This is a genomic window from Paenibacillus sp. fava2 (assembly GCF_058313675.1).
This window is the reverse complement of record NZ_CM177755.1, coordinates 3,973,681-4,089,023: the sequence shown is the minus strand read 5'-3', so window position 1 is coordinate 4,089,023 and position 115,343 is coordinate 3,973,681. Positions and strand designations below refer to the sequence as shown.

Sequence of the window (115,343 nt, the reverse complement as noted above, 5' to 3'; positions counted from 1 at the left end):
TGCTGATCGGCGCTGCCGCCTATGAGCTGCTGGATGATTCCGCAAATGACGGCGGACTGGTTCCGACGATCATCGGTTTTATTGCCGGTGCGCTCGTGTTTACAGGGTTTGACTCTTACATTTCACGCAAGGGAGGATCAGGGCGGAAGCGTTCGGTCCGGTCAGAGAAGAGCACAAAGCCGCAAAGAGGAAGCGGACTGGCGATATTTGCCGGAACTGTGCTGGATGCCGTTCCTGAGTCCATTATGATCGGGGCAAGCCTGATCTCGGGAAAAGGGGTAAGCCTTCTGCTGGTGATTGCCATTTTTATCAGCAATATTCCTGAAGGGCTGTCCAGTACAGCCGGACTCAAGCAGGACGGATACAGCAAAAGCAAAGTAATCCTGCTGTGGCTCAGTGTGCTGGTTATTTCTACTGTAGCTTCTGGAGCAGGCTATGCGTTTATGGATCATGCGGGCGGGTATACAACAGCGCTGATTGCCTCTTTTGCCGGAGGAGGAATTATTGCCATGGTGTCTTCCAGTATGATGCCCGAAGCCTATGAAGACAGCGGGCCGCTGACCGGTTTGGCTACCGCGCTTGGAATGCTCTGTTCACTTATTTTGGATCATCTGTAAAGCTTGCCAGAAGGCCGTGAAACATGGTATAGTTCAAGTCGCTAATACAAGCATAAGAAGAATTCTGTGCGTCTGCACAGGAGAGGTTCGCAAACTCCCTCTATAAAAAACTATTTAGTAGAGCCAAGTTTTCGAAATCTCGTTCTTCTTTCCTGTTGCCGGCAGAAAGCCGGGGGAAAAGAGAGGGGTTTTTTGTCATGTCAGAAGGCAGACTGAAAGAGGAAATGCCGGAGGTTACCCTATTAGGCAACCAGGGAACCAAGTATAATTTCGGATATGATCCGGAAGTGCTGGAAGCGTTCGATAACAAGCATCCCGGCCGCGATTATTTTGTCAAATTCAATTGTCCGGAGTTCACCAGCCTGTGTCCTGTAACCGGGCAGCCGGATTTCGGCGTGATGTACATTTCGTACATTCCCGATATCAAGATGGTGGAATCCAAGTCGCTTAAGCTCTACCTGTTCAGCTTCCGCAATCATGGTGATTTTCATGAGGACTGTGTCAACATTATTATGAATGACCTGATCTCCCTGATGAATCCGCGCTATATTGAAGTGTGGGGCAAGTTCACACCGCGCGGCGGCATCTCCATTGATCCTTACTGCAACTGGGGGCGTCCGGGAACCAAGTATGAGGCCATGGCCGAGCACCGGCTGATGAATCATGACCTGTATCCTGAAAAGGTGGACAACCGCTAGATGGAAGGCATGGGAGGAGAGATGAATCGTATGAATAAAAAAGCACTCGTTGTGTTCAGCGGCGGCCAGGACAGCACTACCTGCCTCGTGTGGGCGCTCAAACATTTTGATGAAGTGCAGGTTGTTACGTTTAACTATAACCAGCGCCATGCGGCCGAGATTGAAGTTGCGAAGGAAATTGCCGCTAATTTCGGCGTGAAGCAGCATATCCTCGATTTGGGACTGCTGAATCAGTTGGCACCCAACGCGCTCACCCGCGATGATATAGCTATTGAAGCCGGGGAGGACGGGGAGCTGCCGAGCACATTCGTGGACGGACGCAACCTGCTGTTCCTGTCGTTTGCCGCCATTCTGGCCAAGCAGCTGGGCTATGCGAATATTATTACTGGCGTATGCCAGACCGACTTCAGCGGATATCCGGACTGCCGTGACGTGTTCGTAAAATCACTGAATGTGACGCTTAACCTGTCAATGGATTATGAGTTTGTCATTCATACCCCGCTGATGTGGCTGGATAAAAAAGAAACCTGGAAGCTCGCCGATGAGCTCGGCCACTTCGATTATGTCCGTGAGCATACGCTGACCTGCTATAACGGCATCATCGGCAGCGGCTGCGGTACCTGTCCGGCGTGCCTGCTGCGCCAGCGCGGGCTGGAGCAATATGTGGCGGAAAGAAAGCAGGGTGATTTGTAATGCTGGGCGAAGTAACAGTCTGCAAAATTTTCACCTTTGACTCTGCACATCAGCTGATTGGCCACAAGGGCAAATGCAGCAACCTGCACGGGCATACGTACAAGCTGGAGGTTATGCTCAAAGGGAAGCCGCTTGCAGAAGCCGGCCACTCGGACGAAGGCTTTGTCATTGATTTCAGCGATATTAAGGCGACCGTACAGCAGCAGCTGGTGGACCGGCTGGATCATGCTTTTCTGGCGATGGGCAATGAGCCTGTGCTGGAAACCCTGAAACAGACCGGCTCCAAGGTAGCGCTGCTCGGCTTCCGTACAACAGTAGAGAACATGTCTGCATACATTGCCCACCGGCTGAAGCTGGCAGACCTGCCGCTGTATGCGGTGAAGCTGTGGGAGACACCGACCTCCTGGGCGGAAGTGCTGGCTTCGGATATTCCGGAAGACGGACCGGCCTACCGGATGCACGGGGGCTGTGACTGTGAGTAAAATTCCGGTAATTGAAATTTTCGGCCCGACGATTCAGGGTGAAGGCGCCGTTATCGGCGTAAAGACGATGTTTGTGCGCACTTACGGTTGTGATTACCGCTGCAGCTGGTGCGATTCGGCCTTCACCTGGGACGGCTCTGCCAAGGATATCGTACGGATGCTGGAGCCGGAGGAGATCATGAATGAGCTGCTTGCCCTGGCCGGCAGTAATTTTGACTCCGTGACCATTTCAGGAGGCAATCCGGCACTGCTCGGTGACAGCATGGGGCAATTTGTTGATCTATTGCATGAACGCGGCATCCAGGCAGCAATCGAAACCCAGGGGAGCCGCTGGCAGGACTGGTTTTATGAGATTGACACGCTGACGATCAGTCCCAAACCGCCAAGCTCAGGCATGAAGACGGACTGGGCGATGCTGGACAGTATTCTCGAGAAGCTGAAAGTGCTAGGCAAAGGAACACACAGCCTGAAGGTAGTGGTATTCAATGAGGAAGACTATGCCTATGCCAAAACGGTACATCAGCGTTACCCGGGAGTACAGCTGTTCCTTCAGCCTGGTAATGATGATGTGACGGAACCGGGAGACATATCGGCCCGCCTGCTTGGACGACTGGAATGGCTGTTCAATCTGGTTATTGCCGATCCGGCCATGAACCGGGTAAGAGTGCTGCCTCAGCTGCACGCATTAATCTGGCACAATAAACGGGGAAAATAGCAGGTACTGATTAAAGAGGCAACTGTGATTATCTGATGATAATTGGAGCTGCCTCTTTTTGCTGAACTTTTACACTGAAATAAATGCTAAGAATATAGTAGGTTTAATAGCAAAATTTGTTATAGAATAGATTTGAATATGAATCAGAGTTATTTCATACTGGGGAGGATTTTAGAGATGACTAAGGCACTGCTGATTATTGATGTACAGGAAGCGATGTTTTCTTATCCGGGAATGAGTCTGTTTGACGGGGAGCAGGTAATGGACCGGATTGTATCCCTGCTGGACAAAGCCCGTTCGGCTGGCGCTCCTGTTGTGTATATCCAGCATACAGAGGATGAGGAATATACCCGGGGGCTGCCAACCTGGGAGATCAGCAGCCGGATTACGCCGCGCGAAGGGGAAACGGTTGTGGAGAAGCCGACCTGGGATGCGTTTCACCGTACTGTACTGCATGAGGAGCTTCAGCGTCAGGGTATTACAGAGCTCGTTATCTGCGGGATGCAGACGGAATTCTGTCTCGATACCACCTGCCGGCGTGCTTACAGCATGGGCTACCGGAGTATTCTGGTACAGGATGCGCACAGTACCTTCGATAACGGTAATCTCAGCGGGGAGGAAATTGTGCGGCACCATAACGGGGTGCTCGGCGGAAGATTTGCCAGACTGCAGCGTGCGGACGAGATCGGGTTTTGATGAGCCAGATCAAGTCGGCAATGAAGCCAATCCGCCGTTCCAGGCTGCGTTTGTATGCCGGTAAGCGGTATTTCATCTGCAAAAGATACTGGCAGTGGCTGATCCGTCCCGGCAAGAGGGCAAAGACCTTCAGCAAAGATATACTTACATATAAGGCAGCAGAGCATTCGACTCCTCTGCTGCGGAAGCTGCGTAATGTAGACATGCAGCTGCAATACAATAAAATCACCAACCTGACGATCGCTGCCCGCAGGCTGGACGGGCTGCTGATCCGTCCGGGTGAGACCTTTTCCTATTGGCGGAGTATCGGGAAGCCGACCCGCCGCAAAGGGTATGTGGACGGGATGGTGTTATTCTATGGCGGTTTCCGCTCCGGAACAGGCGGCGGTTTATGCCAGCTGTCCAATCTGATCTACTGGATGGCGCTGCATACCCCTTTGACAGTAACGGAGCGTCACCGGCACAGCTACGACGTGTTTCCGGATGAGCGGCGCACCCAGCCGTTTGGCAGCGGGGCCACCTGTGCCTATAATTATCTTGATCTGCAGCTAACGAATAATACAGATCATCCATATCAGCTGAAGCTGCGTCTTGATGATACGTTTTTGCACGGGGAATGGCGATGTGATAACGAGCCGTTGTACACCTATGAGGTGTATGAGGCGGATCATGTCATCAGTCTAGAGCCATGGGGCGGATACATCCGCAGCAACCGTATCCGCCGCAGAAGGCTGACCCGCAGCGGAGAAGTAGCCGGTGATGAAGCTGTAGCCGAGAATCATGCCCTGATGATGTATTCACCGCTGCTGTATCCGCCTGCCGGAACGGAAAGCGGATCGTTATAACATGGACAAACTTTATGACGAGGGCATAATCCGGGGGAATTTGGGGTTATAACATAATAGGTTTTGTTATACTCTACTTTCGAAGGAGTGGTCCTCATCATGAGAGCTGTTACGTATCAAGGGAAGAAGAAAGTGGAAGTCAAGGATGTAGCTGATGCCAAGCTGGAGAAGAAGGATGATATTATCGTCCGGATCACCTCGACTGCAATCTGCGGTTCTGACCTGCATATTTATAACGGTGAAATTCCGGGCATGCACGATGATTATGTGATCGGACATGAACCTATGGGGATCGTTGAGGAAATAGGACCCGAGGTGACCAGGGTTAAAAAGGGCGACCGCGTCATCATTCCGTTTAATGTAGCCTGCGGACAATGTTTCTTTTGCCAGCATGAGATGGAAAGCCAGTGTGATCACGCGAATGATGCGAAGGATACCGGCGGTATGCTCGGTTATTCCGATTCGTACGGCGGTTTTGCTGGCGGGCAGGCGGAACTGCTTCGGGTACCATACGGCAACTTTGGACCGTTTGTGGTTCCTGAGGACGCGGAGATGGAGGATGACAAGCTGCTTTTCCTGTCTGACATTGTACCGACTGCCTGGTGGGGCGTTGAGCATGCAGGGGTCAAACCGGGTGATACGGTAATTGTACTGGGCTGCGGTCCGGTCGGTCTGCTGACCCAGAAGTTCGCCTGGATGAAGGGAGCTGCCCGGGTCATTGCCGTCGATCATGTGCAATACCGGCTGAATCACGCCAAGCTGACCAATAATGTGGAAATTTTCAATTTTGAAGAGATTAAAGACTTTGAAGTGCATATGAAAGAAATCACGCGCGGGGGAGCAGATGTTGTTATTGACTGTGTCGGCCTTGACGCCAAAAAGACAGTAGTGGAAAAGGTGGAGACCGCGCTGATGCTTCAGGGCGGTTCGCTCGGCGCTTTCCGGATTGCCTCGGAGGTAGTGCGCAAGTTCGGCACCATCCAGCTCGTCGGTGTATACGGCCTGAACTATAACATGTTCCCGCTTGGACATCTGTTTGAGCGCAACATCACCCTCAAAATGGGCCAGGCCCCGGTAATTCATTACATGCCGCTTCTCTACCAGATGATTAAAGATGGCAAGTTCGATCCTACTGATATTATTACCCACCGGCTTCCGATCAGCAGGGCGGAGCATGCCTACCAGGTGTTTGGCGAGAAGGAAGAGGATTGTATCAAGGTAATACTGAAGCCGTAGCAGCCAGAATGAATAAGGACAGCCCGCTTGGAATATCCGGCGGGTTTTTGGGTTGACTGAAAGGGCAACCAGGATATAAGCTCTAATATGGCTTGTAATTTTGTCTTTAGATCTGAAAGGAAGCTGCCCTGTGAATATCAAAAAACCTCCGGTTCCGGTTCCGCTGCTGATGCTGGTCGGAATTGTGGCCATTTCGTTCTCCGCCATTTTTATCAAATGGTCATCTGCCCCGGCCTCCGTACAGGGGATGTACCGGCTGCTGTTCACCTCACTGCTGATGCTGCCCTTTGCCCGGCCTTACAGCGGAGCAGCCTTCGCGCTTAAAAGGAAAGACTGGCTTCTGCTCGGATTCTCCGGTTTCATGCTGGCACTGCATTTTCTGCTGTGGATGGGCTCACTCAAGTTCACCTCTGTAGCAAGTTCAACCATGATTATGGCGCTGGAGCCGGTGTTCATCATGCTCGGTTCATATGTGCTGTATAAGGAAAAAAGCACAAAAGCAGCGATTCTCGGCCTGGGAATTGCCATATTCGGAACGGTATTCATCGGCTGGGGCGACATCGGCCTGTCAGCTGATAATATAAAGGGCGATCTGCTGTCGGTCGGCGGTACAGTTGCTGTTTCGGTACATATGATGGTAGGCCAGCGTCTGGTCTCCCGTATGCCGTCTTATTTGTACAGTCTGATCGTTTTTATTTCTGCTTCCATTGTTTTTGCCGTGTATAATCTGGCTGCCGGAATACCTTTCTTTGATTATCCGCCTAAGGAGTGGGGCATTTTTGTACTTCTGGCTATTGTGCCTACGGTATTCGGCCATATCCTGTTTAACTGGCTGCTGCAGTATGTATCGGCTACGACAGTCTCAATGAATATCCTCGGAGAGCCGGTTGGTGCCAGCATCCTGGCCTTTCTTCTGCTCGGGGAGAAGCTCAACAGCCTGCAGTGGACCGGAGGGATTCTTGTCATGGGAGGACTGGCGGTCTACCTGTATTCCGGGCGTAAAAAAACAGCACCAGCTGCGGAATCTCTGCCATCAGCTTCATAAATGAGATACAGACAACCAAATTTAATAGTTTAAAGGGGTATTTAATATAATGAATGAACAAAATTTGGATGAACAACAAGATCCGCAGGCTGTGATTGCGTCCAGTGAAGAGACATGGAACGAGGATACGTATGCTGCCTGGACAAGCAGGTTCGGAAAACCGGCTGAAGCAGCAGCCAAGCTGGCGAAAGACCCGCAGGCCAGACTATTTCCGCTTCATACTTATCTGGGTGAGGTTGCCGGTAAAAAAATAATGAACCTGATGGGTTCAAACGGAATGAAGGGTGTAGCACTGGGGCTGCTTGGAGCAGAGGTAAGTATAGCCGATTTTTCTGAGGCAAATGCCAGATATGCAGCCGAACTGGCGGAAGCAGCAGGCGTGGAGCTGAATTATATGGTGTCTGATGTGTTGAAGCTGCCCGAAGAAGTACTGAACAGCTCATACGACATTGTTTTTGCCGAAATGGGGATTGTCCATTATTTCACTGATCTTGCGCCGTTTATGGATACGGTCAACAGGCTGCTTGCTTCTGGAGGCCGGTTTGTACTGCGTGATTTTCATCCCGTCACAACCAAGCTGATTTCCTCAAAAGGCTCCACCGCCAAAGTGCGCAAGCACAAGGTGGACGGAGATTATTTCGACACCACGCTGGAGGAGAAGAAGGTATCCTACTCCAAATACCTTCCGTCAGCAGGGCAGCAGCCCGGAAGTAATGTGAAGCACAGTGTAGTATACTGGCGCCGCTGGACATTGGGTGAGCTGGTAACGGCAGCGGCACGCAGCGGGCTTGTTATCTGCGAACTGGTTGAAGAGCCCAATCTGTCCTCGGACGTCTATGACAAGGGCATTCCCAAAACCTTTACCCTGGTGGCCGAAAAAAGATAGCAAGAAAAAAGGAACAAGCAGACAGTACTTCGAAAGTGCGGCCTGCTCGTTCCTTTTTTTTGTTGCAATTAAGTTAATGGCATTAATTATAATGATTAACTCCATTAATTAATCTGGTGATCCATACCTGCGGCCATATCGATAAGAGCCTGCTGCAATGGTGTCAGTGTATGATCCTTACGCCAGGCAAAGGCAAACCGTGCTGCCGGCACAGTCCCCGGAAGCGGAGCCCAGCGCAGGCTGCCAAGCGCAAGCTCGGAACGGATTCCCGCCAAGGAAAACACACCTACCGTCCCGCCCTCCATAACCATCCTTTTATAAACTTCCGGATGATTTACAACCGCATGATTCCATAAACGTACAGTATTGGATTGTGCCCAGCTGTCTGTAGCATTGGAGAGATAGGAAGCGGGTTCATGCTGAATCCATGGTTCAAGGGCTACGCCCTCCGGGGAAAGCTGTGCTTCCCGGGCGAAGGGATGGTCAGGAGCAAAAATGAGTACAGTGTCATCCCCGCTAATATCCTGCGTCTGAAACGACTCATCTTCATTCTCCGCCATATGAAGCACCGCCAGCTGGATATCCCGGCTGCGCAGCCGCTCCCTGACTGTACTATCGTTATGCACGCTGAGCGCGGCATCAATTCCCGGATGCAGATTAATGAATTGGGACACTATTTTCGGTAAAACATATGTACCAGGTATATAAGAAGCTTCCAGCTCAAGGTTTCCCGAATTGAGGGAAGAGAACTGCTTGAGGCTGCGTTCCGCTTCAACGGCCAGCGATACAATACGTACAGCATACTGATAAAGCGCACGGCCCGCATCTGTCAGCAGTACGCGTCCGCTGCGGTATTGGAAAAGGGAAGTGCCCAGCTCAGACTCCAGACTTTTCATATGAAAGGAGACAGTCGGCTGCTTCAAGCCGAGTTCGGCGGCCACATCTGTAACCTTTTTATATTTTTCAATCAGGACTACAATTTGCAGTTTCGTTATATTCATGATTTCCTCCGGCTAAATGGTGTTCAAATGTTAGTTTATCTCTCTAATATAGATTATATCTATAACAATATACATTTTCTATTAGTATTTTTATCTTTCGTTTTACAAAACGAAGACTTTTCTCTAACGAACGAGCTCTAGAATAATAAGAGTAAAGCGGAGAGAAAACATAGAGGAAGCTTCCAAAGTGAGTTTTGTACGAAGCAGATTCAATGGACACAAACACACAAAACCTAAGCTTATGCTTCCGAAGCGAGTTTTGCGGAGTGAGTAAAAAAAGCATGGGCTAACAAAACTTTAGGAGGAACAAAATCAATGCAATTCAGAAAATCGTGGATCATGGCTTTGGCACTTACTAGCGTAGTAGCACTTTCGGCATGCGGTAACAGCAACAATGCGACAACGAATAACGGGGGCAATAACGCAGCTGCGACAAACACACCTACAGAAAACAGCAGCAGCGGAGCAGATTTGAGCGGATCCATCCTGGCTTCGGGTTCTACAGCACTTCAACCACTGGTTGAGCAGGCGGCTGAAAGCTTCATGGATGCTAACAGCGGCGTTGACATTCAAGTACAAGGCGGCGGCAGCGGTACTGGTCTTACCCAGGTTGCTGAAGGCCAGGTAGATATCGGTAACTCTGACGTATTTGCAGAAGAAAAATTGAAGGATGCCGATGCTGAAAAAGCAGCTGCACTCGTTGACCACCAGGTAGCGGTTGTTGCTATTGCAGCAGTATCCAACCCGGACGCAGGTGTCGACAGCCTGACTAAACAGCAGCTGGTTGATATTTTCACCGGTAAAATCACAAACTGGAGCGAAGTTGGCGGTGCTGACCAGGCGATCCAGATCATCAACCGTCCAAGCAGCTCCGGTACACGTGCTACCTTCGAAGCTTTTGCACTGGGAACAAAGACTGAAGACCTTCAAGGTTCCGTACAAGAGGATTCCTCCGGTACTGTTAAGAAAATGATCGGTGAAACTCCAGGAGCAATCGGATACCTGGCACTGTCCTACCTCGATGACACTGTAAAAACACTGAACTACGACGGTGTTGAACCATCCGTAGACAACGTAGTGAGCGGAGACTATCCGGTATGGGCTTACCAGCACATGTACACTAACGGCGAACCGAATGAAGTTGTAAAAGCATTCCTCGATTACATGCTGACTGATGAAGTGCAGAACGGTGATGTAGTTGAGCTGGGATACATTCCTGCCTCTGCAATGCAGGTTTCCCGCGACGTTGAAGGCAACGTAACAAAGAAATAAATAAAGCTTTAACACAGGATAAGATCCATTAGATCAAGTGATTAGAGGCGGAACTCTTCTGCCTCTCTTTTCACTTTAGAAAGAGGGAGCATCTTGCGGGGAAAAACAAATACAAAAAAGATCGAAAAACATCATATTGAGGACATGGTTGGGCGTATATATATGTCCCTTTGCGTACTGCTTCTGATCGTGATCATTGTTTCAATGGTCTATTTCGTAGCGTCCAAGGGTATTGCCAACTTTATCAGCGGTGAAGTGAAATTGACCGACTTCCTGTTCGGCACTAAATGGGCGCCTGAAGCAGACACACCGTCTTATGGAGCTTTGCCATTTATCACAGGTTCCTTCCTGGTTACTTTACTTGCTGCACTGATTGCCAGTCCGCTCAGCATCTGTGCTGCGCTGTTCATGACTGAAATTGTTCCAGGCTGGGGGAAAAAGCTGCTGCAGCCGGTAATCGAGCTGCTGTCCGGTATTCCGTCAGTTGTATACGGCTTTGTAGGTCTTAGCGTTATCGTTCCATTCCTGCGTGACACATTTCCCGGCCAGGGCATCGGGGTTGCTGCAGGCGCGCTTGTACTGTCGGTCATGATTCTGCCGACGATCACAAGCGTGGCTGCAGACGCGCTTGCTTCTTTGCCGCAAAACTTGAAAGAATCTTCATTTGCGCTCGGTGCCACCCGTTGGCAGACGATCTCGCGTGTCATCCTCCCGACTACAATGCCGGCTATCATGACCGGTGTAGTTTTGGGGATGGCCCGTGCGTTCGGTGAAGCTCTTGCTGTTCAGATGGTTATCGGTAACGCGCCTTTCGTACCGCGCTCGCTCTTTGAATCGGCCTCCACGCTGACCAGTGTCATCACGCTCAGCATGGGGAACACAACGATGGGCTCGACGATTAATAACGCGCTGTGGAGTATGGCGCTGGTTCTTATGCTGATGACGTTCGTATTCGTCCTCCTCGTAAGAATGCTCGAAAGGAGAAATAAGATTTGAAGCCGAAGACAGCAGACAAAATTGCCACGACCCTTATCGTATTTTTCGCATTGCTGATTGTAGCAATCCTGATCGGACTATTGGGATACATTCTTGTACGCGGGCTCAATCATATCAGCTGGGATTTCCTGACCTCGGCTCCGCAGAAGATCCGCGCAGGCGGCGGGGTAGGGCCGCAGTTATTTAACTCCCTCTACCTGCTGGTGCTGACCTTGCTCATTACCATTCCGCTTGGCCTTGGCGCCGGTATTTTCATGGCGGAATATGCCCGTCCCGGCAAGCTTACGAACTTCATCCGTCTGATTGTGGAAGTACTGTCGTCCTTCCCTTCGATCATTGTCGGCCTGTTCGGCCTCTTGCTGATTGTCAACTTTTTTGATCTCGGATTCTCCTTGCTGTCCGGTGCGATTGCACTCACGTTCTTCAATCTGCCGCTGATGGTGCGGATTACAGAGCAGGCTTTCCGCACGGTGCCAAAAGCGCAGAAGGAAGCCGGCTTTGCCCTTGGACTATCCAAATGGAAAATTGTAACCTCTGTGTTACTCCCGGTAGCCCTGCCAACCATCATTACCGGAACGATCCTGTCCGCAGGCCGTGTCTTCGGTGAAGCGGCAGCACTTATGTTCACGGCGGGGATGAGCAGCCCGCGTCTGAACTTCTCGGACTGGAATCCGCTGCACTCAAACTCACCGCTGAATCCTTTCCGTCCGGCTGAAACGCTGGCGGTGCACATCTGGAAAATCAACAGTGAAGGCCTGGCGCCGGATGCCATCCAAATCGCAGCCGGAGCTTCAGCCGTTCTCGTAATCATGGTGTTGCTGTTCAACCTGCTGGCCCGTTATTTCGGCAGATTTATTTACCGCAAGCTGACAGCATCCAAAAGAATAAATTAGTTGCAATATTAAGATGAGTTCACGTTCTACAATCATTTAGGGATAAACAGGAGGAGTAAGAGATGGGAACAGCGGCAGCGGTGCGCGAATCATTTCAAACAGAGAACCTTAGTATTTTTTACGGGACTTACGAAGCGGTAAAGGGAATTAGCCTTCCTTTTGCCCAAAATACCGTTACAGCGCTGATTGGTCCATCGGGCTGCGGTAAATCAACGTTTCTCCGTTCACTGAACCGGATGAATGACGATATCTCCGGCTCAACGACCAAAGGCAGCATCTGGATTGACGGAGTGGACATTAACGCACAGGGTACGGATGTGATCAAGCTGCGCCAGAAGATCGGTATGGTCTGGCAGAAGCCGAACCCGTTCTACAAGTCCATCTACGAAAACATTGCATTCGGCCCGAAGTATCACGGCGTGAAGGGCAAAGCAGCTCTGGATGAAATTGTAGAGAGCAGCCTGCGCCGTGCCGCGCTGTGGGATGAGGTCAAGGACCGGCTGAAGGATTCCGCACTCGCCCTGTCCGGCGGACAGCAGCAGCGTCTGTGCATTGCCCGTGCGTTGTCTGTTAACCCGCAAATTCTCCTGCTGGATGAGCCAGCTTCCGCGCTTGACCCTGTATCAACAGGGAAGGTAGAGGAGCTTATTAAGGAATTGAAGGAAGACCTGCGGATCGTTATTGTTACTCATAACATGCAGCAGGCAGCCCGCATTTCGGATTACACTGCGTATTTCTACCTTGGTTCACTCGTCGAATATGACAAGACCGAGAAGGTATTTAGCAATCCGGAGAACCAGATGACCCAGGAATACATTATGGGCCGTTTCGGCTGATAGATAATAAGCAGGAAAGCATCCTTCGGGGTGCTTTTTTTGTTTGCAGCGATGATAACACTTGAAAAACTAATGTCATTAGTTTATATTATAACTAATATCATTAGTTTTATTGGGGGGAGATCCGTATGAGAGTTATTCAAACAGGAAATTTACTGCAGCTTACCTGGTTTCCGAAGCTTTTTCCCGTCAATTGTTACCTTGTTGTTGAGGAGAATGAGCTGACCCTTATTGATGCGGCTATGCCGTTCAGTGTAAAAGGAATTATGAATGCCGCAGCCGGGCTGCAGAAGCCGATCACACGTATAGTGCTGACTCATGCCCATGGCGATCATGTAGGGGCACTGGATGAGCTGAAGAGGCAGCTTCCGGCGGCCAGAGTCTACATCTCTGAGCGGGACGCCGATCTGTTAAGAGGGGACCGGACATTACGGGCTGATGAGCCGCAGATGCCCTTGAAGGGTTCAGTGCCAAAGAATATTACTACAGTGCCTGATGTCCTGCTGCAGGAAGGCGATCTTATCGGTTCCCTGCAGGCCGTTAGCACACCTGGACATACACCTGGATCAATGTCCTTTTTGGACCAGCGCAGCAGGGCGCTGATTGCGGGAGATGCGTTTCAGACTTTCCGTGCTACAGCTGTAGCTGGTACGATAATTCCGTTGTTTCCTTTTCCGGCGATGGCTACCTGGCATAAAGAATTGGCACTGGGAAGCGCCATTAAGCTTGCAGAGCTATCTCCGGCTGTACTGGCGGCAGGTCACGGCAATATGCTGACAGAAGAACCTGTACAGACGATGAAGCAGGCGATCCGGCAAGCTCAGAATGCTTTGAATAAAGGAGGCCGCTAAATGTCACCCAGAGCCGGTTTGGATAAACGTACCCTGGTGCTTGCAGCGGCAGAACTTACTGATGAACACGGTATGGAGGGGGTGACGCTCGCCCTGCTGGCCGCAAAGCTGGGCGTGCGCTCCCCGTCCCTGTATAATCATGTTAACGGGCTCAAGGAGCTGCGTACTCTGCTGGCTGTATTCGGGCTGGAGCAGCTCTATGCCGTAATGTCAGCCTCATTAGAAGGAGTCAGCGGGGAGGCGGCAGTGCATGCTATCAGCAGAGCCTACGTTACGTTTGCGCAGCAGCACCCCGGTCTGTACGAAACAACGCTGCAGGCGCCGGAGCAGGGCAATGCAGAGCTTGAAGAAGCCGGTGCGAGAACCTTGCAGTTAATTATCAATGTTCTGTCCGGCTACGAGCTGGGCAGAACTGGCGGACTGCACGCAGTCAGGGGATTAAGAAGCATTCTGCATGGCTTCGCCGCACTCAGGAACAAGGGCGGCTTCGGGATGCCGCTGGATCTGGAGGATAGCCTGACCCGGCTGATCGATTCTTATATTGCCGGAATCGGATGTATGAGAACCGTGGATTAAGCCGCAAGAGAACTGCTGGATGAAATCTAACCTAAGGGAGAGATGAGCTGGATGGAAGAGCAAGGTATTGTAACAACCTATGAAGAGATGACAAAGGTAGTGGGCAGGCTGGGAATACTGCCGCTGGCCCAGCTGATTCCCGGACATCCTTCGGTAAACGGATTAACTAAGGCCGAGAACTGGCATACCGGGTCAGAGCTTGATCCCTGGTCATGGCGGGCCAGGTTCCCCGGGGAGGGGTTAGCCGGCTATGGCAAGTTCATCCGCAAAAAAGCCGTCTTGGTTTCGCGGGATTGGTTCCCGGCCTTTGTCAGAACTACAGGCAGCTCAATGGAGCTTGAAGAACGGTACAACAACGGCCTGGCCAGCAGGGAGGCGGTTGTCCTGCTGCAGATCATCCGCGGCAATGGGGGGATTGAAACACGTGAACTGCGTGCACTGGCCCAGATGAAGGCTAAGGAGCAGAAGACGGCTTTTGACAATGCGCTGAATGAGCTGCAGGGTACAGCAGATATCGTCATCTCAGGTGTCAAGGCGCGGTTGAATGCAGAAGGGGAAGTTAACGGCTGGAACAGCACCTCCTTCGAAACAACCGGTCACTGGATGCAGGAGAATAATCTGCACGTGTTTGAGGGATCACGAGAGGAAGCATCAGATTGGCTACATACGGCAATGGACAGCGCATGGGCGCCGGAAGCGAAAGCCTGGATCAGCAAAGTATTGTCGATCTAAAAAACGAAGGATGTTCCTGATGGCCGGGTCACGGCCGGGGAACATCCCGGTAAGCGCTTTCTAATTCGATTATATAAGGAGTCAGCTCTACAGCATTGGGGCCAGGTAGGCAATCAGGAAATAAAGGAAGCCGAATAGAAGCATGATGTAGGCTGTGTATTTGATGGCGTTGGAGGCTACGATGCTTGCGTCCGTGGGTGGCTGAACCTTGGTGCGCCCGTTTTCCACGCGCTCCGGTTCCTGGGACAATGACTCTTTCATAGTGTTCCCTCCCTATTATAGTTAAATCTAAGAATTGGCAATACAATCCTTATTTGTATTGTGACATATTTGTGAATAAAATTCAACAATATTGTGAATGAATATTGAACAAAAGTTAAAATTTAAGCAAAAAGCCCCCGGCCATTGGAAAATGGCAGGGGGCTTTTATAATACTTTTAAGTTTTAGGCCCAGTTTCCGGCGCGGAAAATCGGTTCGATCTTGCCGTCATCCGTAATCCCGTCGATATTCATCTCCGGTGAACCCATCATAAAGTCCACATGGGTAAGGCTGTGGTTCATTCCATGCTCGGCAAGCTGATCCTTGGTCATATGAATGCCGTCCTGGAGGGTGAAGGCATATGCCGCCCCCAGAGCCAGGTGACAAGAGGCATTCTCGTCATACAAGGTTGTGAAATAGAGTATGCCGCTCTCGGAGATCGGCGAATGATATGGAACCAGAGCTACTTCACCGAAGTATGCGGCACCCTCATCCATTGCGAGGAGCGAAGCCAGCGCTTCATAGCCGACTTCTGCGGTAAAGTCAGTCACTTTACCATTCTCCAGGGTCAGGGTGAAGCGGTCGATAATATTCCCCCCATAGCTAAGCGGCTTGGTGCTGCTGACAGTTCCGTTCGCGCCGGTCTTGAGCGGTGCGGTGAATACTTCCTCCGTCGGAATGTTAGCGAGGAAAGGAACACCGCGTCCGTTGACCGCACCGGCCTGACACCAGATATGCCCTTCAGGCAGCTCCAGGGTCAGATCCGTGCCGGGAGCTGTGTAATGCAGCTTACGGTATCTGCGCTCGTTGAGAATATCGCAGCGCTGCTTCAAGCCGCCCAGATGCTTGCTCCAGGCTTCCACCGGGTTCTCCTGATCCGCACGGACTGCCTTGAAGATGGCGTCCCAGAGCAGGTCTACCTGCTCTTCAGGCGCCGCCTCCGGGAATACCTTGGCTGCCCATGAGACCGACGGATAGGCAACGATGCTCCAGCTGATCTGATTGGACATCAGCATCTCACGGTAAGGAGCCATGGCTATACCTGCAGTACGCTGATTGTCTGCAATCCGGCTGGCTTCAATGCCGTTCAGCAGATCCGGATTGGTAGACACGACGTTAAGGAATGCCGCACCATTACGGCCAAGGTCCTCCAGTTCGTCTGCATGCCATTTTGGCGGCTCGAGAAAGCTCTCGGAAGGCGCGAGCTCATATCGGGTCCGCGTTACAAATTCATCGCTGTAATTGACTTTGACCAGCTTAGCACCTGCTTCATATGCCTTACGGACTATCAGACGCACCAGCTCCGCAGATACGATATCCGCGTTAATGACCAGGGTTTGTCCGGGTTGGACATTGACTCCGATTTTTACCGCAAGCAGTGCATAATTCTCCAGCTTTTGCTTGAAATCCAGCATAGGTTCAGCTCCCCCTAAATGTCTCTGTAAAATTAAAATGCCCAGTTACCCTTAAGGAAGACAGGCTCCTGTGATCCGTCTTCATGGATTCCGTAAATATCCATCTCACCTGAGCCGATCATGAAGTCAACATGGGTAACACTTGTATTCAGACCGTTCTCAACCAGCTCATCCTCGGTCATTTCTTTGCCGCCTTCCAGACAGAAGGCATAGGCTGTGCCAATCGCCAGGTGATTGGAGGCATTTTCGTCAAACAGGGTGTTGAAGTACAGGATATTGGACTCGGAGATCGGCGACTTATGCGGTACGAGCGCAACCTCACCGAGGTACTTGGCTCCTTCATCAAGGCCGATCAGATATTCAAGAGAATCCTGGCCCTTCTCAGCGCTCACACTGACAATCCGTCCATTCTCAAAGGTAATGGAGAAGCCGTCGATAATGTTTCCGCCGTAGCTGAGCGGCTTGGTTGCTCTAACGGTCCCGTTGACACCGGTTTTGAGTGGTGCTGTAAAGACTTCCTCAGTCGGCATATTGGCGACGAACGAATGTCCCTTGGCGTTAATGCTGTCACCCTGGGCCCACAGGTGGCCTTTAGGAAGCTCGATGGTCAGGTCGGTACCTGGTGCTATGTAATGCAGGCTCTTGTATTTTTTTGCGTTAAGAACATTCGCTTTCTGCTCCAGGGTATCCAGGTGCTCCTGCCAGGCAGCAACAGGATCTTCGCGGTCCAGGCGTACTGTGTGGAAAATAGCCTCCCACAGCTTATCAACACGTTCCTCAGCAGGTGCATCCGGGAATACCTTATCAGCCCACGCCTGTGACGGAATCGCCACGATGCTCCAGCTTACTTTGTCGGACATCTGCAGCTCACGGTATTTTTTGAGCGCTGCTCCGCGTGTCTTCTGGAAGTTGGCAATCCGCTCCGGATCAATGCCTTTCAGCGCATCCGGATTCTCGGCGATTACATTCAGGAAGGCTGCTCCGTTCTCGGCGAATTCAGTCATTTCACCGGCAAGCCAGGTCGGTGCTTTGGTGAACACCTCCGGAGCGGCATGCTCGAACTGCTGGCGGGTGATGAATTCATCACTCCAGTTCACTTTTACCAGGCTGGCTCCCAAGGCATAGGCTCTGGCAGTAATCAGACGAACGAATTCCGCTCCGGCAATCGGCGCATTTACAACCAGAGTCTGGCCGGGCTGGACATTGACTCCGACTGTGGCGGCGAGGTCCGCATATTTACTGAGCTTTGCTGCAAAATCAGTCATTGGTTTTCCTCCAGTTTATTCTTTTTTTTAGTGCTGGAAAGCATTGTACTAAATTATTAACCGCCGGATGAAAAAAGTCAATTACTCCAGTAAAGAGAGGAAATATAATGGTTATAAATGCTATACTATGGTGGTGTGATTCATCAGAAGAAAGGCAGGAAAACAGCATGAACGTAGAAATTATCAAAGCCGAGCTGAAACATGAGGAAGACAAGAGCTTCGTGGGAAGAACGGTATTCACTGTGGAGCAGCATAAGCACCCGTATGAAATTACCTTTTTCAGCAAAAAGGGCAGTGAGTGGGATTACAGCCTCAGCTTTGCCGGTGAACCGGGAAGTGAGGAGCAGTTCCTTGAAGTGGACGGGCTGCTGGAGAACGATGATGATTTCTTCAATCAGCTGCTGGACGCCGCCCTGGATACTCAAGAGGATACCGAAGAATAGTACAACACAAAAATGCGACCTCTTAGGGCAGAAGCTGCCTCCCAAGGGTCGCATTTTTTTAACCGATCGTAATATTGCCTTCCGGATAGCGGAAAAGCTCTTTATTCTTCTTCGGCTTAATGGCATAAGCCAAAGTCAGCGGTCCGGTACGGCCAACAAACATCAGAATGATGACCAGGATTTTGCCGGGGGTGGTCAGCTCCGGGGTTAGGCCCATCGTAATGCCTGAGGTGCCGAATGCCGATACAGCCTCAAACAGCACGGTCAGAAAATCAGCACTTTCGGTAACAGACAGCAGCATTGTAGCAATTAGGACAAGCATCAGCGACAGCAGGGTCATTGTAATAGCTCTGTAGACGTTATCTTTGGAGATCCGGTGCCGGAACATAACGATGTCTTCCTTGCCCCGGATTTTGCTGTAGGCGGTGTCGACCAGGATGGCAAAGGTGGTAATTTTGATCCCTCCCCCGGTCGATCCGGGTGCAGCCCCGATAAACATTAGCAAAATCATGAGAAACTGGGTTGATTCACGCAGCAGGGGAATTTCGATTGTTGTCACTCCTCCGGAGCGAGGTGTAATGGCCTGCAAAAAGGATGCCATGAGCTTGCCGCCGGCGTGCAGCGGTTTAAGGGTTGTATTCAGCTCCAGCCAGAAAAAGACAGCCGCCCCGATCAGAATCAGCACTGCTGAGGTGGAGAGGACAACCTTGGAATGCAGGGTCAGGCGCTTGCGTTTCGGAAAATCCACAATATCCGACAATACGATAAAGCCGATACCGCCGAGGAAGATCAGCAGCATAGAAGTAATGTTGACGATCGGGTCTTCCACATACCGGGTAAGCCCGCTGAACGGCCCGTGAACATCACCGAACAGGTCAAAGCCGGCATTGTTGAAGATAGATACACTATGAAAGAGTCCGTAATAAACTGCTTTACCGGCCGGCATATCCATAATAAATCTTACTGTAAACAGCATGGCCCCGATTAGTTGAATAACGAGCGAGTAGATAAGTACCCGGCGGATCAGCTTCACTATTCCCTGCATGGAATTCTGATTCATTGATTCCTGCAGCAGCAGCCGCTCCTTCAGAGAAATACGCTTGTTCAGCACCAGGGTAATCAGCGTTGCCATTGTAACAAAGCCGAGGCCGCCGAACTGGAAAAGCACCAGCAGCACGATCTGGCCGAACACCGTGAGCTGGGTGCCGGTATCAATTACGGCAAGCCCGGTTACACAGGTTGCGGATGTAGCCATGAAAAGGGCGTCAATGAAGGAAATCCGCCCGCTTGTTGAAGCGGCAGGCAGGCACAGCAGCAGGGTTCCGATTGCAATAAGCAGTACGAAGCCGAGCGATAAGATTTTGGGCGGTGTCAGTTTTAAATGCCCGAGCGATATATTAGCCAAACCATCAATCCCCCGAAGTCTTGTAGTAATCCTCCAAGATTATAGCATAAGTTACAGCCGGTTCACTAAAGGGGAAGGGAATTGGCGGATTTTATCGAATAAGTAAGGCTGTGAAACCAATTCTGCAGATAATAGAGGAGGCTATGCTTGCTGTGACAAGTCCGATTATGAATCAGATTGGTGCCGTCTTCATCCCTGTAAGTGACATAGAAAGATCGAGAACCTGGTATTGCAGCTTACTGGGAATTCCGGCAGACGGGGAGGTGTTGTTCGGACATTTGTATGTGATCCCGATGCAGGGCCCCGGAATTGTTCTGGACAGCAAAATTTTTACGTCCGAATCCGTACTGAAAGTGCCTGCCTTTCATTTAAACACAGAGGATATTGATGCCGCCTATGATTTCGTCAAAGCAAGCGGCGCCGAGCTACTGACCGATATCGAGCATGACCATTGGTTCAATTTCAAGGATCCTGACGGAAACGTCCTGATGATCTGCCGCTGCTGACAGCGGCTTTTCCGGTGACAGTTAAGCCTTAAAAAGGAGGCTCGGTGCTATTGATCAGAGAAGCATTACCGCAGGATGCCGGCGCGCTTGAGGCGTTGTACCGGCAGCTCCTGCCGGACCATCCTGACATCCGGGTATCACCGGATAGAATCAGCACCATCCGTTCAAATCTGGACAGCTATTTGTTCGTTTATGACAGGGAGGGCGAGCTGGCGGGAACGGTACACCTGCATCTGTGCATGGATGCGCTCAGCGGCGACCGCCCGTTCGCCGTTAATGAACGTGTCGTGACCGCTTCACGTGTGCGCGGGCAGGGAATCGGAGGCGCCCTTATGCGCCATGCCGAAGAAGCGGCAAAGAGCAGGGGAGCCCTTAAAGTGATGCTCTCCAGCAACGCCCGCAGGCAGGAAGCCCACCGTTTTTATGAACGGCTGGGCTATGACGGTGAAGGAAGCCGGCTGTATAAGAAATATCTGTAGAAATAGACAGAGGAATGACATAATTGGAGGACTTGTTTATGAATGTATTATTCAGAAATCTTGTCCCGGAGGATGCCGGCAGGCTGCTCAGCCTGCAGCATTCCCTGGATGAGGAGACTGCTTTTATGCTGCTGGAGCCGGATGAACGGCAGACGGGCGTGCAGCAGGTCAGGGAGATGATAGAAAGCAAGGAGAGGTCGGTTAATTCCATTCTGATCGGTGCCGAAGCAGATGGTGAGCTGGCCGGGTACATATCCGTTAGTGGCGGTGACTTGAGACGGATCAGGCACAGCGCCTATATTGTGATCGGCATCCGCAAAGCCTTTCAGGGTATGGGGATCGGCAGCGGGTTGTTCCGGGAGATGGAGGCATGGGCTCGCTTAAGCGGAATTGTCAGGCTTGAGCTGACTGTGATGGCCCATAATGAACGCGGAATTGCATTGTACAAGAAATGCGGCTTCGAAATTGAAGGGATGAAGAAGAAATCCCTGTACATAGACGGTGAATGGATTGATGAGTATTATATGGGCAAAATTCTGGACTGAAATAGAGTCCAGCAGCGGTACAAAGTACTGATCCTAATACACAAAGGCGCCCCATGGCAGGGGCGCCTTTGTGTTAGTTATATATAAACTGAATTATTCCGTTAGCAGTCCGTCTGTTTCTTTCTCGCCGATTACCACTTCGACCTTGCGTATCCGGTTCTTGTTCATTTCCCGGACGATCAGTGTAATATGCTCATGCTCCATGCTCTTGCCGATAGCAGGTTCGGCCATGTGGCTGTACAGCCAGCCGCCGATTGTGGTTACTTCATCATCATGAAGGTCAATTCCTGCCCGTTGCTTAAGCTCCGCAAGCGATACCTTACCGTCGAACAGGTAGCGGGACTCATCAAGCTGTTCCACGCTCTTGCTCTCGTCTCCGTCGAATTCGTCGCGGATCTCGCCGACAATCTCTTCGAGGATATCTTCAATCGTGATGAGACCGGAAGTGCCGCCGTATTCATCAAGCAGCAGAGCAATATGTACACGCTCCACCTGCATGCGGGTCAGCAGTGTCTTAACCGGAGTTACCTCGGATACAGTAAGCAGCGGAAGAATCAATTTTTTGAAATCAAAATCAGGGTCGTTATCATATTGCAGATAAAGCTGCTTCGTATTGATCATCCCGATAATATTGTCTTTACTGCCGTCCGCAACCGGGAAGCGGGTGTACTGCTCTTTACGGATGATATCAAAGTTCTCCTGGAGTGTATTATCGGTGAACAGACAGATCATATCGGTCCGCGGAACCATAATTTCCTTTGCCAGCATTTCATCAAAGTTAAAAATGCGGTTCACATAGCCATACTCAGCTTTGTTGATCTTGCCGTTCTCGTAGCTCTCGGAGAGAATCAGGCGGATCTCCTCTTCGGAGTGCGCATCCCCGTGCTCACTGGCCGGCTTCATACCGAACATACGGACCAGCAGATTGGCCGAGCCGTTCATCAGCCAAATTAAAGGGTAAAGAATTCTGTAGAACCAAATGATCAGCGGTGAAGTAAATTGACCGATTTTTTCCGGAATGTTGATTGCAGCTGTCTTGGGAGCAAGCTCACCGACAACAACGTGCAGGAAAGTAGCGATGATGAAGGCCAGGAAGAAGGCAATCGGTTCACTGACACTGTGGCTCACATTAGCGAGGTCAAACAGCGGCAGCAGCAGCTGCTCAAAGGCCGGTTCGGCAAGCGCCCCGATCCCGAGTGCTGTAATGGTAATCCCGAGCTGACAGGCGGAGAGATAACCGTCAAGGTTGGCAGCCACCCGCTGCACAGCCAATGCATTCTTCTTGCCGTCGAGGACCATCTGGCTTACCTGGCTGCCTCTAAGCCGTACTACTGCAAATTCCGTCGCTACAAAAAAAGCGGTTAATACAATCAAAATAGCCACCAACGTCAAACTAAGTCCTATACCCATAAAATCTTTACCATCCCTCTCGTCGTTAAAATAGGTTATACTCATATTATGAGTTCATATGAACTCATTGTACGAACTTTCGTTTGAAAAATCAAATGGCGGAGGGGTGCCATCAATGCAAGCTTTCACATTAAGCCGTAAGGAAATGTCTGCTCTCCTGCTCTCCCTGACGGATAAAAGTGAACAGAAGCCGCTACATATCCTGCAGGAAGCGTGGGCGAAATTCCATCAGGAGGAAGTGCGGAAGGGGAGATCTCTCACTGCTTTTTTGTCTACCGATATCCCGCCGGTTCTGCAAAAAATCATTAAAGGCAACAGAATTAACGGACTCTCGCTCGCAGATATTGCCGCCCTTGGCAAACTCATTGAATATTCCACTTTGTCAGCTACTGCGATGCAGAACTGGGTCAAACGCGATTTCAAGGAATATCTCGGCTCGCCCAGGCTGGGCAGGAAATACTCCGTTAATCAGGCTGCGCTTCTATTTATAATAGACGATTTGAAGGCCTCGCTGGATTTCGAAAGCATCCGCCAGCTCTTCCGTATTCTGTTCCTGCAGCCTGAGCGTGACGACGACGATCTGGTTGAACCGGCAGAGCTGTATTACGGCTACGCGGAGCTCTTTGAGGACATCAAACGCAGTCCCGCGCTGCAGGCACAGGGAGTAGCCGAGCGAAGCGCCAGCAATGAATATTCATGGAAAACAGACAGTACCCTCAGGGGGGCGATGGAGAAAATGATGGACAGGTTGACCCATCTTACCCGGTCCCAGAAGGATGCGGTGCGCAATATGCTGATGATTGCGGCGATTTCAGTGCAGACCTGTTATTTTCAGGCGCTGGCAAGACAATACTGTAATGCCGCATTATTCCTTGATTTTTGACTGCTGCAAATTTAGAATGTACTGGAGTAAACAATGGTTACAGGCTGCATAGCCGATAGACGAGAAGAGGTGCATGGGTAGATGAGTCAAATGACGCTGCTGCGTAACCCGAAGCAGCGCAAGCTGCTGCTGAGCGCAGGCTTAAGCTGGATGTTCGACGCGATGGATGTCGGAATGGTTTCCTTTGTCGTTGCGGCGCTGGCTAAAGAGTGGTCGCTGGGCCCGGAAAAGATCGGGCTTTTAACCAGTATAAATTCAGTGGGGATGGCTGTCGGGGCTGCTGCGGCAGGTATTCTGGCCGACCGGTTCGGCCGCAAATCGGTGCTGCTGTGGACGCTGCTGATCTTCTCGGCGGCGAGCGGATTATCGGCATTTGCCACAGGGTTTGCCATACTATGTGCCCTGCGTTTTGTAGCCGGCTTCGGCCTTGGCGGAGAGCTGCCTGTGGCTTCGACGCTGGTGTCCGAGAGCATGCCGGCGGCGGAAAGAGGACGGGCTGTCGTCCTGCTGGAGAGCTTCTGGGCGTTAGGCTGGATTGCTTCGGCGTTAATCGCGTTCTTCATTATTCCGGATTATGGCTGGCGTGTCGCGTTTGCCATAGGTGCGGTACCGGCGCTGTACGCCCTGTATTTGCGGAAGGCGATTGATGATTCACCGCGGTTCACCGAGATGAAGAAGCAGAAGCCTGTGCCGCTAGGCAAGCGGATTGCAGCGGTGTGGTCTTCGGAATACCGCCGCTCAACCATTATGCTGTGGATTCTCTGGTTCACTGTTGTATTCTCCTATTATGGGATGTTCCTCTGGCTGCCGACCGTAATGGTGCTGAAGGGCTTCAGCCTGGTGAAGAGCTTCGAATATGTGCTGATTATGACGCTCGCCCAGCTTCCGGGCTACTTCACTGCCGCATATTTTATTGAGAAGTTCGGCCGCAAGTTCGTGCTTGTAATCTATCTGCTGTTCACTGCTGTCAGTGCCGCCTGGTTCGGCAATGCAACAACGGAAGGCATGCTGATGGCAGCAGGGATCTGCCTGTCCTTCTTCAACCTTGGCGCCTGGGGCGGCATGTATGCCTACAGTCCTGAGCTCTACCCGACAGCGGTCCGTTCGACCGGTGTGGGGCTGGCAACCTCCTTCGGGCGGATCGGCGGTATTCTGGCGCCGCTGCTGGTCGGAGTGCTTGTAGGGAAGGATGTAAGCATCAGCACCATCTTCATGCTGTTCTTCGTAACCATTGTCATCGGGGCACTTGCCGTGCTGGTGCTTGGCAAAGAAACAAAGGGAACAGAGCTCACTTAGAACGTTCAGAACGAATAGCCTGCCGGATAATTTCGGCAGGCTATTATTTTTACGATCTTCGTTTCTTTCTTTTCACAACAATAGAAATCATAATGGCGAGCAGCGGCAGACCCGCAGCATACCCTAGCATTGACCAGTCGAATGAAACTCCGCCGGCATATTCTCCGTTATAGTCCGCTCTAATAAACGTTCCATTATCCAGTTTGACCGCAATCGCCTCATTGACGTTAACGCCTTTTATACTGTAATATTTAGTCCCCTTCGGGTAGCAGTTCGAAAAATTACCGGAGTAAGTGCCTTCCTCATCCGAATATTTTGTAACCTGGCCGATCATCGAATCCACTTCCTGGGCTTCTACCTGTTTGTCCGAAATGACATAAGACTCTCCTTCATTTACAACAAATCTGTTCGCCCAATCGGCATGCATAGCCTTTACTGCCAATAAAGTGCCGGCAAGACAGAACGCAATCAGCAGAAACAGAGATTTTTTCAAATGATCACTCCTTCCATACAATTATTAGACGGGTACATTTTAGTATTGTTGCGCTTTTACAGCTATTGCGGACTAAGCAGTACTATAGTATATTCTTTCTTGGATACACAAACGAACGTTCTCATTGTCCGGCTTTGCGCGTGACAGATGCTAATCATAAGATCTTGAGGCGCAGCGCGCTCAGGGTCTTATTTTATAGGCAGGCCGCGAGCCGTTAACTGCTGCATCAGGCAGACACGCATATGATATAATGTTGAAATGACTAATGTTTACGAGTGGGGAGATTACGGATGGCGAGAGACAGGCAGGGCCTGCATTTTTCGGAGCTGGTCTGGGAGAGTACAGAACAGGATATGGCGGTTCCACCGCGGGAATCCCGACACAACCCGTCTGAAGAGCACAGCGCTGTGAAAAAAAAGACGTCCAAAAGCGGACAGGCTGACGGAACCGCTCCGCAGCAGCTGCAGCTGTGGGATCTGGAGCAGGGCAGTCCGCCGGCTTCAACAGGGCCGTCTGTACAAAAGGCGGAACAGCCCAAAGAGTGGAATGTGCCGCCCAAGGAACCCCGGATGAAGTCTGCTCCTCCGCTGCCGCGTGTAGCGCCATCCGCTTCGCCCGCCAAGAAGGAGACCGAGAGCGAGTTCGTACAGCGTGCGGCTGAGCTGGAGGATATAACTGCAGATGAAGCAAAGCTTGTCCCGTTCAAAAGCTACTGGCCGACCTACAGCCATATGACCGCCGAGCAGAGCCGCTGGTATTTTTACTGGCGTAATGAAGTGAGACAGGGGAGGTATCCGAAGACGGATCTGTCTTACATTTTTCTGCATGTGTATGAGCTGATTAACGGTATCGGCTGGCGTGATCCGAATGACGGTTACCGGCAGCTGGGGCTGATCTGGGAAGCTTACCGGGCCCAATATAAACGGCTGGATCAATACCTGGGCAGCTGGATGGCGGACTTTTCATTTGTACACAAGCTTGACGTTCCCCTGTCGCTGATCGTTGCGCGTACACGCGGATTATCCGGTGATCTGGCGGAGATCGAACTGCTTCGCTGTCTCAGCACCGCCCCGGAGCAGCTGACCTTCGAGGTTCTGACTGTGATGTCCGATTATGATATCAGCAAATCCAAGTTCTATGCCGGTGAGGGAAAAGAAGCGGCTGAACGCTACATACCGCAGGTGGTAGCCTTAATCGACGCGTATGTCGCGAGGAAGCACGGGGCACGGCTGATCGAAAAGTTCCCTCCGGGACCTCCGGTCATGCGGGAGCGCTACCTGTTCCGCAGCGCGGTATATGATATCTCACAATACGGCTATTCTGTACTTGTACCTGTTGTGAGGATCAGCAAGCTGCTGCCGCTGCGCAGCCTGATTACCCGCCTGTTCCGGCTGACCGAGAACAAGCTGCGGGAGCTTACGGGCTTCCGCGGCCGGCTGAAGGATATCCGGATAGACCCGGATATGGACGAGCTGATCACCAAATACCTGCAGCGGGAATTCCGCAAAGCAGAGCAGGAGGCCAAAGGCCCGGCAGTTGTGATCGACAGGGCGAAGCTGGAGCAGCTGCAGAGCGATTCCGAGGTTGTCCGCAGCCTGCTGACAGTAGAGGTATATGATGAGCCGTTGACGGAGCAGGAGTATGAACCGGAAATGGTTCAGGATAAACGCCTGAATCAGGATTCTGACCAGATAGAGACAGGGAAATTGGTACCTGAACAGATTTTAATAGAAGCTGAGAACAATCTGGAACAGGATTACCGCCGGCCGCTTGCGGACAATACTGCAGCTGAAGGAGAAAGTGCTGTTGTACAGACGACAACCGGTGTCCCTCCAGAATGGGAGGAGCTGAGCGCAGAATTGCTTCCGCTGCACCGGAAGGTGCTGCTGGCGCTGGCCGCGGATAACGGGACTGCCCAGGTTGACAGAATTGCCGCAGCTGCCGGAACGATGGCAGAGCTGCTGTATGATGAGATCAATGAGCTTGCGGTGAATATACTCGGTGATCTGCTGATCGACGGCGGGGAACTGGCTGAGGAATGGAAGCCGATGCTGGATTTATTTAATGAGGTGAATGATTAAATGGGTGAATTAAAAATACCAAAGCGGATGACAACGGCTCTGGTCAATTCCCTGACTGCCGGGGTCGTGCCGCGGATCGGGCTGGAGCATATCGCTGTCGGCCGCCGGCCTGAGGTAGAGGCGATCCTCCGGGATATGGAGAACATTGCGGACGGCGGCGCGGCCTTCAAGCTGATTACCGGCAAGTTCGGCAGCGGCAAAAGCTTTTTGCTGCAGATTATCCGCAACTATGCGATGGACCGTGACTTTGTGGTGGCGGATGCCGATCTGTCGCCTGAGCGCAGGCTGGTGGGCACGAAAGGGCAGGGACTGGCAACCTACCGGGAGCTGATGAGCCATCTGTCGACCCGCACCCGTCCGGACGGCGGAGCGCTGGAGATCATGCTGCAGAAATGGATTATGGGTCTTCAGCAGGCTGTGATGCAGGAAAAAGGGCTTACTGCGGATGCCCCGCAGCTTGCTGAAGAGGTGGAGCAGCGGATTTACAGTGTCGCTTCCGGGATGCGCGGCTTAGTGCACGGCTTTGATTTTGCCAAGGTGCTGGCGTCTTACTGGAACGGCCATAAGCTGGCCGAGGATGAGCTGAAGCAGGATGCGCTGCGCTGGCTGCGGGGCGAATTCGCCACCCGGACAGAAGCGCGCAAGGCGCTTGGTGTCGGCGTCATCATTGACGACGATAACTGGTACGATTATATGAAGCTCTGGGCGGAATTCACCGGGGCGATCGGCTATAAGGGACTGCTGCTGTTCATTGACGAGGGTGTGAATCTCTACAAAATTACCAACAGCGTCTCCCGGCAGAGCAACTATGAGAAGCTGCTGACCATGTTCAACGATACCATGCAGGGCAAGGCGGAGCGCCTGGGCATCTTCATCGGAGGTACGCCGCAGTTTGTCGAGGACGGGCGGAGAGGCCTGTTCAGCTATGAGGCCCTTCGTTCACGGCTGGTTGCGGGACGTTACGGTGCGGCAGGATTAAGTAATTTTACCGGGCCGATCATTGCGCTGGAGATGCTCTCCCATGAGGAAATTCTGGTGCTGCTGCAAAAGCTGCGGGATATTCATGCCCTGCACTACGGCTATGAAGCAAGACTGACCCAGGAGCAGCTGGTGCATTTCATGGAAGAGGCAGTGGGCAGACTGGGTGCGGACGAGCTGCTGACCCCGCGCGAAATCGTGCGTGACTTCATGGATCTGCTGCACACGCTGAGCCAGCACTCTCAGCTGTCTTTTGAGAAGCTTGTCGGTGAGCGGACGATTAAACCGGATGCAACCGATGAGAATGATCTGGACGGCCTGCTTGCGGAGTTTGACCTATGAGCAGCAACCCGTTCTACAGGCTTGCTCCGTTTATTAAAGAGTTTATCTACAAAAACCGCTGGGAGACATTGCGCGAGGCCCAGGTGGATGCCTGCCGCGTGCTGTTCGACACGCCGCATCATCTGCTGATCGCCTCCGGGACGGCTTCAGGGAAGACGGAGGCGGCTTTTTTTCCGGCGCTGACCGAGCTGTATGAGCGGCCGTCCGATTCCGTGGGAATCCTCTATATCGCGCCGCTCAAAGCACTGATCAACGATCAGTTCACACGGTTAAATGATTTGCTGCGCGAAGGCAACATTCCGGTCTGGCACTGGCACGGTGACGTGCCGCAGGCCGACAAGACCAGGCTGATGCAGAAGCCTTCCGGCGTGCTCCAGATTACGCCGGAGTCGCTGGAAGGCCTGCTGATGAACCGGCCGAATGCCATTCCGGCCCTGTTTCATGATCTGCGCTTCATCATCGTCGATGAAGTGCATGCGTTTATGGGCGCCGACCGCGGCATCCAGGTGCTCAGCCAGCTGGCGCGGATCTCGCGGATGGCCGGCTGCCATCCGCGGCGGATCGGGCTCTCCGCTACGCTCAGCGACTATGCCTCCGTGACGGAGTGGCTGGCCGCCGGTACGCGCGAGAGCGTAGAGGTGTCCGCGCCGCAGGGCGGGCGCAAGCTCCGGCTAAGCGTGGAGCATTTCTCGTTCCCGGATGCGCGGGACGAGGTGCAGGCCGAGCGGCTGGAGCAGGCGCGGCAAAGCTATTACGGGTTCATCTACGACCACACGCATCTGAAGAAGGCGCTGGTCTTCACGAACAGCCGCACGGATGCGGAGGAGACCATCCTCGAGATGCGGCGGGTGGCCGCGAAGCGCGGGGAGCGCGACGTGTTCCATGTGCACCACGGCAGCATATCGGCGATGCTGCGCGAGGAGACGGAGGCCGCGCTCCGCGAGGGCTCCGGCCCTGCCGTTGCCGCAGCGACGCTGACGCTGGAGCTGGGCATTGACCTTGGCGAGCTGGAGCGCGTACTGCAGCTCGGCGCGCCTTACAGCTGCGCGAGCTTCGTGCAGCGGCTGGGGCGGTCCGGACGGCGCGGCGATGCCGCGTCCGAGATGATCTTTGTCACGCCCGAGGAGGAGGACGAGGAGGCGCAGCTTCCCGCGCGGATGCCGTGGACGCTGCTGCGGGCCATCGCCGTTATCGAGCTGTACGTACGCGAGAAATGGGTCGAGCCGCTGAATGTGCGGCAGCTGCCGGTAGGGCTGCTGTATCATCAGACGATGAGCATCCTCAAGAGCATGGGTGAAGCCGAGCCGGAGGATCTGAAGGAGGCGGTATTGACGCTGCCTTCCTTCCGCGGGATTGATCCGGCGGACTATGATGCTTTTATGGAGTATATGATCGCGATGGGTCATATCGAAATGATGGATGAGGGCACAGTGCTGATCGGGCTGGCCGGCGAGAAGATCGTGAACAACTTCCGTTTCTACGCGGTGTTCAAGGATGATGAGGAGCATGTCGTGTACAACGGCACCGAGGAGATCGGCTCTATTACCACCGTGCCGCCGCCGGGCTATTGCTTCACCCTAGCCGGTAAGCTGTGGAAGATCGAAGAGGTCGACAACCGCCACAAAGCGGTCTACGTCAAAAGCTCGCGCGGTAAGGTAGACACCCTATGGCTTGGCGCAGGCGGAGATGTGCATACCCGCATCATGACCAAGATCCGCGAGGTGCTGGGCTCGACAGCGATTTATCCATACCTAGCGCCAAGCGCAGCCGCCCGGCTGGAGCGGGCACGCCGGCTGGCGAAGGAGAGCGGGCTGCTGACCCGTGAGGTGCTGCCGGCCGGCGGCGATTCGATCTTTATCCTGCCTTGGGCGGGCAGCAGACAGTTCCGCACCCTGGAGCGTCTGCTGAAGAACAACCTAAAGGGTCCGCTTGGACTGCGCTCCGTCGTGCCGATGGAGCCTTACTACATGGTCGTCGCCGGCAAGGCGGATGCTGAGACGCTGGAAGCGGAAATCCTGGCGGAAACGGCCGCTGCGTCCGACCCGCTGTCCTTGCTCAGTAAGGATGAAGCCCCGTACCTGGGCAAATACGATGAATTCATCCCCCATGACCTGCTGCGCAAGGCCTTTTCCCTGGACGGGCTGGATGTGCCCGGCCTGCAGGCCGTGCTGGATAAATGGCAGCAGGGGCTGTAAGAGGGAGAGAGACCATCGGCGGGACCTGCCCCAGTGGGCTATGGTGAGCGAGATTTGCAGCATGATTGCCTTTTGTGCAACTGATTCCACGCCAGCGGGAGCAAATTGCGATCTGTCTCTCTAGAGACCGTTATTAGGCAGATTCTCTTGGAAGCTGCTGTATGAAATACAATCGACTTTATGGACGGCGTTACTATAGAACACTGACCCTCAGAAAAGGAGCAGCTGCGGCTGCTCTTTTTGTCGTTAATTTTAGTTACGGTGACTATTGATATATCTAAGTGGATAAATGACACCTATTTAATGGAAATAGTGCTTGTAACAGATTCTAGTTGGAAAAACGCCACTTAATCACCACGATTTCGCTCCGAAAGCGGGATTCTGCCCAATCTAAGTAACGATTCTCCACTTAATAATCCTCAAACCCGATAAACATCGTATTTAAGTAGCAAAAATCCACCTAAACCGTGCATCCATACAATCTGCGAGTCTCAACTGCGGATACTATCCCGCTCCAACCCGCCATCGAGGACACCCCATTTCAGCACTTATCTATATAGAAAAAACAAACCTTTATTCTGCAGTTCGCACCTTGTTGGAAGCGCTTAATGAGATGATAATTAGCCTATCACGAGTTAGGGGGCATACAAACAATGGTCAAAAGAAACATGCAGAAATCACTGGCAATCGGATTCAGCGCAGTAATGGCACTCAGCTTGGCCGCATGCGGCAACTCGGACAACAAAACTAACGAATCCGCAGCTACTAACGCACCCAAGAGCACAAACACTACGAACAGCGGCGGAAATGCAGCAGAGCCTGCACCGGACAGCGGCAAAAAAGTAACGCTTACCTTCCAGAACATCTATCCGGACCCGGCAACGCCTTCGCACAAGATGATCAATGAGCTGACTGAGCAGTACATGAAGGAGCATCCGAATGTCACAATTGAGCTGGATACTCTGAACACAGACCAGCAAAAGGTCAAGTTAAAAACACAGGCTGCTTCCAAGGAAGTACCTGATATTACAATAGTGAACCCGGCTGCACAGATGAAGCCGTTCGTGGATGCCGGGCTGTTCGCCCCGCTGAACGATGTGCTGGACCAGAACGGGCTGAAGGATACCTATCAGGAAGGTCTGCTGGACTATTACAGCTTCGACGGCAACGTGTACGCACTGCCGGACGGCAATAACATCGAGGTTGTGTACTACAACAAAGAGCTGTTTGAGCAGGCAGGTATTGCCAATACGCCTACCACTTTCGAGGAAATGCTGCAGGACGTCAAGATCCTGAAGGAGAAGGGCATCACACCGCTGGCGATCGGGGAAAAAGACTCCTGGACCGGTTCCTTCCTGTTCATGAATATCCTTCTGCGCACAAACGGCGGACCCGGCTTCCTGCAGGATGTAATGAACGGCAAGAAAACATTCGAGGATCCTGCCTTCATTGAAGCAGTAGATGCATTCCAGCAGCTGGTGCAGGCCGGGGCCTTCCCGGACGGGGCAACCTCGATTGATGCCAATGCGGGCGGTAATATTTTTAAATCCGGCAAAGCCGCCATGTGGGTAATCGGCTCCTGGGAGACCGGCGCAATCGACGCTTCCTCTGTAGCAGGCAAGGTAGGCGCCTTCCAATTCCCTACGGTCAACGGCAAAGGCAATCCGAATGAATTCATGCTGGCTCCGGGCAGCGCCTTCGCGGTCTCCGCGAACAGCGAGCATCTGGCCGAAACCAAGGATTTCCTGAACTTCTTTGCCTCCAATCTGCCGAAAAAGCAGTTCGAGCTGAAAAATGCCGTAGGGCTTGGCCAAAAGGTTGACGGTGACCTGAAGGCGGCGGGATACTCTGATCTTGCTGTTAACATTGCCGGATTGTTTAACCAGGTGCAGGGCGGGGATCTGGCTTTTGACAACACAATGAATCCGGCTACCGCACAGGTCCACCTGAGCAGCATCCAGAATCTGTTCGTGCAGAAGGTGGATTCCGCAGCAGTAGCCAAAGAGCATCAGCAGGCTTTTGAAGCCAACAAGGAATAACCTGAACAAGCATTAACGGTTTAGTTATCAGCGGCTCCGGCCGCATATCCTTCATATATTTCCCATCTCCGGTGCGGATAACAGCCGATCTAAAGCTGCTCCGCACCGGATTGTAATGGGCATAGATAAAAGAATCTGCTTGATCGGGAGGCGGAAAAGATGAAAGTACTTAAGGTGCCAGCGCGTACAATAGCCGTCTTCGTATTGCCGTGTCTGCTCTTATATGTGTGCCTTGTGTTTATACCCATTTTGGTATCTGTATACACCGGTCTGCTAAAATGGGACGGCTTGTCAGCCGCAACGTTTATCGGGCTTGGCAACTTCAAGGATATGTTTGTGAATGACCCGGTGTTCTGGCCTTCGGTAAGAAGGACGCTGCTGTACGCCGTTGCTTCCATGGTGGAGATTCCGCTGTGTCTGCTCATGGCGATTCTGCTGAACCGTTATTTGCGCAGAGGCAATACACTGGTGTCGATCTATTTTACACCGGTCATTCTGTCTGTCGTCATCATTGGACAACTATGGAAAACCGTCTATAATCCTACCTCCATGGGCGGCATGCTGAACGGTGTGCTGGTCTCCCTGGGGCTGGAGAGCTGGACGCATAACTGGCTGACGGAGCCGCAAATTGCGATGTACGCGCTGTATTTCGTATCCCTTTGGCAATACTTCGGCTATCATCTGCTGATTCAATATACAGGTGTGCAAAATATTCCCGATGAGCTTTATGAAGCAGCCAAAATCGACGGGGCAGACGGCTTCAAGGCCGACCGTTATATCACCCTTCCACTGATCGTCCCGATTTTCAAAATATCGATTGTGCTTGCTTTTATCGGCTCGCTGCAGGCCTTTGATCTGGTTATGGTCATGACTGCCGGCGGCCCGGCTCATGCCACTGACGTCATTTCCACACATATGTACAATAGCTCGTTCGGCTCTTTTAAATACGGCTACGGCAGTGCGATCGCGACCTTCCTCGTTGTGGTATGCCTGGTCTTCACCGATTTTATCAATATGATTTTTAACAGAATCGACCGTAAATTCAATTAGACAAGGGGTGCACGGTGATGCAAACATTCAAAAAAGGAATCGTGTATCTGCTGTTCGCCGTTCCTGTAGTAACCCAGCTGTATCCGCTGCTGTGGCTGGTGCTGTATTCACTCAAGACGAATGAGGAGATTATGGACGGGAGCTTTTTTTCCTTTCCCAAATCCTTTCAATGGCATAACTACAGCGAGGCTTATACCTCGGGCAACTATCTGAAGTACCTGGGCAACAGTGTGTTTGTTACCGGGATAACGATGGTATGTGTCATTGTGCTGTCGTCCATGGTGGCTTACGCCATCTCCCGGTTCCGCTGGAAGTACGGCGGTGTGGTGATGACTATTTTTCTGATGGGGATGATGATCCCGATGCAGGCCACGCTGCTGCCGCTGATGATTATTTTTAAAAATATCCATGTCCTCAACACGCACTGGTCGCTGATTCTGCCGTACATCGCCTTTTCCACACCGATTGCCGTCTTTATCCTGTCAGGCTTTATGCGCGACATTCCGCATGAGATTGAAGAATCGGCGTTTATCGACGGGGCGAGCGTGTACCGGATCTTTACCAGCATTATTCTCCCGGTGTCGGTTCCGCCAGTTATGACGGTGTGCATTCTGACCTTTATCAATATCTGGAATGAGTATATTCTGGCCGCCACGTTCATCTCAGCCGAGAAGCTGAAGACGCTGCCGTTCGGGGTATACACCTTTGTCAGCCAGTATTCGGTCAACTACGGGAATATCGGGGCTTTTCTCGTCATGGGGGCATTGCCGGTGATCCTGATCTACTTCTTTCTGTCGAACCGGATTACGAAAGGAATGGTCGCGGGGGCGGTCAAAGGCTAAAAGCCGTTGCTTTCCAAAAAGCGTTGGAATTATAATAGGGAACGGCAGGACAGATCAGGTGGGGCGAAGGAGGAGAGTCATATGCGAAACGGCTTTCATTCCATCCATTACCGGTTGTTTCTGCTGTTTCTTTTTTGCATGTCCGGGATTCTGGTTAGTGTCAGTCTGCTGTATTATAACCGGACTACCGAGCAGCTTCACGAAAAGATCAGCGATTTGTCGCAGAAAAATGTTGCCCAGACGGCCGGGCTGTTTACGCTTCTTTATAAAGGATATGACGCACTGTCGAAGTCTCTCAGCAACAACTTTGAAATGATCCGCCTGCTTAATGAGACAACCGATGAACCGGCGGTGGCCTATATTAATGAACAGACGATTACCAATATAATCGGCTCTATTTTTTATTCGCGTGATGATCTCGTAGGCATTCATGTCATTACCGACAGGGGCAAAATTTATAATTACGGCAACTATATGAATGTGGTCGATCCGGATTATCAAACAACAGACTGGTACAAGCAATTGCAGGCCTCCTCCGGTAAAATGGTCTGGCTCGGCGTCTACGATCACTCGCTGATCGACCAGGTGGAGGACAGTCCTGTATTCGCTTTCGGACGGCAGATTTTTGACCTCAATGAGCATAAGCCGATCGGCATTGTCCTGTATGAGACCAATCCCGAGCCGGTGCTGGATGCGCTGGACAATCTGAAGCTCGGTGAGCACAGCCAGGTGTATCTGATGTCGAAGGACGGACGTTTTGTCTCCTCGGCTACTGATCCTACACCTGTAGTAGAGAATCTGCCCGCGCTGCCGGCTTATGAAGATGTGATGGTGAAGCAGGAGACGGACAGGCTGATTGTGGCCTCGAAGCTTTCTTTTTCAGGGTGGTGGGTCATGTCGATTACGCCGGATAAGGATCTCAATGTGGAGCTGGTCGAGATGAAGCGGTATCTGCTGATCGTCATTTCGATTCTGATTCTGGTCTCCACGCTGATAGCGTTCATTGTCTCCAGGACCATTTCTTCCCCGCTGAAAAAGGTTATCCGTGAAATGCGGCAGGTCGAGGTCGGGAATTTCCGGGGAATGGTCAATGTGTCTTCCTATCAGGAAATTAACATTCTTGTTGCAGCCTTTAACCGGATGGTCCGGCGGATCGAAGAGCTGATTGAACGCGTAAAGCTGTCCTCCGTCAGTGAAAAGAACGCCGAGCTGCACGCGCTGCAGTCCCAGGTGAATCCGCATTTTCTGTATAATACGCTCGATATGATCTACTGGATGCTGGATGAGGAGGGCAATGAGCAGCTAGGTGAGCTGGTGCTCTCCCTGTCGTCGATGTTCCGTTACAGCAGCCACTGGGAGGACGGGGCCGAGGTAACACTTGCGGAAGAGCTGGAGCAGACCGGCCATTATCTGGCCATCATCTCGATCCGCCTGGAAGGCCGGCTGCAGATTGTAACCGATATCGGCGAGCGCTGGCTCGGCATCAAGGTGCCCAAGATGACGGTGCAGCCGGTGATCGAAAATGCTGTGAAGCATGGTCTGGAGCCGCTGGACCGGCAGGGGATTCTCAAGGTGTATACCTGCGAGGAAGACCATATACTTAAATTGGTGGTAGAAGATAACGGCAACGGCATGACGGAAACGGAGCTGCAGCACCTGCTTGATTCCCTGGATGGCAGAGGTCCCAGAGAATCCGGCAAAAGCGGCATCGGACTCCAGAATCTGCACCGCCGCCTGCAGCATATGTTCGGGGAGAGCTACGGGCTGCAGATTCAGAGCTATCCGGGGACCGGGACCAGAGTTTCGATCCTGCTGCCGCTCACCGGGGAAGGAGAACTGCATAAGTGAACATACTTATCGCCGACGATGAACGGGTCATCCGTGAAGGCATCATGCGCACCATCAAGCATCTATACCCTGAGTATGAGGTATATGTTGCGGAGCGGGCCGAGGACGCGGTCAGGCTGATGGAGGAGCAGCATATTCACATTGTCCTGACCGATATTCTAATGCCGGGGATGAGCGGTCTGGAATTCATGAAGATCACAAGGCGCAGATTCCCCTACGTGAAATGGGTGGTCATCTCGGCCCACAGCGAATTCGCCTATGCCCAGGAGGCCGTCCGGCTTGGTGCAAAGGATTATCTGCTCAAGCCGATCGGCAAAAGCAAGCTGCAGGAGATTATCAGCAGTCTGACAGAAGAGATTCAGCAGGATAGCGATTTATCCAGGCAGGGGGAGCGGCTGCGGGCCAGTCTGCGCATCCTGCGGGAAGGGGTATTTCAGCGGCTGGCTTCGGGACTGGATATCGGCAATCTGGATTTGAGCCCTTTTATCGCGGACTACAGCAGCTATTATCTGGTGATGGTGCAGCTTGAGCCTGGTGAAGGCGGGGTAAGGCTGGAGCATTTTATCGTGGAAAATGTGCTGTCGGAGCTGGTTGAGCGGCACGGGCGAGGTTTTGTGGTCAGCTATGACCGGCGGAGCCTGCTGGGTCTGATCACCCTGGAAGAACATGCACAGATCGGGCAGTTTCAGGCGGAGGTGCAGGAGCATCTTAGCCATTATCTGAAAATCCCCTTTCAGCTGCTGCATTCCGGATTAAGCCATAACTTCAGCAGTGTGCCGCAGGTGGTGAAGCGGATGCGGGAAGCCTCGGCTTCACAGGCCTTTGAGCTGGAGCCGGTGAAGGGCAGCGGGGAGAAGGCGGTTGAAGTGGCGCTGCACTATATCCGGGAGCATTATGCGGAAGACCTTTCCCTGGAGCGGATGGCTTCGGTTGTTTTTCTCAATCCGGCTTATTTCAGCCAGCTGTTCAAGCAGAAGACCGGACAGGGCTATAAGGAATATGTAACCTCGCTCCGGCTGGAGCAGGCCAGGCTGCTGCTCCTGAATCCGAAGCTGAAGCTGGCCGAAATTGCTGAGCGGGTCGGCTATCAGGACATGAAGCACTTTACCCAAATGTTCCGTAAAAGGACCGGGTTTACGCCGACTGAATACCGCCAGCAGGCGAATATCAACATTCAGCTGTCGAAGGGGACCCCGCCGCAGTAAAAAAGCAGCAGATTCCGGTATCGAAACCGGTGTCTGCTGCTTTTTTGCATTTGGCGTGTGAATGCTTTACATTCTGTCTCACTGTTTAGATATTGTTGGTGTTGAAATTAAGCGATCTGATTGTATCTACATCATTCATATTGACGGCCGCGAAAATGATAATCAGGAAGAAAATAATAAGCAGCGCGTATATGATCGTACCGACAATCCCGCAGACCAGTCCGGCAATGGCCAGGCCACGGCCGCCCTCATAACGGTTTCGGATCTCCTTCAGGGACAGCGCGGACAGTATAATCGCCACAATTCCGAACAGAAGGCCGATATAAGGGGTTACGATAGAGAGAATCCCCAGTACCAGAGAGGCGATGGATTTGCCGTTAGTGTGTGCCGGCGGAGGCGGCGGGGGTGGATAGTAATCCTGTTGCTGACCATACGGTTGATAATTCATGAATAAACTCCTTCTAAAAAGTAATGGTTAGTGCGTCTTTTTTTACAGCTCATACGTCCATTATATTACATTCGTTTCCGGTATAGCAGACCCCAGTTTCACTTATTTCTGCTGCGGGGTGTAATTGATCCAGTGCTCCAGCTTAACTGCCAGAGTAAGCTGGGCAGCTTCAGCAAGCCGGATGGACGCTATATTGGTATCCTGCACCTGATATCTCGGTATGTAACCGCGCGCCAAGGTATGATGAAGCGCCGTCTTGACTACACGGGCAGCCAGCCCCTGTCTCCGGCCGGTTTCCGCCGTATGCACCGCCCCGATCTCCCAAATCTGCTCCCCGTTGTGGAAAACGATACAGGTACTGAGCGGTGTCAACTCCTTGTAAATAGCTGCAGAGAAGGCGCCGTCCTCAAAATATTGTGCAATCTCCTCCGGTGTATAACCGTTCTCCATCCACAAGGGCAGCAGGCGTTCATCTATCTGATCGCTAACGATTGCTTCCTTATCCGGTTTGAATAATTGGCCGGGGCTGGTGCTGTAAGAATAGAAGCTGCGGACCTGCGTAAGCGGAAAATGAGGGGCAACAGCAATTCCCGCTTCCTGCTGGAGCTTGAACACCAGGTTGGCATCTGCGGGAATCCTGCTTATGAGCTCAGGGAGCACGTGCGGATTGCTGTAGTCCATGAGTACAACATAATCCGCTCCCGGATATACCCTCCTGTCATAGGCAAAGACATCAGCCGGCAATAGCAGCAGAATCCCCCAATGCTCTGCTTGTTCCACTAAATAACGGTCTATAACCTGATGATAGGCAGTCATCATTTTTAGCAGGGTTACATTTTTCAGCGGATTTCTGCGCAGATAACACATGACATCATCATAGTTGCTCACTACATTATCACCTCTTTTTTTCCGGTAAGCGCTGTTTGTCTATGATTCTCCACATTTTACTATAAAACAGTCCGGATGGCTTCACTTATATCTGCGGATATGCTTGAGCGATAGTACTGCAGCGGTACCGAACAGGCTTAGTAATGCTCCTGCAGCGCCCATGACCATGGAGACTCCGAATACATCCGCACCTGCTGAGAACACTGCCAAACCGAGCGGAGGTGCGACACTCATAAGCGAGCCCAGTACGCCGAACATGCGGCCCTGCAGCTCTCCAGGCACCTCCAGCCTGAGGATGATATTGATCAGTAAGGTACTGAAGGAGAAGGTGAACCCGATCAGCAGAATGACGGGAAGAGCAGCATTCATCGCTGAGGTGACGGATAGAAGGATATAGAGCGGACCGAGCAGTACCAGGCTTGCAGATACAACGATGCCGCGGTGCTTCAGCCTTTTTCCCGCCAGAATAATCATCCCTGAACCCAGCATATAACCGAGCGGAATACTGCTCTCCAGCAGTCCGAACTGAAACGGCGTCGCTTTCCAGACCTGAACGGCCATTACCTGGGTAAGCATCAGGCAGGACAGGAAAAACATCGTGAGCACCGGCAGCAGAATGGTGATAGATCTGGCAAAGGCATGGCCCCAGATGTAGCGGAAGCCTCCGGCCACATCCTGTTTAAAGGAGCGGGCCGTATCAGCGGCTGGGACATTACCAGCAAAAGAGCCGGCTGCTGCAACCAGCAGGCACGCCAGCATAAACGTCATCCCGTCAACGAATACGGCCCAGGCTCCGCCGACGGCTGCGATAAATATGCCGCTCAAGGCATAGCCCAGCGTGCGGGAGATATTTTCGGACAGGGTCATCCAGCCCGCCGCCTGCTGAATGTATTCTTTACCGACGACCGGAAGCAGCGAAGCCTGGAAGGCAGGGGCCTGGAACTGGCCGGCAGCGGTCACAATGCCGGTCAGGCAAATGATAAGGATGTAGGACGGGGAGTTCAGGGTGAGCGTGAAGGCTATTGCCAGTACGGCTATGCTCTGGACTAGATAGGAGCAGATAATCAGTGTTCTGCGGTTCATCCGGTCGGCAAGCGTACCTGTCACACTGCCCAGCAATGAGCAGAGGAGGAGATTGCTGATTGTCAGGATGCTCATCATCCTCGCGCTGCCTGTTTCCTGCAGCACCCACAGGCTGAGCGCCAGCGCATGAAAGGCATTCCCCAGAACCGATAAGGTACTCGCGCTAAAAAGCAAAAGAAAGGTCCGGTTTCTGTACAGAGCCGGGTAGTTGCCGGACGCTTCAGGTACCGTGTGTCCGGAATCGGCAGCAGATGGAATCATGGCATAGCCTCCTATAATAACTTGGTTTAAGAAGCAGCCAGAAGTTAATAAGCCGCTTAACTTAAACGTTTAAGTTATTATAAAGAAATTACGGAGAGATATCAACCAGAAATTGGTTGCTGGCGGCAACTGCCGGATCATCCGGAGCGGATTTCAGGATCTCCATCAGTTCAAACGCAGTCCGTGCCCGGTCATTCTGAAACCGGATGATCCGTGTATCCGGCTGTACAATTTCCGGAAAACCGCAGGTGCACAGCGCCGTAACCGAGGCGGCGAGCCCGGTGCGTTCAACCGCTTTTGCCAAAAATTCATTAATGACAATAATATGCTTACCATGGCTCCGCAGCAAAAAAGCCTCAAGTTCCTCCTGAACCTGATCTTCGCCGTCTGCTATGTAAATATCATCCCTGGCAAGACCGGAGCTGTCCATAATCCAGCCAGCAAGCGCTGTGTTGTGGTGGTTCTCCATAATTAAGCAGGAGGGAGCATCTGAAGCGGATACAGCCGCCTTCAGTGCCTGGGGGTAATTATAATTCACCTGATTAAACATCCGGTCATTGATCAGGCTGCCGATCAGAATCAGGGGCACACCATCCACGAAATTAGCAGAAATCCTGTAAAACATCTCATCCATCACATCCAGGACAAAAACGGCATCCAGCTTGCGTTCCCGGATGACATCCATTGCCGGGTTCAGCGGATCGAGGCTGATTACCAATGTGTGGTAACCGGCAGAGGTAAGCTTTGACTCCAGACTGTCGGTAAGGGACAAATAGCTTTGGCGCTTCCAGTAGGGAAGCCCCGGGGATTTGTTGATGAGGATGCCGACCATGCCTGTCCGCTGAATAACAAGCGAACGTGCAGCCAGATTGGGGACGTAGTTCAGCTCTTTGGCGATTGCAAGAATGCTCTGGCGGGTGGCGTCCGGAATAGTCTGGTTTTTGACATTATTCAGCACATAACTGACCGTGGCCACCGATACATTAGCCAGCCGCGCGATATCCTTCATCGTTGCTTTCTTCATCCTGCATTCTCCTTTATGTACAACAGCCTTAGAAGAAAAGACTATCACCCGCAGCATGGGGAAGTCAACGTATGGAGGGGCTTCAATAGGAATAGTGAGCCTGCAAAAAAGCCGCCCAAGTCATGGATCGACATTGAGCAGCCCGCGGAACAAATAGGCTAGGTTTCGTTTTTGGTCACTCCGTTTAGACTCGGCACATAATCGTCCTGTTTATCCGGGTCTGTCATTTGCGGAATCTCGGTGATTGAAGCGTGATTCTGCTGGTTGTGTTTGCTGTCAGCTTTGTTATTGGCGCGGCTGTATTTGGCATCAGCATTATTTTTAGGCATGAATGTCACCTCCGTTTGCTAAAAGATAGTATGAGTCGGCGGCTGGCATTTTATGCCGGATCATCAAGACCATTGACAGGCGCTGCTATACTATTGTTAGTTAATTAATTTTTGCTGTATGTTGCAGGACCCTTACCCTTAGATCGGAGGAAACCTTACTTATGTCCAAGTCAGCTTCAACTGTTATTGCCCCTTCCGGTAAGGGAGCTTCAAGGGGATTAATTCTGCTTCTGGCTGCTACTTCTGGTCTTGCTGTGGCCAATCTGTATTACAATCAGCCGCTGCTCGTGGAGATCGGCCGCACGTTCGGCGCTTCTTCCAATGAGGCAGGGTATGTCTCCATGTTCACTCAGATTGGTTATGCGCTGGGCATGCTGCTGTTTGTACCGCTCGGAGACATCCGGGAACGGCGGACGCTATGCCTGGCAGCACTGGGGCTGGAGCGGTGTCTGCTGGAGTGGAGGCATCCTGGTAACTGCAGCACTGGCTATATGGGCTGTGCACCGGATTATATACAGGAAAGCAGAGCTTGCGGTAAGCTAATTGCGCATTCTTCTATATTCTGTCTAGAAAGAGGAGATTATTATCGCAAATCCTGTTGTTCCTATTGAGGTCGTTCCGTATAATCCTGAATGGAAAGCCGAGTTTAGCAGAATCAGGACACGGATGCTGGAGATCGCCGGTGACCTGATCCTTGCCGTAGAGCATGTAGGAAGCACTTCTGTTGAAGGTTTATCAGCCAAACCGATCATCGATCTGGACCTGGTGATGGACAGTTATGCTGCCCTGCCGGTGATCATTGAACGGTTCAAGCAGTACGGTTATGAGCATCTCGGAAATCAGGGAATTGAAGGCAGGGAGGTGTTTGATCCTACCGTGGAGGACGGGTTCATGCACTATCATTTGTATGTATGCCCGCAGGACGGAAAAGGCTATCTGGAGCATATTGCTTTCCGTGATTATCTGCGGGCACATCCGTCTGCAGTGGAAGCATACGCTAAGGTGAAGCTGTCACTGGCGCAGCAATACCGTCTTGACCGGGAAGCCTATACGAATGGCAAAACAGCTTTTGTTCGCTCGATACTGGACCAGGCGATGAAATAAGCTATAGCACATTGCGCCAGAAGTCGGCACTTGCCGGTTCATCCGGCAGCCTGGCCTGATATTCACTGATTCCCGGCGGGCTGCTGAAGCCGAAGGTTCTCCAGGGATTCAGCTGAGGTGAACCAAAGCAAATATGTAATTCTCGTGCTGTATTATCGCAGATTGTTGACCAGAGCGTACCAAAGCCTTCACCGTAATGATGGCAGCTGATACCTTGCGGGAAGGCCTGCGCGGTTAACTGTTTCATCTTGTTCAGCATATCCTGTTGTTCAGTTTCCCCGGACAAGGAGCTCTGCATAAGCTCAGCCCTGACCCGGGAATTATGCATGAGCTGCAAATTGTGCGGCTGCATGGCCGGAAGGGTGTAGTGATTGGCAGACACAGCAAGCCGGTGCGGATTGGCCGTAGAAGCACTATAATATTCAAATTCTTTGCAGGCTCCGGCAATCTCGGCCAGCGCGATGCAGCCGTGTCTGTCGGAAATAAGGATATTCCGGAAGTCAGATATAGGCATGCCGCGCAGCAGGGTAACTGCTTCATTTGCTGTAGCACAGCTGTCCAGCAATGTCCGTACTACACCCGGGAAAACAAAACCCGCTTCTGTCATAACGGGCTTTATCCGCCCTGAAGTTGTGGTAATACATAATCCTTCCTCATTCATCCCGTCATACCGGCCGAATAGCTGGAGTGCGAACCCGGTATGCGCCGGTTTTCCCTTAACTCTGGTTGTACTGAGCAGCAATTGATTGTAAGGAGCATCCTCCCAGCCAAAATCATAGGTACGCATATGGTAAGATCGGCAGCCTTCGCCCGTCCCGGTACTGAATGCCGCCTGGCTGCAGTAACCCGAAGGCTGGTAAAAAGAATAGTAGAATACGATATTCTCGGCCGCAACGCCGGTTTCATCTGAGAAGCCCTGTATTTCCTGATTGAGCCCGGGACAATACTGCTCAAACTGCTCCATGGCCCGTTCCGCCGCTGCAGGAAGCAGAGGCGAGGCTCCCACGAATGGGGAAGTGAGAAAGGCCATAAGTTCCGGATCCTCTCTGAAAAAAGTTCCAAGTGCACGGCCGACCTCGTAGTGGGTACCCTCAGTGACAATATGACGGTATAGAGATGTTTTGACTGACATCTTTAGCTCCTTCTGGTACTGGACTCTCTGCGCAGAGTAGACTCATTATAGAATGGTTTAAGACTTAACAGCAAAGTGTACCCAGGGCAAAAACACGGGTGGTAGAGCTATGGTATACAGAGTTAGCCAGTGGAAGTCAAAAAATCAGCCCGTCAGCCTGTTTTTCTTGCCAGACCGGCGTTTTTGAGGTAAATTATGGGTATGAGTTTGGGATTCAGCCAGCAGAACATCGTCGTGATGTTCTGCTATTTTTTTTGCCCGGAGCAGTCTGGAGCAAAGGCGGAAATCCCGAAATCCCGAAATCCCTTGATCCGGCCTGCAACAGCAAATGTCCAAACCAGTGCCGTCAGGCAGCATACATTATAGGGAGATATCTATAAAATACGATAGGAGGCGTAGCCCTGTGTCTGTTAGACAGCATACTCTTGCACCAAATACGGCGTTCGCCACTACTTATTATGTGATAAACAGTCATAAGAGCGGTCCGGTCTTTATGATTGTATCCGGTATTCACGGCAATGAGCCGGCCAGCATCGCTGCGGCCCAAGCGCTGGCAGGGAAATTTGAGCGCTGTGAGCTGAAGCTGAGCCGGGGCAAGCTGATCATTGTACCGCTGGTGAACCAGCGGGCATACCGCATGAAGAGCAGGGGAGTGCCGGATTTGAACCGCACTTTTCCGCATATGGCTTCCTCCCGGGCAGGACATCCGCTTTCGGATGCCCTGTTTGCACTGGCCAGACGCCACCGTCCGGCCTGGTATCTCGATCTGCATGAGGCGAACGGATTGTCGCAGCACAATCCGCGGCGTGTCGGCCAGACCCTGATGGTCAGCCATGGCACAAGAGCGGCTTCTGCAGCAAGGCGGATTATCAGCACCATGAACCGTTCCGTCGGGGTTGCCTCCTACCGCTTCAATATCAAGCACCGTGAACGTGCCGGCACCTCGCGTATGGCTGTCCAGCAGCTGCTGGGGGCCAAAGCGGTTACGGTGGAAACCTGCTGGAGTCTCGATTTTGCACTGCGCGTGAAATACCAGCAGAGGATTGTCCGCCATTTTCTGAAGGAAGCAGGTATGATGAATTGACGTGTAAAGGCTGGGCACGCATTGGTTTGCGGGTTCGCAGAAACGGATACCGCCCTTCAAGGACGGCAAAGCCGTTTTTTTTTTGTGATACAAAAATCACATACAATATGCCCCCCGGGGGGATATATTTCATGATAATGGTTCTCAATATAAACGTAGTGGGAGTGAGGAGTATGGGAGAAGTGAATACTGCTGCACATTCGGAAGGTTCTGCTCTGCGGACTGTCTGGGAGAAAAACGGCGGCATCCTTATCGCTGCATTCTGCCTGGTGCTGATTGTATTGGCCTGGATTCTGGATAAGCAGGGGCTGCAGCCAGGCGCGATTGTCCTGTTTGTACTGGCTTATGCAGTAGGCGGATACCGTAAAGCCCTTGAAGGGCTTGAGACATTAATCAAAGACAAGGATCTTGATGTCGATCTCCTGATGGTTGTTGCGGCAATCGGGGCAGCTGCTATCGGCTACTGGCTGGACGGGGCGATTTTAATCTTTATTTTTTGCCTGAGCGGCGCACTGGAGGAATACTCCATGGAGAAAACCAATCAGGATATCGCCGCTATTCTGAAATACCGTCCTGAAGAAGCGGTGCTTTTGAAAGACGGGATTGAAGTTACTGTCAGAGCTTCCGGGCTGCTGCCGGAGGATGTTGTCAGAGTAAGACCCGGTGAGCGGATTCCCTGCGACGGCGTAATTCTTGATGGGAGCTCGGCAGTGGACCAGTCGGCGATAACCGGAGAATCGGTACCGGCTGACAAAATGCCTGAGGATGAAGTCTATGCGGGTACAATGAACGGGCAGGGGGCACTAATCATTCGGGTTACCAAGGCGGCCGAAGACACGCTGCTCGCTCGAATTATACATATGGTGCAGGAGGCCAAAAATGAGCTTCCGCCCAGTCAGCTTTTTGTAGAACGGTTTGAAGGCATTTATGCAAAAGCAGTGGTAGCCACAGCGCTTCTGCTGATGGTTCTACCGCCTTATCTGCTGGACTGGTCGTGGGAGGATACCATCTACCGGGCAATGATCTTCCTCGTGGTTGCTTCTCCCTGTGCCCTGGTGTCCTCCATTATGCCTGCTGTTCTCTCCGGAATCTCCAATGCCGCGCGTAAAGGCGTATTGTTCAAGGGGGGAGTCCATCTGGAGGGAATCGGCGGTGTTCAGGCAGTGGTCTTTGACAAAACCGGAACCTTGACCGAGGGTAAACCGGAGGTTACCAATGTATGCCCGGCAGAGAGCGTAACGGAAGCTGAGCTGCTGGCTGTAGCGGCTTCGCTGGAAAAGCTGTCCCGGCATCCGATTGCCAGTGCGGTAGTAGAGTATGCCGATGCGCGGGGCATTGCGTACGAACCGGCCGAGGCGATGCAGGATGTGACCGGGCTTGGTGTCAGCGGAATGGTCAATGGTATCCCTTGTCTGGTTGGAAAAAGGAGCATGCTGCGTAATCTTAATATACCGGAATTTTATGAAGCTACTGCAAAACAGCTTGAAGCGGAAGGGAAGACAGCCTTGTATGTGGAGGCAGACGGGCGGCTGGCAGGACTGCTGGCGGTGCAGGATGTGGTCCGCAGTCAGGCAGCGGAAGCCGTTGCCAGCCTTAAGGCAATGAACAAAACGGTCATCATGCTCACCGGCGATGCCCGCCATACGGCAGAAGCAATCGCACGCAAGACCGGGATCGACGAAGTCTATGCCGAAATGCTGCCGGACGGGAAGCTGGATATGATCAGGGAGCTGACCCGAAAACACGGCAAGGTAGCGATGGTAGGAGACGGTGTCAATGATGCTCCTGCACTTGCAGCAGCATCAGTAGGCATTGCCATGGGTGCCGCAGGCAGCGATGTTGCGCTGGAAACGGCTAATGTGGTGCTGATGAATGATGATATTACAAAAATCCCGTATGCCATTACACTCGGAAGCCGGACCAGCCGGGTCATAAAACAGAATATTACTATTGCCCTTGCCGTTATTGTTGTACTGGTTGTTTCAAATTTCTCGGGCGGATTGAATCTGCCATCCGGGGTTGTAAGCCATGAGGGAAGTACCCTGCTGGTTATTCTCAGCGGACTCCGCCTGTTAAGATAAGTTTGATTATAAATCTATTCCTGATATAATACCCCTAGCTGATAGCTTTGACAGAAAACGTAAATACAGCCGGAGGGATTTATGATCCAGGAAGCAAACGAGGAATTTCACGAAGAGGATTATGAGCATAAATACCGGAAGCAGATTGTGAACCGTCTGGCCCGGATTGAAGGGCATGTAAGGGCTGTTAAAGTGATGACAGCAGAGGACCGCGACTGCTCCGAGGTGCTGCTCCAGATCGCTGCCATCCAGAAAGCGCTGGACAAGGCCGCTAAACTGCTGCTTAAGGATCATTTGGAGAACTGTGTAGTCAAAGCCGTCCACCACGGCAACCAGGAGAAGGTGCTGGAGGATCTCAACAAAGCCCTTGATAACTATATCCGTTAAGCGACAGGCCGGAAGAGCTGATCTTCCGGTTTTTTGCTTGCGGACAACCTTCCATAAGGTGGAATGCCCAATGTCATAGAAGGGCTGTCCCGAAATATGATATTTTTTAGGCAAATTTCATGCCAAGGAGGCTGACTCTATTGATTACTGCGGACAATCTCGAGACGTATTATGTGAGAATAGGCAGGCTGAAGCAGCGTTATCTGCCGGAACGGTTTGAACAGGAACTGCCGGTGTTCGGCTCCCATACGGAGGCAGCAGACTGGTTCCGCTCGTTATTCAGCGGGGATTTTATTTTTGTCGAGGTCATGGAGGCGGCAGGCGCGCAGCAATATTACCAATATGATATTATACATGACCGGGAAATCTGGGAACGCAGACAGAGGGATCTCCGGGAAAAGGGGGCAGCAAGCGGGCAGGGAATGCTTCTGTGTACCCAGCGTGTGGATATTTACGAGGATGGTTCGGTGCATTTGGCAGTATAAGCTGAAGAAGTAAAAAGCGGCCGTCCGGAACGATTGATTTGTCCGGGCGGCCGCTCCAATTACCGAGCATTAAGGCGGCGTTAGTACGATGCGCCCTTCATCCAGTTCCACCTTCACTTTATTAGAATCTTTGGCGCCGATGGATTCCAGATAGGCTGCAGGGATCTGGAGCCGTCCGGCTTTATCCAGCAGGGCATATTCAACATGGGAGCCGCCTTCGTCCGCCGCAGCTGCCAGCCCTTGTTCAAGCTCTGCCAGCTCTTGGGCATAAGAGGTGCGGCGCAGCATTTCCGAGGAGGTTTTGCCGTCCCGGATGGAGACGACGCGATCTACCTTACGGGCCAGCGTCAAATCATGGGTCACGATGACAATGGTAATGCCCTGTGTGCGGTTCAGCTCACGGAACAGGTCGAGGATCTGCTCAGACATTGCGGAATCAAGTGACCCCGTCGGCTCGTCGGCAAGCAGCAGCTTGGGCTGGTTCGCCAGTGCGATCGCAATCGCGACCCGCTGCTGCTCACCCCCGGAGAGCTGGTTCAGCCGGTTCTGCTTCCTTGCCCCGAGCCCGACTGCTTCCAGCAGTCCGGCAGCACGCTCGCGGCGCCGGTGTCCGCTGAGCAGCATGGGCAGCTCTACATTTTCCTGCGCAGTCAGATACGGAATGAGATTGCGGGCGTTATTCTGCCAGACGAAGCCGACGCTTTCCCGTTTATAACGGACGCGTTCACGCCTGCTCAGCTTGAGCATATCTTTTCCGTCTACACTGAGACTGCCGGCTGAGGGATAATCCAGTCCGCCGAGCATGTTCAGGAGTGTGGATTTGCCGCTCCCGCTGTTGCCGATGATCGCCATCAGCTCTCCGGCTTCAACCTGTAAGTCAAGACCCTGCAGGGCAAAGACTTCAAGCTCGGCGGCTTTGTAAATTTTGACTAACCCTTCGCAACGAATCATCACTCAGTCCTCCCCGAGCTTCAGCGCCTGATGGATCCGCAGGCGTGACAGCATCACTCCCAGAATTCCCAGACCAAGCAGTAATGTAAATCCGGCAATCAGATAGAGCCTCAGGAAATCGCCGGAGGCCAGTATGACCCGGAACGGCGGAACCAGGCTGCCGGGATTAAAGGCCATCTGAAAATTAGGCACATACAGCCTGCTTGTCACATTGCCGGTGATTACCCCGATCAGCACGGCTGTGCCGGAGGTAAGCAGCTGCTCCAGGGCCAGCATGCCGATCAGCTGACGGAGGGTAAGACCCATAGCCCGCATAATGCCGTTTTGCAGAGTCCGGCCTTTGAGTGACAAAATCCAGTACAGCAGAAATCCCGTAAAAGTAACAATGACTGAGATCAGGAAGCCGAGTGTCAGGATTCCGTTCAACGCCATGAGGAACGGGTCGTTTTTGATACGGACCAGCTCTTCCCTGGTGCTTACCAGTCCCGTAATGCTAAGTCCGGAACTTTCAATGTCGTTATAGAAATCTGCGGTACCAGCCTCAGGCTTCAGCTTGAGCCATACCTGATAAGGCTCTAGAGCCAGCTGCAGCTGAATCCGGGACAAATGGCCAATGATCAGCATCGGCGCGTTGCTTTCATTGTCATCTCCTTCGGCAGCAGCTGATCCGGACGGGGGATTCGGGTTAAAGGTCGGGAAATAGGGCAGGGTACCGTACACAATAAACGGCTGCGGGCTATATTCGCCCCATCCAGCCCATACGGAATCACCGGTCTTTAGCTGATAGCGTTCAGCCATAGATTCCGAGATCAGAACGGCGCGCGGGTCCGGTGCAATCAGATTCAAATAATCCGCCAGCGGGTAAGGAAGCAGCTCATCCGGAAACCAGGCGGTATTTCCGAAATCATCGGTATCAATCCCCATCAGCCGGGCTGTCCCGAAGCTGTTGCCTGTAGAGATATTAACCCCATCCTTCGTGAAGACTTTGGCGGCATGATCGACACCGGACAGCTTGAGATAAGGCTCAAATGGCGGCTCGGAATAATGAATAGTCTTGCCGGCAGAGGCGCTTTCACCGCTGTTATCCGCCTGAATATTTCCAGAACCGACGGTGGGAGGAGCATCGCTGGGCCAGCTGCTGGTCAGGACGAACTCAGCCCCGTTTTTGTAACGGATCTGCTCCTCCATGTTATTATTGACTGTTCTGGCTGCCCCGGCACTGAACACCCCGGTCGCCAGGGTAATGATCAGAAAAATCATCAGGAACTGATACTGGCTGCCGGCGCGTCCCACCTGGATCAGGGTCGCATACCAGGAGGGAGGCCACCATTTTTTGCCCGCACGGTACAGCAGGCGGAGCAGCAGCGGATAAAGCCGCAGCAGCAGCAGTCCGCCGCCCACAATGAACAGGGCAGGTACTATGAACTGCAAAGGGTCGATCTTCAGAGCATCGGCAGAGAGCCCGAGCGAAATCAGATTCTTCTGGCGTTCCCGGAAAGCGTACAGTCCATACAGGGCAACGGCCAGCAGCAAAAGGTCGAGAAAATCCTTATGCCACAGGGGAACAGTCCTGCTGCGGGCGGATTGCTGCTTATGGCCGACAATGGTTACATTGGCAGCCCGGATTACGGGGAACAAGGCCATTGCGAAACAGATACCGGCAGCAGCTGCGGCGTAGAGAAAGGCCGTGCCGCTTACATGCACCGTAAGCCCGGCGCGCTGGACAAACACCAGAAATCCGTTAGATGCACCCAGCATCCGGGTCAGCGCCATGGCAGCGAAGGGTCCGGCGGCCAGCGCTGCGCAGCTAAGGATCAGGGCTTCTGCCACGAAAGCTGCAATCACCTGCCAGCGCGAGGCGCCACGGCTGAGCAGTACGGCTATTTCATTCTTTTGCCGCTCCACAGTCAGGGAAGAGACCATGTACATATAGAAGCCGAGCATAATCAGAACCGGCACATTTAAGGACCACATCAGTTTGCTAAGCTGGCTAGAGCGTTCAAAGTACTGCTCAATGGTCTTGGCCGCCGGTATGTCAAAGTCCGCCTGATAAGGCTTGGCTTTTGCGTATACAGCTTCCCTGATGAGGGTGTCCGTCTCCAGAAACGGCGCAGCATGCTTCAGCTCCATCCCGGAGTAGTCCAGCACGAAATACCAGCTTGCCGCCCCAAGCTCTGCTGCGCCTTCCGGTATGAGGCGGTCAAGCAGCAAATCCTCATTCATGACCAGCATGTTATTGTAATCACTCAAATTGGGATTGCGGAAAAAGAGGTCATCCTGCTGCTTGTTCTGAAATACGCCGACAGGTGTCAGTTTTAGATGGATATTCTGAGCGGCATCGTCCAGCAGCAGAGTGCTGCCGAGTACAACATCAAGCTTCCGCAGCGTATAAGGCGTAACCATCACTTCGTATATCCCGCCGGCTGCAGGAGTATCAGAAGGGACTCTTCCGTCAATAAGCTCTATGTGCTGTTCCAGCCCGCGGACGCTTTTGATGCCGGCTGTCGGAATAAGCTTCCGGGGATCTGCCGGCTGGCCTTCGACGGTGACGGACAGCATCTTGGTCATATGTTCTGCCACAAGCTCCCGGACCGGCAGTCCGAAGCCGGATGCGGCTGAATCGTTCATCAGGTGATCAAGCTCCCTGGCGATGCCAAGCCGTATATCTTTGCTGTTGTTCGTAAGATTGACTTTGGAATAATAGGTGGCGGGATAACTGTTACTGTCCTGCTGCAGCCGTTCCAGGTCCTTGACAAGCATCCTGGACAGTATGGCGCCGGAGTACACCGGCATCGTGCTGACTAGTGAAGTCGTGAGCAGCATACCGGTGAACAAGCTGAGCACCAGCCATTTGTTTTTGATCATTTTCCGCAGAATCATTGTGAAGAGCGCCATCGCTAACCTCCTTGAGCGGCTAAAGTGAACCGGCTATTGAAGCACAACCACTTCACCTTCTTCCAGCCCTTTAACAATCTCTACCTCAGTCGAGCCCTCGATGCCGGCTTCAACATCCACTTCACGCAGGCGGCTTCCATCCTCCAGAACACGGACGAAGCTGCGTCCCAGATAGGTCCGCAGACCGTTTTTGGGGATGACAATGGTATCGCTGCGCTGCTGCAGAATAATGCGCACGTTAGCGGAGGTGCCGATCTGGACATCTGCAGGAAGTTTTGGAACTTCCAGATAGAGGGATTTGGCGTATTTGTCAGCCAGGGCTTTATTCAATGTGGACGGCGCAGAGCCTGGAGTTTGGGTAACTATTGCGGAGTATTGCTGTTTATTGATCTCCACCTCGGCAGCAGTGCCGACATCTACCCGGCTGAAGTCAGTACCTGAATCAATGGAGACGCTAAGGCGTAGTGCTGCTGGGTCCGATACGATAGCCAGGGTCTGATAGGGCTCGACCCAATCGCCTTCCTTCAAGGATTCGGCAAAGGTCACCAGGCCGTCAATGGTTGAACGGACCACCCGGCTGTCCAGCTGTTCCTTCAGCCGGTCGTATTTAAGCTGTTCAATTTCTACTTCCAGAGCAGCGATACGCCGGGCCTCCGCACCGGAAGAGCCTTTGTAGGCATATTTGGCGCGTTCGAGGGCCAGTTCCTGTTCCTTCAGCTGCAGATCCATATCATCCAGCAGAAGTGAAGCGAGCACATCCCCTTTGCGGACAGTATCGCCTGCCTTCACGGCTATCTGTTCAAGCCGGCCGCCCTGGCCGGTCAGCTGGGCGATATCGGAAGCTACAGATACAAACGTGCCGTTGCCGCGAACGTCCTTCGTAATGGTATTTCTCGCGGCGGTAACCGTCTGGTAATTTTCCTTTGCCGGCTTGACCAGGGGCGGCTGCAGCTCAGCCTCTTCCTGAGGCAGAATGGAGCAGCCTGACAGGGCGGGAGCCAGCAGCAGGAAGGAGAGAAGCAAGGTGAATCTGTTAAGGCGCTGTGACAATATGACCATCCTCCAATTCGTATACATGATCTACAATTTCCATAATTGCGGGGTCATGGGTAGTCAGGATGACGGAAATTCCCTGCTGCACAAGCTCTCTGAAAATCCGGATTATCGTTAGTCCGGTCCGGCTGTCCAGCTCTGCAGTAGGTTCATCAGCCAGAAGCAGCTTCGGCTTATGGGCGATTGCCCTGGCAATTGCGGTCCGCTGCTGCTCACCGCCGGATAATTCATAAGGCCGGTGGAACATGCGCGGCGTCAGTCCGACCTGCTCAAGCGCAGACAGGGCAGCAGGCTTGCGCTGATGTGCCGGTACACCTGCGATCCGCAGCATAAATTCCACATTCTCGTATGCGGTCATCATGGAAATAAGGGCAAACGACTGAAAGACCAGGCCCATTTCTGTCCGGCGGAGCTCGTCGCGCTTGCGTTCCGGCAGCGCTGTAATCTCGCGTCCGTCAAACAGGATACGGCCTTTAGACGGCTGATCCAGAGCACCGAGCAGATTGACCAGCGTTGTCTTGCCGGAACCGGATCTGCCTTTAAAAGCAATCAGCCGGCCGGCCGGCAGCGTCAGATCGACTTCCTTCAGCACAGTGACTGCGCCGCTTCCGCTGCCGAAAGTCCGAGAGATGCCGCAGGCCCGGATGATGTCCTTAACTGGCATAGACACAATTGTAATCCTCCTATCTTAGTTAGTTTTATAGAGTCGTCTATACTGCTGTTATCTGCCTGACCATTATGTATTGAAAACGCTGACAAAAACTCATCTATAATTTACTACATATCCTGAAAATTACAATGTCTTATATCGCATGCCTGCATAAGAATAAGCCGTAGATTTTATTGCACAAGAACGTGGAATTGCCTATCTTTCCCGTAGAATTACCTCTTATTGCCAGGCTGGCCGGGTCCCTATAATGAGGGTGTACTAACACATTCTTTGCTGAGGAGGATTATAATGCGTAACAAGTATGTCATCTGGTCACTTGTAGCGGCGATGCTGGTCTCGACCCTGTATCTGGCTGCCGGTTCCTTCGGAATCGTAGCTGCCGCCGGTGGACAGAATCTGACCCCGGGCAAAACAGTCACCGCAAGCGGCCAATCCCAGACGTACACACCGGACAATGTAAAAGACAGTAATCCGGGCACCTACTGGGAAAGTACAAACAGCTCATTTCCGCAATGGATTCAAGTCGATCTCGGGACAAGCACCAGCATTGACCAGGTTGTGCTGAAGCTGCCGCCTGCCTGGGAGACGCGCACCCAAACCCTGTCTGTTCAAGGCAGTTTGGACGGAGCTTCATTCAGCACCCTTGCCGGCAGCGCTGCTTATGTATTCAACCCTGCATCAGGCAACGCAGTAACAGTTGACTTCAGCACTTCCAGCACCCGCTATGTCAGGATCACTGTGACGGCCAATACCGGCTGGCCGGCCGCGCAGTTTTCGGAGGTTGAGATTTATGGCGCAGCCGCTACAACGCCGACACCTGGACCGACAGCTACGCCGGCTGCCGGTACGTATCAGGCTGAATCTGCAGCACTTTCCGGCGGTACAAAGGTGAATACAGATCACACCGGATTTTTGGGCACGGGCTTTGTGGACGGCTACTGGACACAAGGGGCAGTCACTACATTCACGGTTAACGTGCCGGCTGCCGGTACACGCAATGTTACTCTCAGGTATGGTAACGGGAATACCTCGGCCCAGACCTTGAGCCTCTATGTAAATGGGGCCAAAATCCGCCAGACCTCGCTGCCGAACCTGTCCGGCTGGGATACATGGGGGACAAAAACAGAGGCGCTGAATTTGAATGCCGGTAACAATACGGTCGCCTACAAATATGATGCCGGCGACAGCGCCAACGTGAATCTTGACCAGATCACAGTTGCGGATACCGTAACAGCTACACCCACTCCTGTTGTGACTCCAACCGTTACACCAGCTCCTACGGCGGTGCCCACACCTACGGTTGCGCCTACACCTGCGCCAACCCAGTCCGCAACACCTTCACCCACTGCAACCCCTGCACCAACAACCCCGCCGGGCAGCAATATAGCGGTCGGCACAACCATCACCGCCTCCTCTGCAACCCAGAACTTTACAGCAGCCAACGCTAACGACAATAACACCGCAACTTATTGGGAAGGCGGCAGCAACCCGAGCAATCTGACTCTGGACTTTGGGTCCAATCAGGACATTACCTCGATCGTCCTGAAGCTGAACCCGGCCGTCGAATGGGGAGCACGGAGCCAGACCATTCAGGTGCTCGGACATAATCAGACTACAACCACCTTCAGCAGTCTGGTCTCTGCCCAGAGCTATACATTTAACCCGTCAACCGGCAACACCGTTACTATTCCTGTAACAGCAACGGTCAAGCGCCTGCAGCTGAATATCACAGCCAACAGCGGCGCGCCGGCAGGACAGATAGCCGAATTCCAGGTATACGGCTCACCGGCAGCCAATCCCGACCTGACGATTGCCGGAATGTCCTGGACACCGGCAGCTCCGGATGAAGCTACTGCAGTTATGCTGAATGCCACCGTTATAAACACCGGCAATGCAGCATCTGCAGCAACCACGGTTAACTTTTACCTTAATGATGAGCTTGCCGGTTCCGCTGCCGTCGGTGCGCTGGCCGCCGGTGCATCATCTACAGTATCGGTAAATGCCGGAACACGCGCTGCGGCCAGCTATGCTTTAAGCGCCAAGGTGGACGAGAATAACCTTGTCATTGAGCAGAATGAAACGAACAACAGCTACAGTCATAATTCTGCACTTGCCGTCAATCCCATTTCCAGCTCCGACCTGACCGGTACCGTCGCATGGAGTCCGGGTACACCGGCAGCAGGCAGCAGTGTTGCCTTCTCGGTCAGCCTGCGGAATCAGGGCATTATTGCCTCAGCCGGCGGGGCCCACGCGGTAACAGTGGTCCTAAAAAATGCCGCCGGTGCCACCATACAGAGTTTTAACGGCACATACACCGGCGTCATCGCTGCAGGGCAGACTGTTCAAGTGGCTGTTCCGGGTACATGGACGGCTGTGAACGGAAATTATACGGTGACGGTTACTGTAGCAGCAGACGGGAATGAAGCGGCTTCCAAGCAGAATAACAATACCAGCACGACAAATCTGGTAGTATACGCCCTGCGCGGGGCAAGCATGCCTTACAGCAAGTATGATACAGAGGATGCAGTGAGAGGCGGCGCGGCGGTGCTGAGAACAGCCCCGACCTTTGACCAGTCGCTGACCGCATCGGAAGCTTCCGGCCAGAAGTACGTTGCCCTTCCGTCGAACGGCTCTTATGCCGAATGGACCGTAAGATCCGGGCAGGGCGGAGCAGGGGTAACGATGCGCTTCACCATGCCGGATTCCCCGGACGGCATGGGACTTAACGGTTCACTGGATGTCTATGTCAACGGCAGCAAGGTTAAGACAGTTGCTCTAACCTCTTATTACAGCTGGCAGTATTTCTCCGGTGATATGCCGTCAGATGCACCGGGGGGCGGACGTCCGCTGTTCCGCTTTGATGAAGTACACTGGAAGCTGGATACAGCACTCAAGGCCGGAGACACCATCCGCATCCAGAAAAATAACGGCGATGCCCATGAATACGGCGTGGACTTTCTGGAGATTGAACCGGTTCCTGCGGCAATTGCCCGTCCTGCAGGTTCGGTAGCTGTTACAGACCACGGCGCAGTGGCAAATGACGGCCAGGATGATCTGCCCGCCTTCAAAGCCGCCGTTACGGCAGCAGTCGCTGCAGGCAAACCGCTGTATATCCCTGAAGGAACCTTTAACTTAGGCGGTATGTGGGAGATCGGCTCGGTCAGCAGCAAGATCAACAACATCACCATAACCGGCGCCGGCTTCTGGCATACCAATATCCAGTTCACCAATCCGAATGCAGCCGGGGGAGGTATCTCACTGCGTGTCACCGGACGGCTTGATTTCAGCAATGTCTACATGAATTCGAACCTGCGTTCACGTTATGGCCAGAATGCCATCTATAAAGGCTTTATGGACAATTTCGGCACCAATTCGGTGATCCATGATGTATGGGTGGAGCATTTTGAATGCGGGATGTGGGTTGGAGATTATGCGCATACACCGGCAATTTATGCCACCGGACTGGTTGTAGAGAACAGCCGGATCCGCAACAATCTGGCGGACGGCATCAACTTTTCCCAGGGTACCAGCTATTCTACAGTGCGCAACAGCAGCATCCGCAATAACGGGGATGACGGGCTCGCCGTCTGGACCAGCAACACTAACGGGGCTCCGGCCGGAGTAAATAATACGTTCTCGTACAATACGATTGAAAATAACTGGCGGGCAGCAGCGATTGCTTTCTTCGGAGGAAGCGGACACAAAGCGGATCATAACTACATCATTGATACGGTAGGCGGTTCCGGCATCCGGATGAATACGGTATTCCCCGGGTACCATTTCCAGAACAATACTGGCATTGTGTTCTCGGATACAACGATCATTAACAGCGGTACCAGCCAGGATCTTTATAACGGGGAAAGGGGAGCCATCGACCTGGAAGCCTCCAATGATGCCATCAAAAATGTGACCTTTAGCAATATTGATATCCTCAATACCCAGCGTGATGCGATCCAGTTCGGCTATGGCGGCGGATTCGAAAACATAGTATTTAACAACATTAATATTAATGGTACAGGTCTCGACGGGATTACAACCTCGCGCTTCTCCGGACCGCATAAAGGTGCTGCCATCTATACCTACACAGGCAATGGATCGGCAACCTTCAACAATCTCGTCACAAGCAACATTGCTTATCCGAATCTGAACTACATCCAGTCGGGTTTTAATCTGACTATTAACAATTGATAGCTGTACCTGCCGGCAGGGAGGAGGGGGTCTTCAGGCCCTCTCTTTTTTTGAAAATAAGATTAATGAGGTTATTAATTAATGATGTGAATTGAACTATAATATCAGGTAGAATGCGTTATTTAGGTGAAAAATTAGGAAACCGGTTTCTGAGTGCCTAATCAGCAGGATTATCGAGAAATAACCAGATAAAGTTCCGGATATTAGCTCAAAAGATCCATTGACCGCGCTTCGCTGAGGATACTATAATCAGAATCAGGAAAAATTCATTGGAGCAGAAGCGGAGGCTGCCGCTTTATTTCATCTAATTTATGCAAGCGCATACAATGGAGCTTTTCCGCTCAAACCGTGGGGGTGATGGATGGTTTAGCACAGGCATTGATGCCAATAGCCGGGAGTTCTTTTATTACCTTTTTTGCAAACGTTTGCGCATTAAAAGATGTTGGTTCATTATCAAACATTTGATCAGGAGGTAGTCTATTTGATAAGAAATAAAACGAGGCGTTTTCTTTCGTGGCTGGTTATTTTTGCGCTATGCTTCGGCTTGTTCGGTGCGTCAGGCGGCGCTTCCGCCAGCAATACCAATTATACCGTTACTTACACTAACAGCACGGCAACGGCTGTAACCCTCCACTGGACAACGAATAATTGGTCGAGCGTTACAGACACCGCAATGGCAAAGAACGGAACGACCTTCACGGCCAATTTGGCAGTCGCTGAAGGGGCTACTTTAACGTATTGCTATCACATCACCGCTCCAACCGACAGCTGGGATAATAACGGCGGCAAAAACTGGACCGTAACCATTCCCTCTGCCGGCCGATATGAAGCGGAGAACGCAGCATTAACCGGCGGGGCAAAAGTAAACACCAATCATACCGGCTACTCTGGAGCGGGCTTCGTGGACGGGTATACGGTTAGCGGGGCAACTACAGCTTTTACAGTCCAGGCTTCAGCTGCAGGCGCATACAACGCGACTTTGCGTTATGCGAACGCGACAGGCAGTGCCAAGACAGTATCCGTCTATGTGAACGGGACCAAAGTCAAGCAAACTACACTTGCAAGTTTAAGCAGCTGGGACACCTGGGGTGAACAGAGCGAATCGCTCAGCCTGCAGGCTGGCAGCAACACCATCACCTACAAATACGATTCAACTGACAGCGGAAATATCAATATCGATTATGTAACGGTTCTACCCGGAACAACACCAACACCAATACCAACGGCAACTCCGGTGCCGACAGTCCAGCCAACGGCAACTCCATCTGCTACTCCTTCACCTACTCCAGTAGTTACACCATCACCAACTCCAGTACCTACCGCAACACCAACACCTACGAATACACCTACCGCAACACCAACAGCCAGCGTAACCCCATCACCAACAGCAACGGCAGCCGGCATTACGGTCCATGTGAAAAAACCGGCAGGCTGGAATACGGCAATGCGCATCCATTACTGGAACCTGAGTCCGTCCACGGTACCGGTCAGCGGAGCCTGGCCAGGCATTCTGATGAAATCCGACGGTAATGACTGGTACAGCTACACCATTCCGGGCGCTTCGAGCACCAGCCTGATTTTTAACGACAGCAACGGCAAACAGACAGGCGACTTAACCCGCAATGTAAAAGAGAGCTGGTACTACACAGACAACGTCTGGTATACCGCTAATCCCGAGGCGCTGAAGACACCGGTCATCACAGTCTCTCCGGCTCCAAAAACCTACGATGCTGCACAAACGGTTGCGCTTTCAAGCAGCCATACGGGCGACAAAATCTACTATACAACCAATGGCTCTACACCTACAGCTGCCTCTGCTTTGTACACGTCTCCAATCCAGGTACCGTCCTCGTTAACGATAAAAGCGTTTGGTGTGAACGCGGACGGTGTTGCAGGCAGTGTGTCCTCTTTCGCCTATGTGATTGACCTGAATGCCGATCTGCAGCCGCCGGTCATTACGCCAAATCTGCCGGTAGGGCAGTCTGCTACAGCGGTAAATGTCTCTTTTAACATCAAAGACAACAAAGCCGCCGCCGTAACCGCCTACTATACAGATGACGGAACAGAGCCTACTACCAGCTCCAAAGTTTACCTTACAGGTAATGTGCTTGCCGGGCTGACCGGTCCGCAGATCCTGATCGCCAAGACGACAACCCTGAAATTCCTCGTTATGGACGCCGCCGGTAACCGGACGACCCAAAGCTTCGTCTACAGCATCGGCAGCAAAGGGGATTTCCGCGAGGACTCCATATACTTTGTGATCACCTCCCGCTTCTATGACGGCGATACCAGCAACAATGCCCATGCCTGGGATGATGCCAAGGCCGGTAACCCGGATTCTGATCCAGCCTGGAGAGGGGATTTCAAGGGTCTGATCCAAAAGCTTGATTACATCAAAGCACTCGGCTTCAGCGCCATCTGGATTACACCTGTTGTGCAGAATGCCAGCGGTTATGATTACCACGGCTATCATGCAATTAATTTTGCCAAAGTCGATCCTAGATACGAGTCCGCGGGCGCATCCTACCAGGATCTGATCAACGCCGCCCATGCCAAGGGCATCAAGGTCATTCAGGATATCGTCGTCAATCATACCGGCAACTTCGGCGAGGAGAACCTGTTCCCGATGTTCAAGAAGGATGAGACCAAGCCGGACACAATTGCGAATCTGCTCAAAATAACCAATAAGCTGCCGGCCAACTACGATTCCATGACACCGGATCAGCAGTATCAGGCCAGACTGGCCCTGATGAAGACTGCTGAGACCAACAACAATATCTATCACACGGAAAAAAGCCTTTCCTGGGAGTCGTACACTGTCCAGACCGGGCAGATCGCCGGGGATTGCGTGGATCTCAATACAGAGAATCCCGTGGTTAACCAGTATCTGATCGACAGCTACAACCAGTATATTGATATGGGGGTTGATGCTTTCCGGGTGGATACGGTGAAGCATGTCAGCCGGTATATTTTTAACAAATACTTTGTTCCGGCGTGGAAGGAAAGAGGAGGCGCGGGCTTCTTCATCTTCGGTGAGGTCGCTACCCGCTACAGAGATGTCTGGAACAGCGGCATTCCGGCTATTTCCACACCGTTCTATACCTGGAAGTCTGCAAAATCCTACCCTGGCGACGGTCAAAATGACTACGCTTCCAACAAGCTGTCCGTTGAGCAGGAATGGGCGGATAACTCCACAACTGCGGGTCAGCCGACGTCGAACAATGCTTTTCTGAACGGCAACAATTATCATACTCCAGACTATTCGATGAAATCGGGCATGGACGTAATCGACTTCCCGATGCACTGGGCGTTCAAAACGGCGCAGGAAGCGTTCAGCATGCGCAGCGGAGACAAGTTCTATAATGATGCTACCTGGAACGTGACCTACGTGGATTCCCATGACTATGCCCCTGACCAGGCACCGGAAAATCAGCGTTTTGCCGGAACACAGGATACCTGGGCTGAGAATCTGGCGCTGATGTTCACCTTCCGGGGCATCCCGGCTATCTACTACGGCTCGGAAATCGAGTTCCAGAAGGGAAAAGCGATTGACGTCGGCCCGAATGCGCCGCTTAGCACGACAGGACGCGCTTATTTCGGAGATCATATTGAGGGCAGCGTTACCGTGCAGGATTTTGGGAGATATACGAATGCTACGGGTACTCTCGCTGAATCACTGAACCATCCGCTGGCCAAGCACATCCGTCAGCTCAATCTGATCAGAAGAGCCGTGCCTGCCCTGCAAAAGGGCCAATACTCCACAGAGAATGTCAGCGGCAATCTGGCCTTCAAAAGAAGATATACCGACGCCTCCAAAGGCATCGACAGCTTTGCACTGGTCACCATCTCCGGCAACGCTACCTTCACGGGCATCCCAAACGGAACTTATGTGGATGCAGTAACGGGGGACATCAAGAACGTAACGAATGGCACCATCACACTGAACTGCTCCGGTAAAGGCAATGCCAGAGTCTATGTGCTGAACGGCAGCGGCGGGATTGGAGAGAGCGGAACCTATTTAAAGTAGAAGCAGTTTCCAAATGAAGGAATATTTTAAAACCCTCTGCCGAAATATTAGAACCCTCTGCCGAAATAGCAGGGGGTTTTTATTTAAAATTTATTCATACTAATTTGGTGTGGATAGTTGAAAATTTATGAACATGCAGTTATAATCCTATTAATCATCAGTGAGTAACAACGGAAAGGATGATACAAAGTGGCACTTGAATTGCATCTTTTGCAGCTCGAATATGAGTTTCTGCGGGCACTGGGCGAGGCGGATGCACCGCTTGGGGCCAGTACACTGGTACATACATTAGGGAAGAAATACGAACTCAGCCAGGCAACGATCGGGCGCAAGCTCATGGAATTCGATGTTGAGGGATATACCGTACTCGAAGGACGAAAAGGCCGGGTGTTAACAGACAAGGGCTTAAACCGGGTAACCCACTTGGAAAAAGAGCTGCAGCTGAAAAATGCCAATTCCCAGCTTTTGCAGCGGCTGAATGATTCCGGGGAATCCGCACTGCTCGATGTGCTGGTAGCCAGGCGTGCGCTGGAGAGGGAAATTGCTTCGCTGGCAGCCCAGCGGGCAACGGAGGATGATATTAAGCTGCTGGAGGCTTCGATTGCCAATCAGCTAGATTTGTTATCCCGGAATATCATCCCTTATGAGGAAGACCGGGAGTTCCATACGCTGCTTGCCCTGGCTGCAAGGAATCAGGTGCTGTTCCATGCGGCGCAGCTTGTCTGGCAGACGGGCAGGGATTTTATGGAGACTGCCTATATCCGCCGCACGGTGGGCAGCGCGCTGGTCGTGGATCACCGCAACATACTCGATGCTGTTATTGCAGGGTCTGCAGAACAGGCCGAGGCGGCGATGGTTACCCATATCAACCAGCTGATCGAGGATGTCAAACGCTATTATTCAATACAGAATCAAAAGCAGAACCAATCATAACAGGTTTGCAATGAAGGGGTGGAAAGAGTGGACATCAATTACCGCTTAGGCATAGATATCGGCGGAACCTTTACAGATGCTATCGTAACAGACAGTCAAGGGCGGGTCGTTGCAACGCTCAAGACACCGTCGGTGGCAGATGCGCCTGAACAGGCGATTTTCAATGCGCTGGAGCAGCTTCAGGCTTCCGGTGTGAATACAAGCGAAATCGATCTTTTTGTACACGGCACAACGCTTGGCGTCAATACACTGATCGAACGCAACGGAGCCGTTACCGGGCTGCTGGTGACCATGGGCTTCCGGGATGTGCTTGAAATCCGCCGTCTGCGGCTGGAGAATACAACGAATCTCTATGGAGACAAGACACAGCCGCTTGTTCCGCGCCAGCTGGTGAAGGAGATCAATGAGCGGCAGCTTGCCGACGGCAGCGTCTTAACGGCGCTGGATAAGGACGAGCTTCTGGCAGCGGTGGAGGAGCTGGTTCAGCAGGGCGTAACGGCGCTGGCAATCAGTTTCCTGCACGCCTATGCCAATGACGGGCATGAGGTGCTGGCCGAGCAGCTGATCCGTGAGCATTATCCGCAGCTGTTCGTCTGCCGCAGCAGTGCCATCTGGCCGCAGCAGCGTGAATTCGAGCGGACCCTGGCCACCGTAATGAACGCCTATGTAGGCGAACGGATGGGCTCTTACTTCAAACGGCTTCAGGCAGGCATCGGGCAATACGGAGTTTCGGCTACCTTGCTGTCCACTATGTCCAACGGCGGCATGATGACCGCCGCCCGTGCTGCTGCCGAGCCGGTCAGAACACTGCTATCCGGCCCCGCTTCCGGTGTTATCGGAGCTACCTATATCGCCGAACAGGCCGGTATCAGCCAGGTTGTGACGTTTGATATGGGCGGAACGAGTGTTGATGTGGCCCTGATTGATAAGGAGCCGGCTTATTCCACCGAGAACCAGGTGGGTGATTTCCCGGTTATCATTCCGGCGGTGGATGTGACCGCTATCGGCGCAGGCGGCGGCTCAATCGCCTGGGTGGACTCGGTCGGCGTGCTCAAGGTCGGTCCGCGCAGTGCCGGGGCAAGACCCGGACCCGCCTGCTACAACCGCGGCGGCCAGCAGGCAACGACCACCGATGCTTATCTGCATCTGGGCATCCTGCAGGCAGACCGCTTCCTCGGAGGCCAGATGCAGCTGTATCCGGAGCTGGCCGAAAAGGCGCTTACGCGGCTGGGTAACCAGCTCGGACTGGATGCCACTCAGACGGCCCAGGCAATCCTCGACGTGGCGACAGCGAATATGTACGCCCAGTTTTCACCGCTGATGGCGCGCAAGGGTGTTGATCCGCGGGACTTCACCCTGCTGGCCTATGGCGGGGCAGGCCCGATGCATGCTTTTCTGATGGCCCGCGAGGTGGGCATCCGCAAGGTACTGATCCCTCCGTCACCAGGCACACTCTGTGCGATGGGCTGTACGGTAGCCAATCTGCGTAATGACTTTGTGTTCACCTTCCATAAAAGCAGCGGCCGTCTCGCTGCAGGTGAACTGGAAGCACAGTACGCGCTGCTCGAGCAGCAGGGCCGCAAATGGATTGAAGAGGAAGCCAGCGGCGGAGTCGAGCTTGGCGGCACTTATGTTATTTATAGTGCCGATATGCGTTATGAGGGGCAGGCTTTTGATCTGGAGGTCACGCTGTCCCAGGCTGAGACGGCTGATCCGGAGCAGGCAAAGGCCAAGTTCCACCGCCAGTACGAGTCTGTGTTTGGTATCAGCCAGCCGGAAGCAGAGGTTATGTTCGTTAATCTCCGTGCCAGTATCGTAGGATTGCTGCCGAGCAAACCGGCGGCTGCGCTGCCGCGTGCGGCTGATCTCGCTAAGCCGGTTGAAGAACGGAAGATCACTTTTGACGGAACTGAGCATCTGGCCAAGGTGCTTAGCCGGCAGCAGCTCGGCACAGACAGCCGGGTTTCCGGTCCGGCCATTTTCGAGGAATATGACACAACCGTCTTTATCCCTCCGGGCTTTGAGATTTACACAGATGCAAACGGCAATATTATCGGGGAGGCGGAGCTATGATTACAGATAAAGTCTTCCTGGAGATTTTTAATAACCGTGTACAGGCAGCGGTGGAGGAAATGGCCAACGTGGTGCTGCGCACAGGCTTTACCGCTTTTGTTAAAGAGACCGGGGATTTCGGGACCTACCTGCTCTCGCCGGCAGGTGAGACCTTCGGGTCTCCGCTGGATACGGGCTATAACCTGTCACTCGGGATTCCAGCGGCAACCGCGATCAAGGCGATAGAGCACTGGGAGGAAGGCGACCTGGTGATCTGTAATGATCCGTATACGACTGGCGGCATGGTTACCCATCTGCCGGATATCCATCTGATTAAGCCTTATTTCCATGAAGGACGGATTATTGCCTTCGGCCTCTGCTTCGTCCATTCCTCGGATGTCGGCGGGAAGGTTCCCGGCAGTGTATCGCCAAGCGCCTATGACATTCATATGGAAGGCATCCGGATTGCTCCGGTCAAGCTGTATGAAGCCGGGCAGCCGAATGAGCAGGTGCTGCGCCTGCTGCTCGACAACAGCCGTATCCCGGAGCAGAACCTGGGGGATCTCAAGGCGCTGATGGCTGCGCTGAACCGCGGGGAGCTCCGCCTGGAGGAGCTGGTCAGACGTTATGGCGTACAGCAGGTGGAGCAGGGCATTGAGAACCTGCTGGAATATGCCGAGCTGAAGGCGCGGGCCATCATTGAAGACATCCCGAACGGCGCCTACGACTTCTGGGATTACCTGGAGAAGGGTCCCGGCGGCTATCCGATCCGGCTGCGCTGCAAGATGACCATTACCGGTTCGGATATTCATCTGGACTTCACCGGCACTGATCCGCAGGTAAGAGCTTCCTTTAATATTCCGACCCATAACCAGCAGGGGCATTACATGCTGGTGCCGGCCTTAATCCGGTACTTCCGGACGATCGATCCGACGATTCCGTGGAATTCCGGGATGGTACGGATGGTCAGCAACTATGCTCCTCCAGCCTCGCTGCTCAATCCGCAGCCGATGGCAGCGGTCGGCGCACGCGCGGCAACCTTTATCCGGGTCATGGATGTCATTACCGGGGCGCTCAGCCAGGCCCAGGCGGACAAGGTGCCGGCGGCGGGAGCAGGCCAGGCCTGTATCGTCATGATGGCTATGACCGATCCGGCCGACGGCAAGAGCAAGGTCGGTGTCATTCAGCCGGTCTGCGGCGGTTCGGGGGCACGGCCGATGAAGGATGGTATCGACGGAATGGACTTCGCTGTCGGCCATCTGCGGAACATTCCGGCTGAAACGGTTGAGGCAGAGATGCCGATCCTGATCGAGCAATACGGTCTGCGCAAGGATTCGGCCGGAGCCGGCAGGTTCCGTGGCGGAAGCGGTATTGACCTGCGGGTGCGGATTCTCAGCCCGGATACGGTAATGACCGCGAGAAATATGGAACGGATGGAGTTCCAGCCCTGGGGGCGTCTAGGAGGCGATGTTGGCGAGCACGGCGAAGCCATTCTGAACGAAGGCCGAGCCGGTGAACAGAGTCTCGGACGCATTGACGAGCTGCTGCTTCAGCCCGGTGATACAGTGACGTTCCTGTCCCAGGGCGGAGGCGGATATGGAGACCCTTATGAGCGTGACCCGCTGCTCTTGCTTGAGGATGTCCTGAAGGGGCTATTGTCACCTGAACAGGCAAAAGAGTGTTACGGGGTTGTCATTAACGGTAATACTGTGGACGAAGCGGCAACCGCAGTGCTGCGTGCCGGTCACGCAAGTAACCTGGAAGCCTTCAGCTTCGGAAATGCCCGTGACCGTTATGAATCGCTGTGGCCGGATGATATGCAGCTGGCCGTGAATAACGCATTAAGCGAGTATCCGCTGGCGCTCCGCGATTATCTCAAGCGGCAGACGATGGCAGAGGTTGAACGTACTGCCAACTCCGGGGAAGCGGTATCCCCGTCGTCCATCCCTGAGCGGATGGAGAAGCTCCGCGGGGCGATCGGATTACGATAACTGGTGCTGATTATCTTGAGCCTGGCGTGAAGCCGTTAACCCGTTAACTTTCAGTTAAAAAGCATAACCCAATAGAGAAACCACCAAAGGGAGAGAAACCAATGACAATTCTTAAGAAAAAACGTTCCTATCTTGTACCTGCTGTATCACTGTCCATGATGCTTGCCCTGTCAGCCTGCGGCGGAAATAACGCCACTAACAACGCTGCTAACGCAGAAGGTACATCTGCAACCAGCGGTGAAAAGGTCAAGCTGACCATGTTTATCTGGGCCGGCTCAAATCAGGATGTCGTTCCTAAAGAAGTCGTTGCGGAATATGTGAAGAACCACCCGAACGTCGAGGTAACGTTTGAGGAGTCGTCCAACTCCGTCATGTATCCGAAGATGCTCGCCGGCAAGCAGGCAGACCCGAATAACCCGGTTGTCAACTTCGGTTATTTCAATGCAGATGCATCGGCCAAAGGCATCAACGATGACATGTGGGAGCCGCTCGATCCTTCTATTGTAACTAACATGAAAGATATTCCTGAGCAATTCCATACAGCAGACAACAAGGGCATCGTCTGGGGCGTATCCAGCTTTGCCCTGGTATATAACAAGAATCTGGTACAGACTCCGCCGACCAGCTGGAACGATTTGTGGAGCAGCGAGGAGTTCAAAGGTAAAACGGCACTTTGGGATTACATGTTCTATTCCTACCTGTCCCCGCTTCTGGCTGTAAAAGGGGAAGAGCTGGGCGCATCCTATGAGAATCCGGAGCCGGCGTTCCAGTTCTGGGCGGATCACAGCGATCAGATCGGCACACTGGTAACCTCCAATGATCAGCTCAAGGGACTGCTGGATTCGGGCGATGCCCTGATTGCACCGTTCAGTGCCCAGGTAGCACAGACCTGGATCGAGGGCGGATCTCCGCTGGCGGTAGCTTACCCGCAGGAAGGTGCCATTTCCTTCCCTTACTCACTCCAGGTTGTTAAAGGCTCGACTCCGGAGCAGCAAAAGGTTGCCAACGAAATTATCAATGAGCTTCTAAGCGCAGATGCATTGTCCCGTTATGCAGAAGTTACTGGAACACCGGTTACAAGTACTACGGCTGTTATTCCGGATAAATACAAAGCAGATCCTTCCTTCTCGGTAGAAGAACAGAGCAAAGGCATTAACCCAGACTGGGATACACTGGCCAAGAACAGCTCTGCCTGGAAGGAACTGTGGGACCGTCTGGTCAAGACTGAACTGTAAGGACATATTGTAAAGTCTGTATTGTATAGTCTGTATTGTAGAGACAGGAGATGAACACTATGAGCGGCGGAACAGGGCCGATTGCAATTGAGACGCGTGAAGTCATCAAGCGTTATGCGGGAAATACTGCCGTGAATCAGGTATCGCTGCAAGTGAAAAAAGGGGAGTTCGTCTCCCTTCTCGGGCCGAGCGGCTGTGGTAAAACCACGCTGCTCCGCCTGCTTGGCGGCCTGGAACAGCCTGATGAAGGCACGGTGCTGCTGTCCGGACAGGATGTCTCCGGCATTCCGGCCTATGGGCGGAATTCAAATATGATTTTTCAGCAGCTGGCGCTGTTTCCCCATATGGATGTCTTCAATAATATCGCGTATGGCTTAAAGGTAAGAAAAACCCCAAAGGCCGAGATCAGACAGCGCGTTCACGACATGCTGGAGCTGGTACAGCTCGGCGATTACAGTAAACGTGCCGTTTCCCAGCTCTCGGGCGGTCAGGCACAGCGCGTGGCGATTGCCCGCGCCCTGATCAACAAGCCGGAGGTGCTGCTGCTGGATGAGCCGCTGTCCGCACTGGATATGCAGCTGCGGCTGGACATGCAGCGCGAGCTGAAGCGGATTCAGCGCGAGTTCGGGGGCACGTTTATCTTCGTGACCCACGACCAGAGCGAAGCGATGAACATGTCGGACCGCATCGGCGTCATGCGCGGCGGCAGGCTGCTGCAGTACGGTACGCCGGATGAAATCTATGAGCAGCCGGCGGACAGCTTTGTTGCCAAGTTCATCGGCGACACCAACCTGCTGCGGGTCAAAGTGCTGGGCACGGAGCAGGGACGGGTCTGGGTGCAGGCCGGCGGTCTGAAGCTGGCTGTGCAGCAGCCGGAAGGCCAGCCGGTACTCACAGCCGGAAGCTCAGCCTCACTGTCGATCCGCTATGAGTATCTGCGGATCGGTGAAGCGGCCCAGGGCTGCGGCAACCTGCTGGAAGGTAGAGTCACAGACAGCGTGTATGGCGGAGCAAGCATCCGCTACACGCTGGATCTTGGCGGCCATATCCGGCTGCAGGCCAGCAGTCTGTACCAGCGCGGAGATGCCCGGTATGCTTCCGGTGATACGCTTGTCACCGGATTCAATCCCGAAGATGCGCTGCTCCTGCCGGATGACCCTGCTGCTGACAGGGAAGGTGCCCTATGATGCGGACGGCCGGCAAGCTAACCGGCCTGTTCGCCCCGGGGAACCGTTCCTGGCTGACGCAGCTGCTGCTGCTTCTTCCGGCGCTTGCCCTGATGGGCGTTGTCTATCTGGGCGGCCTGCTGATTTTCGGCAGGTACAGCTTTGATCTTTATGAGAACGGGCGGATGGTCCGTGACTGGAATCTGAGTACCTACCGTGCCTTTCTGGGCGATCCTTACTATTGGAAGCTGATCGGTACGACCTTCAGAGTAGCGGCCAAGGTAACCCTGTGGAGCCTGCTGCTTGCTTACCCGCTGGCTTATTGCATTGCCGGGCTCAAGCGGCCGGGGGCGCGCCAGCTGCTGCTTCTGCTGACATTCCTGCCGCTCTTGGTCAGCGCTGTAGTCCGTTCCTACGGCTGGCAGCTGCTGCTGTCCCGCCAGGGCTTTATGAACTGGCTGTTTGTACAGCTGGGCATTACCGATACCGGTTTTGAAATGATGTACAACGAGACCGGTGTGGTCGTTGCGCTTGTACATATTTTTCTGCCGTTTATGGTCTTCCCGCTATTAAATGTACTGACCCAGACGGATAGCACGCTCAAAGCGGCGGCGCATGACCTGGGAGCAGGCAAATGGCGGACCTTCCTGACAATTACGCTGCCGCTGTCTGCCCGGGGGATTGCCAGCGGCGTGCAGATCGTCTTTACGCTCTGCCTGACCGCCTTTACAACCCCGCAGCTGATCGGCGGCGGACGCGTAATGACACTTCCGGTGCTGATCTATCAGCGTACGCTGGATACGAACTGGCCGATGGCCGCGGTGGCCAGCCTGTTCCTGTTCGCCTCGTCGATTCTGGTCTCACTGCTGGTGAACAAGGGAGCCGACTGGCTGATGTTCCGCCGCTCCCGGAGTGGAGGAACCCATCATGCCTAACAAAACACGGGATTATAAATGGATTCTTTATGTATGCGCCGGGCTGGTCGGTCTATACCTGCTGATGCCGCTGCTGATGATCCTGCTGACCTCCATCAGCAGCGGATCAGCGAGCAAGTTCCCGCCTGAGGGGCTGACGCTGGGGTGGTACAGCAAGCTGGGAGAACAGAAGCAATTCCTGGAGGCTTTCCGTAACAGCATTCTTGCTTCGGCGGGAGCCGTTATTCTGGCACTGGTCACCGGTACGCTGGCCGCACTTGCAATGGTGAACTATTCATTCCCCGGCAGGGGACTGCTGAGAGCGTTCTTTATGTCACCGATGGTTATGCCAAAGATTACGCTTGGCGTAGCCTACCTGATTCTTTTCTCCAAAATGCATATCGCCGGCGGATTGTTCGCCCTGATCCTGGGCGAGGCCGTAATTGTCCTGCCGTTTGTGCTCTCGATTGTCGGCAGCGCGCTGGCCAATCTGAATCCGGCCCACCGCGAAGCAGCTGCTGATCTGGGAGCCGGGCCGCTGCGGATTTTCTTTACGGTGACGCTGCCTCAGCTGAAGCTTTCTCTGCTGCTGGCAGGCTCAATCGCCTTCGTCTTTACTTTTGATCAGGTGGAGACAGCACTGCTGATTCTGCGTCAAGGCAGCTATACATTGCCGATTCAGCTGTTCCTGTACATGGAGAAATGGCAGGACCCTACGGTCGCAGTTGTATCCGTCGTCCTTATTGCCTTTGCACTTGCGCTCTTTTTCGCAATCAAGCTGGTCATCCGCACTGCCCCGGGAATAGATACGCTGGCGGGCGGCAGACAGAATAAAAGGAGGTCTTGACTCTGATGGACAATAAACAGCAAAGCTCAGTTTCGGGCGTGAACCGCCCGCGTGCAGCTGAACGGATGGCCGCAAACGGTTTGTCCGCATTAGTGGCGACTACACCGGAAAATATCAACTATATTCTCGGCTCCCAGCTGCGGGCCAGCAACTGGACGATGCAGATTTATGCGGTGCTGCCCCGGGATACGGAAGCCCGTCCCTGTGTGATTATCCCGACCAATCGGCTGGGCGTTATTGCCCAGATGGGGATTACCGGTGCTGATCTGTATGTATACAGTGATTTCTTCGTCGAAGGATCTGTTGAAGGTAAAGCATCCACGCCGGATATTGATCTGTTCTACTCTCTGATGCAGAATACTACCAGCCACGCTGGTCCGGTTGAAGCGCTGAACGCTGCACTTAAGGATCTTGGCCTTGAAGGCCAGCCAGTCGGTGTGGATGAAATGCGGATCGCTCCTGATATGCTGGCTAAGTTCTCGGAAGGTCTTCCCGGCGGCCGGGCAATGCCGGCCTATAAGCTGTTCCGTGAGATCCGCCAGATCAAAACGCCGTTTGAAATCGAGCGGCTGCGCAGATCAGCCCAGTTGAATGAAGCGATCGAACAGCAGTTAATCGATATGATCGCTGCAGGCGTGCATGAACAGGATATTGCCGATCATTACCGGCTTTCTGTCATGAAGGCAGGGGGCACCCCGGCGATGACCGCTGTAGGCGCAGGTCCGCGCAGCGCGCTGCCGCTGATCGAGAACTACTTCCGCGAGATCGAGCACGGGGATCAGGTCCGCTTTGATCTTTGCCTCCAGTTTGACGGTTATTGGGGCGATACCGGCAGAACGGTTGTGCTTGGTGAGCCTACCCCTTGGATGGAGCATCATTTCGCGGCGGTGCGCAGCGGCTGGGAGCAGGCGCTTGAAACCGTGCGTCCAGGTGTAAAAGCGTCGGAGGTCTTTAACGCCGCAGTAGCCAGAGTGCAAAAGGAAGGCATTCCTCACTACCGCCGCCAGCATGTCGGGCATGCAATCGGTCTTGAGCTCTACGATGATATTACACTTTCTCCGGGTGACCACCGTATACTGGAGCCGGGAATGGTGCTGTGTGTCGAGGTTCCTTACTATGAGCTGGGTGCGGGCGGCTTCCAGATTGAAGATACGGTTGTTGTTACCGCGGACGGCTATGAATTTTTGACATCGATGGAGCGTAAGCTGTTCCGCAAATAACAAGTGAAGGTTCCGGTCAACCGGTCCTTGTCAAGGCATACTAAGGCAACCGGAGCTTCTCCTGATGAAGAAGGTTGGAAGTCATGAAGATAGAACAAGGTTCACCAGCGTTTCGAAATATCAGCCTGGCTTTGTTTGCCGGAGGTTTCGTTACCTTCGCATTGCTGTATACACTGCAGCCGCTGATGCCGGAAATTACGGGGGACTTTGGCATTACACCGACTAAAGCCAGTCTCACCCTGTCAGTCACAACGATCGCCATGGCACTGACCATGCTGTTTATCGGCTCCATTTCGGATGCCACCGGCCGCAGGGCGATTATGACGGCTTCGCTGGTCGCAGCATCATTGATTGCCGTCTTCTCAGCCTTCAGCCCGCAGTTTCCGGTGCTGCTGTTGCTGAGAATTCTCCAGGGCATTGCGCTGGCCGGGCTTCCGGCGATTGCCATGACCTATCTGGTGGAGGAGATTGACCCGGCGAGTCTTGGCTACGCGATGGGGCTGTACATCAGCGGTAATTCCATCGGCGGCATGGCCGGCCGGATCATCAGCGGCCTGCTGACAGACTGGTTCGGCTGGCGGGCGGCAGTCGGAGGGATCGGTGTTCTGGGAATTGCCGCAGCCGTCATCTTCTGGATGGTCATTCCGCCGTCACGCCATTTCGACAAGCAGCCCGGTAAGCTCAGCAGGGTTATTCCGCTGCTCTGGTCACAATGCCGCAATCCGCGGCTTTTGTGTCTGTACGGGCTCGGCTTTCTGTTAATGGGCAGCTTTGTCACGCTGTTCAACTATATCGGCTTTGAGCTGACCGGTGCTCCGTATAATCTCAGCCAGTCACTGGTCGGCAGTATTTTTGTCGTCTACCTGATGGGCACCTTCAGCTCTACCTGGATGGGCCGGCTGGCCGACCGTTACGGACGGACCGGAGTTATCATTCTGGCGCTGGCCATTATCCTGGGCGGAGCGCTGTGCACGTTGCATCCATCCCTGTGGGTCAAAATCATCGGCCTCGCCCTGTTTGCCTTCGGCTTCTTCGGCGGGCATTCCATTGCCAGCAGCTGGGTCGGGCTGGTCGCAGATGAACACAAGTCACAGGCTAATGCGTTGTATCTCTTTTTCTACTATGTAGGCTCCAGTCTTAGCGGTACGGGCGGCGGTGTACTGTACGGCCATTTCGGCTGGATCGGGATTATCGGGATGATCGCCTGCTATGTGCTGTTAAGCCTGCTGCTGTGCAGCTTGCTGGTACATAAAAACAAAGCAGGGCAGGAGCACACTTTAAGCCGGTAAGTTGAACATATGAAGTAATTCTGCATAAATTATGGGGCAGCCGTATCCGGCTGTCTTTTTTCATCAATCAAGAAGGTCTTGTGTTAAAATAGATAGGCAATTATCAAGCACGAAAAGAGTGAAATTATGCGGATTGGTTTTTTTGACTCCGGAATCGGCGGAATTACGGTGCTGCATCAGGCCCTGAAGCTTCTGCCAGATGAAGATTACCTGTTCTATGCGGATACGAAGAATGTGCCCTACGGAGAGAAAACAAAAGATGAAGTGAAACAATATATTTTTGAGGCTGTGCAGTTTATTGCGGAGCAGCAGGTAAAGGCCATCGTCATTGCCTGTAATACAGCTACCAGTGTCGCAATCGAGGAGCTGCGTGAACGGTATGATTTTCCGATCCTTGGGATTGAACCGGCCGTGAAGCCGGCTGTGCAGAAATGGGAGATTCACCGTAAAAAGGTGCTCGTCCTGGCCACTAACCTCACCCTGAAGGAAGAAAAGTTCAATAATCTGGTCAAGCGGCTTGACCACCGGGATATCGTCGACAGCCTGGCGCTTCCGGGCCTGGTTACGTTCGCCGAGCAGCATGAGTTTAATGATGAATTGGTCAAAAGCTACCTGCAGCAGGAGTTATCCCGCTTCGATCTGTGCCAGTTCGGAACGGTTGTACTCGGCTGTACGCATTTTCCTTACTTCACGAATGTCATCAGGGAACTGTTCCCGGAAGGAACGGACTTTATCTCAGGCAGTACCGGTACGGCCAACAATCTAAAGCGGATACTGGATTGTGACCAGCTGCTGGAGAGCGGAAGCGGAGATATTGCCTACTATAATTCCGGAATCAGAGTGGAAGATACAGCCACGCTGGAACGTTACGGACAGCTGCTGCGGATGCTGGATACGCTATGACACCGGCAAAATGAATTGAGCAATCCGCCTAATCCTGCTATACTTTTCGCATGTGAATGGGATTGGGGGTTATACTGATGGCACTTTTGAATTGCTCATTGGCTAGGCTGTCCTCATGCAGAGCCTAATCAGGGGCGATACTTTGCGTGGGGTGCGATAGAATAAGGAATTCATTCGCCCAAACTGGATTTTATCGTTTCTAATAATAGGCTTTGCACCGGTATGAATGCATCTATCATATCTAAGGGGCGAAAACCTATGAATACACCATTTATTAGAAACCATCAATTGAATGTGATTAAGAGACAAACGGAATTTGTGCAGAACACCTTGCGGACGGTTGCGGACCGGAGAGTGCTGGAGACGGTAAGATACCGTGCGGCTGTAACCGTTGTGGAGGCTTTTACAGGACTGACTATGGAGCAGCAGAAGATGCTGGAGCAGATTTCGGTGTTTGAGTCGGGGTATGATTTTCAGAGATTCCTGGATAGTCTGGAGCCGCTGATGGTTCCGTATCCTGACATTACGCTGAAGCAGATCCAGAAGCTGTTTCCCAAGACCAAGAAGCTGAGGGTGCCGGATCTGAGTACCATTGATTTCAGGTACGTCACTTATCTGAGCTGGGTAGATATAGCTGCCAATAAGCTGTTTATTATCTATCCGCATGATGGACAGTTTATAGGGATTGAGGGAAGGCTGATCCCCACGAACAAAAAGGGGTACTGCCTGTTCTGCAACCGGCATCAGGAGCTTGCGTTCCTCTCGGTGTCTACCAAGCCTGTACATGCCTCGCAAGACAATATAGCCTCTGTGGGGCAATATGTCTGTATGGACAATCTTGCCTGCAATCATAGCATCACGAGTACGGAGGCGCTCGAGAAGTTCATTTTATCTGTGCGAAAATCCTGATGATATTACAAGACGGCTGCCCTTAGCGGGCAACCGTCTTTTTGCTTTAATGAACCGCTCCGCTTACTCAAAGCTGTATTTAATACCCCATTGTTCTCTTAGCGAGCTCATAATATCCATTACATCCAGGGAGAGGGGGAGCGTATCACGGCTGCTTTTGCCGGTTAACCGGTTATGCATCTCGGTAATTTCATATTGCAGTGCCTTGGTACTGTCTCCGGCTACGATCTGTTCATGTCGCCCGTCCAGATACTGTATTGTAGCGCTGGAGGCCCGGGGGAAGTTATCAACTGTAATGAAGCCAAGCTCTCCCGCTACAATCCCGCGTTTAGGCATTTTTGAGCGCATGGTCAGTGCAATGACAGCCATCTCATCAGCGTTATTGTGCAAAAGAATGCCCGACTGTTCATCGACCCCGGTCTCAAACGGTTTAACTGTCGTCAGAATCTCATGCGGCTGCTCGGAGAGAAAATAACGGGCAAACGAAAGGGCATAAGTCCCGATGTCCAGCAGTGCTCCTCCTGCCAGGTCTTTGCTGAAGAAACGGTTGTTCACGTCATACTCTTTATGACTGCCGAAGGAGACCTGAATCATTTTAAGACGGCCGAGCACGCCTTCATCCAGCAGCTGCCGCAGCTTATGGTAAAGCGGCATGTGGTAGATGGTCATTGCTTCAGCGAGTATCAGCCTGTTTTCTTGGGCCAATTGCATCAGTTCACGCAGCTGTGTGCTGTTTACGGTAATCGCTTTTTCACATAGAACATGTTTACCCGCTGTCAGACTGTTTTTGATGTACTGGTAATGATGGCTGTGCGGCGTGGAAATGTAGACAACATCCAGTTCGGGGTCCGCAAGCATTGCCTGATGATCTCCGTAAGCCTTCTGAGCGCCATGACGGCCTGCAAAATCCTCCGCCTTCTCGATTGTTCTCGATGCAACTGCATATAAGGTCCCTCCCAAATCACGAAGCGCAACTGCAAATTCTGCGGCGATGGCCCCCGGCCCGATGATGCCCCATTTTAACTGTTCCATATGAACCCTCCATTCTTAATTGGCAACTCTGTTATTTTCGCGGAAAATCGACCGCACCCCATATTGTCCTGCTACAAGCACGCCCATTACTTCTTTTGTAAACAGTGAGGTTTCGATAACGCCATTGATCATCTTCAGACTGTTCTGCAAAACTTCAATGTCTAGCTTGGCGGGATCAGAAAACATCACGTCGAGCAGCAGATGCCCGTTGTCACTGATCGTATAACCGTCTTTTGCCGGACTTGTACGAACCGTACCTGTACCTCCAAGAGAGCTGACCGCCCGCTGAACATAGCCTAATGCGTCCTCCAGAATCTCCAGCACAACCGGGTGCCTGAAGGTCAAGCTCTCTGTCAGTTTGCTCTCATCCACGAGTAAAATATAGCGTTCAGCCATGCTGGCGACCAGCTTCTCTTTGGTATGAATGCCGCCGCCGCTTTTTAAGGCCATCAGCTGCTTGTCCACCTCATCGCACCCGTCAAAAGCTACAGAAATCTGCGTAACCGCCCCTAACGGAAGCATTGGCAGTCCATACTGGACACATAATGAAGCCGTTTCTGTAGAGGGGGTAACCACTTTAATCCGTCTGCCGGATTCATGAAGAAGCTGGACCAGACAGGCAATGGTGCTGCCGCCGCCAAGACCGATTATGGTATCATCCTGTATGTAGCCCAGTGCTTTAGTGGCGCTATTAAATCTCAACAGATCCTTATTCAAAGACAGCATCTCCCGGGTTCAGCTGAATGTTGCACATATGTGCTAAGTTATATAAAATGTGCTAAACTGAACGCATAGAGTATATAAGTGAACTTTTAATCTGTCAAATGTATTGCAGAAGACGGGAGCGATAGAATGAATCAGAAGGAAGAGCGGAAGCTTTTGATAAGAATTGCCCGGATGTATTATGAGCAGGATCTGACGCAGAGTGAAATTTCAAAGATTCTGGGCATTTACCGCACAACGATTAGCCGGATGCTGAAGCGGGTCCGTGAAGAAGGCATTGTAACTATAACGATTAATGACGAGGCAGCGGATCAGTTCTCACTGGAGCAGGAGCTATGCAGCCGTTTTGGACTCCAGGAAGCGATTGTAGTGACAGCCGAACCCGGCCAGCCCGGTGAGTTAAAAAGAAAAGCCATGGGTCAAGCCTGCGCCAATTGGCTGCAGCAAAGGGTGAAACCCAAAGATGTTATCGGGTTCTCATGGGGGAGCAGTCTGGCAGCAGTGGTGGAGGCTATGCATACGGATAATCAGCCTTTTGTAACCTTCATCCCGATGGTCGGCGGCCCTTCAGGCCAGCTGGACAGCCAGTATCATGTGAACACGATCTGTTATCAGGCGGCAGCGAAGTGGCGTGCGCGTTCCTTAATGATCGATGCACCGGCGATAACCGAGCAACGTGAGATCAGAGACCTGCTGATGCAGGCTCCATATTTCCAAAAAATCAGCGGCTACTGGGACGAAATTGACATCGCGCTGTTCGGTATCGGGTCAGCAGACATTCAGGGCGGTGAAGCGTGGAGAGGTTTTTACGGCGAAGCAATCATTAGCGAGCTTGAAAGCGGCTTGGCCGCCGGCGATATATGCTCACGCTTTTATAATAGTCAAGGTGTACCTGTTAATACCAGTCTGGATGGAAGAACGCTAACGATTACTTTAGGGCAGATCACGAAGGCGCGGCTGAAAGTCGGTGTAGCAGAGTCGATAGAGAAGGTCCCGGGGATACTAGGAGCTTTGCATGGCGGATATATGAATGTGCTGGTTACTACGGAGGAGACGGCACTGGAGCTTTTGGGGCGTGCGGGAGAATAGTTGCGGTTTATATAAAAGGAACATATGTTCTTGACCTGAAAAAAGTCCACTTTAAGAGTATATATAACTCGCGAATTTGAGCAAATTTACCGTTGCAAACATAATCCGAAGAGAAAATAGCGGGTATTTTAGCAGTTTTGCATGAAGGTGGGCAAAAGTGACGTTTTTCGCCATCGGGAACATATGTTCTATTCTGAGGAAGTCCGGGATTCGGGCTTTCTTTTTTTGCTGTAAATCTCCAGTACGTACAGCAATCTTGCAAAAGTACAGTAACATTTAAATAAGCGGCATGCTATTTTGAGCTTGCAGTAATCATATGAAGGAGGCGGAATAGTTGAACAAGCTGAGAAAATGGAAGCTAACTATTTTTGTTATGGCCATGCTGACTCTGATGCCGGCGGGAGCGGGAAATGCGGCACCTGTGCTGGAAGTCGTTCCTTTTCCCATGGATTCCAGTAATCAGGCCGGATGGTGGTCACCGCTTGCTACTTACGGGCTTGGTTTTGAGTACGCTTACATGGCTTATAATGCGCCGGGGTCCATTCCGGGTAAACACACGGTTGCTATTGCCAGACGGGACAACGACGGGAATTGGAGTAAGCTGCCGCTTATGGACGGGATTACACCTGCAGAGTATCTTGACGATTTGGGTCATAACCAGCCCTCGATGGCAAGAGACGGCAGCGGCCGGTTTCATGTATTCGCGTCCATGCATAGCAATACCTGGCGTTATTACCGGTCGGATACGGTAGGCGGGATTCCACAGAATCATTCAGATGAGCTGCCTCAGGGTATGACGGTAACGTATCCGGTGCTGACGACGGCTCCCAACGGGGATTTGTATTTGCTGGTACGTGCAGATAAAGATCCGGCAGGTAAAAGAGAGGCCGTGCTGTTCCGCTGGAACAACGCCGATTCGGTGTGGACTCAGGTCAAAGTCATTGCGGCACACCTTAACCGGTCTGTCTATCCGGACGATCTTGTTTTTGATGCCAACGGGGACCTGCATATTATATTCGAGTGGGCGTATTTTGCAGCCAGTCCGCTGCGTCACCAGCTGTCGTATTTGAAGTATAGTCCTGCAACTAACGAGTTTACGAAGGCAGACGGAACGCTGGTTGCAGCACCGGTAAGCCTGACAACAGCGGATATTGTACAGCCTATGGCTCCCGGAGAAGCCTATGTTCAGAGCGGCAGCGATCCCGGCGGTCCGGGTGTGCAAAGTGCAAAAATGACCGTGGATTCTGCCAATCGTCCGGTTATCGCTTACCGTTATCGTGAAGAGGGCAGTACAAGCTTTTCGGTCAAGCAGGCTACTTATGGCTCCGGGGGGTGGAATCTGCAGACCGTCTATAATGAGGCTCCAACTACAGCGGCAATTGATGTGACCTGGACGGGAAATACAGCAAGAATCTATTATGTAAAAAGCAGTGGAACAGACCGTGCCTTCATGGCCGTTAATACAGCAGGCACCTGGACAGAAAGCTCACTTGCACCGGGCATTCCAGTTGAGCGGCTTGCGGTTGACCGCAGTCCCAAGGGCGTAGATATTTTGTATCTGGTGGATGTGACGAATCTGAAGCTATATTACGGGCGTAATCAGTAAAATAGAAAGGAGGTGCCTTCACCGCGTTGTGAAGGTACCTCTTTTTTAAAATAAAAGGTAGATGATGCCTGTTAATGCATTATGGGTTCACAAATTCGCCAATTGCAATGCTGATTATTAGAAGGTTTACATTGTACGGATCAAGAATATAGTCGAAAAACCATTTTATGAGAAATGAGCTGATGAGAATGAGTGACAAGATGGTAAATGTCCTGAGAAGACAGCTTGAACCCGTAATGGAGATGCTTAAGGAACTAATCGGAGCCTGTCCGGATGACTTTTGGATGAATGCCAGGCAGCCTTATTGGAAGCATATTTTTCATGCCGCAACAAGTATGAAATTCTGGTTCAGACAGCAGCGGGAGGAAGTATTTCTAATACCTGATTTCGGCAAAAATATAACAGAAGCGCTGGATGAAGAGTGCTCCGATTACCCTACAAAAGAGGAAATGACAAAATACGTTGACGAGATCCTGGGCGTAGCTCGGGCCTACATGGATCAGCTTACAGATGACAGATTACTGGAGCCTTGCGTATTGTTTGAAGAAATTACTAAAACAGACGTAGTCCTGATGCAAATCCGGCACGTTCAACATCACATTGGATACTGCAACAGCATACTGAAAGCGAATCATTTGGAAGCGGTAAAATGGATATGAGAGCAGGAGTAGCGGGAAATAGCCTTAGTGAGGAGTGATTACCCATATGGTCTACGAATTCGACAGTGAGATTAAGCTGCTGGAAGGTAAAATGAAGTGGAAGGTCGTTTATTTTCCATACTCGGTACCCGACCTGTTCCATACAAACGGTAAAGTGACGATTCAGGTCAAGGTTGATGGCCATGAGTTTGACCACACACTGCTGCCGTCCAAGAACGGGCATTATTTTGTCTATAATGAATTTATGCGCAGGGCAGTACATAAAGAGCTTGGTGATACACTACATGTTATTCTTGAAAAATGTGATAAGAAGCATGAGATCCTTTTGCCGGAGTATCTTACAAGAGGCCTTGAAGATCACCAGCTGCTAAAATCCTTTCTGGAACAGCCCGATTATATAAAGCGGGAGCAGATAAACCACATTGAACTGGCTAAAAAGGAAGAAACGAAGCATAACCGGCTGCAGGCGCTGATGAACAAGCTTAGGAGTTGATCGATAAGCTTAAAGTTGATGGATTAACGTGAAAGCGTATAAAGTCCATTGTTCGAAAATTCACAAAGTCCCGCAATTCATTAAAGCTGAAAGCGGGACTTTGTGAGCTGGATAAGGTGAAAATTTATATAAGTGAGATAATGCTTCAGTACAGATTTACATAATCTGATTGGCCAGATCGGGCTAACTATAATGTGACCTGGATATTTAAAGTTGCAGAACCAACAAACAAACCTGTAACCAAGTAAGCAAACGATAAAAATATTAATCAGAGAAAAGAGCAAAGCAATTGCATAACATGTTAGCAAAGAACATGCAATTAGCTAAAACCTGGTTTTAGCCAAACACGGTTAAATCAGGCGCAATTCAAGCTACTCCGGTTTATTTACTCACTACTTCCTCACAAAACCCGTATTTTGTACATATGTGTCGGAGGACAAGAACATAGTCTCTTGTAGGACAAGAACTTGGTCCCATTGCCGATTAATCCCCTATTTTGGCCACAAAAAAACAACTCATTCGAGTTGTTTTAATAATCGTGCTTCTTTATATATGAACTAACGTAATTAATCAATACATAATTCTTTGGATATTCGATGGATATCCGTGCCGGTACGTAGGATTTCATTTTTGAAATAGCTCTCTTTTTTCTTAAGCTATGATTTGGGCATTCATATTCAATGTTTTTTTGGTCGAGTGTATTCTCATAGTACATCATGAAGTTTATTCTTTTAACACTCAAAACATTTACCTCTTGATATTTAAATGCAATTTTGAAGTTAGCTTTTGTGTCCATGAGTATCTTATCCCAGTTGGTATTTTTTTTATCATTAACTAAAATATCTTCTGAATGTTTTAGACACTCGTAAAAAAACATTAGACTAAATCGATATGTCCATTGTTCTTGGATCCATTCCAATGTATCCTTATTTATCTTTTCCCCATGATTCTGTAGTACATATTCTTCCAATAATAATTTTATGTCATCAGTTATTGCACTTGTAAGCAGCTCATAACCAAATCGTCCTCCACTTCGGGCTACATCATTTATTCGAATATCTGAACGATAAAAACGTTCAGTTTTTAAAAGGGTTTTACGCCAGTTGACATAGGCATAAGCGTATGGACAAATATCAGGGAAGTCTTCCCCATCATTTTTTAATAACTGCCAAAATTGTTTTATGCAATTAGAGTGTTTCCATAATACGTTCTTTCTTATGTGTCGATCAACAGTCTGGAAGGTATCAACATTATTATTGTAAAGCTCTTTATTAAATTGAGTTGAATAATAAAAATCATCAATAGATATTTTATTATTTTCTTTTGTGAAAGATTTTTTAGCTAGATAAGAATGAAAAACAGATAGAATATTTAGGTTCCCAAATTCAGGTAGAATCAAAATTCTTCCGTCCTCCTGATTGGTGTTTGATAACGATAACCAATGTAATGTTGCAGAATCTACTATCTTAAATTTTGTGTTCCAATTTTCCCAGAGTGTACTAGAAAAATCAGCGAATTCAAAGCCGCATTTACAGGAAAAAGCGTTTCCAAAAAATCTGTTGGAAAATACAAACGGTATATTTTTTTTACACCGTGCACAGGTATCTTCTAATTTTACATTGTGAAAAGGACAATGTTCCAAGAGTTTAAATTGATGTAACCAACTATGATGTCCGTAAGATATGCATTGGTCACACCAGCGTAAGTTTTTCGAAAACCAGGATGTAGTTGGGAATCTATTACTGTGGAGAGGATTAGTTAGTGATTGTATTGATTGTTGAGTAAACTTAACTAAATTCAGTCCAAAAATCATTTCTAAGATCGACTCGTCAAAACTTCTAAGAGAAAACAGATCAATTTTTCGATCCCCTTTTTTAGGGTTGATTTTATTCCTCTCAATACTATTACCGGAAAGTTTAAAGATATCGTCTCTACTTACGCGATTTGCGAATGACAATTTCTCGAATATAGACCATGGAGTCTCGTATTCATGAACCCATTCATTTCTCCAGATTGCTTGCATTCACAACTCCCCCATTCAAATTAAACAAGGGCCATGTAGATTTCTGACTCTACATATCCCGACATTTCAATTGCTTCCCTCCACTGTGCTTTGTTAATCCAGTAGTGTTGATCTCCATGTACCCCATATTTTTTCAAAGCATTCTCAATTGTGAATGAGAAATATTCCATGGGTATTTCCAACGTTGCAGAAACCCCATGTTCCTTTCGTAAATCTGCGAATAGCTCAAATAACATTTTTGCTTCGTTCTCTAATCGTTCCTTCTTTTTATAACCTTCTGGAAAGAAATATTGACTGAAGCTCCACCCGCTCCCTTCTGGATAACAAGAGACTTCTGGAGAATCGTAACCACCTAGAATCAGCTGCATATCTTCCCAGGTTCTAATTCCATGAAAGTCATGTTCATGTGTCATAAATCGACCAATAATTTGAGATCTTTTTTGCTCCAGAAAAAAAGTTCGTCTTGCAAGGAGTTCTTCTTGTCCAACAGATATAACAGTCATTGAGATTTTTTTCTGAACAAGCGCATTGTAGATATCCATCAGCCAATTGTAATGAGCCTCTGTGAGCCGGTGTGCTTCGTCAATGATGAGTACTAAACGCCGTAGTTTTGATTTTTCTGCTTTTTCAAGCATAAAGTTTACAATCTGTCTTCGTAATTCCGATGGATTTCGTTTTGATGTAAAAGGAAACTTAAAGTCACTAAGGAGATCTGAATAGAACTTCTCCTCACTTGGTACACGGTAAGAATTACAATTGGCTAAGAGAATAGGCAAGGGTGCGCCAAAATTTGTAGGTAAATGTTCAATAGCAAAACGTAAAGCCCATGTCTTCCCTATTCTCGGCCTACCATATACAATCATTCCCGGGAGACGATTATTCACGATTCTCATCATACTGCCCATTAGGCGTAAAACTTCTTTTGTCGGAATGATGTAGTCACCTGTTTCAATTGGATGTGTTCCTATCCGTACATGAGGTATTTCCATAACAATCCCCTTACTTATAGTTTCGTTTTATACAACTTCATTAAATCTTTATATTCAGCATATTCCTTAGTAGCTTGTTCTTTCTTTGTATGCTCTCTGGCTCTTTCAAGAGCAGCATTTCGCTCTTCAGCTTTCACTAATGCGTCTATCTGGCCTTCAGGTTCATTGACCGTTTTTCTTTTTTGGGCTGATTCTTTTACCTGCGTAAACTTGTTTGCAGCTCCCCTCTTTCCATTTGTCGCATTCGTTCTTAGGTACTCAGTGTAAATAAATATCGGGTCATCCCAAGTAGTAAGATAAATTAAACGCCGTCGAACTAAAGAGTTTATTGCTTTACGTGTCTGTAACGAATGAGGAGTAATAGACCACTTTCCGACTGCAGTGAGATAATCAAATTCACTTCCATCTGGAAGAAATGTCCTAATCGTTCGCAAATCATCTACATTCATATGTATGATGAGTTCTGTATTAAGCAGATGCGCTGATTGGCTAAGCTTATCGCTTCTGTACTCTACTCCCTGATACTGGATGTATGGTTTCTTACCGGATTTTAATGAACCTCTGATCGTAGCTGATTTTGTTACTTGCATAAATAACACCTCCTTGCGTAATTCTTCTTCTAATTGTCTCGGTAGTAATCCGGTGTTCAAACGTTTTCCAAGAAGTTCAAGGGGCGTTTGATGATATATTCCTCCATGGGGCTTACCGTTGTAATCAGATATAAGGATATCAATGAGTTGTTTCAGATGATCAAAGGTCATTTTGTATCTAAGAGCTTTCTCTTCGGGATCAGTTCTCCGCGGATCATGGGGATTACTACCCGTTGTATTGGGGAGCCGGTGAAAACCTGTTTCCTCCAAGATTTTAAAAAATCGTTCAATAATCCCTCTTCTCATTGGTAATGCTACAGGTCCTAAATTAATATCACATCCAATCAGATGTTTAAGCCGATCTTGTACTAAATTGGCTAAGTGAGATTTTGCATTATCAAAGCAAATTACATCCCAAACAGCCCAGGCTGTAGAAGATGGATAAACCTCAGAAGGGAAACCACCGGTTTCATTATATTTGAGCTCATCTATAGCGATCGTAACTTTTTCATGTGGAATCACAGCATTTCGAAAGCAATGCATTACGTCAATTGCGCTATATTCTTTGTTTAAGCTAATGGCATATCCTAGAACAGCTCTTGTAGCCACATCAATCAATGTTAATATCCAAAAGCGTTCAAGCACGACTGGAACCAGGTCACCTTCTGGGGTCATAACTTCAATAATAAAAAAGCCATCAATACGATGAGCATCAAATTGTACTTTTTGATATGGGTGCAATGTAGAAGGGTGGTTCTGTTCCCCTTCGCCAGTATGTTTAGCCTTTGTAATGGCATCTTGTCCATATCGAGACTTGCCCTTCCCGAAATAAAGACAGCTTAATTTGCTTAAGTACCTTTGCAGTGCCTTAAATCCCAAATGATCAGTATTAAAGGGATATTGGTTTAAGGGAATACCTAAACTTCTGCATTCTTCTATAAATTTCTTATGAATATGATGGGGTTTCATAGCTGGTTCTAAGGTGCGGCGGTGGTTCCCGAGGAACAAATCTTTAATTAATTCTTGGAGAGTTGGGAAAGTTTCCAGTAGAAGCTTAAATTCACCTGTTTTTCTGCTCGGATTTTTCTTCTTACTTGTTAAATTGAGTTGATAGGATTTGACTTTTTTTTGAGGAATTAGTGCTCTGAAACCCCAAACGAGACCATCATCTGAAATAGAAATGCACCGCTGTACGAGTCTTCGCAGATTCTTGGGGTGAACTCCTGTCTGCAGATGAATATATTTTAGCTCAAACCCCTTGAAATAAAGTACAACAGCATTTTTGCGCATTATATAAATGTCTCTCTCCTCTTTAGAAAAGAGCATTTCATCCACTATTGGCCATAAATCAGGATTCGTTTGCTCTGGAAGTAGATGTGGGTTTTCAATGATTCTTGTTCGGCTCAACCTTCCACACCTCCATATCCAAATTCCAAATTGCTGAGTCTAAGTCAGCGTTGATAGACCCTACATAATAAAGCCAATAACAAGCCAAAAACACATCGTATGAACCTAAGTTCATCAAATTTTTACCGAGATTTTTGATACTTATCTTGTGGTTACCAATACTATCGGAGACATCCTGAAGAAAATGCGGTACTTTTTGATTTGTTATACTCTTTAAAATTTTCAACCGGTTTTCTATTGCATATGGGCCTGTCCTGATGTATTTCTCTGTTCTTACTTCGTGTAGTACGTCATTAAGACGGCACCATTCCCTCTGTGCTTCAATCTGCCGCATGGTAACATCGTACTTCCGGCTAGTTGGTTTCAGGTCTTTCTCATATTTCACTTCAATAAAAATCCGAATACCATCCTTATGAAGCGCACACATATCAAATATTGTTTTATGTCGTTTTTCATTTAGAACATAATTGATTTCTAATGGTTGTTCACAATATTCGATCACATCTGGAGTAGTCTCCATTCTCACCCAATGGTCATATTCTAGATCACTATAGAGAATTACATCTCTGTCTACTTTAAGTCCCCTACTGTTCCAGTAGTTGCTTCCATACTTCTTACTTCTGGGCATTACAATAGGGATATAAGGTAACTGTCGATTTTTCATTTAACGTTTCATTCCTAAACCTTTTTGATTTTATACATCTGTATTTCCTATTTGTATAACTTTTAATCATAGGCTCGAAAGTTGAAAATAACGTTCTATTTCTCTTGTAATCCGGCAATACTAGGGTTAATAGATTACGAGAGGAGTCCTTAATTATGAACAGAACATCATGTTACAGAGAGATTGGTGATTTAATACGCATAAACAGAGAAAAGCTTGGATTAACTCAAGAAGCTTTATCAATAATGATTCAACTCTCCAGACCAACCATTACAAACATCGAGGCTGGTCGCCAACCAGTAAGAATTCATTACTTGTATCGAATTGCTGATGCCCTCAAAATTTCTATACATGACTTAATGCCCTAAGTAGGTTATCTCTACTCTTTGCTGTCTCCCTTCAGCCTGGTTTTCAATAATTGAACTGCTTCAAAATATAACTTTTGGATATCTGAATTAATCTTATAATCGCTCAAACTTATTGCGGAAGCATTTATTACTTGATATAGATGTAATATATATATTTCTGAAACATCTATAGGGTCGTAAATAATGGGGACCTTCCACTCCCCCTTTTTTAGTGCTCTTTCAAACCAACCAAGCTGAATCATCTTACCGTTTGTATAGTATAAATCATTAAATTTAATTCCTTTAGCAGTTATATAAGCTACACTAACTTCCAAACGCTCTGTTATTTGCACCTCCATCACCTCATTAATACTATCGCCAAATCCGAAATAAATAATACGTATACATATCAAATTCATCAAATGACTTATATACATACATGTATCGCTTCTTCCCCATTGTTTACACTTACATCAAGAGGTGTAACAATGGAAACTTCCGTAATGAAGAAGATAGGACAGCGTGTCCGTGATATCCGGAAATCAAAAGGTTTGTCACAAGAACAGCTGGGTGAAAAGGCCGGCTTTCATTTTTCCTACATAGGCGGCGTCGAGAGAGCAGAAAAAAATATTACCCTAATCAATTTAATTAAAATTGCTGACGCATTAGAGGTACCTATTATCGATCTGTTCTCCTATACAAGACATCAAAAATCAGTGCTAAATGAAAAAGACATCATGTTAAATCAATTGGTTGATATCCTGATGAGCTTAAAGAAAAGCGATCTTCGCAAAGTCCAACTATTCTTAGATGAGTTTATCGAAAAATAGAAGTATGCCGTAGCCTCGCCCTGGATTGCGGTTTATTTGTTTATAAATATGGGAATGAATTCCTAATAAATATTAGGAGGGATTTTCTATGCATACCATATGGAAGGGTGCCATCAGCTTTGGGCTCGTACATGTACCCGTCAAACTCTATGCAGCAACCGAAGAGAAAGAGATTGCTCTTCAATTGCTTCATCGTAATTGCCATGGATCAATTAAAAATCAGAGGTTTTGTCCCTCTTGTGGTACTTCCGTAGAACAGGAGGCAATTATCAAGGGCTATCCAATTGATACAAATCAGTATGTAACTTTTGAAAAAGAAGAATTGGATAAAATTCAAGATGAATCCAGCAAAAGAATTAACATCATTGATTTTATTAAAGAGGATCAGATTGACCTGATGTTTACTCAGAAAACTTATTTCCTTGGTCCGGATACCCATGGAAGTAATGCGTACTTCTTATTTCTAAAGGCTCTTGAGACTTCTAAACGATTGGCAATAGGCAAACTTACTCTTCGCTCAAATACGAAACTATGTGTAATGAAACCTCTTAATGGGAATTGCATTCAACTGGCCACCATGCATTACGCTAATGAGATTAGACCGATCACTAATGTCCCAAACTTATCAAACAGTACTTCGATTGATGAAAACCAACTGAAGCTGGCCTTACAGATAGTTAAGGGGATGTCAGGTAAATCGGATATAGCCTCTCTCTCCAATCCTGAACAAGAAAGACTACAAGCAGCTATACAGTCTAAGATTGCTGGTCAACAGATCATCTCTAAACCAACACAAGAAGCTGAGGTAGTTATTGACTTACTGGAGGCGCTTCAGAAAAGTGTTAAAATGAGTAAGAGCAAATCAAAGCCAAGACAAGTTGCTCAGAATAGTGAAGAAAAGTTAGGGTGAACAGAAAAGAAAGCTCATCGGTTGAGGAGCTTTCTTTTTGATAATAAACACTTAATGAACATTACTATTACTCAATTCTTTTTAGAACATCTGCTTCTGTGTCCTGCCATTTGGCTTCGTGTTCGTATGCTTCAGCTACATCTTCGAGAACTCTCCCGACAAAGGGATAGTCAAAATATATACGTTCTGCCAATTCATGATACTTAGTGGCTAGTTCTCGTTCTTGTTTTCCACCTTCGTCGCGCCATACAACACCTCGAGAATTCATTATCCCAATACGAAAGCCTGTTCGAATTCCGGAAGATGAAAACTCCTCCATCGCCTCGCATATTTCTTTGCACGGCCATAATCCGTGTTTTTCAGGTCCCCTTGAAAGCAATTGTCCAACGTACTGTTCTCCAATTTCGGTACGACCATAAACACCACATAGATGTCTAACCTCGGCAACCCATGCTTTTAATGCAACAACATCAATTTCACCATCTTCGTTAGTGCCAGGTATCATTTTAATCTGCTCGAGCAGGCGATAAGCTACTGATGCAAGTAAAGATCGCTGTGCCGAGTCTTCGATTACCCATTCTTTCGGGTCCTCTCCTTCTCCTCTTCTTTTGAAGCAAAGTACCATAGCTTGAACAAATAATAGTGGTGATGTGGAAATTAAATGTTCAAGATTCGGAATTTCGTGTTCTTCATCACTGAGAATGTCAATAAACTTAAACTCTAAACGTGCCATTTCTTCGACAGTTACTTCTGATCGTCGATCAAGAGAACTTAATGCCTTAGAGATATGGTATCCACTTAATCTATATGGACCTGCTGGTTCATTATCATCATTACCAATGGTATACAATAGCCGTATAAGCCGAGATGTATCAATATATTTAAAATTCATATGGATAGCATGAAAAGCTGCTCGAGGGCGCTGTGCAACCAAAAGACAATCAACGATCTCATTGTAATGATCAGGAGAATGATTTCCCCAGACGGGAAAAACATTTTTCCAATAAGCTGCATGAAGTCCTTCATTTCCTTCCAGGAGACACCAAGTCGATCTTTCAAAAGGTGCATTTAGGAATAATCTCTCTCGATGATTAGTAGATAATTCTTGGGCTGTAAGTCGTAGTAACTCATTGCGTATATCATCTTTTATCCCCAACAAAAATCCTCTTAGGCTCCAATCGGTTTTTATTTGATAATCCTCGTTTAGTGAAAGTAATTGCTTAATGAATCCCTTTTGTTCCTGGACTTCTGTGACAACGGATGTTGCATATTGTCCGATAACGATAGAAGCATTGCTATCTATAATGAGCTGTCTAACTCCTTCAAAACCAAATTTGTTCCAAATTTCTTTGATAGCCTCCTGGCGCAAACGGCTAATTTGCTCTTCATGTTTTGCAAAATCGTAGTTTTCATCTTCGATTTCATCATTTGATTCGAGTATCCATTGATCAGCAAACAGCCAGGCATACCGAATAATCGGATTTTCTGGTTGAAGGAGATCGTATGATTGACGAGCACGATCACGTGCTATTTCACTAAGCTTTCGCTTGCGGCTTACTCGAGTAAAAGCATACTGTCGTATGTATTCACGCAATATGGCTTTGGCGTTTTCATTAGAGTTTTTTGCCCATGAATCAATTAGATCCCAAATTTTATTCTGATCTTCCTTGGGAATTCCTTGAAGACATTTAATCAGATCCCCGAGTGTCTCCTCGTCATGAGATGGCCAAGCTATTAAAATATCCAAAGCTTTTCGGTTAAAGGTATATCTTTCTTTATGCGTAACAACTTGCCCGGCACCTGATGCATCACCGCGCCAGTTGGGTTTATAGCTATAGCCTCCTATATGGGAACCGGGTTCAATTTGGTCGATGCAGATCTCCCAACCTATATCCGGATAACGTTTAATAATATTTTCTAGTACCTTCAACCTCTGTTCCACAGGTGCGGCTGTTTGGGGCATCCAAGCCCTGAAAATTGCATGCAGGCTATTTATGGGTTTGTTTACCCAATTATCTTCTATTTTCACCTTAGAGAGCTGAGCCAATATTGCCGCTACACGCCATAAATTTTTCGGGCTCCATGCAAGGGATTCCAAGCCCCAGAGAAGTCCGGTTCGTGCAGGGCTAACCCCAAATATGCTGGTATCAACAGGCTTGAGAAGATCAATTATAACGGGGGCACTGTGTTTTAAGTCCATCTCTACGATATGCATGAATTCTTCTGGAGCTGCCTCTGCATAACGAGGAAGATCGTCACTATGCGAGAGTAGCTTTTCTAATGTCAGAGGCGTTAATAGCTTTCGGACTAATGTGATAACTTGATATTCTACATTAAGACCTAGTCGACTATAAAACAGATTATTTCCATGAACTGATAAGAGGACAAGTGTTTCACAGATGCCTGTACGCAGTGCACTTGAATGGGAGCGTGTTTTGTTGTAAAGTGAGGCAGCCCACCGATCTTTCTCAGGCAACTCTAAGGCGGGATTTATCTCTACTAATACGTATTCAGCAGCGATGAAGAAGCGATTAAGATCTGCAGCAGTCATGACATGGGCAATTGCAAACATTGCGTCAAGTTTTGAAGCTACACCTCGATATTCACCTACTGACCATACCGGACTATCCTCTAACTTAAGCAATAAAGCTATATCATCTTCAATTGTTTCATAACTTTGATCCGCTATACTTGATAATATTCTTTGATCACCCTCTGGTTTAGAGTGCCAGGCACCGATTAATACCATGGGTACAAGTGACTTTGCTACGTTATTATTACGCGCCCAATCCGGTTTACGGATTGCAGCATTGTTTGAAAGGCGCCGGCGTAGAATCGTTGGTGATCGTCCCGATTCCCTACCCAACCGATCAATATCGCTATCTGTAATTCCCATTGAGGTTAATGCTTCTTTGAAAGTCTCATGACTAAGTAAGTCAAGTTTGACATCAGGATTGATATCAACGACATTGCGAGGGCGGTATAATATACAATGAAGCCGGCGGTAGGTATCTATAAGTTCGGACTCTGCAGCGTCAGAATAAACGATTGGTATAAATGTTAACGCTGAAGAAACGAGGACTTTTAGGGCATCTGGAGAAGTGAAAACCGCCGATAAATCCTTATAAGTACTCAGTTCTTTATCATCGAATAAGCATGCCAAAAAAGCTAGTGCCTCTATGTGAGAATCAGCAGTGATAACAAACGGATTATTGCTAGGTTTTTCAAGCCAATTCTTAAAGGCGTCTCGATGCAAAGCAATCGAAGGAGCAAATAATGCAGGCGTAAGATGGGGATCGCTAGCATTTGCCCAGCGGTTCCATGCTTGATTCAACGTCTCATAACCACTAGTCGTTAGGTTAAGTTGTTCCGCAAGCCAAATCTGCGCCGGCACAGAGTGTTCTAACCATTGTTCAAGATCGTTTGAATCAAATACCCTGACATGTTTCCACTCCCCAGCCGCATTTTTTTCTGTCTCCCACTTTTTTGAATCGGGCCAATTTCGAGGCGTTACAAAAACATATGTGCTTTGTTTTCTTATATTAGAGTCAATAGAACCTAACCGAGCATCAAAATCCTTCCTTGCCTTTACCAATGGATCTTTATCGGTCCCAAACTCCCAATATGAATTACCACTAGGAATCCAAGGCGTTGCAGCATTAGCTTGGACGAAGCCATCGGAACCCCTACGTTGCGAGTTGTCGTAACCCGGGAAATTAACCTTGATTAGTCCGTTGCCAGTTGAGTGCACCAATTTTCTCAACAGTACAGGAAGCAGACTTCTGGCTTCTAGGTTTCGCTCGGCCCATTCTTCTATTTGCCTTGCTTTGATTGTCAAGAAATTGGGAACAAATGTCGAGATGTCCTTAACCTTCCCATTTATCGCACATTCCTGTTGATCGTAAGAGGCCTGCATTTCAATTAATAGCTTACTGTTTGCGCCAAATGTGTTCTCCATGCGAACTGCCAAATCGGGAGTTAATGATGAATCGCCATTAAGAAGATCAGATAATAATGACAGATCTATCCCTAATCGTTTAGCGGCTTCTACATCAGATATTTCGAAAGGAATAATCGTTTGACGCACATATTTACCTGGGTGGCTACTTATAGTCCCTCTTCCTTTCTTATTTAGAATTGCTTTTTTTATTACATACGCACTAATAATCAAATCCCATCTGCTCTTCCCAGCTGGGATTTTTAATCGATCTGGGCTTCAAATGACTACTTCCTCGCTTGTTCTTTTTTTGGATTTCTATTTGCTTTCGGTCAAAAGGAAATTTAAGGTCCATAAACCAAGTAGGAAGTCCATTCTTAAATAGATTACGTTCAAGTTGTGGACGCTTGCTTGGTGCTAATGAGACATAGGATTCCCAAATAGTTTCCTGACTTTGTATGATATCAATCGATGGTCGTTTTGAAGCACGACCAACAATAAAATCTAAGAACTCCAAGACCTCGATTTGGTTCAATCCGTAAATATCCATAGGATTTTCTAGCTTCATACCGTGTAAAGGTAACAATTCCTCAATTTCATCCAGTACCTTGTTTTTAGGATGTTGCTTTCCTGCATTACCTTGAGAATCGTTGAGCCCTTTTTCCGATAAGTCCTCGTCTAATCCACGAAGAAGGTGATCGATGTAGGATTTTTCTTCTTCTTTCATTCTTTTGATAAAATCATTATGTGCTAAAACGAATTTCTCATCCTCAGTTAAGGATTCATGAGACTCACTCTTTACAGCTGCTTCGGAGATACTTCGCTTGATTTCTGTCAATCTTCTCTCCTCTTCTTCAGCTAAGCGCGTTTCTTCCACGATCTCCTGTAATAAGTCGTTCCTAGCTTTCTCTTGAGCATTCCAAGTTTCCTTGATTAACAACAATGGATTGAGTGCTTTATTGGCTTCTTCACCTAAGAGCTCTTCGATCTCAAATACAAAATCATGGGCAAAAGGTATTTCTTCTAAGCTATTCTCTTCAAGACCTTGGATCTGGTGTATACCAGTGTCATAATTTCCTGCTGGGACACCGTTCGTAGTTTCTATCTCTTCATGCTTCTGAAATCGTTTAAGGGGGGTTAGTCTAATGGTAGGCACGATATCTTTGTCAGCAACCCTCGTTATTTTATACACGTCATCATGGGAAGTCCAGTGCTGTTCTCGTAGGATTGCAGACATTCTCCGATGTTCGTTTTGTGGGTCTCGCCGAATTAAATAAACATGCCCCTTATAGTTAATTGCTAATACATAGCCATATTCGTTCATTAGTAAGGTGAAGATTTTACTGTCCTTACCTGTAACTACAAAGTAATTTTCATCACCAGGTTCTAAGGGTTTAGATTCATACTCACCGGTTAAGGGATTAAAAATGCTATTTGTAGTTCCTGTATAACCTGTGAAGAAATTATCTAACAGTAAAACCCATGCTGTCGGAACTCCTTCAGTATAGTAGGCATTTATTTTCTTGGTCAGTGTGGCTAGGAGACCTGAAGAAGCTTGTACCTCTACAACGAGCTTTAGTGTGGGGGTTCCGTCTTCCCCAGCAAATGCGGCAACATCAGCTCTTACTCTCTTTCCTTCAACAATATGCCGATACTCTTCTTTTACCACATATCCAGCGTCCTTTAATTTAGTAAACAAAAAACGTTTAGTTAGCGCATGTGGTAATGATTCTGCAAAATGACAAGCATTTTTATTTGAATGATAAAAGTAGGGACTTTTATTTTGATATTGCGCGTCATCTTTTATCCTGAGATATCCTTTATTAAAATACATCCGTTCTTCGCAAATTGGGCAAATGAGAGGAATACTTAAAGATTTTATCTTAGCAATTTCACTAGTTTTGATAACTTCAGCATCTAATCTTATAAATCGATGCTCATTCATTTCTTCAAGAACACCACTTTGAGTAAGTTGCTCCCAATTCTCGATAAATTTGAAAAATGCATATTGCGCCATAACATGCCCCCTAAAGTAATAATACTCTATATACTTACATTATATCGACAAAACAATGGATTAATCTACCATGTGTAATCGTGGAGATACAACGCATTTAATGAGGCTGCTTAGTGAAGCAGTCGTTATTCATAAGTGGAAGAAGAATAAGAAGCAATATTAAGTCAAATCATCACTGGATGCCTTTTATCTATCAACAAGTAGAATCAGCTTATTCAGGTGTTTGCAGAATAGCCAGAACCGGTAACCGAGGGAATTGCGGAGATTTCCCCATTATATTAAGTACGCTAACTGAAGCATGTATTTGTTGGTTATTGGAAAGTGATAACAGTTTCCATTTTTCTATATCGGTCCAAAGAAAAGGACAAGAACTTGATCTTTAAACAGAAAACCCCGCTAGGGCGAGATCTGATAGGACTATGTTCTTGTCCACCGACTATTCGAGCTACATCATTGCTTAGGAAGCACTTCAGAAGACAAGTTGCTCAGAACAGTGAAGAAAAGTTGGGATAAAACGAAAAGAGCTCCTTAGTTGAGGCGCTCTTTTTAAACACGGTTTACTAATTTCAAAAAAAATTACTTGTTATAAATACCTCCACATAGTTTACACACTATTTTCAGATACTATGAGACTATCTGTTAAGCTGGAGATGAACAAGATGATGAAGAAAATTGGTATTAAGAAAGCGGATTTAATTCTTATCACATGTATTTTGCTAATAGCCCTGACTCTTTTAGGAGTAGAGTTGCTTAGAAAGGATCAGCCCGATACCGGTACTTATGCAAGTATACGTATAAATAATAAACTATATAAAGAGGTAGAACTCACAGATGAGCCCCAAATTATCAAGATTCAAACAAAAAGAGGATACGATATACTCAAAGTTCATGATAGAGGGATCGAAGTAATTGAATCGGACTGTCCGCAAAAAATCTGTTTTAGCTTTGGTTTAATATCAAGACCAAGACAATCTATCATTTGCTTACCTCTGCGAATGATTATTGAAGTGAAGCCTAATTCAACTGATGATATAGATGCGATCCTATAACTTTCTTAAATAAAAAATGAACTATTCCATAAGCACATATATTTGGCTAAACGTAGAATTAGGAGATCTATGTTTAGCTTTTTATTTACCTGTTATAATGAGCTCAGGTTATCTCAAATAAAAAAGGAACGGATTTTGTATGACTACGCACATCGTTGAATTGTTAGGTGAAAGTGGTTATTTCGCCATTATTTTAAGTTTGGTTTTAAATATATTAATAAGCATTTTTGCATTCATCCCTAGTGTATTTCTCACAGGAGCTAACATCACCTTTTTCGGTTTTCTTAACGGAATGATTATTTCCTTTTTCGGAGAAGTGCTCGGGGCAATTATTAGCTTTGTTCTCTATCGCAGGGGGGTCTTGTCCTTAATAGGAGGTTTAAAAAATGAGAATAAATATTTGAAGAGACTTCAACAAACTTCTGGTTATGAAGCATTCTTTCTTATTCTTGCTTTAAGAATACTCCCGTTTATCCCTTCAGGATTGGTTAATATATCGAGTTCCGTTAGTCGTGTTAGCTGGGTCACTTTTGGATTAGCAACTATGCTTGGAAAGTTGCCAGCTCTGATTATAGAGGCTTATTCTATTCAGCAATTGCTGATTCTTACGCCCTTACTGCTGGAAGAGTGAGCGAACTTGTTATCACCTACGTAAATGCCCGCATGCGAAATTCCAGAACCAAATGTGTTAAAAAAGACGAGGTCACCCTCACGTAAATCATCTTTGGCTACAGGAATGCCAGTTTTAGCCTGCGATTGAGAAGTGCGCGGAAGGTCATCTACATTGAACTTCTTAAGTACATATAGAATAAATCCGGAACAATCAAAGCCTGAAGTTGTGGTTCCTCCATAAAGATAAGGGGTTCCTACGACCCGATTCACAACACTGTCCAAGGTTACCTCGCTAGCATATGTACCTGGTGCTGCAGAAGCAAATATAAATGAGGCTGCCAACATGGATACGATGACTTTCTTCAGAAACTTGTTCTCCCTTCAATGCCTACGGAGTTAGCTGAGGATTCGGTTAAAGGTTCCCTATATTCCCTTTCATGCAAGAATAATTCACCCAAAAAATGGTTCCCCCGTTTTCAACGCTGAAATTCGGCAACTTATTAATATTTTGTAACTATTAACACTTTAATAGATAGTAGGCCACCTGTCAATCCTTCTAAAAATTTAACTATCAACGTATTTTCTACGTACTTTCTTCATTGTTTCTCCATATTTTTGCTTTATAATAACCACTCAATATCATTCTTTGTCTGAAACAATAGTAACGTTTTTGTAATATATTTCAATATCTTTGGTGTATATAAAAAGACGAGTAGTTACTTCCTCCTCGTCTTCTAATCCCGTATATGTCGTTTAATTGATATTACGTTTTCGATTACGATACCTGTGTTTGTTCCAAAGCCGATCCCAGAGATTCTTCAATTCCCATCATCATTTTATAATGGGCATGATGATGTGTAACCACAAATATCTTTTCAAATACCCGTAAGTACTTGCTGACTGTATCCATCGGGTGCTCGATATACAAATCATCTCCTGCAAAGTGAGAACCATCATTGGCCCAGGAGATTAAGGATTTACATATGACCTTCTCATCCTCCTCGAATCTATCAATAATGTCCTGATCGCTGTAATTACCATAGATTTTAAAATAATTTTCAATGATTCTACGAATCAAATTCTGAACGGTGATGGAAGAGCTGTGATTGGCTGACTTTAATTCCTGCCACATTAACTCATACGAGCTTTTAATCGGGTTGCTGTTATACGGGGTTGATTCGGTTACATCATTCCATTTTCGGATAATCCAAAATGTCTCATCCGCCATCCTAGCGCCATTTTTGGGCCGGTTTTTTGAAAACGTAATTTCCTTGTGAAAATAGACATTATGCGTTAGAAGAAACAACTGAATGATATTACTTTCTTCGTTGCGTACATCTTCTATAAGTTTGGAAATCAGATTGCTTACGATAAACAATACGTTACTGTCCAAGCTTGAAATGGGGTCATCAATCACAACAACTTTATTCTCCGTAATTAAATCACTGTTATTGCTACCGTTTAATAAGTGCATAAAATAAAGAAAGGTAACAAACGTTTTCTCGCCTTCACTTAATGTTTGATTAACGTCCTCACCATTTGATCGGATTAACCGATAATTTCCTTGACTTTGTGTATGAGCGAATTTGAAATTAGTAAAATGATAGGCCCTCAGTAACCGATTCATTTCGTTTACAGAGGGGATTACACTCGTAATCTGAGCCTCCAGCCTGTGAATTTCGGATTCTAATGCGACTCTTTCATTCTTCTTTTGAGCTAATGTTGCAGAAAGGTTGTCGATTGCTCGTCCTGTTCTATAATCTATACGAACATATTTCTCATGATTTTGCTGATTCTCACTCCAGATAAAATCCCAAATCTGGGTTATCAATTTATTCCCTTCATCCACTCGGTTCTCTATAAAAGTATTATGCTGCTGAATTTGTTCATTCGCTCGGACGATTTCTTCATTGATCACATCGACGAAAGCCGCAATAGTTAACAGTTCGATTGGATGACTGGGATGAGTTTGCTTCTGCTGGAACAAGTCCAAATTATGTGCATTTTTCGAAAGGATCAGTTCATATTGTTGCGAAATGAGATCGAGATTCAAATATGTATTTTTCTTGTCGGTCAATAATAACTCTTGCACTTGATTTTCAAGATAATGATAACACCGTTTATAGTGTTCAACTTGATCTTGGAGTTCAATCATCTCTTTTTCGTAATGTTCATTAAAGTAATCATTGAGTTTTTCAGTAAATCCCTCAGGAAGTTGTTGTTGGCAAAAGGGGCACACTCCTTCCGCTTCAGAAACATGTGTATGTCCTTGTTTAACCCAGTCACTAATCGCTAGCTTGGATATAAGAACAGCAATATCGACTTCCTGTTTACCGATAATAGGGGTCTGAAAAATCCGGTGATTGCATACCGCAGACAGATGCTCTATTTTAATCTTTTCAAGAAAGGTAGCTTCTCATTTGAACCATTAAACAATTTCTGTACACGCGCTTGGAGGTCTGCTAGAGCACATATTAGTCCGCCTGTCGGTGCTTGCTTACATCTTTTCATAAAGTTTATTCTATTGTTTCTTAAACCCGAAAAGGCCACTGAAAAGATATCGTCATATTTCCGCTTTAATTTCCAACAATCGTCGGTAAACTCATCATCGTTTTGTTTAGACTCTTTTTGTTTGACCTCTAGATTAGAACTTAACCGACGAATTTCCTCAACTACTTTATCAACTAAGTCTTTTTTGTCTCGGATGGTTTGTTTAATCTCTGTTGATTCTCTTCCCAAAGTAAAGATACCTTTGATATCTGAATCTTGGTGGAAATTTTCCTCGACAAACTTTTGGTTATACACCACTGTTTTTAATGGCTGGGAAACCCAGGATATCCTACTATCAGCATAAAGTTCAATTTGTTTAAGAACATTAGATAAGGTTGTTTTCCCACTGCCATTCGAGCCGTAAAAATAGTTAATTTTTTTCAGGTCACTGTAAAGTACACCCTCACTACTATAGGTAGCCACATTTTTAACGGCAATCTCCCTAATCATACTTTGATCCCCCTTGTAATGCTATTCCCCTGTATTCCTCATGTATTTTTTCGAAAATCCAATATTATTATATCATTCATCCACCTATTCCATCGGTAATTTACGTCAATTTTTGCAAGATTCCTCTATTTATTAAAAAAGAAAGCAGCCCCTGGAGGCTGCTTTTTTCATCTTCGTTTACTTCGCTTTTAACTCATCACCGGTTACCCATTTGTGATTTCTTACTGGCTCTCCGCCTGTTGTCGGGGTATAGTCAACCATGTATACGGTTGTTTGCTCACCTGTATCTACAGTTGCGGTAGCCCCTTTCATACCAGGCATATGATCAACGTTAAGCACCACTTCTGTGCCAGGCGCATAAAACTGGTCTCCTGCATCTTTTAAATCTTGCTGGATAACCCATTTATGATCGGTAACCGGATCTCCTCCGGTAGTGGGTGTATACGATACCGCGTAGACATTAGTGTCATAAGCCCCTACAATGGTTGCGGTAGCCCCCTTCATCCCGGCCATGTGTCCCTCGGTAATAATGACTTGATCGCCGACCTTATACTCCGGATTAGCGGCTTCTTTTAATCCTTCAGGCACTTCACTTGTCATATTCTCATGTTCCATCTCTGAATGATTCATGCTGGATGCAGCGTTACTGGGTGTATTGGACGCTTCATTTCCGTTATTTGCGGTATTTCCACAGCCACTGATGACGACCACCAGCGCTGTAGCTAAAATGAACAAACCTTTTTTCATATCAATAACACTCCTTCATAGGTGAATTGTGAAATTTATGCAGACTAACGCGTATGCATTATCGTCTCCAACGAAACAGATTTCATACCATTGACGTGGGAAGTCGGTTGATTACGGCCTCAAGAGCAATCGTCTTACAATGGTTGTACATAAAGGCTCGCTTTTTTGTATGATCAAGCCGGCAGATTCCACATTCTTTAACGTATACCGGTTAATGTTGGCCCCGCTGATACGAACTGTTAGGGGATTAAGCAGATCCATTAATTTCCCAACCATCGGCTGCTCACTCCTCATGTGTTCTAACAGCCTGATCTCCCCTTCTTTATTACACACTCGCTTCATTTCTCTCATGCCCTGAACCGGATCGGGGACAGAACAAAACACACAAGTCGCTACTATGTAGTCGAATGTCTGGTCTTCAAAAGTTAAATTTTGAACATCCATCTCCATTAAAGTAACGTCGATCTTCAGTTCCTTTGCGCGTTGTTCGGCATACTGTAGCATCTTTGGGCTAAAATCAATCCCGGTTAAGCGAACGGCGGGTGGATAATAGGAAAGATTAGCACCTGTTCCTATGCCTACCTCGAGTACATTCCCACTTAGGCCGCTTAACAGATCTTTGCGCCAACTCCTCATCATTTTTCCATCCACACGATGAAAAAGCGGAGCTATTCGGTCATATCGTCTCTTAATCGTTTGAGTCTCCCTACCCATCCATACTCTCCTTATACCCTTTCCTGTCCTTTTGACATCAGATGAGCAACGGAAACATAACAACCTTGCTCATCTGATTCATTTAAAGTCAAATGTTAAGTTAAGCGATCATCTTACGGCAAACCTCCGCACATCGGAAACAGGCCTCAGCACATTTCTGGCAATGAGCCGAATGATGGTGTTTACTGCATTCATTACCACAACGTTCACAAGCATCAGCACACAGTCTGCACAGCTCCGTGGAATAGGTGCTGTGTTGAGTCAAGGCCTGAGCAGTAAAGGCACAAATATCCGCACACTCTCGGTCGAGACGGATGCAATCCTTCATCATATCAACGGATTCTTCCTCCAAACAAGATTTGTAGCAGTAATTGCAAGCCTGCATACAACGTAGACATTCATCAATGCACTCCTGTAACTGTTCTTGTGTCATGAAATAAACTTCTCCTTTCAGTGTTTGAATGAGGTGTAGCTATCTTCAATTAACCTGAAAGTATGAAGATTTGATGTGGTTTTTGTGAAAAAATTGAGTTTTGCAATTTTGCGAATAGAAAGTCTTTGTCTCAATGTTTTTTTCGAGCTTTATAAATCCTTAAAGAAACGAAACTCAATAACCCGATAAAACAAAACATGTTACCAATTTTATGATCCCACTTGCTTGTATTATGGGACTTTGAAAGGATACCGCGGATATCGTCATGCAACTTATACCCATTCCGATCAAAAGAACAGCAATTAGCCATTCCACTTTTTTCATTAGCCTGCCTCCTAACGTCATGGCTGCTGGTAAAACTGAATTTCAAACCGTGTGCCTTTGTCTACTTCACTTGTTACTGTAATTTCCCCGCCCTGCAGTTCAACCAGTTTTTTCACTATGGACAGTCCTAAGCCCGTTCCTCCATATTGGCGTGATCTAGACTTTTCTACACGATAAAAGCGTTCAAAAATGTATGGGATTTTGTCTTTTGGAATGCCAATCCCTGAATCCTCCACGACCAGGAGAAAAGCACTGCTGGTATATGAGAGAGAGACGTTAATTTCGCCTTTTTCGGTATAACGGACTGCATTCTCCAAAAGATTAAGGATTATTTGCTCCATCCGCTTTTTATCTCCGCGAATCTTTTTCATCATACCGTTTTCCTTGTATTTCAGGCTAAGGCTTTTTTCTCTTGCCTTGAGCTCCACTTTTCGCACCGCCTGCTGCGTTAAATCAGACATATTCACCCAGTCCAGCTCAAGATTAATCTTCCCTTCTTCCATTTTCGATAAATCAAAAAGGTCCTCAACTAAGTGCTGCAAACGTAACGCTTCGTCATGAATGATTCCCAGATACTTGTTTTTCTCCTCTACGGTTTCATAAAGTTCCTGTTGGAGAACCTGAGAGTAGCCTTCCAAATAGGTGATCGGTGTCCGGAGTTCATGAGAAATATTAGCGAAAAACTCTTGCCTTGTATCCCGATATCGCTGAAGATCCACAGCAAGATCGTTGATTGCATGCGCCAAGCTGCCCATTTCATCATTGCTGTTAATATCAAGACGTGTTTCCAAGTCCCCTGCAGCGATCTTCCGTGTGGCCTGTTGCATTTTAAGTAAAGGCCGGGATAAATACTGGGCTATTATCCATGTAATACCGAGAGCCAATAAAAAAGCGCCAATCCCTGACAAGATCAAAAGATTACGGACCGCAAGTAATGACTGTTCCATTTTCTCGGTTGAAGACATGACATAAAGGGCGGAGGTCGCTACGTCTTTCACATAGATTGGTTGTCCGGAAACAAAGTAACGAATTCCGGAAGGTTCGGTATATAAGAAATTGACTTTCTTTCCTGCAAAGATTCTTTCCAGATCCGAGCTTCGAATTATCTTTCGATCGGAAGAGTCATGCGTTCCTGAGTGTAGAATTACATCACTATTGGCATTGACGTTAAAAATACTGACGTTCGAGAATTCTGCAAAAGTTTTCATCATTTCACCAGAAGTACTATCCGATTGGGCCATGACCGCAAAATGAGAACCCAATTCCTCATTCTCCGTACGCATCCGATCGATATAAAAACTTGTGAATAAACGGTCTATAGTAAAGCCCAGAAACACCAATACGATTAGAAACACCGTGATAATAACAAATCCTAATTTTAAGCCGATACGGTTATTTTTCATTGGCATCTCCCGGAACATAAAACTTATAGCCAACCCCCCATACCGTTTGGATCGGGTTATATTTCAAGCCGGCCAAATGCATCTTTTCTCTGATGTTTTTGATATGCGTATCGACGACTCTGAACTCACCTTCAAAATCATAGCCCCATAGCCGTTCCACTAATTCTTCTCTTGTAAATGCTTTTTGGATATTCTGCGCAAAAGACACCAATAAATCGAATTCCTTTTGAGTAAATTCTACATATTCATCACAAATCCGGACTTCACGGGCTTCAGGTATGATTACAAGATCTGGATAATGAAGCATGCGCGACGGTTGAGGAATTACCTCCTGGTTCATCACTGATCTACGAATCAGCGAGAAAATTCGAGCCAGTAATTCTTCTGAATCGAATGGCTTGGTCAAGTAATCATCCGCTCCGATACCCAAACCTTTTATCTTATCTTTAGTCTCAGTTCGCGCTGACAGGAATAATACCGGCGTTTTCACAAGTTCTCTGATACGCTTACAGATTTGCCAACCATCCATATCGGGCAACATAACATCTAGAATAATGACATCAAAGGAATGGGCTTGGACCAGCGCCAAGGCTTCTTGCCCCGTGGATGCTTCTTTAATCGCAAAACCTTCTTTCATTAAATAAATCCGCAGCAAATTTCTCATATTCCATTCATCATCTACAATTAATACCTGGAGTTTCGACACTGAACATTCACCTCAAATTTATCTGTTTTTTTAATATTACAAAATTAATGTGTTGAAAATGTGTAGATGAGTGAACAGTTCAACATTAGAATGCCGTAAGCGATACTCGCTTACGGCATATTCTGTCCATCTATTTTTTAAAACTCTGCAGTTCTTTGCTAATTCGCTCATTTTCAGCTTTCAGATCGACCAACTGGTCATGCAGGCTTTCAGCTGCAACACGATGATTTGGGGAGCCGTGAGAGTGTCCCCCTTTCATTGTAAACATCATAACAATCATCATGACAGGACATACCAGCACGAGTAATGTAGACCATTCCATTTGAAATCCTCCTATGAAAGTTTCTTTAATTTATATTTTTATTTTAAAGTTTGAGTATGTGGAATGTATGTTGAAAGCATGCGTGAATCGTGAACTTTTCTATTTTACAGAAAAAACGATAAGCAATTGAAGAAGTGAAATCTTCTTCATATCTACATCATTTCAACATATTTTTATGGCATAATTTGCCTAAATCTGATAAAAACTTGTGCCAAAGGGAGTGAGTTGTATGCTGATGGTTAAACGGATCGTACTAAAGGAGATGGTCATTTGAACTTGAACGCCTTTTTTTCGGAACTCCTTCTTCTGTGTCTCCTTTTGCTCATTCTATTGACAGCTATTGTGGTATTCATGGGAATAGCCCGATTATTTACATTAACCGCTTTCTCCACAACTTCACCTATTTTAACGGAAGACCAGCCCATTCAACCACAGCAACACTCCAATGAGGGACTAAAAGACAATCCTATTACTCAAGCGTATGTAATGCGTCATTTTTTTAATGATCAAAACGATTTGAAAACCAATCGCTAAAGGTACATAAGGAGGAAAACAACGATGGTTATCCGGCAAGCAGCAGTGGATATCGGCAATGACTCATTAAAAGCTTACTTCGAAAAATTAGAGAACGAGCTCCTTATTCCCAACGTTATCGCCGAAATCGGTCTTTCCCGAAACATAGTGGAGCTTGAGAAACACCCATTGGATGGGCTTCATGTTGAGATCATTTCTGACGCATTGAAACGGGGACAAGGTGTTTATGCGGTAGGTCATCTCGCCGGCGGATATGATCATAACGACGAATTGACTACGATTAGTGATAAATCAGAAGCCGACCAGCCCATTGTAATGTTGTTAACCGCGTTAGCTTATGATGCTGCAATGGCTTCTCCAAATCAAAATGGCGTTACTGAAGTGACTTATTATTTATCCACGGGACTTCCACTAAGTGAAGCAAAACGTGGTAAACGCAAGCTTTTCAAACAAAAACTGAAATCGGGTACTCATGAGGTCCGTTTCCATATTACGCCGACCATTGGTGGTAGAACAATACGCATTCATTTTGAAGAAGTACTGGTCAATATTGAAGGACATGTTGCTTTGATTGATTTAACGACTCATGATGACGGTTCGGTTCGCAATGAAGAACTCACTCATATGAACGTATTAATTAACGATATTGGCGGACTATCGACTGATGCGGCAATCATTTTAGAGGATGGAGCAGTAGACAATATTCATTCGGACGGGATCAAAGAAGGAGTCTCTCCTTATTTGGATGAAATCATGGATCGCGTATACACAGAAACGGGGTACCGTTTCATAAATCGTCAGCAGCTCATTGAAGTCATAACCACTGAGAATGAAGAAGAACGGTATCACGTTTGGTTTCGAGGTAAACGTACCGGTATTCAGTCCATTGTCGATGAAGTGCTGATGAAAATCGCTCGTGAGGAGTATAAACTGATCCGGAGCACGTGGAACAAGGCCCCCAGTATTCGAGTTTCGTATCAAATTGGCGGTGGATCTTTGCTTTTAAGACCGTACATCGAGAGAATCAACGAGCTTGAGGAAGATTATCCGCTGCGGTTTGTCAGTACAAAAGATTCAATTTGGATGATCGCTAGAGCGTATTTCAAATTACTGAAAGTGTACCTGAAAGTTAAGAATGAGCAATACACCGCCAATTAGGGAACAAGACATGGAGATTTCCAGATCGCAGGCAGTGGAGCGCAAGCTAACGATTCATCTACCCGAACACACTTCCCAGAGAGTTATTGACTTTCTTGTTGACCTGGAGCATTTGGATAAGTCCCTTTTTCAAAGTAAAATCGCAGCTATATTCATCGAATCCATTGAACGATCCATAGCTGTGACAAAGCCGAGTGTGACGATTCCACTACCGGAGTATCTTGGAAAAGACCACCTGGAATGGATTCAACATCCCTTCACCAAGCAGCTATTAACCAGTTGGTTGCTACAGCTTATCAAAGATGTTCCTGATGCTGTAACTCGAAGTCATTCCAGCTGCAATATAACAAATGAAGTGACGGTAAACCAGGGTGCACACCCCCCATCCAGTGATTCTTCTGTACTAGAATGTGGAGAACTAGAATTTGCAGAAAAAACCGCCCCTGATAAAAGCGGCACGAATACACCCCCTTTTCAGATCACAAATCCGTATCATGCCAAGTTAGTGGGGTTCTTTTTAGATGGTGAATGAAGCAGAGGGTGCAAGAACTTACTAAAGTTCTTACACCCTCTTCACTGTTTATGGGGGAATATTTATGAATCACTCTTTTATTCAGGTTTATTCCCTTCAGAGGAACTCGGCGTGTAGGTGGACTTGTAATCCGTATAGATCAATTTCTGAACCATTCCTCCCGCTGCATGATGAAGCTCATGACAGTGAATCAACCAGTTACCAGGATTGTCTGCTTTGAAGATCAAAACAACCTTTTCCCCTGGTTTGACCAGCACGGTATCTTTCATAATCGTACCACTGACCAGTTCCCCATTTCGCTCGATCACTTGAGCAAAATGGCCATGGATATGAATGGGATGGTCTACTGTATCATCATTTTGAAGCGTCAATTTAACATAATCCCCCGTCTTGACCTGAAGCGCAGGAAGATCCTTGAACACCTGATCATTGATCGTGTACTGTTGCTCATTCCCATTCATTTTAGAATTCAAAATGGCGGTATACTCCACTGCAAAGGAACTTACTGTTCGCAGATCCGTATTTACCTGTTTTCCATATTGAAGCAAATTGAAAACCGGTATATTTTCATGCTGAATCTTGCTGGTTACTCCATTACTTCCGGCAACTTTGACCGGAATCACCAACTGATCGTTATACAAATTATTGTCATGTGCATCCAGCGTAAAGTCTTCTTTAGTCTTGATGGTCATTTCTATATCGTACCGTTCTCCTGGCGCCACCGTAACCATTTGGTTATTCAGTACTCCTGGTTCAGCTATATCCTGACCATCTGAGCTGACAACTTTAAATTCTCCGGGAATATGAATGGCGTGCGAGCGATACCCGGCATTTATCAAACGTAAGCGAACCGTATCCCCTACCTTGGTCGTCAAGGGATCGATTAAAGAACCCGATTTCCCATTAACCGTGTAAATGTTATACATCGTGGCCATCATCTCTTCTTCGCTTATCGCTTGAGATGAAGAGCCATGAGCGCTGTGGCTGGAGGTTTCCTGCTCTTCCATCCATTCGTCTAAGAGGAGAGTCACATCTTGATCCGGTTTAGGCTCTGTTTTGGGTTCCACGATCAGTGCGCCGTAAAGTCCTTTATCTACTTGCTTGGAGCTTTCCTGATGAGAATGATACCAGTAGGTTCCCGGTATATCGGCCGAGAAGCGGTATGTGAAGGTTTCTCCAGGGTTCACTGCCTTCTGTGTCACCCCGGGAACGCCATCCGCCTCTGAGGTGACCGGGTACCCGTGCCAGTGAATGGATACCGGCTCCTCCAGTTCATTCTTCAAGGTAACAACCACAAAATCCCCTTGTGTGACTCTAATTTCCTGCCCTGGAACGGTGCCATTAAATGTCCATAGAGGCAGCGTTATCCCTTCAGCAATGGTCAAAGTACGGTTCATGGCTGTGAGAGAAAACCCTTTTACCGGCTGGCCCTCTTTTGGTTCCAGCGCCGTAGGCTCACTTGAAGGGGCAGTCGTGTTTTCTGGCCCTGGAGTAACGGGCGATGTCGGTGTAGGTACGATAGCAGTCGGAGTGGAACTTGGTACAGGTGTTTCCTCCTCCGTTACATTTGTAGATGTGCCATGCGCACTATGATCCATGGATGACATATCATCCGTAGCTTGGGGAGCCATGACGGTTGAGCTCTGACCAGCTGCAGAGGTTCCATTCATATAAAGGCCGGCTGCCGTTCCACCAAGAATCAATGCAATGAAAAGCAACCATACCAAACTTCTGTTGCTCAATCTGTCTTCCTCCTATTCAAAGATAGATGATTTAAAAAAGCAGCATTCGGTCAATAAAGACGAACGCTGCTCCGTTCCCGCTTAAATTACATCATGCCCATGCCGCCGCTGCTGCTGCTTCCGCTACTGCCGCCCATGTTCATATCCATATCATCATCCATCATACCTCCAGAACCGCTCATACCGCCGGACGACCCCATATTCATGTTGGATTGTGACTGCATACCGTTCATATATTGCTGCTGCATCATCATCATATCTTGCTGAAGCTGATTCATGCGCTGCATCACTTCATTCATCTGGTCCATGTTGACCGTCCCGTTGACCGTTCCATTCACCGTCCCGCTCATATTCCCCATCGTACCTGTCGCGTTTGCAGTACCATTTACGTGCAGACTATGTTGATCATTTGTAGAAGATGCTGCAGTCGGATTTGTTACATTGAGCAGTACTACAGAAATGATAAGTCCGAAAAACGAAAATACCGCCAATTTTAACCAACCACTACTTTTCATTATTGTCATTCCTCCAAATTTGCTAGAAGTTGTAGTTCCTTTTTGCCCCCGGCTCTCGCTGATATAGCCAACTGTTTTTTTTACCATCTCATAGACAGTAAAAATGAGCCCGGCTGAAAGCAAGATCAGTAAAACGGCCATGTACAGATTGCCAAATGAACCTAGAACATTCATTTCCTTTTCCTCCCGTTTAACGGCTTCGGCCATACGATCGCTAGAAATACTGATCCGGCAATAATCATTGGCATTGTTAGAAGAAGCAACGCAGTGGTAACGATATGGATGGTATACAGTTTTCCCTGTTGATCATGGTGGCCCTCATGCTGGCTGTACCCATTCCCCGCGCCTGCTGCAATCCCTTCGTATGTAAACAGATCAGGGATCGTAGCGTTGGATAAACTTTCGCTCTTCATCATATCGGCCATAGATGTGTCCATTTGAGCTGCATTCTCCGTGCGGTTTCCCCAGGATAGGGCAACCACGAGCACCGAAATGACAGCAAAAACGGCGGTGAGTTGCCAGAACGGCATTTTCTGCTTTTTAAACATGGTTTTACACCTTTCTTCTGCACCGTACGTACACTCCAGCCGCTATACTTATAGACAATAACGGAAAGGCAAAAGCGATGCTCTGGTTCATTAGACTGTGTATGTTTGTGTCCTCTTTCACTTGCATCGACAGCCCCATCAGAGAGGAATCCATGGCCTTCATCATGCCCATCATAAACTGCATCACCTCTTGTTCTGTTGGTCCAAACCTGAACATGGAAATGAGTATGGCGGCAAGAGCGAAGAAGAACGAGGTGGTTACAAACCAGATGAATAGCTTGAACCACTTTTTTTGCATCCACATGATAAAGGCCCTCTCTCCCTTGAGCAATCATTATTTAGGTTTTGCAGCCCTTTTTTTAGGCCATGTTAGCGCATGGGTTTTCATGTAAATGTGCCATATCACGCTTGCTACAGCCAGATAAGTGAGTTTTTCATGAATCCAAAGTGAAAACGCGGTAGCTGCATGATTGCTGTCCATAAAGAGCCAAATAATCGCACCGGTAATGATGAAGATGAGTGTTGTGATGAAGGTGAACAGTCCATACCCGGATGGTCCGAACACAAGCCAAGGCTTTTTGGTTTTATCCCGGCGAAGAATGCGGATGATCTCGTACATCATCACAATGAAAGTGAGCAGTACATACACGATAGCCGCTATCCGGTGTACGATATCCGCCATCGCGATATCATATTGCATCAACCAGCCATACTTGGCTCCAGCCATAGCGATTCCACTAAGGGCCAGTACCGAGAATACCAGCGCCCAGAGCCAATGGAGGATAAAATCAAACTTCATAAACGATCACCTGCGATTCATTTAGTCTTTTTTCGTTTCGCCTTCCGGCGTTACATCTGTCCGATTCGTTTTTGGTTCCACACCTGCTGTGAGAACCGCACCATTCGTTGCATTGATTGTAGACTGGCTTACATTTTGCTTAACATAGTTATATAGGAAGGCAATCAAAGCGATCACAAACAGAATAGTCAGCAGTTTTACAAATAACGTTAATATGCCTGCTACACTCCAAGAACCTACAATGCCCATTCCACCAGCGTTAAATCCGCCATTCAGTACGATGCCCAGCAGATACAGCACGACTATGACACCAATAAGCGTAGTTGCAAGAACGAAAATGGTCTTAAGCATAGGATCATTACCGACTACGGTCTTCGCTTTACTATAGGATTCCTTAAAGTACTTGTTTTTTACCCAAATGGCGAGTCCAACCACCAGACTGAGAATCAGAGCCACTAAAAGCAGTTGGGTCACCGTTCCAAGAATGCCGGAAATGATGCTTCCTGTACTTGAAACGCCTTCCATTTCCATCCCTTGATAATTTCCGGTGTAGTTCAGCGTTCCTTGCGTTCCTCCGGACATATTCATATCCATCATTTTACTTCCTCCTTAAGTTAAAGGTGATTTTAGGCACTGGCCGTTTCCGGACGGGGGGTTAGTATACTGCCGATCACGCCAACGAGAGCGACTACCAACAAAATTGTAAAGATACCCACGATTAGGACCATGAGACTCGGGGTTCCAAGTCCATTGAAGATACTGCTGTCTTGATTGGAGGTACTTGCCGCCAACACATTCTGGGCTTGTGAAACGGTTTGTTGAATCTGTCGCTCGACCCACTGATTCAGACTAGTTATACCCATCACCGTCTGCGCCATATCATAGATGGCTTTACTCGTTTCCTGCATATTATGGCTACTCATCATTCCTGTTCCGTTTAAGAGAATACCATTCTTAGCTTCATTGAGCTTTGTATTCACCTCGCTAAGCGTTTTTTGGCTTTGTAGCAGCAGGTTATAACGGAACTGATACGTTTCATACGTCGGGTTTGACGATTCAGTAAACCCCATTCCATTATCCAGAGTTTGCTCCAGCTGTGCTAATAAATACACACTTTCTGATAAGGAGTAGATGCCCTTTTGAACTTGAATCGATCCAGGCACCGCTTGTTGTGAGGCATTTCCTCCTGTTTCACCGTCGTTAACAGAAGACCCATTTAATACGGCTTCTGACGGATACGCCATCATATTGGTAGCCATTTGTTTCATCGATTGCTGGGCTGCAGATACTCTTTCCCTCAGCGTGGTGACTGGGTTAGTGGATGTTCCTTCGGGCGCAGCGGACACCGAATGCTGATTATGGACATTCGAATTTGTTGTCGAGGTACTTTGCCTGTTCCACGAGATTAACCCTTTATCGTTGGCATACCAACCGATATAACCTAAACTTGCTACAATGATGACAAGGAGAAGGAAGCCAATCGTGCTGCGTAATGCTTTCAACCTTTTTCACCTCCTTTAATATTAATGTTATTTGTTTTCTTTGATGTAGCCTAAGGATACCAACTGACTTTGGGGAAAGTATGTAGAATTGATGGGCATAACATGTTTTTATAACGAACAAATCGCACAGCAACTCTGTTAAATCAACATTATAATCCTAGATATGATTTGAATATGGGGGCGACTTCGACATGAACCGAGAGTTACAGCAGCTTATTTTGGATTATAAAACTGATCAGGAATCGGTATACCACACCTGGTTTTTAAACAACAGCGATCGGTTAAAGGCTTTTCGGACCATTAAAACCGGTGTGAACGATGTTATAAAAGCGATTGAGGCACGAGTTTTTGGGAACGACTTTAAGGGCTCTCCACTGGAGGATGTTCTAGCGGCGATTTGTGAACAAAAACAAGTTTTTGAAGGTGCTGCACACGCGTTTTACTGGAAACCTAAACTGCGTATTCCCGACATTTATGAAAATGAAGAGAACCAGCTGGCTTTTGGCCGTTTTTTGAAGGCCGTGTTACAAGTCTCTGACGAAAAACAATTGTTGACTGAGATCGTAAAACTGGATCAATACCATATCAAAGGCCTTGGTCCTGCAGTAGCTAATATTATGTATTTTTTGCATCCTACGCTTTTCCCCCCATTCAATACAGCTATCGTGAATGGGTTTAACTCCCTGCTGGATCGTAAAATAAAGCTCGGCTCCTGGCCGGCTTACTTGGAGATGCGTGAGACATTGCTGGATATCAACACTGCCTACCGCTCATCCTTATCCAAGGACCTGGGCGCCATTTCCGGCTTGCTGTTTGAAATAGGCACCGGACGCTTGATTGTTAGCGGGAATGCGGAGGCTTTTCTTCAAGAAGAGGAAAAGAAACGCGAGAAGGGGCGGTATAAGCGACATCTGGAGGTGCTGAATGATACTAACGAAGAAAGTGAACATTCCGAAATGCAGCTGTATTTGGCGAGACTGGGTCAGTCCTTTGGCTATAATGTCTGGATCGCCCAGAACGATCATCAGAGACAATGGCAGGACGAGACTCTAGGGCGGTATTCTCTTTCTGTATTTCCAGCCATGGATCTCCCCAAATCTATTGCGGATACAATCGCTTTTATCGATGTTCTTTGGCTCAATGAACATAATGAGATTGTATCGGGATTTGAAGTTGAAAAGAGCACCTCCATCTACTCCGGCATTCTCAGGCTGCATGACTTATCATTATCCGTAGGAAATGCAACGTCCAGGCTGTATCTGATTTGCCCGGATAAACGGGAAAAAGAAGTGCGTGCACAACTGCTTCGTCCTTCCTTGCAACGAACGCAGTGCGGCCCTATCTCATACATTCGTTTTTCGGATTTACGAAACGACTGTAACGCCATGTGCAAATACGGAAAATCGGTTGAAGCGCTCGACGCCATTTCGAACATCTGTACTTGTTAAAGCAAAAAAGAACTGATGGGATCAGTTCCTTTTTTTCATAAGGATCATTTTATAAAAACTTAGCGTAAGCTGGAAAGTTCTCGTTTTAATTGTTCATTCTGTACCGCTGCCTCGAAATAGTCTGCGTGAATGGTCCAATCCGTTTCTATTTGTTTAGAGATTACTTTATTCACTGTCTTTTCCCCAAACAAAACCGATCCTATACTTAACGGCACTATATATACCCGATTCCATGACCATGCCATTGCTTTATTCCTCCTCTGAATTCTTAAATGTGTAATCTTTGATTGACTTTATTTTAAGAGATTAATATGTTAGATTCGTGTTCTTTATTTGAGTTTTGTGTGTGATTTTGCTCATAAGGGAGAAAACCCCCTCCAACTGCTTAAATAAAATCCGATGCACACTAATACACGTAACCTAAAAAAGCAGGGTATCTCTTGAATTCGAGATACTCCTGCTCGATGTTTCATTCACTCGTTACGCTCTTGCCATCTGTCGGCAAGCTTCTGCACATTCGCGGCAGAAGTTGCACAATCGTTTAGCATCTTGATCATTGAGATACTGGAGTGCGCCGAAACGGCATGCCTCTGTTTACGGACATACTATATGCATCTCTTCATCCCTATAGGACATCAAGGCTTAAGTTTAACACGCTGCAACCGTAGCGCATTTAGAACCACAGAAACCGAACTTAATGCCATAGCTGCTCCAGCAACCCAAGGTGCAAGCAAACCAATCGCCGCTATCGGGATACCGATAGAATTATACGCAAGCGCCCAGAACAGGTTTTGCCGAATATTCCCCATCGTTTTTTGACTCATATAGATCGCATCCGGAATACTATTGAGATCTCCTCGCATGAGAGTTACATCAGCAGCTTCCATCGCTACATCGGTTCCTGTTCCCATCGCCATTCCAATATCCGCCATGGCAAGTGCGGGAGCATCGTTGATGCCGTCTCCGACCATTGCAACTTTTTTCCCTTGAGCCTGCAATTTCTTTACTTCATCTGCTTTGCCTTCGGGGAGAACTTCAGCCAATACACGCGTAATTCCAACCTGCTTGGCAATTGCTTCAGCTGTTCGCTGGTTATCACCCGTAATCATAATAACCTCGATCCCCATGTCCTCAAGCCGTTTAACAGCCTGTGCTGAGGTTTCCTTAATGGTATCTGCAACCGCTACTATACCGGCATACTGCTGATCTACGGCAATCAGCATGGCTGTTTTGCCTGCCTGCTCCAGTTGGTCCATCTGATCTTGCGCATGATTGATGGACACTTGAAACTGAGCCATGAGTTTTCTCGTACCCACGAGAACTTCATTGCCCATCACATTTGCCTTAATACCATGCCCAGGTATCGCTTCAAAAGTGTCCGTTCTCGGCAATTGGATACCCTTAGCGATAATCCCAGCAACTATAGCTTCAGCCAGAGGATGCTCGGAGTTCTTCTCTGCCGCGCCGACAAGGGCCATCAGATCTGTTTCCATCCAGCCGGAAACCACGACGTCGGTCAGTTCCGGTTTGCCTTTTGTCACCGTTCCGGTTTTATCCAAGATGATGGTATTAATGCGGTGGGTTGCTTCAAGGTGTTCACCGCCTTTAAACAGAATTCCCGACTCTGCGGCTCTTCCTGAACCCGCCATGATGGAAGTCGGTGTTGCAAGTCCCAGGGCACAAGGACAAGCAATGACGAGTATCGCAATCGCAATCTCCAGTGCGTTGGCAAACTCTCCTGGTGTAATCCAAACAAACCAAGCGATAAACGCAAGAACCGAAATCGCCACGACGATAGGAACAAAAATACCTGAAATGGCATCTGCTACTCGTTGAATAGGAGCTTTGGAACCTTGGGCCTCTTCAACGACTTTAATAATTTGAGCCAGGGCCGTTTCTTTTCCGACTTTGGTCGCTTGAATTCGAAGTACCCCGTTCTTGTTAATCGTTGCACCAATGACAGGATCTCCCGTCCTTTTCTCAACCGGCAGGCTTTCTCCGGTTAACATAGCCTCATCTACCGAAGAAGACCCCTCCACTACCTCGCCGTCAACCGGGATTTTCTCCCCTGGTTTTACGATTACGATGTCGCCAGCCACGACTTCTTCGACAGGGATGGTCATTTCCTGCCCATCACGAACCACCAATGCCGTCTTGGCTTGGAGACCCATCAGTGTTTTAATCGCTTCAGACGTTCTTCCTTTGGCAAGAGCCTCGAACAATTTCCCGAGGATGACCAGTGTAATCAAGATAGAGCTGGTCTCATAGTACATTTCCGGTCCATGAGCCCCCGCACCGGCTTGAACCCATTCGAGCGTCAAATATAGGCTATAGAAGTATG

107 protein-coding genes and 2 riboswitches (2 of these 109 only partly in view) are annotated in these 115,343 nt (G+C 49.0%); of the genes, 63 read left to right on the top strand and 44 right to left on the bottom strand.

What is annotated here, in order from left to right:
• From AC4G46_RS17650 to AC4G46_RS17605, 10 genes are all read left to right on the top strand, one after another.
• Positions 1-617 carry the 3' portion of a ZIP family metal transporter gene (locus AC4G46_RS17650; protein WP_491123881.1) on the top strand. 124 nt of this gene lie to the left of the window's left edge, so only the last 617 of its 741 coding nucleotides appear in the window; the start codon falls outside the window, past its left edge; it ends in the stop codon at positions 615-617.
• A gap of 76 nt (positions 618-693) precedes the next feature.
• Positions 694-737, top strand: a riboswitch (PreQ1 riboswitch).
• A 77-nt stretch (positions 738-814) separates the two neighbouring features.
• Positions 815-1,315, top strand: coding sequence for a preQ(1) synthase (queF, locus tag AC4G46_RS17645; RefSeq protein WP_039873634.1), 501 nt, complete (start codon positions 815-817; stop codon positions 1,313-1,315).
• Positions 1,316-1,345: 30 nt separating this feature from the next.
• Positions 1,346-2,008 carry a 7-cyano-7-deazaguanine synthase QueC gene (gene queC / locus AC4G46_RS17640; protein ID WP_491123880.1) on the top strand — a complete coding sequence of 221 codons (663 nt, stop codon included), beginning with the start codon at positions 1,346-1,348 and terminating at the stop codon, positions 2,006-2,008.
• Positions 2,008-2,490 carry a 6-pyruvoyl trahydropterin synthase family protein gene (locus tag AC4G46_RS17635; RefSeq protein WP_491123879.1) on the top strand — a complete coding sequence of 161 codons (483 nt, stop codon included), beginning with the start codon at positions 2,008-2,010 and terminating at the stop codon, positions 2,488-2,490. The genes queC and AC4G46_RS17635 overlap by 1 nt, the downstream gene beginning before the upstream one ends.
• Positions 2,483-3,205 (top strand): 7-carboxy-7-deazaguanine synthase QueE, encoded by a 723-nt coding sequence (gene queE, locus AC4G46_RS17630; protein ID WP_491123878.1) that lies wholly within the window; start codon positions 2,483-2,485, stop codon positions 3,203-3,205. The genes AC4G46_RS17635 and queE overlap by 8 nt, the downstream gene beginning before the upstream one ends.
• Before the next feature lie 177 nt (positions 3,206-3,382).
• Positions 3,383-3,901 (top strand): cysteine hydrolase family protein, encoded by a 519-nt coding sequence (locus tag AC4G46_RS17625; protein WP_491123877.1) that lies wholly within the window; start codon positions 3,383-3,385, stop codon positions 3,899-3,901.
• A complete protein-coding gene (locus AC4G46_RS17620) occupies positions 3,901-4,746 on the top strand; it encodes a VanW family protein (RefSeq protein WP_491123876.1) in 846 nt (281 codons plus the stop codon). The genes AC4G46_RS17625 and AC4G46_RS17620 overlap by 1 nt, the downstream gene beginning before the upstream one ends.
• 99 nt (positions 4,747-4,845) lie before the next feature.
• Complete coding sequence (locus AC4G46_RS17615; protein WP_491123875.1) at positions 4,846-5,982, top strand: zinc-dependent alcohol dehydrogenase; 1,137 nt, start codon at positions 4,846-4,848, stop codon at positions 5,980-5,982.
• Positions 5,983-6,112: 130 nt separating this feature from the next.
• Complete coding sequence (locus tag AC4G46_RS17610) at positions 6,113-7,027, top strand: DMT family transporter (protein ID WP_491123874.1); 915 nt, start codon at positions 6,113-6,115, stop codon at positions 7,025-7,027.
• Between the two features lie 49 nt (positions 7,028-7,076).
• Positions 7,077-7,913, top strand: a complete 837-nt coding sequence (locus AC4G46_RS17605; protein ID WP_491123873.1) for a class I SAM-dependent methyltransferase — start codon at positions 7,077-7,079, stop codon at positions 7,911-7,913.
• A gap of 104 nt (positions 7,914-8,017) precedes the next feature.
• Here the strand turns inward: AC4G46_RS17605 and AC4G46_RS17600 are convergent, their stop codons facing one another.
• A complete protein-coding gene (locus AC4G46_RS17600; RefSeq protein WP_491123872.1) occupies positions 8,018-8,914 on the bottom strand; it encodes a LysR family transcriptional regulator in 897 nt (298 codons plus the stop codon).
• Between the two features lie 315 nt (positions 8,915-9,229).
• On the opposite strand from AC4G46_RS17600, the gene AC4G46_RS17595 reads away from it, so the two are divergent.
• From AC4G46_RS17595 to AC4G46_RS17565, 7 genes are all read left to right on the top strand, one after another.
• Complete coding sequence (locus AC4G46_RS17595) at positions 9,230-10,186, top strand: phosphate ABC transporter substrate-binding protein PstS family protein (RefSeq protein WP_491123871.1); 957 nt, start codon at positions 9,230-9,232, stop codon at positions 10,184-10,186.
• A gap of 144 nt (positions 10,187-10,330) precedes the next feature.
• Positions 10,331-11,182, top strand: a complete 852-nt coding sequence (pstC, locus tag AC4G46_RS17590; RefSeq protein WP_277815818.1) for a phosphate ABC transporter permease subunit PstC — start codon at positions 10,331-10,333, stop codon at positions 11,180-11,182.
• A complete protein-coding gene (pstA, locus tag AC4G46_RS17585; RefSeq protein ID WP_068725194.1) occupies positions 11,179-12,075 on the top strand; it encodes a phosphate ABC transporter permease PstA in 897 nt (298 codons plus the stop codon). The genes pstC and pstA overlap by 4 nt, the downstream gene beginning before the upstream one ends.
• Before the next feature lie 62 nt (positions 12,076-12,137).
• Positions 12,138-12,911, top strand: coding sequence for a phosphate ABC transporter ATP-binding protein PstB (gene pstB / locus AC4G46_RS17580; protein ID WP_068725196.1), 774 nt, complete (start codon positions 12,138-12,140; stop codon positions 12,909-12,911).
• Positions 12,912-13,039: 128 nt separating this feature from the next.
• Positions 13,040-13,762, top strand: a complete 723-nt coding sequence (locus AC4G46_RS17575; protein ID WP_491123870.1) for an MBL fold metallo-hydrolase — start codon at positions 13,040-13,042, stop codon at positions 13,760-13,762.
• On the top strand, positions 13,763-14,338 hold the full coding sequence (locus AC4G46_RS17570; protein ID WP_491123869.1) for a TetR/AcrR family transcriptional regulator: 576 nt from the start codon (positions 13,763-13,765) through the stop codon (positions 14,336-14,338).
• Between the two features lie 51 nt (positions 14,339-14,389).
• Positions 14,390-15,070, top strand: coding sequence for an AlkZ-related protein (locus AC4G46_RS17565; protein WP_491123868.1), 681 nt, complete (start codon positions 14,390-14,392; stop codon positions 15,068-15,070).
• Positions 15,071-15,157: 87 nt separating this feature from the next.
• On the opposite strand, the gene AC4G46_RS17560 is transcribed toward AC4G46_RS17565, so the two are convergent.
• The 3 genes from AC4G46_RS17560 to AC4G46_RS17550 all read right to left on the bottom strand — a co-directional run bounded on the left by AC4G46_RS17560 (position 15,158) and on the right by AC4G46_RS17550 (position 18,009).
• The gene (locus AC4G46_RS17560) at positions 15,158-15,331 is read right to left on the bottom strand and encodes a hypothetical protein (protein ID WP_491123867.1); all 174 of its coding nucleotides are present in this window, start codon (positions 15,329-15,331) and stop codon (positions 15,158-15,160) included.
• 183 nt (positions 15,332-15,514) lie between these two features.
• The gene (locus tag AC4G46_RS17555) at positions 15,515-16,744 is read right to left on the bottom strand and encodes an aminopeptidase (RefSeq protein WP_491123866.1); all 1,230 of its coding nucleotides are present in this window, start codon (positions 16,742-16,744) and stop codon (positions 15,515-15,517) included.
• 32 nt (positions 16,745-16,776) lie between these two features.
• Complete coding sequence (locus tag AC4G46_RS17550) at positions 16,777-18,009, bottom strand: aminopeptidase (RefSeq protein WP_491123865.1); 1,233 nt, start codon at positions 18,007-18,009, stop codon at positions 16,777-16,779.
• A gap of 167 nt (positions 18,010-18,176) precedes the next feature.
• Between AC4G46_RS17550 and AC4G46_RS17545 the strand changes: the two genes are divergently transcribed.
• A complete protein-coding gene (locus AC4G46_RS17545) occupies positions 18,177-18,452 on the top strand; it encodes a hypothetical protein (protein ID WP_491123864.1) in 276 nt (91 codons plus the stop codon).
• Positions 18,453-18,510: 58 nt separating this feature from the next.
• On the opposite strand, the gene AC4G46_RS17540 is transcribed toward AC4G46_RS17545, so the two are convergent.
• The gene (locus tag AC4G46_RS17540) at positions 18,511-19,857 is read right to left on the bottom strand and encodes a TrkH family potassium uptake protein (protein WP_491123863.1); all 1,347 of its coding nucleotides are present in this window, start codon (positions 19,855-19,857) and stop codon (positions 18,511-18,513) included.
• A gap of 152 nt (positions 19,858-20,009) precedes the next feature.
• Here AC4G46_RS17540 and AC4G46_RS17535 point away from each other — a divergent pair, with 152 nt between their 5' ends.
• From AC4G46_RS17535 to AC4G46_RS17525, 3 genes are read left to right on the top strand one after another with little or no spacing between them, the layout of a single operon-like run.
• Positions 20,010-20,363 (top strand): VOC family protein, encoded by a 354-nt coding sequence (locus AC4G46_RS17535; RefSeq protein WP_491123862.1) that lies wholly within the window; start codon positions 20,010-20,012, stop codon positions 20,361-20,363.
• A 44-nt stretch (positions 20,364-20,407) separates the two neighbouring features.
• A complete protein-coding gene (locus AC4G46_RS17530) occupies positions 20,408-20,842 on the top strand; it encodes a GNAT family N-acetyltransferase (protein WP_491123861.1) in 435 nt (144 codons plus the stop codon).
• Positions 20,843-20,880: 38 nt separating this feature from the next.
• Positions 20,881-21,387, top strand: coding sequence for a GNAT family N-acetyltransferase (locus AC4G46_RS17525; RefSeq protein ID WP_491123860.1), 507 nt, complete (start codon positions 20,881-20,883; stop codon positions 21,385-21,387).
• A 93-nt stretch (positions 21,388-21,480) separates the two neighbouring features.
• Here AC4G46_RS17525 and AC4G46_RS17520 read toward each other — a convergent pair whose 3' ends face one another.
• A complete protein-coding gene (locus tag AC4G46_RS17520; RefSeq protein WP_491128911.1) occupies positions 21,481-22,797 on the bottom strand; it encodes a hemolysin family protein in 1,317 nt (438 codons plus the stop codon).
• 115 nt (positions 22,798-22,912) lie between these two features.
• Here AC4G46_RS17520 and AC4G46_RS17515 point away from each other — a divergent pair, with 115 nt between their 5' ends.
• Positions 22,913-23,680, top strand: coding sequence for a DUF1836 domain-containing protein (locus AC4G46_RS17515; RefSeq protein WP_491123859.1), 768 nt, complete (start codon positions 22,913-22,915; stop codon positions 23,678-23,680).
• 81 nt (positions 23,681-23,761) lie between these two features.
• The gene (locus AC4G46_RS17510) at positions 23,762-24,976 is read left to right on the top strand and encodes an MFS transporter (protein ID WP_491123858.1); all 1,215 of its coding nucleotides are present in this window, start codon (positions 23,762-23,764) and stop codon (positions 24,974-24,976) included.
• Between the two features lie 49 nt (positions 24,977-25,025).
• On the opposite strand, the gene AC4G46_RS17505 is transcribed toward AC4G46_RS17510, so the two are convergent.
• A complete protein-coding gene (locus AC4G46_RS17505) occupies positions 25,026-25,469 on the bottom strand; it encodes a hypothetical protein (RefSeq protein ID WP_491123857.1) in 444 nt (147 codons plus the stop codon).
• 290 nt (positions 25,470-25,759) lie between these two features.
• Here AC4G46_RS17505 and AC4G46_RS17500 point away from each other — a divergent pair, with 290 nt between their 5' ends.
• The 8 genes from AC4G46_RS17500 (at position 25,760) to AC4G46_RS17465 (ending at position 38,049) form a co-directional block, all read left to right on the top strand.
• Positions 25,760-27,550 (top strand): TerB N-terminal domain-containing protein, encoded by a 1,791-nt coding sequence (locus AC4G46_RS17500; protein ID WP_491123856.1) that lies wholly within the window; start codon positions 25,760-25,762, stop codon positions 27,548-27,550.
• The gene (locus tag AC4G46_RS17495) at positions 27,551-28,870 is read left to right on the top strand and encodes an ATP-binding protein (RefSeq protein WP_491123855.1); all 1,320 of its coding nucleotides are present in this window, start codon (positions 27,551-27,553) and stop codon (positions 28,868-28,870) included. It abuts the gene before it with no gap.
• The gene (locus AC4G46_RS17490; RefSeq protein WP_491123854.1) at positions 28,867-31,065 is read left to right on the top strand and encodes a DEAD/DEAH box helicase; all 2,199 of its coding nucleotides are present in this window, start codon (positions 28,867-28,869) and stop codon (positions 31,063-31,065) included. Before AC4G46_RS17495 ends, AC4G46_RS17490 begins: the two co-directional genes overlap by 4 nt.
• A gap of 653 nt (positions 31,066-31,718) precedes the next feature.
• Positions 31,719-33,104: an extracellular solute-binding protein gene (locus tag AC4G46_RS17485; RefSeq protein WP_491123853.1), complete on the top strand. Its 1,386-nt coding sequence runs from the start codon at positions 31,719-31,721 to the stop codon at positions 33,102-33,104.
• 159 nt (positions 33,105-33,263) lie between these two features.
• Complete coding sequence (locus tag AC4G46_RS17480; protein WP_491123852.1) at positions 33,264-34,154, top strand: carbohydrate ABC transporter permease; 891 nt, start codon at positions 33,264-33,266, stop codon at positions 34,152-34,154.
• 17 nt (positions 34,155-34,171) lie between these two features.
• Complete coding sequence (locus AC4G46_RS17475) at positions 34,172-34,996, top strand: carbohydrate ABC transporter permease (protein ID WP_491123851.1); 825 nt, start codon at positions 34,172-34,174, stop codon at positions 34,994-34,996.
• Between the two features lie 81 nt (positions 34,997-35,077).
• Positions 35,078-36,844 carry a cache domain-containing sensor histidine kinase gene (locus AC4G46_RS17470; RefSeq protein ID WP_491123850.1) on the top strand — a complete coding sequence of 589 codons (1,767 nt, stop codon included), beginning with the start codon at positions 35,078-35,080 and terminating at the stop codon, positions 36,842-36,844.
• On the top strand, positions 36,841-38,049 hold the full coding sequence (locus tag AC4G46_RS17465) for a response regulator (RefSeq protein ID WP_491123849.1): 1,209 nt from the start codon (positions 36,841-36,843) through the stop codon (positions 38,047-38,049). Before AC4G46_RS17470 ends, AC4G46_RS17465 begins: the two co-directional genes overlap by 4 nt.
• 85 nt (positions 38,050-38,134) lie before the next feature.
• Here the strand turns inward: AC4G46_RS17465 and AC4G46_RS17460 are convergent, their stop codons facing one another.
• The 5 genes from AC4G46_RS17460 to AC4G46_RS17440 all read right to left on the bottom strand — a co-directional run bounded on the left by AC4G46_RS17460 (position 38,135) and on the right by AC4G46_RS17440 (position 42,082).
• Complete coding sequence (locus tag AC4G46_RS17460; RefSeq protein WP_221797229.1) at positions 38,135-38,497, bottom strand: DUF4190 domain-containing protein; 363 nt, start codon at positions 38,495-38,497, stop codon at positions 38,135-38,137.
• A gap of 102 nt (positions 38,498-38,599) precedes the next feature.
• Positions 38,600-39,385, bottom strand: coding sequence for a GNAT family N-acetyltransferase (locus AC4G46_RS17455; RefSeq protein ID WP_491123848.1), 786 nt, complete (start codon positions 39,383-39,385; stop codon positions 38,600-38,602).
• 81 nt (positions 39,386-39,466) lie between these two features.
• Entirely contained in the window at positions 39,467-40,729 is a 1,263-nt protein-coding gene (locus AC4G46_RS17450; RefSeq protein WP_491123847.1) for an MFS transporter, read from the bottom strand.
• Between the two features lie 88 nt (positions 40,730-40,817).
• On the bottom strand, positions 40,818-41,753 hold the full coding sequence (locus tag AC4G46_RS17445; protein WP_491123846.1) for a LacI family DNA-binding transcriptional regulator: 936 nt from the start codon (positions 41,751-41,753) through the stop codon (positions 40,818-40,820).
• Between the two features lie 158 nt (positions 41,754-41,911).
• Positions 41,912-42,082, bottom strand: coding sequence for a hypothetical protein (locus AC4G46_RS17440; protein ID WP_491123845.1), 171 nt, complete (start codon positions 42,080-42,082; stop codon positions 41,912-41,914).
• Between the two features lie 161 nt (positions 42,083-42,243).
• Between AC4G46_RS17440 and AC4G46_RS17435 the strand changes: the two genes are divergently transcribed.
• On the top strand, positions 42,244-42,693 hold the full coding sequence (locus AC4G46_RS17435; protein ID WP_491123844.1) for a hypothetical protein: 450 nt from the start codon (positions 42,244-42,246) through the stop codon (positions 42,691-42,693).
• Positions 42,662-43,186 carry a GrpB family protein gene (locus tag AC4G46_RS17430; RefSeq protein ID WP_491128910.1) on the top strand — a complete coding sequence of 175 codons (525 nt, stop codon included), beginning with the start codon at positions 42,662-42,664 and terminating at the stop codon, positions 43,184-43,186. The genes AC4G46_RS17435 and AC4G46_RS17430 overlap by 32 nt, the downstream gene beginning before the upstream one ends.
• A gap of 1 nt (position 43,187) precedes the next feature.
• Here the strand turns inward: AC4G46_RS17430 and AC4G46_RS17425 are convergent, their stop codons facing one another.
• Positions 43,188-44,318 (bottom strand): C45 family autoproteolytic acyltransferase/hydrolase, encoded by a 1,131-nt coding sequence (locus tag AC4G46_RS17425; RefSeq protein ID WP_491123843.1) that lies wholly within the window; start codon positions 44,316-44,318, stop codon positions 43,188-43,190.
• 403 nt (positions 44,319-44,721) lie between these two features.
• Between AC4G46_RS17425 and AC4G46_RS17420 the strand changes: the two genes are divergently transcribed.
• The 4 genes from AC4G46_RS17420 (at position 44,722) to AC4G46_RS17405 (ending at position 48,355) form a co-directional block, all read left to right on the top strand.
• Positions 44,722-45,402, top strand: a complete 681-nt coding sequence (locus tag AC4G46_RS17420) for a deacylase (RefSeq protein ID WP_491123842.1) — start codon at positions 44,722-44,724, stop codon at positions 45,400-45,402.
• A gap of 173 nt (positions 45,403-45,575) precedes the next feature.
• Positions 45,576-47,483 carry a heavy metal translocating P-type ATPase gene (locus AC4G46_RS17415; RefSeq protein WP_491123841.1) on the top strand — a complete coding sequence of 636 codons (1,908 nt, stop codon included), beginning with the start codon at positions 45,576-45,578 and terminating at the stop codon, positions 47,481-47,483.
• An 81-nt stretch (positions 47,484-47,564) separates the two neighbouring features.
• A complete protein-coding gene (locus tag AC4G46_RS17410) occupies positions 47,565-47,870 on the top strand; it encodes a metal-sensing transcriptional repressor (RefSeq protein WP_491123840.1) in 306 nt (101 codons plus the stop codon).
• Positions 47,871-48,010: 140 nt separating this feature from the next.
• Positions 48,011-48,355 carry a hypothetical protein gene (locus AC4G46_RS17405; RefSeq protein WP_491123839.1) on the top strand — a complete coding sequence of 115 codons (345 nt, stop codon included), beginning with the start codon at positions 48,011-48,013 and terminating at the stop codon, positions 48,353-48,355.
• Between the two features lie 69 nt (positions 48,356-48,424).
• On the opposite strand, the gene AC4G46_RS17400 is transcribed toward AC4G46_RS17405, so the two are convergent.
• Genes AC4G46_RS17400 through AC4G46_RS17385 form a run of 4 tightly spaced genes read right to left on the bottom strand, consistent with a single transcriptional unit; the run spans position 48,425 to position 53,918 of the window.
• A complete protein-coding gene (locus tag AC4G46_RS17400; protein ID WP_491123838.1) occupies positions 48,425-49,306 on the bottom strand; it encodes an ATP-binding cassette domain-containing protein in 882 nt (293 codons plus the stop codon).
• Positions 49,307-49,309: 3 nt separating this feature from the next.
• Positions 49,310-52,201 (bottom strand): ABC transporter permease, encoded by a 2,892-nt coding sequence (locus AC4G46_RS17395; protein WP_491123837.1) that lies wholly within the window; start codon positions 52,199-52,201, stop codon positions 49,310-49,312.
• Between the two features lie 33 nt (positions 52,202-52,234).
• Positions 52,235-53,260, bottom strand: a complete 1,026-nt coding sequence (locus tag AC4G46_RS17390) for an efflux RND transporter periplasmic adaptor subunit (RefSeq protein WP_491123836.1) — start codon at positions 53,258-53,260, stop codon at positions 52,235-52,237.
• Complete coding sequence (locus tag AC4G46_RS17385; protein ID WP_491128909.1) at positions 53,235-53,918, bottom strand: ABC transporter ATP-binding protein; 684 nt, start codon at positions 53,916-53,918, stop codon at positions 53,235-53,237. Before AC4G46_RS17385 ends, AC4G46_RS17390 begins: the two co-directional genes overlap by 26 nt.
• 294 nt (positions 53,919-54,212) lie before the next feature.
• Between AC4G46_RS17385 and AC4G46_RS17380 the strand changes: the two genes are divergently transcribed.
• The 13 genes from AC4G46_RS17380 to AC4G46_RS17320 all read left to right on the top strand — a co-directional run bounded on the left by AC4G46_RS17380 (position 54,213) and on the right by AC4G46_RS17320 (position 75,598).
• Complete coding sequence (locus tag AC4G46_RS17380) at positions 54,213-58,112, top strand: discoidin domain-containing protein (protein WP_491123835.1); 3,900 nt, start codon at positions 54,213-54,215, stop codon at positions 58,110-58,112.
• Positions 58,113-58,593: 481 nt separating this feature from the next.
• Positions 58,594-62,139, top strand: a complete 3,546-nt coding sequence (locus AC4G46_RS17375) for an alpha-amylase family glycosyl hydrolase (protein WP_491123834.1) — start codon at positions 58,594-58,596, stop codon at positions 62,137-62,139.
• Positions 62,140-62,328: 189 nt separating this feature from the next.
• Positions 62,329-63,072, top strand: a complete 744-nt coding sequence (locus tag AC4G46_RS17370; protein WP_491123833.1) for an FCD domain-containing protein — start codon at positions 62,329-62,331, stop codon at positions 63,070-63,072.
• 27 nt (positions 63,073-63,099) lie between these two features.
• The gene (locus tag AC4G46_RS17365; RefSeq protein WP_491123832.1) at positions 63,100-65,145 is read left to right on the top strand and encodes a hydantoinase/oxoprolinase family protein; all 2,046 of its coding nucleotides are present in this window, start codon (positions 63,100-63,102) and stop codon (positions 65,143-65,145) included.
• The gene (locus AC4G46_RS17360) at positions 65,142-67,115 is read left to right on the top strand and encodes a hydantoinase B/oxoprolinase family protein (RefSeq protein WP_491123831.1); all 1,974 of its coding nucleotides are present in this window, start codon (positions 65,142-65,144) and stop codon (positions 67,113-67,115) included. Before AC4G46_RS17365 ends, AC4G46_RS17360 begins: the two co-directional genes overlap by 4 nt.
• A gap of 101 nt (positions 67,116-67,216) precedes the next feature.
• Positions 67,217-68,350, top strand: a complete 1,134-nt coding sequence (locus AC4G46_RS17355) for an ABC transporter substrate-binding protein (RefSeq protein WP_491123830.1) — start codon at positions 67,217-67,219, stop codon at positions 68,348-68,350.
• A 59-nt stretch (positions 68,351-68,409) separates the two neighbouring features.
• The gene (locus AC4G46_RS17350) at positions 68,410-69,537 is read left to right on the top strand and encodes an ABC transporter ATP-binding protein (protein ID WP_491123829.1); all 1,128 of its coding nucleotides are present in this window, start codon (positions 68,410-68,412) and stop codon (positions 69,535-69,537) included.
• Positions 69,534-70,451 carry an ABC transporter permease gene (locus AC4G46_RS17345; protein WP_491123828.1) on the top strand — a complete coding sequence of 306 codons (918 nt, stop codon included), beginning with the start codon at positions 69,534-69,536 and terminating at the stop codon, positions 70,449-70,451. Before AC4G46_RS17350 ends, AC4G46_RS17345 begins: the two co-directional genes overlap by 4 nt.
• Positions 70,444-71,277, top strand: coding sequence for an ABC transporter permease (locus AC4G46_RS17340; protein WP_491123827.1), 834 nt, complete (start codon positions 70,444-70,446; stop codon positions 71,275-71,277). The genes AC4G46_RS17345 and AC4G46_RS17340 overlap by 8 nt, the downstream gene beginning before the upstream one ends.
• A 5-nt stretch (positions 71,278-71,282) precedes the next feature.
• Positions 71,283-72,497, top strand: a complete 1,215-nt coding sequence (locus AC4G46_RS17335) for a M24 family metallopeptidase (RefSeq protein WP_491123826.1) — start codon at positions 71,283-71,285, stop codon at positions 72,495-72,497.
• Positions 72,498-72,580: 83 nt separating this feature from the next.
• Entirely contained in the window at positions 72,581-73,786 is a 1,206-nt protein-coding gene (locus AC4G46_RS17330) for an MFS transporter (protein WP_491123825.1), read from the top strand.
• Positions 73,787-73,912: 126 nt separating this feature from the next.
• Positions 73,913-74,689: a glutamate racemase gene (murI, locus tag AC4G46_RS17325; protein ID WP_491123824.1), complete on the top strand. Its 777-nt coding sequence runs from the start codon at positions 73,913-73,915 to the stop codon at positions 74,687-74,689.
• 258 nt (positions 74,690-74,947) lie between these two features.
• Complete coding sequence (locus AC4G46_RS17320) at positions 74,948-75,598, top strand: FusB/FusC family EF-G-binding protein (RefSeq protein ID WP_491123823.1); 651 nt, start codon at positions 74,948-74,950, stop codon at positions 75,596-75,598.
• A gap of 63 nt (positions 75,599-75,661) precedes the next feature.
• On the opposite strand, the gene AC4G46_RS17315 is transcribed toward AC4G46_RS17320, so the two are convergent.
• Together AC4G46_RS17315 and rpiA are read right to left on the bottom strand one after the other, a co-directional pair.
• Complete coding sequence (locus AC4G46_RS17315; protein ID WP_491123822.1) at positions 75,662-76,630, bottom strand: Gfo/Idh/MocA family protein; 969 nt, start codon at positions 76,628-76,630, stop codon at positions 75,662-75,664.
• 15 nt (positions 76,631-76,645) lie between these two features.
• Positions 76,646-77,347, bottom strand: coding sequence for a ribose 5-phosphate isomerase A (gene rpiA, locus AC4G46_RS17310; RefSeq protein WP_491123821.1), 702 nt, complete (start codon positions 77,345-77,347; stop codon positions 76,646-76,648).
• A 135-nt stretch (positions 77,348-77,482) separates the two neighbouring features.
• Between rpiA and AC4G46_RS17305 the strand changes: the two genes are divergently transcribed.
• The 4 genes from AC4G46_RS17305 (at position 77,483) to AC4G46_RS17290 (ending at position 81,200) form a co-directional block, all read left to right on the top strand.
• Positions 77,483-78,442: a sugar-binding transcriptional regulator gene (locus AC4G46_RS17305; RefSeq protein WP_491123820.1), complete on the top strand. Its 960-nt coding sequence runs from the start codon at positions 77,483-77,485 to the stop codon at positions 78,440-78,442.
• Between the two features lie 334 nt (positions 78,443-78,776).
• On the top strand, positions 78,777-80,048 hold the full coding sequence (locus AC4G46_RS17300; protein WP_491123819.1) for a BNR-4 repeat-containing protein: 1,272 nt from the start codon (positions 78,777-78,779) through the stop codon (positions 80,046-80,048).
• A 188-nt stretch (positions 80,049-80,236) separates the two neighbouring features.
• A complete protein-coding gene (locus tag AC4G46_RS17295) occupies positions 80,237-80,707 on the top strand; it encodes a DinB family protein (protein ID WP_491123818.1) in 471 nt (156 codons plus the stop codon).
• Between the two features lie 46 nt (positions 80,708-80,753).
• Positions 80,754-81,200, top strand: coding sequence for a YdeI/OmpD-associated family protein (locus AC4G46_RS17290; RefSeq protein ID WP_491123817.1), 447 nt, complete (start codon positions 80,754-80,756; stop codon positions 81,198-81,200).
• 529 nt (positions 81,201-81,729) lie between these two features.
• On the opposite strand, the gene AC4G46_RS17285 is transcribed toward AC4G46_RS17290, so the two are convergent.
• The 4 genes from AC4G46_RS17285 to AC4G46_RS17270 are packed head-to-tail and all read right to left on the bottom strand — an operon-like array spanning position 81,730 to position 86,873.
• Positions 81,730-83,223: a TniQ family protein gene (locus tag AC4G46_RS17285; protein WP_491123816.1), complete on the bottom strand. Its 1,494-nt coding sequence runs from the start codon at positions 83,221-83,223 to the stop codon at positions 81,730-81,732.
• Between the two features lie 20 nt (positions 83,224-83,243).
• Positions 83,244-84,212, bottom strand: coding sequence for an ATP-binding protein (locus tag AC4G46_RS17280; protein ID WP_491123815.1), 969 nt, complete (start codon positions 84,210-84,212; stop codon positions 83,244-83,246).
• A 14-nt stretch (positions 84,213-84,226) separates the two neighbouring features.
• A complete protein-coding gene (locus AC4G46_RS17275; protein WP_491123814.1) occupies positions 84,227-86,209 on the bottom strand; it encodes a TnsB C-terminal domain-containing protein in 1,983 nt (660 codons plus the stop codon).
• Positions 86,187-86,873 (bottom strand): Tn7 transposase TnsA N-terminal domain-containing protein, encoded by a 687-nt coding sequence (locus AC4G46_RS17270; protein WP_491123813.1) that lies wholly within the window; start codon positions 86,871-86,873, stop codon positions 86,187-86,189. Before AC4G46_RS17270 ends, AC4G46_RS17275 begins: the two co-directional genes overlap by 23 nt.
• Before the next feature lie 155 nt (positions 86,874-87,028).
• On the opposite strand from AC4G46_RS17270, the gene AC4G46_RS17265 reads away from it, so the two are divergent.
• Positions 87,029-87,241: a helix-turn-helix domain-containing protein gene (locus AC4G46_RS17265; protein ID WP_491123812.1), complete on the top strand. Its 213-nt coding sequence runs from the start codon at positions 87,029-87,031 to the stop codon at positions 87,239-87,241.
• Between the two features lie 11 nt (positions 87,242-87,252).
• Here the strand turns inward: AC4G46_RS17265 and AC4G46_RS17260 are convergent, their stop codons facing one another.
• A complete protein-coding gene (locus AC4G46_RS17260) occupies positions 87,253-87,573 on the bottom strand; it encodes a Mu transposase C-terminal domain-containing protein (RefSeq protein ID WP_167360578.1) in 321 nt (106 codons plus the stop codon).
• A gap of 135 nt (positions 87,574-87,708) precedes the next feature.
• On the opposite strand from AC4G46_RS17260, the gene AC4G46_RS17255 reads away from it, so the two are divergent.
• Both AC4G46_RS17255 and ku read left to right on the top strand, forming a co-directional pair.
• Positions 87,709-88,050 (top strand): helix-turn-helix domain-containing protein, encoded by a 342-nt coding sequence (locus AC4G46_RS17255; protein WP_491123811.1) that lies wholly within the window; start codon positions 87,709-87,711, stop codon positions 88,048-88,050.
• An 88-nt stretch (positions 88,051-88,138) separates the two neighbouring features.
• Positions 88,139-88,960, top strand: coding sequence for a non-homologous end joining protein Ku (gene ku, locus AC4G46_RS17250; protein WP_491123810.1), 822 nt, complete (start codon positions 88,139-88,141; stop codon positions 88,958-88,960).
• 67 nt (positions 88,961-89,027) lie between these two features.
• Here ku and AC4G46_RS17245 read toward each other — a convergent pair whose 3' ends face one another.
• Positions 89,028-93,131, bottom strand: a complete 4,104-nt coding sequence (locus AC4G46_RS17245; RefSeq protein WP_491123809.1) for a HigA family addiction module antitoxin — start codon at positions 93,129-93,131, stop codon at positions 89,028-89,030.
• A complete protein-coding gene (locus AC4G46_RS17240; protein WP_491123808.1) occupies positions 93,121-94,914 on the bottom strand; it encodes a hypothetical protein in 1,794 nt (597 codons plus the stop codon). Before AC4G46_RS17240 ends, AC4G46_RS17245 begins: the two co-directional genes overlap by 11 nt.
• A 659-nt stretch (positions 94,915-95,573) precedes the next feature.
• On the opposite strand from AC4G46_RS17240, the gene AC4G46_RS17235 reads away from it, so the two are divergent.
• Both AC4G46_RS17235 and AC4G46_RS17230 read left to right on the top strand, forming a co-directional pair.
• Complete coding sequence (locus tag AC4G46_RS17235; protein ID WP_491123807.1) at positions 95,574-95,963, top strand: NusG domain II-containing protein; 390 nt, start codon at positions 95,574-95,576, stop codon at positions 95,961-95,963.
• A 139-nt stretch (positions 95,964-96,102) separates the two neighbouring features.
• The gene (locus tag AC4G46_RS17230; protein WP_491123806.1) at positions 96,103-96,594 is read left to right on the top strand and encodes a TVP38/TMEM64 family protein; all 492 of its coding nucleotides are present in this window, start codon (positions 96,103-96,105) and stop codon (positions 96,592-96,594) included.
• On the opposite strand, the gene AC4G46_RS17225 is transcribed toward AC4G46_RS17230, so the two are convergent.
• The 9 genes from AC4G46_RS17225 to AC4G46_RS17185 form a co-directional block, all read right to left on the bottom strand.
• Entirely contained in the window at positions 96,552-96,920 is a 369-nt protein-coding gene (locus AC4G46_RS17225) for a C40 family peptidase (protein WP_491123805.1), read from the bottom strand. The two genes, AC4G46_RS17230 and AC4G46_RS17225, sit on opposite strands and share 43 nt — an antisense overlap.
• Positions 96,921-96,945: 25 nt before the next feature.
• Positions 96,946-97,080, bottom strand: a riboswitch (cyclic di-AMP (ydaO/yuaA leader).
• A 270-nt stretch (positions 97,081-97,350) separates the two neighbouring features.
• Entirely contained in the window at positions 97,351-98,955 is a 1,605-nt protein-coding gene (locus AC4G46_RS17220; RefSeq protein ID WP_491128908.1) for an AAA family ATPase, read from the bottom strand.
• Between the two features lie 5 nt (positions 98,956-98,960).
• The gene (locus tag AC4G46_RS17215; protein ID WP_491123804.1) at positions 98,961-99,575 is read right to left on the bottom strand and encodes an AAA family ATPase; all 615 of its coding nucleotides are present in this window, start codon (positions 99,573-99,575) and stop codon (positions 98,961-98,963) included.
• 177 nt (positions 99,576-99,752) lie between these two features.
• Entirely contained in the window at positions 99,753-100,322 is a 570-nt protein-coding gene (locus AC4G46_RS17210) for a YdhK family protein (RefSeq protein WP_491123803.1), read from the bottom strand.
• A 111-nt stretch (positions 100,323-100,433) separates the two neighbouring features.
• Positions 100,434-101,036 carry a class I SAM-dependent methyltransferase gene (locus tag AC4G46_RS17205; protein WP_491123802.1) on the bottom strand — a complete coding sequence of 201 codons (603 nt, stop codon included), beginning with the start codon at positions 101,034-101,036 and terminating at the stop codon, positions 100,434-100,436.
• A 100-nt stretch (positions 101,037-101,136) separates the two neighbouring features.
• The gene (locus AC4G46_RS17200) at positions 101,137-101,469 is read right to left on the bottom strand and encodes a four-helix bundle copper-binding protein (RefSeq protein WP_082707807.1); all 333 of its coding nucleotides are present in this window, start codon (positions 101,467-101,469) and stop codon (positions 101,137-101,139) included.
• Between the two features lie 341 nt (positions 101,470-101,810).
• Complete coding sequence (locus AC4G46_RS17195) at positions 101,811-103,196, bottom strand: sensor histidine kinase (RefSeq protein WP_491123801.1); 1,386 nt, start codon at positions 103,194-103,196, stop codon at positions 101,811-101,813.
• On the bottom strand, positions 103,186-103,902 hold the full coding sequence (locus AC4G46_RS17190; RefSeq protein WP_068723296.1) for a response regulator transcription factor: 717 nt from the start codon (positions 103,900-103,902) through the stop codon (positions 103,186-103,188). Before AC4G46_RS17190 ends, AC4G46_RS17195 begins: the two co-directional genes overlap by 11 nt.
• 130 nt (positions 103,903-104,032) lie before the next feature.
• The gene (locus AC4G46_RS17185; RefSeq protein WP_068723298.1) at positions 104,033-104,224 is read right to left on the bottom strand and encodes a DUF2933 domain-containing protein; all 192 of its coding nucleotides are present in this window, start codon (positions 104,222-104,224) and stop codon (positions 104,033-104,035) included.
• Positions 104,225-104,494: 270 nt separating this feature from the next.
• Between AC4G46_RS17185 and AC4G46_RS17180 the strand changes: the two genes are divergently transcribed.
• Genes AC4G46_RS17180 through AC4G46_RS17170 form a run of 3 tightly spaced genes read left to right on the top strand, consistent with a single transcriptional unit; the run spans position 104,495 to position 106,448 of the window.
• Positions 104,495-104,758, top strand: a complete 264-nt coding sequence (locus AC4G46_RS17180; protein WP_491123800.1) for a hypothetical protein — start codon at positions 104,495-104,497, stop codon at positions 104,756-104,758.
• A 24-nt stretch (positions 104,759-104,782) separates the two neighbouring features.
• Entirely contained in the window at positions 104,783-105,916 is a 1,134-nt protein-coding gene (locus tag AC4G46_RS17175; protein ID WP_491123799.1) for an Alp7A family actin-like protein, read from the top strand.
• Positions 105,894-106,448, top strand: a complete 555-nt coding sequence (locus tag AC4G46_RS17170) for a hypothetical protein (protein ID WP_491129028.1) — start codon at positions 105,894-105,896, stop codon at positions 106,446-106,448. Before AC4G46_RS17175 ends, AC4G46_RS17170 begins: the two co-directional genes overlap by 23 nt.
• A 77-nt stretch (positions 106,449-106,525) precedes the next feature.
• Here the strand turns inward: AC4G46_RS17170 and AC4G46_RS17165 are convergent, their stop codons facing one another.
• From AC4G46_RS17165 to AC4G46_RS17135, 7 genes are all read right to left on the bottom strand, one after another.
• Positions 106,526-108,190: a multicopper oxidase domain-containing protein gene (locus AC4G46_RS17165; RefSeq protein ID WP_491123798.1), complete on the bottom strand. Its 1,665-nt coding sequence runs from the start codon at positions 108,188-108,190 to the stop codon at positions 106,526-106,528.
• 86 nt (positions 108,191-108,276) lie between these two features.
• The gene (locus AC4G46_RS17160; protein ID WP_491123797.1) at positions 108,277-108,912 is read right to left on the bottom strand and encodes a hypothetical protein; all 636 of its coding nucleotides are present in this window, start codon (positions 108,910-108,912) and stop codon (positions 108,277-108,279) included.
• Positions 108,876-109,253 carry a hypothetical protein gene (locus AC4G46_RS17155; RefSeq protein ID WP_491123796.1) on the bottom strand — a complete coding sequence of 126 codons (378 nt, stop codon included), beginning with the start codon at positions 109,251-109,253 and terminating at the stop codon, positions 108,876-108,878. The genes AC4G46_RS17160 and AC4G46_RS17155 overlap by 37 nt, the downstream gene beginning before the upstream one ends.
• A 4-nt stretch (positions 109,254-109,257) precedes the next feature.
• Positions 109,258-109,557, bottom strand: coding sequence for a hypothetical protein (locus AC4G46_RS17150; RefSeq protein WP_068723309.1), 300 nt, complete (start codon positions 109,555-109,557; stop codon positions 109,258-109,260).
• Between the two features lie 30 nt (positions 109,558-109,587).
• Entirely contained in the window at positions 109,588-110,052 is a 465-nt protein-coding gene (locus AC4G46_RS17145; RefSeq protein ID WP_068723311.1) for a cytochrome b/b6 domain-containing protein, read from the bottom strand.
• Positions 110,053-110,073: 21 nt separating this feature from the next.
• Positions 110,074-110,649: a hypothetical protein gene (locus tag AC4G46_RS17140; RefSeq protein WP_491123795.1), complete on the bottom strand. Its 576-nt coding sequence runs from the start codon at positions 110,647-110,649 to the stop codon at positions 110,074-110,076.
• A 29-nt stretch (positions 110,650-110,678) separates the two neighbouring features.
• Positions 110,679-111,554, bottom strand: a complete 876-nt coding sequence (locus AC4G46_RS17135; RefSeq protein WP_491123794.1) for a hypothetical protein — start codon at positions 111,552-111,554, stop codon at positions 110,679-110,681.
• 191 nt (positions 111,555-111,745) lie between these two features.
• Here AC4G46_RS17135 and AC4G46_RS17130 point away from each other — a divergent pair, with 191 nt between their 5' ends.
• Positions 111,746-113,002 (top strand): type II restriction enzyme NmeDI-related protein, encoded by a 1,257-nt coding sequence (locus AC4G46_RS17130; RefSeq protein WP_221801640.1) that lies wholly within the window; start codon positions 111,746-111,748, stop codon positions 113,000-113,002.
• A 59-nt stretch (positions 113,003-113,061) separates the two neighbouring features.
• Here AC4G46_RS17130 and AC4G46_RS17125 read toward each other — a convergent pair whose 3' ends face one another.
• Positions 113,062-113,247, bottom strand: a complete 186-nt coding sequence (locus AC4G46_RS17125) for a hypothetical protein (RefSeq protein WP_054940736.1) — start codon at positions 113,245-113,247, stop codon at positions 113,062-113,064.
• Positions 113,248-113,637: 390 nt separating this feature from the next.
• Positions 113,638-115,343: the 3' portion of a heavy metal translocating P-type ATPase gene (locus AC4G46_RS17120; protein ID WP_491123793.1), read on the bottom strand. The gene runs 730 nt beyond the window's last position; the window shows 1,706 of its 2,436 coding nt (coding positions 731-2,436); its start codon lies off the right edge, out of view — the gene reads right to left on this strand; the stop codon is at positions 113,638-113,640.

Bases quoted from the DNA above. Each gene is read 5' to 3' on its own strand.
- queF (WP_039873634.1), top strand. From the start codon at position 815: ATGTCAGAAGGCAGACTGAAAGAGGAAATGCCGGAGGTTACCCTATTA.
- queC (WP_491123880.1), top strand. From the start codon at position 1,346: ATGAATAAAAAAGCACTCGTTGTGTTCAGCGGCGGCCAGGACAGCACT.
- AC4G46_RS17635 (WP_491123879.1), top strand. From the start codon at position 2,008: ATGCTGGGCGAAGTAACAGTCTGCAAAATTTTCACCTTTGACTCTGCA.
- AC4G46_RS17625 (WP_491123877.1), top strand. From the start codon at position 3,383: ATGACTAAGGCACTGCTGATTATTGATGTACAGGAAGCGATGTTTTCT.
- AC4G46_RS17620 (WP_491123876.1), top strand. From the start codon at position 3,901: ATGAGCCAGATCAAGTCGGCAATGAAGCCAATCCGCCGTTCCAGGCTG.
- AC4G46_RS17615 (WP_491123875.1), top strand. From the start codon at position 4,846: ATGAGAGCTGTTACGTATCAAGGGAAGAAGAAAGTGGAAGTCAAGGAT.
- AC4G46_RS17605 (WP_491123873.1), top strand. From the start codon at position 7,077: ATGAATGAACAAAATTTGGATGAACAACAAGATCCGCAGGCTGTGATT.
- AC4G46_RS17600 (WP_491123872.1), bottom strand. From the start codon at position 8,914: ATGAATATAACGAAACTGCAAATTGTAGTCCTGATTGAAAAATATAAA.
- AC4G46_RS17595 (WP_491123871.1), top strand. From the start codon at position 9,230: ATGCAATTCAGAAAATCGTGGATCATGGCTTTGGCACTTACTAGCGTA.
- pstC (WP_277815818.1), top strand. From the start codon at position 10,331: ATGGTTGGGCGTATATATATGTCCCTTTGCGTACTGCTTCTGATCGTG.
- pstB (WP_068725196.1), top strand. From the start codon at position 12,138: ATGGGAACAGCGGCAGCGGTGCGCGAATCATTTCAAACAGAGAACCTT.
- AC4G46_RS17575 (WP_491123870.1), top strand. From the start codon at position 13,040: ATGAGAGTTATTCAAACAGGAAATTTACTGCAGCTTACCTGGTTTCCG.
- AC4G46_RS17570 (WP_491123869.1), top strand. From the start codon at position 13,763: ATGTCACCCAGAGCCGGTTTGGATAAACGTACCCTGGTGCTTGCAGCG.
- AC4G46_RS17565 (WP_491123868.1), top strand. From the start codon at position 14,390: ATGGAAGAGCAAGGTATTGTAACAACCTATGAAGAGATGACAAAGGTA.
- AC4G46_RS17560 (WP_491123867.1), bottom strand. From the start codon at position 15,331: ATGAAAGAGTCATTGTCCCAGGAACCGGAGCGCGTGGAAAACGGGCGC.
- AC4G46_RS17555 (WP_491123866.1), bottom strand. From the start codon at position 16,744: ATGCTGGATTTCAAGCAAAAGCTGGAGAATTATGCACTGCTTGCGGTA.
- AC4G46_RS17550 (WP_491123865.1), bottom strand. From the start codon at position 18,009: ATGACTGATTTTGCAGCAAAGCTCAGTAAATATGCGGACCTCGCCGCC.
- AC4G46_RS17545 (WP_491123864.1), top strand. From the start codon at position 18,177: ATGAACGTAGAAATTATCAAAGCCGAGCTGAAACATGAGGAAGACAAG.
- AC4G46_RS17525 (WP_491123860.1), top strand. From the start codon at position 20,881: ATGAATGTATTATTCAGAAATCTTGTCCCGGAGGATGCCGGCAGGCTG.
- AC4G46_RS17520 (WP_491128911.1), bottom strand. From the start codon at position 22,797: ATGGGTATAGGACTTAGTTTGACGTTGGTGGCTATTTTGATTGTATTA.
- AC4G46_RS17515 (WP_491123859.1), top strand. From the start codon at position 22,913: ATGCAAGCTTTCACATTAAGCCGTAAGGAAATGTCTGCTCTCCTGCTC.
- AC4G46_RS17510 (WP_491123858.1), top strand. From the start codon at position 23,762: ATGAGTCAAATGACGCTGCTGCGTAACCCGAAGCAGCGCAAGCTGCTG.
- AC4G46_RS17500 (WP_491123856.1), top strand. From the start codon at position 25,760: ATGGCGAGAGACAGGCAGGGCCTGCATTTTTCGGAGCTGGTCTGGGAG.
- AC4G46_RS17495 (WP_491123855.1), top strand. From the start codon at position 27,551: ATGGGTGAATTAAAAATACCAAAGCGGATGACAACGGCTCTGGTCAAT.
- AC4G46_RS17490 (WP_491123854.1), top strand. From the start codon at position 28,867: ATGAGCAGCAACCCGTTCTACAGGCTTGCTCCGTTTATTAAAGAGTTT.
- AC4G46_RS17485 (WP_491123853.1), top strand. From the start codon at position 31,719: ATGGTCAAAAGAAACATGCAGAAATCACTGGCAATCGGATTCAGCGCA.
- AC4G46_RS17480 (WP_491123852.1), top strand. From the start codon at position 33,264: ATGAAAGTACTTAAGGTGCCAGCGCGTACAATAGCCGTCTTCGTATTG.
- AC4G46_RS17475 (WP_491123851.1), top strand. From the start codon at position 34,172: ATGCAAACATTCAAAAAAGGAATCGTGTATCTGCTGTTCGCCGTTCCT.
- AC4G46_RS17470 (WP_491123850.1), top strand. From the start codon at position 35,078: ATGCGAAACGGCTTTCATTCCATCCATTACCGGTTGTTTCTGCTGTTT.
- AC4G46_RS17460 (WP_221797229.1), bottom strand. From the start codon at position 38,497: ATGAATTATCAACCGTATGGTCAGCAACAGGATTACTATCCACCCCCG.
- AC4G46_RS17450 (WP_491123847.1), bottom strand. From the start codon at position 40,729: ATGATTCCATCTGCTGCCGATTCCGGACACACGGTACCTGAAGCGTCC.
- AC4G46_RS17445 (WP_491123846.1), bottom strand. From the start codon at position 41,753: ATGAAGAAAGCAACGATGAAGGATATCGCGCGGCTGGCTAATGTATCG.
- AC4G46_RS17440 (WP_491123845.1), bottom strand. From the start codon at position 42,082: ATGCCTAAAAATAATGCTGATGCCAAATACAGCCGCGCCAATAACAAA.
- AC4G46_RS17435 (WP_491123844.1), top strand. From the start codon at position 42,244: ATGTCCAAGTCAGCTTCAACTGTTATTGCCCCTTCCGGTAAGGGAGCT.
- AC4G46_RS17425 (WP_491123843.1), bottom strand. From the start codon at position 44,318: ATGTCAGTCAAAACATCTCTATACCGTCATATTGTCACTGAGGGTACC.
- AC4G46_RS17415 (WP_491123841.1), top strand. From the start codon at position 45,576: ATGGGAGAAGTGAATACTGCTGCACATTCGGAAGGTTCTGCTCTGCGG.
- AC4G46_RS17410 (WP_491123840.1), top strand. From the start codon at position 47,565: ATGATCCAGGAAGCAAACGAGGAATTTCACGAAGAGGATTATGAGCAT.
- AC4G46_RS17400 (WP_491123838.1), bottom strand. From the start codon at position 49,306: ATGATTCGTTGCGAAGGGTTAGTCAAAATTTACAAAGCCGCCGAGCTT.
- AC4G46_RS17395 (WP_491123837.1), bottom strand. From the start codon at position 52,201: ATGGCGCTCTTCACAATGATTCTGCGGAAAATGATCAAAAACAAATGG.
- AC4G46_RS17390 (WP_491123836.1), bottom strand. From the start codon at position 53,260: ATGGTCATATTGTCACAGCGCCTTAACAGATTCACCTTGCTTCTCTCC.
- AC4G46_RS17385 (WP_491128909.1), bottom strand. From the start codon at position 53,918: ATGCCAGTTAAGGACATCATCCGGGCCTGCGGCATCTCTCGGACTTTC.
- AC4G46_RS17380 (WP_491123835.1), top strand. From the start codon at position 54,213: ATGCGTAACAAGTATGTCATCTGGTCACTTGTAGCGGCGATGCTGGTC.
- AC4G46_RS17360 (WP_491123831.1), top strand. From the start codon at position 65,142: ATGATTACAGATAAAGTCTTCCTGGAGATTTTTAATAACCGTGTACAG.
- AC4G46_RS17355 (WP_491123830.1), top strand. From the start codon at position 67,217: ATGACAATTCTTAAGAAAAAACGTTCCTATCTTGTACCTGCTGTATCA.
- AC4G46_RS17350 (WP_491123829.1), top strand. From the start codon at position 68,410: ATGAGCGGCGGAACAGGGCCGATTGCAATTGAGACGCGTGAAGTCATC.
- AC4G46_RS17345 (WP_491123828.1), top strand. From the start codon at position 69,534: ATGATGCGGACGGCCGGCAAGCTAACCGGCCTGTTCGCCCCGGGGAAC.
- AC4G46_RS17340 (WP_491123827.1), top strand. From the start codon at position 70,444: ATGCCTAACAAAACACGGGATTATAAATGGATTCTTTATGTATGCGCC.
- AC4G46_RS17335 (WP_491123826.1), top strand. From the start codon at position 71,283: ATGGACAATAAACAGCAAAGCTCAGTTTCGGGCGTGAACCGCCCGCGT.
- AC4G46_RS17330 (WP_491123825.1), top strand. From the start codon at position 72,581: ATGAAGATAGAACAAGGTTCACCAGCGTTTCGAAATATCAGCCTGGCT.
- murI (WP_491123824.1), top strand. From the start codon at position 73,913: ATGCGGATTGGTTTTTTTGACTCCGGAATCGGCGGAATTACGGTGCTG.
- AC4G46_RS17320 (WP_491123823.1), top strand. From the start codon at position 74,948: ATGAATACACCATTTATTAGAAACCATCAATTGAATGTGATTAAGAGA.
- AC4G46_RS17315 (WP_491123822.1), bottom strand. From the start codon at position 76,630: ATGGAACAGTTAAAATGGGGCATCATCGGGCCGGGGGCCATCGCCGCA.
- AC4G46_RS17305 (WP_491123820.1), top strand. From the start codon at position 77,483: ATGAATCAGAAGGAAGAGCGGAAGCTTTTGATAAGAATTGCCCGGATG.
- AC4G46_RS17295 (WP_491123818.1), top strand. From the start codon at position 80,237: ATGAGTGACAAGATGGTAAATGTCCTGAGAAGACAGCTTGAACCCGTA.
- AC4G46_RS17290 (WP_491123817.1), top strand. From the start codon at position 80,754: ATGGTCTACGAATTCGACAGTGAGATTAAGCTGCTGGAAGGTAAAATG.
- AC4G46_RS17285 (WP_491123816.1), bottom strand. From the start codon at position 83,223: ATGCAAGCAATCTGGAGAAATGAATGGGTTCATGAATACGAGACTCCA.
- AC4G46_RS17280 (WP_491123815.1), bottom strand. From the start codon at position 84,212: ATGGAAATACCTCATGTACGGATAGGAACACATCCAATTGAAACAGGT.
- AC4G46_RS17270 (WP_491123813.1), bottom strand. From the start codon at position 86,873: ATGAAAAATCGACAGTTACCTTATATCCCTATTGTAATGCCCAGAAGT.
- AC4G46_RS17265 (WP_491123812.1), top strand. From the start codon at position 87,029: ATGAACAGAACATCATGTTACAGAGAGATTGGTGATTTAATACGCATA.
- AC4G46_RS17255 (WP_491123811.1), top strand. From the start codon at position 87,709: ATGGAAACTTCCGTAATGAAGAAGATAGGACAGCGTGTCCGTGATATC.
- ku (WP_491123810.1), top strand. From the start codon at position 88,139: ATGCATACCATATGGAAGGGTGCCATCAGCTTTGGGCTCGTACATGTA.
- AC4G46_RS17240 (WP_491123808.1), bottom strand. From the start codon at position 94,914: ATGGCGCAATATGCATTTTTCAAATTTATCGAGAATTGGGAGCAACTT.
- AC4G46_RS17235 (WP_491123807.1), top strand. From the start codon at position 95,574: ATGATGAAGAAAATTGGTATTAAGAAAGCGGATTTAATTCTTATCACA.
- AC4G46_RS17230 (WP_491123806.1), top strand. From the start codon at position 96,103: ATGACTACGCACATCGTTGAATTGTTAGGTGAAAGTGGTTATTTCGCC.
- AC4G46_RS17225 (WP_491123805.1), bottom strand. From the start codon at position 96,920: ATGTTGGCAGCCTCATTTATATTTGCTTCTGCAGCACCAGGTACATAT.
- AC4G46_RS17215 (WP_491123804.1), bottom strand. From the start codon at position 99,575: ATGATTAGGGAGATTGCCGTTAAAAATGTGGCTACCTATAGTAGTGAG.
- AC4G46_RS17210 (WP_491123803.1), bottom strand. From the start codon at position 100,322: ATGAAAAAAGGTTTGTTCATTTTAGCTACAGCGCTGGTGGTCGTCATC.
- AC4G46_RS17205 (WP_491123802.1), bottom strand. From the start codon at position 101,036: ATGGGTAGGGAGACTCAAACGATTAAGAGACGATATGACCGAATAGCT.
- AC4G46_RS17200 (WP_082707807.1), bottom strand. From the start codon at position 101,469: ATGACACAAGAACAGTTACAGGAGTGCATTGATGAATGTCTACGTTGT.
- AC4G46_RS17195 (WP_491123801.1), bottom strand. From the start codon at position 103,196: ATGAAAAATAACCGTATCGGCTTAAAATTAGGATTTGTTATTATCACG.
- AC4G46_RS17185 (WP_068723298.1), bottom strand. From the start codon at position 104,224: ATGGAATGGTCTACATTACTCGTGCTGGTATGTCCTGTCATGATGATT.
- AC4G46_RS17175 (WP_491123799.1), top strand. From the start codon at position 104,783: ATGGTTATCCGGCAAGCAGCAGTGGATATCGGCAATGACTCATTAAAA.
- AC4G46_RS17170 (WP_491129028.1), top strand. From the start codon at position 105,894: ATGAGCAATACACCGCCAATTAGGGAACAAGACATGGAGATTTCCAGA.
- AC4G46_RS17160 (WP_491123797.1), bottom strand. From the start codon at position 108,912: ATGGCCGAAGCCGTTAAACGGGAGGAAAAGGAAATGAATGTTCTAGGT.
- AC4G46_RS17155 (WP_491123796.1), bottom strand. From the start codon at position 109,253: ATGTTTAAAAAGCAGAAAATGCCGTTCTGGCAACTCACCGCCGTTTTT.
- AC4G46_RS17150 (WP_068723309.1), bottom strand. From the start codon at position 109,557: ATGTGGATGCAAAAAAAGTGGTTCAAGCTATTCATCTGGTTTGTAACC.
- AC4G46_RS17145 (WP_068723311.1), bottom strand. From the start codon at position 110,052: ATGAAGTTTGATTTTATCCTCCATTGGCTCTGGGCGCTGGTATTCTCG.
- AC4G46_RS17140 (WP_491123795.1), bottom strand. From the start codon at position 110,649: ATGATGGATATGAATATGTCCGGAGGAACGCAAGGAACGCTGAACTAC.
- AC4G46_RS17130 (WP_221801640.1), top strand. From the start codon at position 111,746: ATGAACCGAGAGTTACAGCAGCTTATTTTGGATTATAAAACTGATCAG.
- AC4G46_RS17125 (WP_054940736.1), bottom strand. From the start codon at position 113,247: ATGGCATGGTCATGGAATCGGGTATATATAGTGCCGTTAAGTATAGGA.